General features: G+C 37.3%; 105 protein-coding genes and 1 tRNA gene (1 of these 106 cut by a window edge). 65 read left to right on the top strand and 41 right to left on the bottom strand.

Annotated features, from left to right (window positions below):
* Positions 1–77: 77 nt before the first annotated feature.
* Genes ilvA through ilvD form a run of 6 tightly spaced genes read right to left on the bottom strand, consistent with a single transcriptional unit; the run spans position 78 to position 7,453 of the window.
* Positions 78–1,343, bottom strand: a complete 1,266-nt coding sequence (gene ilvA / locus DKG77_RS11015) for a threonine ammonia-lyase (RefSeq protein ID WP_109662961.1) — start codon at positions 1,341–1,343, stop codon at positions 78–80.
* A gap of 36 nt (positions 1,344–1,379) precedes the next feature.
* Positions 1,380–2,855 carry a ketol-acid reductoisomerase gene (ilvC, locus tag DKG77_RS11010; RefSeq protein ID WP_109662959.1) on the bottom strand — a complete coding sequence of 492 codons (1,476 nt, stop codon included), beginning with the start codon at positions 2,853–2,855 and terminating at the stop codon, positions 1,380–1,382.
* 24 nt (positions 2,856–2,879) lie between these two features.
* A complete protein-coding gene (ilvN, locus tag DKG77_RS11005) occupies positions 2,880–3,407 on the bottom strand; it encodes an acetolactate synthase small subunit (protein ID WP_109662957.1) in 528 nt (175 codons plus the stop codon).
* A 2-nt stretch (positions 3,408–3,409) separates the two neighbouring features.
* Positions 3,410–3,991 carry an O-methyltransferase gene (locus DKG77_RS11000; protein WP_109662955.1) on the bottom strand — a complete coding sequence of 194 codons (582 nt, stop codon included), beginning with the start codon at positions 3,989–3,991 and terminating at the stop codon, positions 3,410–3,412.
* Between the two features lies 1 nt (position 3,992).
* A complete protein-coding gene (gene ilvB, locus DKG77_RS10995) occupies positions 3,993–5,726 on the bottom strand; it encodes a biosynthetic-type acetolactate synthase large subunit (RefSeq protein ID WP_109662953.1) in 1,734 nt (577 codons plus the stop codon).
* Between the two features lie 50 nt (positions 5,727–5,776).
* Positions 5,777–7,453 (bottom strand): dihydroxy-acid dehydratase, encoded by a 1,677-nt coding sequence (gene ilvD / locus DKG77_RS10990; RefSeq protein ID WP_109662952.1) that lies wholly within the window; start codon positions 7,451–7,453, stop codon positions 5,777–5,779.
* A gap of 362 nt (positions 7,454–7,815) precedes the next feature.
* Between ilvD and DKG77_RS10985 the strand changes: the two genes are divergently transcribed.
* Positions 7,816–8,544 carry a nitroreductase family protein gene (locus DKG77_RS10985; RefSeq protein ID WP_109662950.1) on the top strand — a complete coding sequence of 243 codons (729 nt, stop codon included), beginning with the start codon at positions 7,816–7,818 and terminating at the stop codon, positions 8,542–8,544.
* 3 nt (positions 8,545–8,547) lie between these two features.
* Here the strand turns inward: DKG77_RS10985 and DKG77_RS10980 are convergent, their stop codons facing one another.
* Genes DKG77_RS10980 through DKG77_RS10965 form a run of 4 tightly spaced genes read right to left on the bottom strand, consistent with a single transcriptional unit; the run spans position 8,548 to position 12,051 of the window.
* Complete coding sequence (locus DKG77_RS10980; protein WP_109662948.1) at positions 8,548–9,387, bottom strand: 5-oxoprolinase subunit C family protein; 840 nt, start codon at positions 9,385–9,387, stop codon at positions 8,548–8,550.
* A complete protein-coding gene (gene pxpB, locus DKG77_RS10975; protein ID WP_109662946.1) occupies positions 9,380–10,114 on the bottom strand; it encodes a 5-oxoprolinase subunit PxpB in 735 nt (244 codons plus the stop codon). Before pxpB ends, DKG77_RS10980 begins: the two co-directional genes overlap by 8 nt.
* On the bottom strand, positions 10,111–10,854 hold the full coding sequence (pxpA, locus tag DKG77_RS10970; RefSeq protein WP_109662944.1) for a 5-oxoprolinase subunit PxpA: 744 nt from the start codon (positions 10,852–10,854) through the stop codon (positions 10,111–10,113). Before pxpA ends, pxpB begins: the two co-directional genes overlap by 4 nt.
* Positions 10,855–12,051, bottom strand: a complete 1,197-nt coding sequence (locus DKG77_RS10965) for an Nramp family divalent metal transporter (RefSeq protein ID WP_207785449.1) — start codon at positions 12,049–12,051, stop codon at positions 10,855–10,857. It abuts the gene before it with no gap.
* A gap of 181 nt (positions 12,052–12,232) precedes the next feature.
* Here DKG77_RS10965 and DKG77_RS10960 point away from each other — a divergent pair, with 181 nt between their 5' ends.
* Positions 12,233–12,676 (top strand): hypothetical protein, encoded by a 444-nt coding sequence (locus DKG77_RS10960; RefSeq protein ID WP_109662942.1) that lies wholly within the window; start codon positions 12,233–12,235, stop codon positions 12,674–12,676.
* Here DKG77_RS10960 and DKG77_RS10955 read toward each other — a convergent pair.
* Entirely contained in the window at positions 12,673–13,083 is a 411-nt protein-coding gene (locus DKG77_RS10955; protein ID WP_109662940.1) for a hypothetical protein, read from the bottom strand. The two genes, DKG77_RS10960 and DKG77_RS10955, sit on opposite strands and share 4 nt — an antisense overlap.
* Positions 13,084–13,442: 359 nt before the next feature.
* Between DKG77_RS10955 and DKG77_RS10950 the strand changes: the two genes are divergently transcribed.
* Entirely contained in the window at positions 13,443–14,555 is a 1,113-nt protein-coding gene (locus DKG77_RS10950; protein WP_109662939.1) for a pyridoxal phosphate-dependent aminotransferase, read from the top strand.
* Between the two features lie 32 nt (positions 14,556–14,587).
* Here the strand turns inward: DKG77_RS10950 and DKG77_RS10945 are convergent, their stop codons facing one another.
* The 3 genes from DKG77_RS10945 to DKG77_RS10935 all read right to left on the bottom strand — a co-directional run bounded on the left by DKG77_RS10945 (position 14,588) and on the right by DKG77_RS10935 (position 18,609).
* On the bottom strand, positions 14,588–15,910 hold the full coding sequence (locus tag DKG77_RS10945; protein WP_109662937.1) for a vanadium-dependent haloperoxidase: 1,323 nt from the start codon (positions 15,908–15,910) through the stop codon (positions 14,588–14,590).
* Between the two features lie 106 nt (positions 15,911–16,016).
* Positions 16,017–16,892, bottom strand: a complete 876-nt coding sequence (locus tag DKG77_RS10940; protein ID WP_109662935.1) for a helix-turn-helix domain-containing protein — start codon at positions 16,890–16,892, stop codon at positions 16,017–16,019.
* A gap of 181 nt (positions 16,893–17,073) precedes the next feature.
* Positions 17,074–18,609 (bottom strand): YifB family Mg chelatase-like AAA ATPase, encoded by a 1,536-nt coding sequence (locus tag DKG77_RS10935; RefSeq protein ID WP_109662933.1) that lies wholly within the window; start codon positions 18,607–18,609, stop codon positions 17,074–17,076.
* A 168-nt stretch (positions 18,610–18,777) separates the two neighbouring features.
* Between DKG77_RS10935 and DKG77_RS10930 the strand changes: the two genes are divergently transcribed.
* Positions 18,778–19,494 carry a LytR/AlgR family response regulator transcription factor gene (locus DKG77_RS10930; protein WP_109662931.1) on the top strand — a complete coding sequence of 239 codons (717 nt, stop codon included), beginning with the start codon at positions 18,778–18,780 and terminating at the stop codon, positions 19,492–19,494.
* A gap of 165 nt (positions 19,495–19,659) precedes the next feature.
* On the top strand, positions 19,660–21,276 hold the full coding sequence (locus DKG77_RS10925; RefSeq protein ID WP_109662930.1) for a vitamin K epoxide reductase family protein: 1,617 nt from the start codon (positions 19,660–19,662) through the stop codon (positions 21,274–21,276).
* A 442-nt stretch (positions 21,277–21,718) separates the two neighbouring features.
* Here DKG77_RS10925 and DKG77_RS10920 read toward each other — a convergent pair whose 3' ends face one another.
* From DKG77_RS10920 to DKG77_RS10850, 15 genes are all read right to left on the bottom strand, one after another.
* Positions 21,719–23,479, bottom strand: a complete 1,761-nt coding sequence (locus tag DKG77_RS10920; protein WP_109662928.1) for a hypothetical protein — start codon at positions 23,477–23,479, stop codon at positions 21,719–21,721.
* 9 nt (positions 23,480–23,488) lie between these two features.
* Positions 23,489–24,631: a DUF4249 domain-containing protein gene (locus DKG77_RS10915; RefSeq protein WP_109662926.1), complete on the bottom strand. Its 1,143-nt coding sequence runs from the start codon at positions 24,629–24,631 to the stop codon at positions 23,489–23,491.
* A 41-nt stretch (positions 24,632–24,672) separates the two neighbouring features.
* A complete protein-coding gene (locus DKG77_RS10910) occupies positions 24,673–25,872 on the bottom strand; it encodes a DUF4249 domain-containing protein (protein ID WP_109662924.1) in 1,200 nt (399 codons plus the stop codon).
* Positions 25,869–27,080, bottom strand: coding sequence for a DUF4249 domain-containing protein (locus DKG77_RS10905; RefSeq protein ID WP_109662922.1), 1,212 nt, complete (start codon positions 27,078–27,080; stop codon positions 25,869–25,871). The genes DKG77_RS10910 and DKG77_RS10905 overlap by 4 nt, the downstream gene beginning before the upstream one ends.
* Before the next feature lie 8 nt (positions 27,081–27,088).
* Complete coding sequence (locus DKG77_RS10900; RefSeq protein WP_109662921.1) at positions 27,089–28,300, bottom strand: DUF4249 domain-containing protein; 1,212 nt, start codon at positions 28,298–28,300, stop codon at positions 27,089–27,091.
* 2 nt (positions 28,301–28,302) lie between these two features.
* Complete coding sequence (locus tag DKG77_RS10895; RefSeq protein ID WP_109662919.1) at positions 28,303–29,481, bottom strand: DUF4249 domain-containing protein; 1,179 nt, start codon at positions 29,479–29,481, stop codon at positions 28,303–28,305.
* Positions 29,478–30,734 (bottom strand): DUF4249 domain-containing protein, encoded by a 1,257-nt coding sequence (locus tag DKG77_RS10890; RefSeq protein WP_109662917.1) that lies wholly within the window; start codon positions 30,732–30,734, stop codon positions 29,478–29,480. The genes DKG77_RS10895 and DKG77_RS10890 overlap by 4 nt, the downstream gene beginning before the upstream one ends.
* A complete protein-coding gene (locus DKG77_RS10885; protein WP_109662915.1) occupies positions 30,677–31,900 on the bottom strand; it encodes a DUF4249 domain-containing protein in 1,224 nt (407 codons plus the stop codon). Before DKG77_RS10885 ends, DKG77_RS10890 begins: the two co-directional genes overlap by 58 nt.
* A 3-nt stretch (positions 31,901–31,903) precedes the next feature.
* Positions 31,904–34,675, bottom strand: a complete 2,772-nt coding sequence (locus tag DKG77_RS10880; protein WP_109662913.1) for a TonB-dependent receptor — start codon at positions 34,673–34,675, stop codon at positions 31,904–31,906.
* On the bottom strand, positions 34,672–35,424 hold the full coding sequence (locus DKG77_RS10875; RefSeq protein WP_109662911.1) for a hypothetical protein: 753 nt from the start codon (positions 35,422–35,424) through the stop codon (positions 34,672–34,674). The genes DKG77_RS10880 and DKG77_RS10875 overlap by 4 nt, the downstream gene beginning before the upstream one ends.
* Positions 35,425–35,619: 195 nt before the next feature.
* Entirely contained in the window at positions 35,620–38,013 is a 2,394-nt protein-coding gene (locus DKG77_RS10870; RefSeq protein WP_109662909.1) for a penicillin acylase family protein, read from the bottom strand.
* Between the two features lie 82 nt (positions 38,014–38,095).
* Positions 38,096–40,075 (bottom strand): protein-disulfide reductase DsbD family protein, encoded by a 1,980-nt coding sequence (locus DKG77_RS10865; protein ID WP_109662907.1) that lies wholly within the window; start codon positions 40,073–40,075, stop codon positions 38,096–38,098.
* Entirely contained in the window at positions 40,072–41,379 is a 1,308-nt protein-coding gene (gene tilS, locus DKG77_RS10860; protein ID WP_109662906.1) for a tRNA lysidine(34) synthetase TilS, read from the bottom strand. Before tilS ends, DKG77_RS10865 begins: the two co-directional genes overlap by 4 nt.
* A 22-nt stretch (positions 41,380–41,401) precedes the next feature.
* A complete protein-coding gene (locus DKG77_RS10855; protein ID WP_109662904.1) occupies positions 41,402–42,703 on the bottom strand; it encodes an anthranilate synthase component I family protein in 1,302 nt (433 codons plus the stop codon).
* Positions 42,704–42,708: 5 nt separating this feature from the next.
* A complete protein-coding gene (locus DKG77_RS10850) occupies positions 42,709–43,242 on the bottom strand; it encodes an NADPH-dependent FMN reductase (RefSeq protein WP_109662902.1) in 534 nt (177 codons plus the stop codon).
* 128 nt (positions 43,243–43,370) lie between these two features.
* Here DKG77_RS10850 and DKG77_RS10845 point away from each other — a divergent pair, with 128 nt between their 5' ends.
* On the top strand, positions 43,371–44,567 hold the full coding sequence (locus DKG77_RS10845) for an acyltransferase family protein (RefSeq protein ID WP_109662900.1): 1,197 nt from the start codon (positions 43,371–43,373) through the stop codon (positions 44,565–44,567).
* A gap of 84 nt (positions 44,568–44,651) precedes the next feature.
* Positions 44,652–46,049, top strand: coding sequence for a DUF3179 domain-containing protein (locus DKG77_RS10840; RefSeq protein WP_109662898.1), 1,398 nt, complete (start codon positions 44,652–44,654; stop codon positions 46,047–46,049).
* Between the two features lie 56 nt (positions 46,050–46,105).
* Here DKG77_RS10840 and lpdA read toward each other — a convergent pair whose 3' ends face one another.
* Positions 46,106–47,512, bottom strand: coding sequence for a dihydrolipoyl dehydrogenase (gene lpdA / locus DKG77_RS10835; RefSeq protein ID WP_109662896.1), 1,407 nt, complete (start codon positions 47,510–47,512; stop codon positions 46,106–46,108).
* A gap of 179 nt (positions 47,513–47,691) precedes the next feature.
* Here lpdA and DKG77_RS10830 point away from each other — a divergent pair, with 179 nt between their 5' ends.
* The 3 genes from DKG77_RS10830 to DKG77_RS10820 all read left to right on the top strand — a co-directional run bounded on the left by DKG77_RS10830 (position 47,692) and on the right by DKG77_RS10820 (position 51,062).
* Positions 47,692–48,741 (top strand): helix-turn-helix domain-containing protein, encoded by a 1,050-nt coding sequence (locus DKG77_RS10830; protein ID WP_109662894.1) that lies wholly within the window; start codon positions 47,692–47,694, stop codon positions 48,739–48,741.
* A gap of 96 nt (positions 48,742–48,837) precedes the next feature.
* A complete protein-coding gene (locus DKG77_RS10825) occupies positions 48,838–50,136 on the top strand; it encodes an NTP/NDP exchange transporter (protein WP_109662892.1) in 1,299 nt (432 codons plus the stop codon).
* On the top strand, positions 50,133–51,062 hold the full coding sequence (locus tag DKG77_RS10820) for an aldo/keto reductase (protein ID WP_109662890.1): 930 nt from the start codon (positions 50,133–50,135) through the stop codon (positions 51,060–51,062). The genes DKG77_RS10825 and DKG77_RS10820 overlap by 4 nt, the downstream gene beginning before the upstream one ends.
* Before the next feature lie 6 nt (positions 51,063–51,068).
* Here DKG77_RS10820 and DKG77_RS10815 read toward each other — a convergent pair whose 3' ends face one another.
* Positions 51,069–51,458, bottom strand: a complete 390-nt coding sequence (locus DKG77_RS10815) for a hypothetical protein (RefSeq protein WP_133248450.1) — start codon at positions 51,456–51,458, stop codon at positions 51,069–51,071.
* A gap of 108 nt (positions 51,459–51,566) precedes the next feature.
* The gene (locus DKG77_RS10810; RefSeq protein WP_109662886.1) at positions 51,567–52,025 is read right to left on the bottom strand and encodes an Lrp/AsnC family transcriptional regulator; all 459 of its coding nucleotides are present in this window, start codon (positions 52,023–52,025) and stop codon (positions 51,567–51,569) included.
* Positions 52,026–52,175: 150 nt separating this feature from the next.
* Between DKG77_RS10810 and DKG77_RS10805 the strand changes: the two genes are divergently transcribed.
* The 8 genes from DKG77_RS10805 (at position 52,176) to ribB (ending at position 61,649) form a co-directional block, all read left to right on the top strand.
* Entirely contained in the window at positions 52,176–53,396 is a 1,221-nt protein-coding gene (locus DKG77_RS10805; RefSeq protein ID WP_109662885.1) for an aminotransferase class I/II-fold pyridoxal phosphate-dependent enzyme, read from the top strand.
* Positions 53,397–53,467: 71 nt separating this feature from the next.
* Positions 53,468–54,958, top strand: a complete 1,491-nt coding sequence (nhaC, locus tag DKG77_RS10800) for a Na+/H+ antiporter NhaC (protein ID WP_109663748.1) — start codon at positions 53,468–53,470, stop codon at positions 54,956–54,958.
* Positions 54,959–55,050: 92 nt separating this feature from the next.
* A complete protein-coding gene (gene tpx / locus DKG77_RS10795; protein ID WP_109662883.1) occupies positions 55,051–55,557 on the top strand; it encodes a thiol peroxidase in 507 nt (168 codons plus the stop codon).
* A complete protein-coding gene (locus DKG77_RS10790) occupies positions 55,550–55,915 on the top strand; it encodes a diacylglycerol kinase (RefSeq protein ID WP_109662881.1) in 366 nt (121 codons plus the stop codon). The genes tpx and DKG77_RS10790 overlap by 8 nt, the downstream gene beginning before the upstream one ends.
* 64 nt (positions 55,916–55,979) lie before the next feature.
* Positions 55,980–58,343: an FtsK/SpoIIIE family DNA translocase gene (locus tag DKG77_RS10785; protein WP_109662879.1), complete on the top strand. Its 2,364-nt coding sequence runs from the start codon at positions 55,980–55,982 to the stop codon at positions 58,341–58,343.
* A gap of 3 nt (positions 58,344–58,346) precedes the next feature.
* A complete protein-coding gene (gene lolA1 / locus DKG77_RS10780; RefSeq protein WP_109662877.1) occupies positions 58,347–58,994 on the top strand; it encodes an outer membrane lipoprotein periplasmic chaperone LolA1 in 648 nt (215 codons plus the stop codon).
* A 4-nt stretch (positions 58,995–58,998) separates the two neighbouring features.
* On the top strand, positions 58,999–60,507 hold the full coding sequence (locus DKG77_RS10775; RefSeq protein ID WP_109662875.1) for an LptF/LptG family permease: 1,509 nt from the start codon (positions 58,999–59,001) through the stop codon (positions 60,505–60,507).
* Positions 60,507–61,649 carry a 3,4-dihydroxy-2-butanone-4-phosphate synthase gene (gene ribB, locus DKG77_RS10770; protein WP_109662873.1) on the top strand — a complete coding sequence of 381 codons (1,143 nt, stop codon included), beginning with the start codon at positions 60,507–60,509 and terminating at the stop codon, positions 61,647–61,649. The genes DKG77_RS10775 and ribB overlap by 1 nt, the downstream gene beginning before the upstream one ends.
* 7 nt (positions 61,650–61,656) lie before the next feature.
* Here ribB and DKG77_RS10765 read toward each other — a convergent pair whose 3' ends face one another.
* Together DKG77_RS10765 and DKG77_RS10760 are read right to left on the bottom strand one after the other, a co-directional pair.
* Positions 61,657–62,850 (bottom strand): DegT/DnrJ/EryC1/StrS family aminotransferase, encoded by a 1,194-nt coding sequence (locus DKG77_RS10765; RefSeq protein ID WP_109662871.1) that lies wholly within the window; start codon positions 62,848–62,850, stop codon positions 61,657–61,659.
* 24 nt (positions 62,851–62,874) lie between these two features.
* On the bottom strand, positions 62,875–63,630 hold the full coding sequence (locus tag DKG77_RS10760) for a sulfite exporter TauE/SafE family protein (protein ID WP_109662869.1): 756 nt from the start codon (positions 63,628–63,630) through the stop codon (positions 62,875–62,877).
* Positions 63,631–63,734: 104 nt separating this feature from the next.
* On the opposite strand from DKG77_RS10760, the gene DKG77_RS10755 reads away from it, so the two are divergent.
* From DKG77_RS10755 to rluF, 26 genes are all read left to right on the top strand, one after another.
* A tRNA-Ser gene (locus tag DKG77_RS10755) sits at positions 63,735–63,819 on the top strand.
* Positions 63,820–64,018: 199 nt separating this feature from the next.
* Complete coding sequence (locus DKG77_RS10750; RefSeq protein ID WP_109662868.1) at positions 64,019–64,294, top strand: hypothetical protein; 276 nt, start codon at positions 64,019–64,021, stop codon at positions 64,292–64,294.
* Positions 64,295–64,423: 129 nt separating this feature from the next.
* Complete coding sequence (locus DKG77_RS10745) at positions 64,424–64,981, top strand: hypothetical protein (RefSeq protein ID WP_109662866.1); 558 nt, start codon at positions 64,424–64,426, stop codon at positions 64,979–64,981.
* Positions 64,982–65,120: 139 nt separating this feature from the next.
* Positions 65,121–65,768: an HAD-IA family hydrolase gene (locus DKG77_RS10740; protein WP_109662864.1), complete on the top strand. Its 648-nt coding sequence runs from the start codon at positions 65,121–65,123 to the stop codon at positions 65,766–65,768.
* Between the two features lie 122 nt (positions 65,769–65,890).
* Positions 65,891–66,427, top strand: coding sequence for a hypothetical protein (locus tag DKG77_RS10735; protein ID WP_109662862.1), 537 nt, complete (start codon positions 65,891–65,893; stop codon positions 66,425–66,427).
* 182 nt (positions 66,428–66,609) lie between these two features.
* Positions 66,610–67,476 carry an AraC family transcriptional regulator gene (locus DKG77_RS10730; protein WP_109662860.1) on the top strand — a complete coding sequence of 289 codons (867 nt, stop codon included), beginning with the start codon at positions 66,610–66,612 and terminating at the stop codon, positions 67,474–67,476.
* Positions 67,477–67,583: 107 nt separating this feature from the next.
* Positions 67,584–68,321, top strand: a complete 738-nt coding sequence (gene mddA / locus DKG77_RS10725; protein WP_109662858.1) for a methanethiol S-methyltransferase — start codon at positions 67,584–67,586, stop codon at positions 68,319–68,321.
* Positions 68,322–68,485: 164 nt separating this feature from the next.
* A complete protein-coding gene (locus tag DKG77_RS10720) occupies positions 68,486–69,190 on the top strand; it encodes a hypothetical protein (protein ID WP_133248449.1) in 705 nt (234 codons plus the stop codon).
* A gap of 181 nt (positions 69,191–69,371) precedes the next feature.
* A complete protein-coding gene (locus DKG77_RS10715; RefSeq protein ID WP_109662854.1) occupies positions 69,372–70,052 on the top strand; it encodes an alkylmercury lyase family protein in 681 nt (226 codons plus the stop codon).
* A gap of 132 nt (positions 70,053–70,184) precedes the next feature.
* Positions 70,185–70,730: a DUF7010 family protein gene (locus DKG77_RS10710; RefSeq protein WP_109662853.1), complete on the top strand. Its 546-nt coding sequence runs from the start codon at positions 70,185–70,187 to the stop codon at positions 70,728–70,730.
* Positions 70,731–70,918: 188 nt separating this feature from the next.
* Positions 70,919–71,629 (top strand): DUF1028 domain-containing protein, encoded by a 711-nt coding sequence (locus tag DKG77_RS10705; RefSeq protein ID WP_109662851.1) that lies wholly within the window; start codon positions 70,919–70,921, stop codon positions 71,627–71,629.
* Between the two features lie 191 nt (positions 71,630–71,820).
* Positions 71,821–72,363 (top strand): hypothetical protein, encoded by a 543-nt coding sequence (locus DKG77_RS10700; RefSeq protein ID WP_109662849.1) that lies wholly within the window; start codon positions 71,821–71,823, stop codon positions 72,361–72,363.
* A gap of 172 nt (positions 72,364–72,535) precedes the next feature.
* A complete protein-coding gene (locus DKG77_RS10695) occupies positions 72,536–73,327 on the top strand; it encodes an alpha/beta fold hydrolase (protein ID WP_109662847.1) in 792 nt (263 codons plus the stop codon).
* 317 nt (positions 73,328–73,644) lie between these two features.
* On the top strand, positions 73,645–74,121 hold the full coding sequence (locus DKG77_RS10690; RefSeq protein ID WP_109662845.1) for a Dps family protein: 477 nt from the start codon (positions 73,645–73,647) through the stop codon (positions 74,119–74,121).
* A 138-nt stretch (positions 74,122–74,259) separates the two neighbouring features.
* Positions 74,260–74,829 (top strand): hypothetical protein, encoded by a 570-nt coding sequence (locus tag DKG77_RS10685; RefSeq protein WP_133248448.1) that lies wholly within the window; start codon positions 74,260–74,262, stop codon positions 74,827–74,829.
* Positions 74,830–75,021: 192 nt separating this feature from the next.
* Positions 75,022–75,591: a Crp/Fnr family transcriptional regulator gene (locus tag DKG77_RS10680; RefSeq protein WP_109662841.1), complete on the top strand. Its 570-nt coding sequence runs from the start codon at positions 75,022–75,024 to the stop codon at positions 75,589–75,591.
* Between the two features lie 122 nt (positions 75,592–75,713).
* Positions 75,714–76,127 carry a DUF6326 family protein gene (locus DKG77_RS10675; RefSeq protein WP_109662839.1) on the top strand — a complete coding sequence of 138 codons (414 nt, stop codon included), beginning with the start codon at positions 75,714–75,716 and terminating at the stop codon, positions 76,125–76,127.
* A 2-nt stretch (positions 76,128–76,129) separates the two neighbouring features.
* Entirely contained in the window at positions 76,130–77,101 is a 972-nt protein-coding gene (locus tag DKG77_RS10670; RefSeq protein WP_109662837.1) for an NAD(P)-dependent alcohol dehydrogenase, read from the top strand.
* A gap of 212 nt (positions 77,102–77,313) precedes the next feature.
* Positions 77,314–77,991: an START domain-containing protein gene (locus tag DKG77_RS10665; protein WP_165819381.1), complete on the top strand. Its 678-nt coding sequence runs from the start codon at positions 77,314–77,316 to the stop codon at positions 77,989–77,991.
* Positions 77,992–78,691: 700 nt separating this feature from the next.
* Positions 78,692–79,348 (top strand): Crp/Fnr family transcriptional regulator, encoded by a 657-nt coding sequence (locus tag DKG77_RS10660; protein ID WP_109662833.1) that lies wholly within the window; start codon positions 78,692–78,694, stop codon positions 79,346–79,348.
* A gap of 92 nt (positions 79,349–79,440) precedes the next feature.
* On the top strand, positions 79,441–82,968 hold the full coding sequence (locus tag DKG77_RS10655) for a bifunctional metallophosphoesterase/BamA family protein (protein WP_109662831.1): 3,528 nt from the start codon (positions 79,441–79,443) through the stop codon (positions 82,966–82,968).
* A gap of 48 nt (positions 82,969–83,016) precedes the next feature.
* Entirely contained in the window at positions 83,017–83,895 is an 879-nt protein-coding gene (locus DKG77_RS10650; protein WP_109662829.1) for a DUF6268 family outer membrane beta-barrel protein, read from the top strand.
* 4 nt (positions 83,896–83,899) lie between these two features.
* Complete coding sequence (locus DKG77_RS10645; protein WP_109662827.1) at positions 83,900–84,517, top strand: Pycsar system effector family protein; 618 nt, start codon at positions 83,900–83,902, stop codon at positions 84,515–84,517.
* Between the two features lie 330 nt (positions 84,518–84,847).
* Positions 84,848–85,012 carry a Lacal_2735 family protein gene (locus DKG77_RS10640; RefSeq protein WP_109662825.1) on the top strand — a complete coding sequence of 55 codons (165 nt, stop codon included), beginning with the start codon at positions 84,848–84,850 and terminating at the stop codon, positions 85,010–85,012.
* 140 nt (positions 85,013–85,152) lie between these two features.
* A complete protein-coding gene (gene bla, locus DKG77_RS10635; RefSeq protein WP_109662823.1) occupies positions 85,153–85,896 on the top strand; it encodes a subclass B1 metallo-beta-lactamase in 744 nt (247 codons plus the stop codon).
* A 12-nt stretch (positions 85,897–85,908) separates the two neighbouring features.
* On the top strand, positions 85,909–86,631 hold the full coding sequence (gene rluF / locus DKG77_RS10630; RefSeq protein ID WP_109662821.1) for a 23S rRNA pseudouridine(2604) synthase RluF: 723 nt from the start codon (positions 85,909–85,911) through the stop codon (positions 86,629–86,631).
* A 21-nt stretch (positions 86,632–86,652) separates the two neighbouring features.
* Here the strand turns inward: rluF and DKG77_RS10625 are convergent, their stop codons facing one another.
* Complete coding sequence (locus DKG77_RS10625; RefSeq protein ID WP_109662819.1) at positions 86,653–87,750, bottom strand: LytR/AlgR family response regulator transcription factor; 1,098 nt, start codon at positions 87,748–87,750, stop codon at positions 86,653–86,655.
* A 234-nt stretch (positions 87,751–87,984) separates the two neighbouring features.
* Here DKG77_RS10625 and DKG77_RS10620 point away from each other — a divergent pair, with 234 nt between their 5' ends.
* From DKG77_RS10620 to DKG77_RS10580, 9 genes are all read left to right on the top strand, one after another.
* On the top strand, positions 87,985–88,341 hold the full coding sequence (locus tag DKG77_RS10620) for a hypothetical protein (RefSeq protein ID WP_133248447.1): 357 nt from the start codon (positions 87,985–87,987) through the stop codon (positions 88,339–88,341).
* Positions 88,342–88,365: 24 nt separating this feature from the next.
* Entirely contained in the window at positions 88,366–88,932 is a 567-nt protein-coding gene (locus DKG77_RS10615; protein WP_109662816.1) for a YceI family protein, read from the top strand.
* Positions 88,929–89,321 (top strand): hypothetical protein, encoded by a 393-nt coding sequence (locus DKG77_RS10610; RefSeq protein ID WP_109662814.1) that lies wholly within the window; start codon positions 88,929–88,931, stop codon positions 89,319–89,321. The genes DKG77_RS10615 and DKG77_RS10610 overlap by 4 nt, the downstream gene beginning before the upstream one ends.
* 20 nt (positions 89,322–89,341) lie before the next feature.
* Complete coding sequence (locus DKG77_RS10605; protein WP_109662812.1) at positions 89,342–90,193, top strand: DUF5777 family beta-barrel protein; 852 nt, start codon at positions 89,342–89,344, stop codon at positions 90,191–90,193.
* A 10-nt stretch (positions 90,194–90,203) separates the two neighbouring features.
* A complete protein-coding gene (locus tag DKG77_RS10600) occupies positions 90,204–90,461 on the top strand; it encodes a hypothetical protein (RefSeq protein ID WP_133248446.1) in 258 nt (85 codons plus the stop codon).
* An 84-nt stretch (positions 90,462–90,545) separates the two neighbouring features.
* Positions 90,546–91,727, top strand: coding sequence for a hypothetical protein (locus tag DKG77_RS10595; RefSeq protein WP_243414909.1), 1,182 nt, complete (start codon positions 90,546–90,548; stop codon positions 91,725–91,727).
* Between the two features lie 118 nt (positions 91,728–91,845).
* A complete protein-coding gene (locus DKG77_RS10590) occupies positions 91,846–92,283 on the top strand; it encodes an OB-fold protein (RefSeq protein ID WP_109662808.1) in 438 nt (145 codons plus the stop codon).
* Complete coding sequence (locus DKG77_RS10585) at positions 92,276–92,821, top strand: YceI family protein (protein ID WP_109662806.1); 546 nt, start codon at positions 92,276–92,278, stop codon at positions 92,819–92,821. Before DKG77_RS10590 ends, DKG77_RS10585 begins: the two co-directional genes overlap by 8 nt.
* Positions 92,811–93,728 (top strand): DUF5777 family beta-barrel protein, encoded by a 918-nt coding sequence (locus DKG77_RS10580; RefSeq protein ID WP_109662804.1) that lies wholly within the window; start codon positions 92,811–92,813, stop codon positions 93,726–93,728. Before DKG77_RS10585 ends, DKG77_RS10580 begins: the two co-directional genes overlap by 11 nt.
* Positions 93,729–93,766: 38 nt before the next feature.
* Here DKG77_RS10580 and dnaK read toward each other — a convergent pair whose 3' ends face one another.
* The gene (gene dnaK, locus DKG77_RS10575) at positions 93,767–95,686 is read right to left on the bottom strand and encodes a molecular chaperone DnaK (RefSeq protein WP_109663746.1); all 1,920 of its coding nucleotides are present in this window, start codon (positions 95,684–95,686) and stop codon (positions 93,767–93,769) included.
* 167 nt (positions 95,687–95,853) lie between these two features.
* Here dnaK and DKG77_RS10570 point away from each other — a divergent pair, with 167 nt between their 5' ends.
* The 6 genes from DKG77_RS10570 (at position 95,854) to DKG77_RS10545 (ending at position 102,455) form a co-directional block, all read left to right on the top strand.
* Positions 95,854–97,278, top strand: a complete 1,425-nt coding sequence (locus DKG77_RS10570) for an L-serine ammonia-lyase (RefSeq protein ID WP_109662802.1) — start codon at positions 95,854–95,856, stop codon at positions 97,276–97,278.
* A 23-nt stretch (positions 97,279–97,301) separates the two neighbouring features.
* Positions 97,302–97,541 (top strand): VF530 family protein, encoded by a 240-nt coding sequence (locus DKG77_RS10565; protein ID WP_109662800.1) that lies wholly within the window; start codon positions 97,302–97,304, stop codon positions 97,539–97,541.
* Positions 97,542–97,781: 240 nt separating this feature from the next.
* A complete protein-coding gene (locus DKG77_RS10560) occupies positions 97,782–99,464 on the top strand; it encodes a tetratricopeptide repeat protein (RefSeq protein WP_109662798.1) in 1,683 nt (560 codons plus the stop codon).
* A gap of 42 nt (positions 99,465–99,506) precedes the next feature.
* A complete protein-coding gene (locus DKG77_RS10555) occupies positions 99,507–101,237 on the top strand; it encodes a tetratricopeptide repeat protein (RefSeq protein WP_109662796.1) in 1,731 nt (576 codons plus the stop codon).
* Positions 101,238–101,240: 3 nt separating this feature from the next.
* Positions 101,241–101,900, top strand: coding sequence for an SCO family protein (locus DKG77_RS10550; RefSeq protein ID WP_109662794.1), 660 nt, complete (start codon positions 101,241–101,243; stop codon positions 101,898–101,900).
* Between the two features lie 39 nt (positions 101,901–101,939).
* Entirely contained in the window at positions 101,940–102,455 is a 516-nt protein-coding gene (locus DKG77_RS10545; RefSeq protein WP_109662792.1) for a GNAT family N-acetyltransferase, read from the top strand.
* 29 nt (positions 102,456–102,484) lie between these two features.
* On the opposite strand, the gene DKG77_RS10540 is transcribed toward DKG77_RS10545, so the two are convergent.
* A complete protein-coding gene (locus DKG77_RS10540) occupies positions 102,485–102,961 on the bottom strand; it encodes a nuclear transport factor 2 family protein (protein ID WP_109662790.1) in 477 nt (158 codons plus the stop codon).
* A gap of 70 nt (positions 102,962–103,031) precedes the next feature.
* Between DKG77_RS10540 and panB the strand changes: the two genes are divergently transcribed.
* Together panB and DKG77_RS10530 are read left to right on the top strand one after the other, a co-directional pair.
* Complete coding sequence (gene panB, locus DKG77_RS10535) at positions 103,032–103,850, top strand: 3-methyl-2-oxobutanoate hydroxymethyltransferase (RefSeq protein ID WP_109662788.1); 819 nt, start codon at positions 103,032–103,034, stop codon at positions 103,848–103,850.
* Between the two features lie 5 nt (positions 103,851–103,855).
* Positions 103,856–104,557 carry an RluA family pseudouridine synthase gene (locus DKG77_RS10530; protein WP_417935473.1) on the top strand — a complete coding sequence of 234 codons (702 nt, stop codon included), beginning with the start codon at positions 103,856–103,858 and terminating at the stop codon, positions 104,555–104,557.
* Here the strand turns inward: DKG77_RS10530 and DKG77_RS10525 are convergent.
* A complete protein-coding gene (locus tag DKG77_RS10525) occupies positions 104,554–106,098 on the bottom strand; it encodes a hypothetical protein (protein ID WP_109662787.1) in 1,545 nt (514 codons plus the stop codon). The genes DKG77_RS10530 and DKG77_RS10525 overlap by 4 nt on opposite strands.
* 146 nt (positions 106,099–106,244) lie before the next feature.
* Between DKG77_RS10525 and DKG77_RS10520 the strand changes: the two genes are divergently transcribed.
* Together DKG77_RS10520 and leuB are read left to right on the top strand one after the other, a co-directional pair.
* Positions 106,245–107,417 (top strand): 2-isopropylmalate synthase, encoded by a 1,173-nt coding sequence (locus DKG77_RS10520; RefSeq protein WP_109662785.1) that lies wholly within the window; start codon positions 106,245–106,247, stop codon positions 107,415–107,417.
* A 34-nt stretch (positions 107,418–107,451) separates the two neighbouring features.
* Positions 107,452–108,570 (top strand): 3-isopropylmalate dehydrogenase, encoded by a 1,119-nt coding sequence (leuB, locus tag DKG77_RS10515; RefSeq protein WP_109662783.1) that lies wholly within the window; start codon positions 107,452–107,454, stop codon positions 108,568–108,570.
* On the opposite strand, the gene DKG77_RS10510 is transcribed toward leuB, so the two are convergent.
* A complete protein-coding gene (locus tag DKG77_RS10510) occupies positions 108,563–109,801 on the bottom strand; it encodes a peroxiredoxin family protein (RefSeq protein ID WP_109662782.1) in 1,239 nt (412 codons plus the stop codon). The genes leuB and DKG77_RS10510 overlap by 8 nt on opposite strands.
* A gap of 127 nt (positions 109,802–109,928) precedes the next feature.
* Here DKG77_RS10510 and pheT point away from each other — a divergent pair, with 127 nt between their 5' ends.
* A complete protein-coding gene (gene pheT, locus DKG77_RS10505) occupies positions 109,929–112,352 on the top strand; it encodes a phenylalanine--tRNA ligase subunit beta (RefSeq protein WP_109662780.1) in 2,424 nt (807 codons plus the stop codon).
* 9 nt (positions 112,353–112,361) lie between these two features.
* On the opposite strand, the gene DKG77_RS10500 is transcribed toward pheT, so the two are convergent.
* On the bottom strand, positions 112,362–112,904 hold the full coding sequence (locus tag DKG77_RS10500) for a fasciclin domain-containing protein (protein WP_109662778.1): 543 nt from the start codon (positions 112,902–112,904) through the stop codon (positions 112,362–112,364).
* Positions 112,905–113,129: 225 nt separating this feature from the next.
* On the opposite strand from DKG77_RS10500, the gene DKG77_RS10495 reads away from it, so the two are divergent.
* Positions 113,130–113,849 carry a hypothetical protein gene (locus tag DKG77_RS10495; protein WP_109662776.1) on the top strand — a complete coding sequence of 240 codons (720 nt, stop codon included), beginning with the start codon at positions 113,130–113,132 and terminating at the stop codon, positions 113,847–113,849.
* 3 nt (positions 113,850–113,852) lie between these two features.
* Here the strand turns inward: DKG77_RS10495 and DKG77_RS10490 are convergent, their stop codons facing one another.
* Positions 113,853–115,343, bottom strand: the 3' portion of a protein-coding gene (locus DKG77_RS10490) for an ABC-F family ATP-binding cassette domain-containing protein (RefSeq protein ID WP_109662774.1). Its footprint extends 141 nt past the window's final position; the window shows 1,491 of its 1,632 coding nt (coding positions 142–1,632); its start codon lies beyond the right edge, outside the window; the stop codon is at positions 113,853–113,855.

Genomic DNA, 115,343 nt, shown 5'->3' with positions numbered 1-115,343 from the left:
TTTATTTTCAATGGTTTAACTACGAAAACGTTTTAGTATGTCCTTTATCAGAAAAGAATATGAAATTGTTATATCGGTTACACCAAATATTGAAAAAGATCTGGTTTGTTATTAAGATAGTCTCCAAAAAAATTATTGCTTTTCATTCGTTGGATCAAAGGCTTCAAATCTTCAGAAGATTTTAACTCAATCCCAACGACTGCGGGCGCATTTTCCCTGCTTGATTTTTTAGAATATTCAAAATGTGTGATATCGTCATCCGGCCCTAAAATATCCGCCACAAATTCTTTTAGAGCCCCAGGGCGTTGTGGAAATCGAATGATGAAATAATGTTTTAGGTTTCCATATAGTAAAGCTCTCTCTTTTATCTCTGCCGTCCGTGTAATATCATTATTACTGCCGCTAACAATACAAACCACGGTTTTGCCTTTTATTTCATCTTTAAAATCATCTAACGCAGAGATAGTCAACGCTCCAGCTGGTTCGACTACAATGGCATCTCTATTGTATAAATCTAAAATAGTCTGACATACTTTACCTTCTGGAACAGTCTCCATCTTGTATAGATGGTCTTTGCAAATAGGGAAAGTGTATTGGCCAACTTTTTGAACTGCTGCACCATCAATAAACTTATCAATTTGGGATAGTTCTACCAATTCTCCTTTTTCTATGGCCGTTTTCATAGAGGGAGCACCTTCTGGCTCTATTCCAATGATTTTGGTTTTGGGTGAAAGGGCTTGAAATGTACCGCATAACCCAGATGCCAATCCTCCTCCACCCACGGCAACAAAAACATAATCTATAGGTTCTTCAGATTGATTTAACAGTTCTAATCCAATAGTAGCTTGACCTTCAATAGTCTTTACATCATCAAATGGATGAACAAAGGTTTTATGATGACTGTCGCAAAACAGCCTGGCCGCCTTTTGGGAATCATCAAAAGTATCTCCTTCCAATACCACTTTTATCCAATCTCCCCCAAACATTTTGGTTTGGTCAATCTTTTGTTTTGGAGTAACTGCGGGCATGTATATAGTTCCTTCCACTCCCAAATAGTTACATGCAAATGCAACTCCCTGGGCATGGTTTCCCGCACTAGCGCAAACCACGCCATTTTTTAATTCTTCCTTGGTAAGAGAACTTATCTTATTGAAAGCTCCACGGATTTTATAACTTCTTACGCGCTGTAAATCTTCTCTCTTTAGTAGGATGTTGGCATCATACTTCTTTGAATAACGGATACTTTGCTGCAAAGGAGTTTCTCCTGTAACCTGTTTGATTGTATCGGCGGCTGCATAAATATCAACTATCTGCGGAAAATATGTAGCCGCCGTTTTTTTCATCTCGTCACTGCTTATCAATTTAATTGAAACTCAAATCTATGCTATGGGTTTCATAGCTGTCATTGATTCCCTCAATCTAGCACCTACAATTTCAACAGGATGCTCACGTAGTGCCTTATTGACCGCTATAAGCCTTACATTGTCAACTCCGTTATCTTTTCCTTCTCCAAAATGGGTTCCAATAACGTTAGTGTCTATGGTTTTCATGAAATCTTTTAACAAAGGTTTACAGGCATGGTCGAATAAATAGCAACCATATTCCGCCGTATCAGAAATTACTCGGTTCATTTCAAATAATTTTTTTCTTGCTATGGTATTCGCAATCAACGGTGTTTCATGCAAAGATTCATAGTATGCAGATTCTCCTATGATTCCAGACTCTGTCATGGTTTCAAAGGCCAACTCCACTCCAGATTTCACAAATGCAACCATTAACACACCATTGTCATAAAACTCTTGTTCCGAAACAGCATCGTTGCCAGCCGGGGTCTTTTCAAATGAAGTTTCGCCTGTTGCGGATCTCCAATCCAACAAATTCTTATCATCATTGGCCCAATCTTCCATCATGGTTTTAGAAAAATGACCACTCATAATGTCATCCATATGTTTTTGAAATAGGGGTCGCATGATATCTTTTAATTCTTCCGCCAAATCAAAAGCTTTTATTTTAGCGGGGTTAGACAATCTGTCCATCATATTGGTGATTCCCCCATGCTTTAACCCTTCAGTAATGGTTTCCCATCCGTATTGTATTAGTTTTGAAGCATACCCAGCATCAATTCCTTTTTCGACCATCTTGTCAAAGGATAAAATGGAACCTGTTTGCAACAACCCACAAAGAATGGTTTGTTCGCCCATTAAATCTGACTTTACTTCTGCCACAAAAGAAGATTCCAACACTCCCGCTTTATGCCCACCTGTACCAGCTGCATAAGCTTTAGCCTGGGCCAAACCTTTGCCTTCTGGGTCGTTTTCTGGATGTACGGCAATCAAGGTAGGCACCCCAAAACCTCTTTTGTATTCTTCACGTACCTCAGAACCAGGACTCTTTGGAGCTACCATAATAACTGTAAGGTCTTTTCTAATCTGCATCCCCTCCTCTACAATGTTGAAGCCGTGGGAATAAGAAAGTGTAGCTCCTTTTTTCATTAAAGGCATTACTGTGCTGACCACATTGGTGTGTTGTTTGTCTGGTGTAAGATTGATGACCAAGTCAGCAGATGGAATCAACTCTTCATAGGTGCCCACATTAAAGTTATTCTCCTTGGCATTCTTATAGGATTGCCTTTGTTCTTTGATTGCGGCCTCTCTTAGGGTGTATGAAATGTCCAATCCTGAATCCCTCATATTCAAACCTTGGTTCAAACCTTGTGCACCGCAGCCTACAATTACGATTTTCTTTCCTTTCAACGCCGTAACACCATCTGCAAACTCACTGGAATCCATAAATCTACATTTCCCCAACTGTTCCAATTTATCACGAAGTGATAGCGTATTAAAATAATTTGTCATTTTTAGTTTTTGATTTTGTGCTATTTATTGATTTTGAAATTCTTCTAAAATACTGGTTATCGGCATTGACGCCTTACTTACCGCAATCCTTCCAGAACGCACAAATTGTTTGATGCCATAAGGCTCCAAAGCATCGTGCATTTGGTCAATTTCGTGACGGCGCCCAGTTTTGGCCAAAACAAAAAAGTCTCTGGCCACGGTTACGATTTGTGAATTACTTTCTTTAATGATGTTCTGAATCTGGCGTTCATCAAACAACAAATCCGATGCTATTTTGAACAAGGCAGATTCTTGATAAATAGTTTCGTCATCTGTATGATAGTAAGCTTTTATCACCTCTACCTGCTTCTCTATCTGTCCTACAATTTTTCTTACCCATTCTTCGGGGGCGACTACAACTATTGTGAATTTTGAAACGTTTTCAATCTCTGATTTAGAAACATTTAAACTCTCTATATTAATGTGTCTCTTTAAGAATATTCCTGATATCCTATTTAGTAATCCAACATTGTTCTCCGAATAAACCGAGATGGTGTACCACTGTTTTTCCATACCTATTTTGTTTTCACGGCCACTATAATTCCTGTTGACCAATCCATTTTTGTAATTGTAAAATCCTGCCTTGTCTCTAGTGTTTCTACCAATGATGTTACATTGTCCTCATGACCAATTGGCCAATTGGCTTGTTTGCGCATATCATCAATTACATAAAAGCCTCCTACTTTAAGCAATTCCAATGTTCGGTCCAGATGGCTGTACTTACCAGGCCATGCATCAGCAAAAATCAAATCAAATTTTTCTCCCTTATACTGAAACAACCAGTCGTTACCATCAGCACAGATTAACTCAAGTCTCCCTTCTTGGTTGAAAAAACCCTTTGCTATTTGAATAAGCTCATTATCATTGTCTATACTTATCAGCTTGGAATTTTTATCCATTCCTTCCAACATCCAAGCCAGAGACAAGCTCATGCCCGTTCCTAGTTCTAGAAAAGTTCCTGCAGGTTTGGAAGAAACCAAGGTTTTTAAAAATGTTCCAATATACATATCTGAAGGCATGGTAAACCCAATTTCTCCAGACTTGGCAAGTAGTTGGGGATATACCTTTGGCATATCTAAAATATTAGCCTGGTTCATGTTATTTGAGTCTAATATCTGAAACGGAAGCCCCTGAAGGAATCATGGGAAATACATTGTCTTCTTTTTCCACCTTGACTTCCAAAAAGTAAGGGCCTTTGGATGCTATCATTTCGGCAACAGCTTCCTTCAACTCGGATCGTTCCGAAACTCTTCTCGATTTAATATGATACCCCTCTGCAATCTTTACAAAATCTGGGTTCACCATTACGGTTGAAGCATATCTGCTCTCAAAGAAAAGTTCTTGCCACTGGCGCACCATGCCTAAATGATCATTGTTTAGTACCACAATTTTCACCGGAACGTTATGCTGAAAGATTACACCCAACTCCTGAATGGTCATTTGATATCCCCCATCTCCAATGATAGCGACCACTTCGCGTTCCATTGCTCCCATCTTAGCTCCTATGGCTGCAGGTAATGCAAACCCCATAGTTCCTAGCCCGCCAGAAGTTATATTACTTTTGGATTGCTTAAACTTGGCATACCTGCAAGCAATCATTTGATGTTGCCCCACATCGGTAACAATAACAGCCTTATGTTCTGAAGAAATATTGATTTGCTCAACAACCTCTCCCATTGTTAGTCCTTCTTTTGTAGGTGTAATATCTTTTTTGATGACGGTTTCATATTCCGTTTGGTATTTTTTATCAAACGCCGCCTTCCATTCTTTATGTTCATTCTTATTCACCAGTGGCAGCAATAAATCCAAGGTCTGTTTAGCATTTCCCAAAACAGCCACGTCCGCTTTCACATTTTTATTGATTTCTGCAGGATCAATTTCAAAATGAATCACCTTTGCTTGCTTGGCATAGGTGTCCAAACTACCTGTGACCCTGTCATCAAAGCGCATTCCTATGGCAATGAGCAAATCACATTCATTGGTCAGTACATTTGGACCATAATTACCGTGCATACCTACCATACCTACATTTAGCGGATGGTCAGTATCCATTGCAGAAAGCCCTAAAATGGTCCAAGCTGCCGGAATGCCTGCTTTTTCCACCAACGCTTTTAATTCGTTCTCTGCCTCACCCAATATCACTCCTTGTCCAAAAACGATATATGGTTTTTTTGCCTTGTTGATGAGCTCAGCAGCCGTCTCAATTGCTTTTATATCTGGTTCTGGAACGGGTTTGTAACTACGGACACCCTTACATTTTTCGTATGTAAAATCCAACTCATCAAATTGAGCGTTCTTAGTAATATCGATTAACACTGGGCCGGGTCTCCCAGATTTTGCAATATAAAATGCCTTTGCTATAATCTCTGGAATCTCGGCTGCTTTGGTTACCTGATAATTCCATTTAGTGACCGGTGTAGAAATTCCAACAATGTCTGTCTCTTGAAATGCATCTGACCCCAATAAATGTCTGGGAACTTGACCCGTAATACAAACCATTGGTGTTGAGTCTATCTGGGCATCTGCGAGCCCAGTGACTAAATTTGTAGCACCTGGTCCCGAAGTAGCCATGGCCACCCCAACTTTTCCACTTACTCTTGCATAACCCTGCGCCGCATGGGTAGCTCCTTGTTCATGTCTGGTTAAGATATGCGTTAATTTATCCTGAAACTTGTAGAGTTCATCATACACCGGCATAATCGCCCCTCCTGGATATCCATAGATTAAATCCACTCCCTCAGCCAATAAACAATGTATTATAGCTTCGGCGCCACTTATTCGCATAGTGGTGTCTTTTTCAGAATCTTTCTTTTGTGCTCTCAGTGTTTCCATAAGCGTATTATTCTGAGGGATAAAACTCCCTCTATCACCCTCAATTAATATTATATCAAATCAGTTACACAGCCTTTTGAAGCTGAAGAAACTGTTTTGGCATATTTGTATAAACTTCCTTTTTTTACCTTTAATGGTGGTTGTACCCATTTTGCTTTTCTATTTGCTAATTCTTCATCTGAAATGGCCATAGATATGCTGTTTTTCTCTGCATCGATAGTAATAATATCTCCATCCTTAACCAATCCTATGGCTCCACCATCTTGTGCTTCGGGCGCTATATGCCCCACTACAAAACCATGTGTGCCTCCAGAGAATCTTCCATCTGTAATCAAAGCAACATTCTTACCAAGCCCAACTCCCATAATAGCTGCAGTAGGTTTCAACATTTCAGGCATGCCCGGCCCCCCTTTTGGTCCTTCATATCTAATGACAACCACATCTCCCTTTTTAACCAATCCTTCGCGGATTCCATCATTTGCTTCAAACTCGCTTTCAAAAACTTTTGCCGGTCCAGAGAAGTGCAGGCCTTCCTTACCGGTAATTTTTGCAACTGCCCCTTCCGTAGCTAGATTCCCATGAAGAATCCTAAGGTGTCCAGTTTCTTTGATTGGATTTTCTAAATCCATAACCACTTTTTGTCCTTCGGTTAAATCTGGAACCTCAGCTAAGTTCTCAGCAATGGTCTTTCCAGTTACTGTAAGACAATCGCCATGCAGCATATCATGCTTTAGCATAAACTTCATTACAGCAGGAACTCCTCCCACGCGATGTAAGTCTTCCATTAAATATTTTCCACTTGGTTTTAAATCTGCCAAGAAAGGTGTAGTATCACTGATTCTCTGGAAATCTGCCAGTTCAAAATCGATTTCTGCTGCTTTGGCAATTGCCAGAAAATGAAGTACAGCATTTGTTGATCCTCCAAGTACGGTTATTAATCGGACTGCATTCTCTAAAGATTTTTTGCTGATGATATCACTTGGTTTAATATCATTTTCCAACAAATATCTTAGCGCTTTACCTGAATCGACACAGTCTTGCTTCTTTCTGTCACCAACTGCAGGGTTTGAAGAATTATATGGCAAAGCCATTCCCAAAGCCTCAATGGCAGAAGCCATTGTATTTGCAGTATACATTCCTCCACAGGCACCTGCTCCGGGACATGCATTTTGAATTACACTTTTGTACTCTTCCTCATTAATGGTACCAGCAACTTTCTCTCCCCAAGCCTCAAAAGCGGACACCACATCAAGTTTTCTGTCTTTTAAGCATCCTGAAGCAATTGTACCTCCATAAACTAAAATGGAAGGTCTATCTAAACGAATCATTGCCATAAGTGCTCCTGGCATGTTTTTATCACAACCGACCACAGTTGCCAAACCATCATAATTCATTGCTTGAACCACGGTCTCCATAGAGTCTGCAATAATATCTCTTGATGGAAGTGAATAGCGCATGCCATAAGTTCCCATTGAGATACCATCACTCACGCCTATAGTATTGAAAATTAAACCCACAAGATTGCCTTGTTGTGTACCTTCTTTAACATAGGTAGACAGTTCATTCAAGTGCATATTGCAAGGATTGCCCTCGTACCCAGTGCTTCCAATACCAATTAACGGTTTTTTTAAGTCTTCCTCCGTCAATCCTATGGCATGCAACATAGCCTGAGCTGCTGGTTGAGTAGGGTCTTGGGTAACATTTTTGCTATACTTGTTCAATTCCATTAATATATTTCTTTCGAATCTGGTTCTTTGTTGAATTTCCTCCTATAATCAAAGATAGATGTTTCAAAAACCCAATAATTTTAACAGTAATACGTGTTCTAAATTCATTTGAAAAAATAATCGCATATTTAATTGTCTATCAGATAGTTAAACTGTTTTAAAATCCCATATCCATTAGTTGTGCAGATTGCATAAAAAAAGCCTGTATCGTTTTGGATACAGGCTTTTTAAATTAATAGTATAGCTGTATCACTCCAAACTTGGAATAATAATGACCACGCTATTAATCAGATTTTTTGCTCTCACGACTCAATGATACAAAAAATATTTAATTGAAACTACATTTAGGTATCTTTAGCCATATGGAAAAAACAGTTACCCAAGCCATTCAGCATAGACGCTCGGTTCGTATTTTTAAAAGTGACATTGAATTAGATTCCAATATAGTAAAGCAATGTATTGAAAATGCCGTTTTGGCTCCAACCAGCAGTAATATGCAACTTTGGGAATTTTACCATATTACCAAAAAAGATGTTTTAAAAAAACTGACTAAAGCCTGTTTAGGGCAAAATGCCGCTAAAACTTCACAACAAATTGTGGTTGTAGTGGTTAGAAAAGATCTATGGCGCAAAAGAGCAAAATCCAATCTTAGTTTTCTTGAATCCTCCTTTGGTGAAAAGCCAAAAGAAGAATATACCGCTAGAGAAAAGTTTGCTCTTGCATACTACAAAAAACTTATTCCAACTGTCTATTTTGATTTTTTAGGAGTTTTTGGGTGGTTAAAGTATATTATTTTCCAAATAGTTGGTTTTTTTAAGCCTACCTATCGCCAGGTTAGAAAATCGGATATGCGAATTGTTGCCCACAAAAGTGCAGGGTTGGCTGCCCAAAATTTCATGATCAGTATGGCTGCCAAAGGTTATGACACTTGTCCAATGGAAGGTAGTGACACCCTATTGGTAAAACGTGCTTTAGGTTTACCTAGGAGTTCAGAAATAAACATGGTCATTGGTTGCGGTGTACGTGATGAAAAAGGAATATATGGCTCTCGTTTTAGAATTCCTTTTGAAGAGGTTTACAAACAATTATAGCCTTCATAGAAGCTTAAAAGAAAAAGTATCTCCAAACTTTTTTTGTGCCAGCACATTTATGGAAGCTTCAGAAAGCTGCAATATCCTAGGGTAACCCCCTGTTGTCTGACCGTCTTTCATTAAAATAATCAACCTTCCGGCTGGTGTAAACTGAACGGTTCCCGGCAATGTCCCAGAAGTTAACATCGAAGTTTTATGACCCTCAATAAGTTCGGAAAGCTGATAAGCCATTCTATTGTTCTCTTTTGATACAGAAAAAGTTTTTGAAAAAAGAGCAGCTAATTGGTTATCAGATAAAATAGAGAACTCTGGCCCCTTGTAAACTTCCAAATAATCCAAATCAAAATGGCTTTCCATTTTAATTTCTGAAATTGTAGGACTAAAAGAAACGGTTTCTTTAAAATCGATTTCATTTCTATCCTTAAGGCATCTGTACTTTGTTACTGGAAAATACTGAGACCGACTCTCTAAAACTTTTACCGTTTGGAAACCTCCTTTTATGGCCAAGTAGCTTCTAAATCCATTTACAAGTTTACCATAAGAAAGAATATCTCCTTTTAACACTTTTATGACCTTGTAGTTGTCCAGAGGTTCATTGTTAAGGGTTGGGGATAAATAAGCTCCTGACAGACAGATAAATGTAGGCGCCTCAAACAATAAGGTTGGTCCTGTCATTGTTATTTCCATAACCGCAGCATCAGGTTCATTATCCAGGAGTAGGTTCGCCTTCTTTACCGAATTGTTATCCATAGCACCAGAAACAGGAACTCCCATATCCCTATAGCCAAACCTGCCTAAATCTTGTATACTAGTAAAAAATCCCGATTTTAAAACCTTAAGCATCTAAAGCAATCTTTTCAGGTTTATATATGCCAACTTCTCCTTCAATCTTGCGCAAATCATATTCTGCTCTGGATATCTCATAGAATTGTATCTTATCTCCAACATTAACAAAACAGGGCTTTTCCAATTTAGGGTTAAAGATGGGTATTGGGCAACTCCCAATTATGTTCCAACCACCCGGTGAATCCTGGGGATAAATGCCTGTTTGCTTGCTTGCCAAACCTACGGAACCTTTGGCAACAGATAACCTCGGCTCTTTTCGTCTTGGAATTTCCAATGCTTCGGGCAACCCTCCCAAATACATAAAACCAGGTAAAAACCCAATGCCATAAACCATGTATTCAAAGGAAGTATGTAGTTCTATTAATTCTTTAACGGACAGCTTAAGTGTTTTGGAAACCTCTTCTATATCGATTCCAAAATCAATATTATAACATACAGGAATCTTCCATAAAAATCTCTCATTTTTAACTTTGGAATCCATTCTTTTTGAATAGCACTCCAAAATCAATTCATTAATGTTCTCAAAGTCGACTTCTTCTCTAAAATTGACCAAAGTTAATGAGTTGTAAGCCGCAGACATCTCCCAATTGGGTAAATTAAGAGCTTTGAAACATTCGACAAATTGAAGGATATCTTCTAAAATGGATTCTTCCACCTTGTTGGGCCATTCCATGAGAACCGCTCTTTGGCCATATGGTTTGATGTTAATGGGGTAACTTTTCACTTTTGTAGTTCTACCCTGTATTTGGGTAATTCTTTAGAAAGATACATCAATATTTCTAATGCAGAAGTCGTATCTCCATGAATACAGATGGTTTCTGCCATTATTTTTATTTCCTCCCCAGTTACTACTTTTACGGTCCCTTCCTTTATGATTGGCAAAATATGATGTAGCACCTTATCTGGCTGTTGAATGAGGGCATTATCTAGTTTTCTTGAGACAAGGCTAAGGTCCTTGTTATAATTTCTATCTCCAAAAGCTTCATACATCAGTTTAAAGCCTTTTTTTTTTGCAATGCCTGCTATAACTGACCCAAATGGGACATACAAATAAACCTTACTTCTGTATTTGCTTATGGTCTCTAGATAAAGTTCAGCAAGTTTTTCATTCTTGGCGGTCTCATTGTATAAAGCACCGTGTGCTTTAATATGATGAAATTCTACTTTTTCCTTTTTAAGAACTTCATCAAACATTCTTATTTGTTTTAATATGCTCTGTCCTAATTCTGAATTTGGAATCGTCATTACTTCTCTACCAAAATTAGAAGTATCTGGATATGATGGATGCGCCCCAACCTTAACCTGGTGAGTTTTTGCCAGTTTTACTATTTGGGTTATGCTCAATACATCTCCAGCATGTCCGCCGCAGGCTATGTTACATGAACTAATGAATGGTAACAATTCAGCCTCATTGCCTATGCCTTCACCAACATCACAATTAATATTTATGCTCCAACTCTCCATCTAAAACAAACCTATTACTTTTAGTATACTTTTTGTTCCCAAGAAAATGGCAAATCCAACGATTATAAACCCCAATACATTTTGAATTAACGAGTTCTTATGATTTCCCATAATACTTTTCTTATTCACAATCCAAAGAAGAAGTATTGCCATTACAGGAAGTAATATACCGTTGGCTATTTGGGCAAACTGTATTATCTGAATAGGTGTTATATCAAAAGACAGGAAAAAAACACCAAAAAATAGCACTAACGACCATATTAGCTTGAATTTTTTGTTTCCCATTCCCTCATCCCAACCAAAACAACTGCTTGCTACAAAAGCCGCTGCAAGCGGCGCAGTTATTGCAGATGTTATTCCTGCAGCTAGTAAACCAACGCCCATAAAGTAAATTGCCGATTTACCAAATAAAGGTTCTAGGCCTTTTGCCATATCCATTACATTGGAAACATCCTGTAATGGTGCTGCTGAGGCTGTAATGAGTATTGCTATAGACACTAATCCTCCTAACGCAATTGATATTATAGTATCCCATTTTACCGCTTTGAGCTCGTTTTTAGATTTCCATTTTTCTTTTGCCAATGATGCGTGCAAAAACAAATTATAGGGCACTACTGTTGTACCAACCAATGCAATTACCATTAGCAGACTGTCTTCTGGTAGTCCTGGAACAAATGTACCTTTTACAATTTCGGATATTGAAGGTTTGGTCAAAATTGCGCTTACGACAAAACAGATACCCATAACCCCTACAAGTCCAACAAATATTTTTTCGAGTGTTTTATAACTGCTGAACCATAAAAGGAGGAATGCAAAACCACCAATAATGAGTGGGTAGAAAGAAGCTAATCCCTTTTGTCCAAACAAACCTTCAAGTCCGAGGGTAGCTCCACCAATATTACCAGCTTCGTATGCTGCATTGCCAATCAGTATTGCTCCAAGAACTATCCCAATTATCGTATTTTTTATCCACTTGACTTTTAACTCATCTTTGATGACATCAACAAGGCCATTCTGAGATACTACCCCTATCCTACCAGCCATTTCCTGAAGTATCATTGTTGCCAATATGGACAATAATACAGCCCAAATAAGCGTGTAACCAAAACGGACTCCAGCCAAAGTGCAAACGGTAATTGTTCCTGGGCCTACAAAGGCAGCAGCAACCAATACTCCTGGGCCTATTTTCTTAAACATGTTTATTAGTATTTTTTCGTTCTCCAAATTAAAGGTTTTATAGTAAATAATGCATTTCGTCCAAAAAAATGCATTTCATCTAAAAATGGTGTGTTTTATATCGATTTTTTATACGAATATGAAAATGTATAAGTTATAATAGTCCCAAATCAAATAATTGACCTAAACTTGACCGATACTCATGACATGTAAGGACTGCGATAAAACTATCGGGTACCAACAACACAAGGAATCCGTAGATTCTTTAGGCGTTGAGCTCTGCGAGAGACACACCCGATTGATTAAAAAAATCATTCTTGATAACAATACCTCTGTTGAGGCCGTTCAACTTTTTTACGCGCTAAAAGTTGCTGGAGCCAATCCTATGTTGGAATGGTGGGATGGAAAAAAATCTGTAGACATAGCAATTTCTAGGGTAAAACTGAATATTGAAATTGACAAAGACTATAACATGATTACCCACGAACAGGCGATAAACGACTTAGAGGAAGCCATGCATTCTTTTAAAAATGGATTCACAACGGTGAGGATACCTCATTTGGCCGTAAAATACTATTTAGAAGATACTGTAGAAAATATCTTAGGGATAATTACCGGTCTAAGGGCGAATATCAAAGCTATTTAGTCAGAAAACAATAGCTGCTTACCAACATTGTTTTCTTTATACTCCAAAATATTGATTACAATGCGGTCTTCTCCTATATTTTCTAAATCATTAATGTAATTTTTACCTTTGAACTCCCAATACTCGGTATCTCCTTGGTCTAGTTTAACCATGTTTATTTTACCATTGCCGTGACGCGTCAATGCCAAGCCTCCTGTAGTACAAACCCAACTGTAATTGGTATTGTGTAGTCTAAAAGGTATACGCTCCCCCGGATTAAGGTTTAAATCCCAGAGTTTAACACTTTCATTTTCAAATACCAATCGCTCTCCAAGTGATTGGGTTATCTCTTGGTGGAGTAACTCATCTATCTTCTCCTGCTCCCATGAATCAAAATTTCCTATGGGGTTTAATTCCACACATTGCATACTATAATCTTTTTAAGAAAACGGGCGCAAAAATAGAACAAAGGCTCACTTAAAGTATGAGGAAAAGATAGAATTAACTTAATTTTTGATACTTTAAGTCAAATTTTATGGTTTGCTTAAGAAATTGAAAATTAAAGACTTAAGTTATTTATAATTGTTGTTCTCACCTATATTGTTATAAACTTGCGTTTTATATCACTATCATGCCATTGCCTTAAGATTATGGCTTCTCAAAAATAAACAAGTCTTCAATCTTATCCTTTACAACCATTTTGTTAAGGCAAGGCCTTATTATTCAACTCCTTTTACAGAGTGTCATTATTTATTTTTTGTACCTTTTAAAACATAAATAATTGGGCATGAAAAACATAGATAGAAGGCATTGGCTTAAAACCGTTGGACTCTCCAGTGGTTTTGCTATTTTGGGGCCATTAGATACTATTGCACGGGATTTTGAAGCAAGACCCTTTAAGGTCAATGGGATGGTGAAACTGAATTCCAATGAAAATCCTTTTGGGCCTTCTAAAGAAGTTAGGGCGGCAATAACACAGAGTTTTGATGTGGCGTGCCGGTATCCTTTCAAAGCATTGTCGGAGCTGGTAGAAATGATTGCAGAAAAGGAAGGTGTTTCAAAAAATCATATTGTAGTAACTGGTGGTTCAACCGAAGGACTCCACGCTACCGGACTTACATACGGTCTTGGTGGCAGAGAACTTATTGCTGCCGATCCTACTTTTCAAGCTATGTTGCGCTATGCAGAAAACTTTGGAGCGCATGTACACCGTGTTCCTGTAAATGCAAATATGGAACATGATCTAGAGGCAATGTCCAAAAGGGTCAACAATAAAACCGGACTTATTTTTATCTGTAATCCCAATAATCCCACTGGAACACTTCTGAACAAATCAGAGTTATCGGATTTTTGCACATCAATGGACAACAAAGCCATGATATTTAGCGATGAGGCCTACTATGATTTTATTACAGAGCCTGAGTATCCTTCTATGGTAGAGTTGGTCAAAAAAGGGCGCAATATCATTGTTTCCAAGACTTTTTCAAAAGTGTATGGTATGGCCGGGCTTCGTATAGGCTACCTTGTGGCTAGGCCCGATATAGCAGATAGATTAAAATCCAGTGTTATGGCCAATACAAATATTCTAGCTATCGAGGCAGCCAAAATGGCCCTAAAAGATGATGATTTCTACAAATTTAGTCTAATCAAGAACACCGAAGCCAAAAACTATTTATATCGTAATTTCTCAGAAATGGGCTTAGAATACATCCCTTCTCACACCAATTTTGTTTTTTTTAAAACAGGTATGGACATCCGAGAGGTGAATGCTGCTATGAAAAAGGAAAATGTGTTAATTGGGAGACCATTTCCTCCAATGTACAACTGGGCCAGAATCAGTACCGGAACCATGCAAGAAATGGAGGTCTTTATACAAGCATTGAAGAAAGTTATGGCTTAAAACCTTAGCCCAACCGCCCTTCTCAATCCAGACTACTCCAAAGGCTTCAAAAAGTTTTGGCATGCATATTCCCCAATTTTGACACCAAGCTTATTCCCCTCTTCCGAATCATATCTAAAATGTATTCCCAAATAAAGTCTGGACATAGCACCTTCAAGACCTGCTTCTGAGAAACTTTTAAATGAACGCTGCGGTGGGTCCATTTTTACTTTATCAGACATTGGTCCTGAGCTTTCCACTTCGGGGACTGTCATAATAAATGAATAATCATCGTCAAAGCCCAATGTTTTAGCCAGTACTGTCATACCTGAACCACTTCCTGTACCATGTGCAGAAGGGTATGAAGGAAATGGATAGGTGTGGTTATGTAACGTATTCCAAGTTGTATCCGGTACGGTATCTGGATTACCATCATTGGCCGCCCAACGTATAGCTGTATAGGGTCTCCAATGGTTATAATAAAACTTATTGTCAAAAACACAGACATAAGCATCGTAAATCGTCATGTTTAACAAAGCAAATGACCTTGTTGCAGTCCAAAGGTCAATCTGTTCCTTCTGCACTAGGTCTCCCGCCAGTCTATTTAAGGATATTTCAATGAATTCTTTCCACCACATAGCAAAGTGCGTTTGATCTTGGGTTCTTGTTGAACTTAAGGTGGCGCCTACTTCTTTTACTTCATTAAAGGCTTGCGTATAGCTATCACTATTAATTTCAGGCGGTGGTGGAGATCGGAAATGATCGGAACTCTTCAATAAAAAGGGCTTTGCCTTGGACCATCCAGCACCAAAGATAAATCCCTCAGGAGTGCCACTATGCTCGTTGAATTCTGCATAAACGCCAGGTGCCATAGGATGCCACATGTATTCCGACTGTTCATTCCATGTATCGTTGTTGCGCATTTTCAAGATTGCAGTAGCTGAAGCCTTCCCGATACGTATTCCTTGGTTTTTTGAGCCTCCTTCCCTAACCATGCTCAACCAGTAGTCTAACATACCGTCCAACTCTTTTTTTTGGTCAGGAAATTCATTGACTGCCACTTCGTATGCTGCTTGAGCAACCGCTGCCATTGGATTGGCATCTGCCCCACCTTCTTTATAGGCGTAGTGAGAATATTTGGGCACTATCGCGTTGAGAGCATCATGCATTGCCACATGCATCATTGAGGTGGTGCGAACACCTTTCAATGTGAACAAACCGTCTTCAGCAATTGCAAAATCAATCACTTTCTTGTTCCAGACACTTACAATCTCTCCTGAATAGTTGGTTTTATTCTCTTTTTCTGTTAAGCAACTCTCTAAAAGGAGGATAATTATTAGAAAAAGGGTTTTTGATGGTCTATACATGTGTCCCATATCTATTTCTGTTAGATGTACATACAATAGTAAGGAATTGTTAGAAGTCAAAATATGCTCAGCGTATCAAATGATATTCTAAAAAACTCAACAAAAGTTTGGACCATCATTTAATCAACTGTTGTTTTTTGAATGTCAAAGGAGCACTATTGAAATGTTCCTTAAATATGCGTATAAAGTGGGAGGTATTTTCAAAACCAGATTCAACCGTTATTTCGTTGATATTTAGATCTGTGGTCTCCAACAAGTATTTTGCATAATTGAGGCGTTTCCTTTTCAGCCACTTACCCGGGGTTGTTTCGTACGTTTTGACAAAATCCCTATTAAAACTTGCCAGACTGCGGTTAGATAACTTCGCAAAATCCTTCAATTTTAAATTGAAAATAAAATTCTCTTCCATTACCAATTTCAAAGACTTCATCATGCCAGGAGCGGCAATTTCTTTAAAACATCTTGTAGCAAGGGGATTATTTCCACTTGTTGCTATGTTGACAATAAGTTCCTTGAATTTGACTTTGAGCAAACTTTTAGAGGGTGGAGATGACTGCGAAAAATAACTCATCAATGAATTGAAGTAATATAATAAGCTTTCATTCAACTCCAATGGAATTACAGAATCTGTTTGCTCCTCCAGTACTTCATCAATGTTTAAATCTGTTTCATTTTTGAGAACAGAACTTATGAATTCATCTGGCATAAAAACCAACAAAGCACAAAAATCCCCATTGAGTATTTTAAAAACACGATGCACCCCCTTTTTTAAAAAAGCTGCATCTCCAGCTTTCAACGTATACTCCTCAGTTGGCGTTTTCCATCTTCCACCACCAACAAAAACATAACAGAAATAATTCTTTTCCGTAGAATAGTCCACCGGAGATCCTTCTAAAGGGCAATCATAAGCGGTGAACAAAACATCATCCACCGACATCTGCCTGAACAAAGGATTCCCTTCTACAAATTTGTAAAAGTCAATTATCTCCATACCTGAAGCAAATTCTTAATAATATAGAACGGAATAAGTTGGGGGTACCTAATCATCACTAAGATAGTAAATCTTAACTATTTACAAATGAACCATATACCCTAATTATGAATCGTTGGAATTTTCCCGCCTATCCAGATGATTATACTGGATTCCACCAAGAATAATTGTTAGGTTAAAACTAGCCCAACCATCCTTCTCTATCTAGACTGCGGTATTGAATTGCCTCGGATATATGATTCGTTGAGATATCTTTGCCGGTATCTAAGTCAGCAATTGTTCTGGCTACTTTAAGAATTCTGTCATAAGCTCTGGCCGAAAGACTTAAGCGATCCATTGCGTTTTTAAGTAGTTCTTTTGAAGCATTGTCCAGAACACAAAACTCCCTAATTTGTTTGGTGTTCATTTGTGCATTGTAATGCACGTGTTCCAAATTAGAAAATCTTTTGGTTTGCATATCCCTAGCTGCAATGACTCTTTTCCGAATTTCAATACTACTTTCTCCTTTTCGTTCTTCTGACAACTTTTCAAACGGTACTGGAGTAACTTCAATGTGAATATCGATCCTATCCAATAATGGTCCTGAAATTTTACCCAAATACCTTTGCATTTCAATTGGGGAAGAAGTTACCGGAGCATCTGGATCATTAAAGTACCCTCCTGGGCTAGGGTTCATGCTAGCAACAAGCATAAAACTACTTGGATACGTTACCGTGAATTTTGCCCTTGATATGGTTACTTCTCTGTCTTCCATGGGCTGGCGCATTACCTCTAGCACCCTTCTTTCGAATTCTGGGAGTTCGTCCAAAAATAAAACTCCGTTATGTGACAATGATATCTCGCCTGGTTGAGGATAACTGCCCCCACCAACCAAAGCCGCACTGCTTATGGTATGGTGAGGGTTTCTAAAAGGACGTTGGCTCATCAATCCCATATTTTTTACTTTTCCTACAACACTGTGAATTTTTGTAGTTTCCAATGCCTCGTGTAAGGTCATTGGTGGCAAAATAGAGGGTAAACGTTTGGCCAGCATGGTCTTTCCTGCTCCCGGCGGTCCAATCAAAATAATATTATGCCCTCCTGCCGCGGCAATCTCCATACAACGCTTTATACTTTCCTGCCCTTTTACATCTGAAAAATCAAATTCAGGAAAGTTCACACAATTAAAAAACTCTTCTCTTGTATTTACCTTGGTCTGCTCTAAAAGTTTACCCCTATCAAAGTAGTCTATGACCTCTTTAATGTTTTCCACCCCATAAACTTCTAAATCTCCCACAATGCCTGCTTCTTTTGCATTTTCCTTTGGAAGTATAAACCCTTTAAAGCCATCTTCTTGTGCTTTTATGGCAATGGGCAAAGCTCCTCTTATTGGTTGTACCCCACCATCTAAGGACAATTCTCCCATGATTAGATACTTCCCAATATCTTTAGATTGTATTTGATTTGAAGCTGCGAGTATTCCCAAAGCTAAAGTAAGGTCATAAGAAGAACCTTCCTTTCGCAAATCGGCCGGGGCCATGTTAATGGTGATTTTCTTTCCAGGAATTTTATACCCATTGTTCTGAAGCGCCGCCGCAATTCGATAATTGCTCTCCTTTATGGCATTATCAGGGAGACCTACCAAATGGTAACCAATTCCTTTATTTACGTTTACCTCTACAACAATTGTGGTGGCCTGTACCCCAAAGACAGCACTGCCGTATACTTTTATAAGCATCCAAAAAAATTAAGTCCAAAATGTTTTGAGGTAAGAAACGATTATGGAGTGTTTTATTCTTTATCCAAAAATCAAGACCGTAAAAATATAATTATTTCACAAAATAGCATTGAAACCAAAAATTACTTAATATTTTTAATATCCCCAATGTAAGATTTATCCTACTTTATGAAAATTGTCATCATTGACCGAGATTTGGAGTCCTTAGTTGGTTTAACCCAAATTTTAGAAGAGTCCTTCCCTGTTATCCTTGTGTTAGACCATACGGACACCATTAAACATGCAATAAAAATTATAAATAAGCTAGATCCTGATATTCTTCTTATAAGCTTTTTTCTAAAAGATGGCGATGCTTTTGATGTTTTAAAAAGAGTACATTTTTTAGACTATAAAATATTCTTTACAAATGGGTTTAAAAAGCATGTAAACATGATTTCTGAAAAATCTCCAATCTCTTTAATATTAAAATCGTTTCGTGAAGAAAAAATGCATGATGTTATCAATTTGGTAGCAGGACAAAACACTAAACTCAAAAAGGAATTACCTCATATTTCATATAACCCCAACATCAAATTATTATTACCAAAAGGTGGAGAACACGTTGCTGTAAGAACGGGCGAAATAATAAAATGCGTGGCTGACGGAAATTTTACTTGTTTTCATTTAAAAGGGGAAAAACATTTTATTTCACAACCTATTAAATACTACGATACATTGTTATCCGATAAAGGTTTTTTTAGAATTAACAGGTCCGTTCTCATTAATATTAGCTACATAAAATTAATCAGTAAGAAGGAGACCATTGTATTAACAAACAATGAGAAAATGATGGTTTCTCGCAGAAATAAAGAGAAACTAAAAAAACTCATTGATTATTTATCCTAAGCCGTCTTACCGCTTATTCAATAAGTAGGTTTATTCTTACTTTTATTGCCGCCGCTTATCAATTTTATATAGCATTACCCCTTTATATAGCATACTTTAGAAAAAGCTAATACCCACCCTTCATTTTATTTAAATCTTTTATAACCTTATAAACACCTGTTTCCTATGGACTTAAGTTTGTATTCGCTCATAAAAAAGTTTCTCGACAAACAGAATTACCAGGTAAATCCCGGTGAATTAAAATTACAGCTATTAAGCCACCCTAATTATCCTAGTTTACACTCGGTCACCGGATTGTTGAATCATTTTGGTATAGAAAACCTTGCTCTTGAAGTTCCTAAAAATCACTCAACACTAATGGAACTACCCGAGATATTTTTGTCCATTACCTTAAATAAGGAGTATGTGTTGGTACAAAAGCGTAGTGACCATATTCATGTTTTGTTTGAGAACAATGACACTAAAAACTTTTCTTTAGATGAATTCTTTGCTATTTGGACTGGTGTTGTTGTAGGAATTGAAAAAAAAGCACTGGCAACAACTAATGCCATATCATCTTCTAAAATGTCCATTTTTTACTATTTATTGGCATTTTCTGTCATAGCTGTATTCTTTATTACCGAACCTACGGTTTTAAATTCTGCACACTTTATACTGTCGTTAACAGGCTTAACCATTAGTGCTTTTATAATAAAACATGAATTGGGTTATACATCCAAGACTATAGAAAAGCTATGCAGTTCCAACAAATCTACTAGTTGTGATGCGGTTTTAAATTCAGATGGAGCATCTTTATCCAAAAACATAAAACTAAGTGATGCTTGTTTGGTCTATTTCGCTTCACTTGTCCTATACTGGACCTTATCCCAACTCAACCACATACCGCAGGCTATAATAATTGCACCCACCTTACTGGCCATTCCGGTTACCCTCTACTCTATTTACTATCAATACATGGTAATAAAAAAATGGTGCCCCCTTTGTTTAGGAATCATTGGGGTTTTATGGTTACAATCTAGCTTGTTCATTAACCGTGACCTTGTTCAATACTTAAACTTTGAGATTCTGGATGGATTCACACTTTTAATTAGCTTTCTTTTTACTATCAGTGCTTGGGGTTTTGCAAGACCTTTTATCAATGAGAATTTAGAGTTGAACAAGCTCCGTATATCACATTATAAGTTCATTCGGAATTTTGATTTGTTTTACACTGCATTCAATAAAAGTAAAACTGTAGATACCAATATAGATCAAATTGGAAATACAGAAATAGTTTTGGGAAATGTAAATGCCCCATTAAGGTTGTTGATGGTAACCAATCCAGAATGCTTCTATTGCAAAGAGGCACATTCCAGTTTAGAAAAGATTTTAAGAAACCATCCTCACGACATTTCCGTAACCATACGATTTAATGTAAATGTTAAAAGTGGTCATCTTGCATTAAAAGTAGCGCATAGACTATTGGAGTTGTATAATTCTGCGGATAATGAATCATTCCATAATGCGTTTTCTGAGGTTTATTCCAAGGAAGTCAATTTAGAAAAGTGGATTCAAAAATGGGGAGAAGGCGAAGCGAGTATTCATAAAAACATATTAGAAAAGCAAAGCAATTGGTGCCGTGAAAATGGTGTCAATTTTACACCAGTTATATATATAAATAATAGACCATTCCCAGATGAATATGAATGGGAACATCTGCCTTACTTTATTGAAGACTTGGCGGAACAATTTGAAGTTCCTATAGACCACCATATGCCATCCTTGGCAATCAGCGATAAATAATAGCTACAAATCTGCCAATCAATGTTGGTGATTGGCAATACAATAATCTCTTCGCGAAAGATTGGACATAAGCCTTGAGTGTCCTTAAATGTTCAGGGAATATTAATTAAAATATGGTTAAAATGAAAAAGCTTAAAAATCTAAAAGGAGCTAAACGCCTTAGCAAAAAGGAGCAGAAGCATATTCTTGGTGGCTCATCAGTGAAATGTGCACAACTATTTATAACAGGTAACTGTTGTCATCCATGGTGGATTTCTATATGCAATCATGCGTACAGTCCTCCTTATTGTCAAAATGGAGTGTGTATAAATTGATTTACAATCTTTAACAAATCGGTAAATGCCTGAAATCATTGGATTTTAAGCGTTTACCGATAAACCAGTTAATGCTATTAAAAATATAGATAAATCTAGAAATATACCCAGTTGAAGAATTGATTTTATCAATTAACAACGATCTGCTTCTTGATGGACACAGGTTTCCCAGTTGACGTAAACCCTTCAAGAACCAACTCATATTCTCCTGCCACATCTGAAGTGTAAAACATAATTTCTTTTTCTCCACCGGAGATGTCCAAATTTGGAACCCAAAGCAATTGATGTCTAAAGTCAGGAATACGATCTTGATTTCCTTTCTCATCATACACTTGTGTAAAGTATTCTTTTTTTGATTGGGGTTTAAACAATTCTACATTCACAATATGCGGCGTATAAAAATCATCATAAAAACCACCTTCAATGGTTTTAAAGGAAATAATCCCCTGGAATAATTGTGACCCCAGAATCACCTTGTCTCTTGCAAAGCTTATGGTCTTGATTTTCTTGGCACTGTAGTCCATAAAATCTTGATGCCTTTTTATAAAAAGACCGTCAACAAAAACCATAGGCAAAAGACTGGCATCGGTATAACCAATTTCGGGCCTTACCTCAAAAACCTGATCACCATTATCAAGTTTTCTAATAGCCACCTGATCTACAACTTCAACAATGGTTTCTTGTATACTGTTGAATCTCGTATAATCATCCAAATCATAGACCGTTGCAAATTTTCTATAAAAAGGTTGCTCATGGTCTGCAGGGACTATTGAGTCTGCCTTAACCTCTTGGAAGGCATTTTCTATTTGATTTTGAATGCTTTTTTCAAGCATATAATCCTTCATTCCCTTGGTGAGAACAAAATCTGCAAACTCCATTCCTTTAGCATCTATTATTTCATCATCCATATTAACTTCATAAAGATCCCAATCACTGGACAAAACTTGAATGGCAGCAGATGCATTGTCATATTCCCTATTAAGTATAAACCTAAACCTGCCCTCACTATCTGTATTGGCAACCTTGAACAAATACATGTCACCAGGTAATGACAAGGACACTCTCAGGTCTTTTACTGGAAGCTTAGTTTCTTTATTTACAATTACTCCAGTAATGGTTTCGCCCCTTAACTCAGGAATTTTGGCATTGTTTCCTGCTTTAACGCCAGTAGAACCTTTTTTAAGGAACTTTTTATAAAACATTTCCGAGGGTATTTGGGCAGGAGCAGTGAAGGAATCTATTTTTCTAACAGAAATTGCATAACTACCATTATTGGCGGCATCATCTATTCCAGAAATGTTAAGTAGTACTCTTTCTCTTTTTCCAGCTGTAGGTTTGTCAATACTCAAACTGACAAAGGCACTATTCACTTCAGCTACGTTGGTGTTTAGAGGCACAAGAGTGCTTTTATTGGAAACAATGGGCAGTAAAGAATCCACAGGTTTTTCCAAATAAGATTCTGGTGTGGTTTGGTATGGATTTACGATATGAATGTCCGATTGGAAGTAATGTTCTTTCCCAAAGTTTTTCATCCATTCTGAATAGCCCAATAACCTATAACTCCCTGTAGGAACCGAAGTTGGTACAAAAAAATTGCCGTAGCCGGTACCGCCCGTAAGCCGCACTTTATGTTTAAAAACAGTGTTTCCATCTTTGTCGACTAGAGCAACATACCCCATTTTACTAATGCTGCTAAGTTTTCTATTGACATTGTCCAAACTATAAAACTTATACAACAGGTGTTCTCCAGAAAACAAGAAAGATTCATTGTAATGAAGGTATACACTTTCCTGTGGAATGTTGGTAATTTTGGCATTAGTGGCTGATTGAGCTTTAAGGCCCAAAGAAACTAGAGCTAATAAAATGATTGTAATCGTTAGTTTTTTCATAATTCTGTTTTATTCTATCCAAAAATCTGGCACTTCTGACGTGCCTAATATTGTACAATCCCCACAAACCTGAGGTACGGTAATGTATGGTCCTCCAGGAACAAATTGCCCCTCATTCTTATCAATATACTTAACCAAATCCCAACGAATCAAGTCTATTAGCCCATTATCTGGAGCGTTCTCAATACATGGATCTATATAATCTGGAAATCTTTCTGTTGGAAAGAAATCGCGATAACCAAAAAAAATCCGCTTTTCTGATATAGCTGTGACATCAAAGAAACCAAGTACTTTTTCATCGGGGTCATCCTTTGCCGCTATATTTCCCTCTAAAAAACCTGGTTGTGTTTCTGAAAACAGACTTTCAGATGTCGAGAATTCGTTTAAGGTTTCTAAAAACTTATAGGTTTCTAGAGAATGTACAAACTGTCTAACTAAAATACTGTAGCGATGCGTAGTGATGAAATTGTTCTGTTCAATAAACTTAAGCATAAAATCATCCACCATCCCTGCATCAAAACTATCTGTATCCGTTAGAATAATACGCTTTGAAAGATTTGTTGGATAGCAAACTTGCTCGTCCAAAGACCTTGGGATAATTATAATTGAAGTTGTTCCATCATTCTCATCTACAACTTCCAATTCCTTAGGGTCCCATCTTGGAGCTATTACTTTATAAGTCTCCTCATACTCATACCTGTAAAAGTTTGAATCTTCTGAAGGATTGGATGTGTCTACAAAAATACCTATTCCCTCTTCTCCAAAATCATTGGTTATACGATTGGCATATAACGTATCTATGGTTGAGACCTGTGGTAGTCTCATTGCTCCAGAAGAATATTCCCTGCCATTTCTTGAGGTAATCAATAATTGGTAGTTCCTTTCCGGTAGTGCTGCAAAAGAAACATTTGAGATATACTTTCCAAAATCAACCTCTTCAAAAAGAAATTCTTCCCCCGTGTCGTCCGTTACCACAATTCGGGCACCTGCCTCATTGGGTATGTCATCATCTTGGAGTCTATATGTTCTGGTCAATATAATTTCTTGTCTTTTCATTTGATTCGTTATGGTAGCGTCCACAACAAAGGCATCTTCAAAATCCACAAATTCAGTATCAAAAGGCTCAATGCAGCTGCAAAGAAGCCAACCCATAAAAAAGGGTGTTAAAAGACGATATTTAGTATTTATTCTTTTCACTCAATCCAAAAACCTGGTACTGCTGTCGATCCCAATACCTTGCAATCTCCACATATTCTTCTAACAATAAGGAAAGGTCCTTCCCCTTCCGCAGGTTGTTCATTTTCCGCTAAATATATACCTGCTCCACTTTCTAAAATAGGTCGTAACACACAACCTCCAGGATTGGCAATTACTGGAGCGCTTGGTCCACATGGTTCTATATACGGTGGTAGCGCTTCTCCAGGATAAAAATCATCGTAGTTGAAAAAAATACGTCTCTCAGAAACAGAGCTTACATCAAAAAAACCAAGCACGCGCTCATCCCTGTTATCGTTTGAAAATACATTTCCCTCTAAAAACCCTGGTTGGGTCTGAGAAAAAAGACTCTCAGAACCGGAAAGTTCGTTCAGCGTCTCAAAAAAGACAAAAGCCTCATTCGATTGAACCAGCTGCCTCACCAATACGCTGTACCTATGGGATATGATATAGTTGTCCCTACTGATAAAGCGGACCATAAAATTGGAAACCCTGTCCTCTTCCAAATCTTCTGTAGAAGCAAGTATAATAGCATTGGATCTATCTGTCCTATAACAGGTTTCATCATCTGTTGTATTGGGCACTCTAATTACTCCACAACCACCTTCTGGATCTCCGATTAATGATATTGGATTCCACTCTGGGGCTATTATCCTGTATGTCTCCTCATATTCATAACGATAGTTCTTGGCATTCCCCGATGGGTCAAAACTGTTCACCAAAATGGCCATTCCGTCTTCCCCGTCATCATTTGTGATACGCTCTGCAATCACCTCATCAATGGTCGTTTCCGATGTCATCTGGGTCGTTTCCGAACCGTAGCTCCTACCATCCTGCGTGATGATTGAAAGCTCATAATCCCTTCCCGGCTCCGCAGCAAAGGCCTGCGAAGAAACATATACCCCATTTCCCGCATCCTGAAAAGAAAATGTTGTGCCGGTACCATCACTCACGCTTACCGTGGCATTGGATTCCGCCGAAGGTCCTTCAGCATCAAATTCATAACTTCTAGACAAGAAAATTTGTTGTTGTTTCAACTCGTTAGTTATTGTCGCCTCTATCACCAATGCACTTTCAAAATCCACGAACTCGGCGTCAAATGCTTCAATACAGCCCATAAGCAAAACTGCCATTGATATGACAAAGAATTGACGATATAATATTATTATTTTCTTCATTCAACCCAAAAATTTGGCACTTCTGGCGACCCCAATACATTGCAATCCCCACATACTCTACTAACAACAAAGAAAGGCCCTTCGCCTTCCATGGGCTCACCATTATCACCCGCATATACTCCAGCTCCACTCTCTATGAGAGGTCTTAAAACGCAACCTGCCGGCGAAGCTATTGGAGGGGAACCACGTCTGCACGACTCTATATATGGCGGTAAATCTTCTCCCGGATAAAAATCATCATAGTTGAAAAAAATACGTCTCTCAGAAACAGAGCTTACATCAAAAAAACCAAGCACGCGCTCATCCCTGTTATCGTTTGAAAATACATTACCCTCTAAAAACCCCGGTTGGGTCTGAGAAAAAAGACTCTCAGAACCAGAAAGTTCGTTCAGTGTCTCAAAAAAAGTAAAGGCTTCATTGGACTGCACCAGTTGCCTTACCAATACACTGTACCTATGAGAAATGATATAATTGTCCCTACTTATAAAGCGGACCATAAAATTGGAAACCCTGTCCTCTTCTAAATCTTCTGTAGAAGTAAGTATAATTCTGTTAGAAAAGTCAGTCCTGTAACAGATTTCATCATCTGTTGTATTGGGGACCTTGAGCATTGCACAACCTCCTTCAGGATCTCCGATCAAAGATGTTGGGTTCCACTCCGGGGCTATTATTCTGTATGTCTCCTCATATTCATAACGATAGTTCTTGGCATTCCCCGATGGGTCAAAACTGTTCACCAAAATGGCCATTCCGTCTTCCCCATCATCGTTTGTGATACGCTCTGCAATCACCTCATCAATGGTCGTTTCCGATGTCATCTGGCTCGTTTCCGAACCATAGCTCCTACCGTCCTGCGTGGTGATCGAAAGCTCATAATCCCTTCCCGGCTCCGCAGCAAAGGCCTGCGAAGAAACATATACCCCATTTCCCGTATCCTCGAAAGAAAATGTTGTGCCGGTACCATCACTCACGCTTACCGTGGCATTGGATTCTGCCAACGGGCCCTCAGCATCAAATTCATAGCTCCTAGACAAGAAGATTCGCTGTTGTTTCAACTCGTTCGTTATTGTCGCTTCTATCACCAATGCGCTTTCAAAATCCACGAACTCGGCGTCAAATGCTTCAATACAGCCCATGAGCGAAAACGCCATTGAAATGACAAGGAATCTATTTTTAAAACTGAACAAAAAGTCTATCATTATTGTCATTAATATAATTACTCCTCTATCCAAAATTCTGGAACCTCTGCTTTACCAATTTCAGAACAATCACCGCAGACCCTGGGAACCACCAAATATGGCCCTTCCATCTCAGCTGGTGTATCATTAGTGCCCACAAGTCGGACTAAATCATTTTCAACTATGGTGCTTAATACACAAACCGGCGGGGCACCTCTTAACAGTTCTGGGGCATTAGGCACACACGGATTAACATATGGTGGAAGTTCCTCTCCTGGAAACAAATCTTCATAGTTGAAAAATATTCTACGTTCAACAACGGAGGCGACATCAAAATAACCAAGCACTGTTTCATTCGAGTTGGTATCCGATGAAATGTTTCCCTCTAAAAACCCTGGTTGGGTTTCAGAAAAAAAGCTTTCATTGCCTGAAAATTCATTTAATGTCTCATAAAACGTAAAGGCCTCATTTGATTGAATGAACTGTCTTACCAATATACTGTATCTATGTGAAATGATATAATTGTTACTGTTGATAAAGCGGACCATAAAATTGGAAACCCTGTCCTCTCCCAAACTCTTGGTACTGGTCTGAATTATAGAGTTAGAAAAATCTGTTGTGAAACATGTTTCTTCTGATTTTTCATCTACTACAACCTTAACTTCACATAACTGTGTAGCCTCTTCTGGCCTTACCTTTTCTAAATCATCTGGAGTCCAAAATGGAGCTATTATTTTAAAAGTCTCTTCATACTGATACCTATAGTTTATGGAGTTTCCTGTAGGATCAAAACTATCTACCAAAATAGCCACTCCATCCTCGCCTTCATCATTGGTTATACGTTCTGCCCGTAAATCATCTATTTGTGTAGGTTGGGTGAGTGTCATTTGATTTGAGCTGTATAACCTTCCATCTTGGGTCTCAATGCGCAACTGATAATCTGTATTTGGCTGTGCGGCAAATACTTGTGAAGAAATATACAAACCAGGAGTGCTTTCCTGAAAGGTAAAAACGTTGCCTCCTCCTTCTACCCTGACCATTGCATTGGATTCTGCGGAAGGACCATCCTCCTCAAACTCAAAAGTCCGGGTCAAAAAAACACGTTGTTGCTCCAATTTATCTGTAATTGTTGCTTCTACAACTATAGCACTTTCAAAATCCTCAAAAGTTGCTTCAAAATCTTCAATGCAAGAGGTAGTCAATATCATTGAACAAGCAGCAATTACTATAAACGGTATTTTTTTAATCATAATTATTCTATCCAAAATTCTGGTATTTCAGAAGACCCTAGTACTGTGCAATCCCCACAAACTCTGGGTACAACAGCATTTTTCACTTCTCCTGTAACGTTATCTTCAATAATTCCGAAGTATTTTACAACATTCGCCCTTACCTGCTCCAACAAACCTGCATTAATTCCCGAAGGGTTGCAAGGGTCAACATATTCTGGTAGTCTTTCATCTGGAAAAAAGTCTTCATAATCAAAAAATATTCGTTCCTCCGATACGCTGCTCACACTAAAAAAGCCCAATACTTTTTCTCTACTATCTTCCGATGAAATGTTTCCTTCCAAAAAGCCGGGTTGATTCTCTGAGAACAGACTTTCGTTTTCCGAAAACAGATTTAAACGCTCATAAAAAGTGTAAGCCGCATTGGACAGCACAAACTGCTTAAGTAAAATACTATATCTGTGTGATAAAATATAGTTGTTGCTACCAATAAACCTTACCATGTAATTAGACACTCTATCTTCGCTTAAATTTGAAGTGTTCGTAAGTATGATCGAGTTCGATGCAACAGTTCTATAACAGGTTTGTTCATCAAGGCTTCTTGGTAATAATTCCAATATTTCTATACCGTCTTGGTTTTGAATAACATAATCCAGTGGAGCCCAATCCGGAGCTATAATTTTATAGGTTTCTTCATATTGATAAAGGTAATTCAAAGAATTTCCGGTAGCATCAAAACTATCAACCAAAATGGCCACTCCATCTTCACCTAGATCATTGGTAATACGTTCTGCTTGTAAAGCATCTATTTGTGTGTTTTGGGTCAATGTCATTTGTTCCGAGCTGTATGATCTCCCATTTTGGGTCTCAATAAGCAATTGGTACTCAATGTTGGGTTCTGCGACAAAAGCCTGGGTTGATAAATATACCCCAGGAGTGCTTTCCTGGAAGGTAAAAACATTGCCTCCTCCTTCTACCCTGACCGTTGCATTGGATTCTGGGAAGGGCCCATCATCATCAAATTCAAAAGTCCGTGTCAAGAATATCCGTTGTTGCCCAAGTTTATCCGTAATTGTTGCCTCCACAATGACTATGCTTTCAAAATCTTCGAATTTGGCCTCAAAAGGTTCAATACAGGAACAAACGGACATCATGAAAAAAGAAGCCGTAGTAAGTTTTACTATTTTTCTTCTTTTCTTCATTCTATCCAAAAATCAGGTTGTACATTACTGCCCAAAACCGTGCAGTCCCCACATTCTCTTGGAACTACTAGGTAAGGTCCTTCTTCAAAAGGAGGGTCATCATTAATATTTAGGTAACTAACTTGATTTGCTTCTACCAAAGCACTAAGAATACATCTTGCTCCTCCTTGACTAATTAATTTGGGAGCAATTTCCAAGCAAGGATTCACGTACGGTGGTAAATCTTCTCCTTGGTAAAAGTCATCGTAGTTAAGGAAAATTCGTTTTTTGGAAACTGTACTGACATCAAAAAAGCCAAGCACTTTTTCATCAGGGTTTTCATCTGCAAAAACATTACCGATCAGAAAACCGGGCTGACTTTCAGAAAAAAGGCTTTCAGTACTTGTAAATTGATCTAAGGCCTCAAAATATGAAAATGCTTCATTCGACAATATGTATTGCGTTACCTCTACACTATACCTGTGGGAAATGATGTAGTTGTTTCCATTAACAAATCTCACCATAAAATTGCTTATTCTATTCTCATCAAAATTGGCAGTACTGGCCAAAATGATATCGTTGGAAACATTTCTGGAAAAACAAACTTGGTTTTGCTCCACTTTTGGAATTACATCCACGCCGCAATCGATTCCTGTACTCTTTAGGTCAAAGGCATTCCACTCAGGGGCTATTACTTTATAAGTTTCTGAAAACTCATACCTAAAGTTTTTGGAATTTCCGGTAGCATCAAAACTATCTACCAAAATGGCCACTCCATCCTCTCCAAAATCATTGGTTATGCGTTCTGCTCTTAAAGTATCTATTTGGGCAGTATTTGTCAATGCCATTTCATTGGAACTATATGTTCTGCCATTTTGGGTTGTTATCAATAATTGGTATGTTGTGCTTGGTTGGGCTGCAAATGCCTGATCAGATACATAGATTCCCGGTTCGGTTTCCAGTAAGGTATAGGTGTTGCCTCCTTCTATAATCCTTATTTGTGCATTCGTTTCTGCTCTTGGCCCTTCTTCTTCAAACTTATAGGTACGGCTTAAAAAAACCTGTTGCCGTTTCATCTCGTTAGTGATGGTGGCTTCCACTACAATTGTGCTTTCAAAATCTGCGAATTCAGTATCGAACTCTTCTATACATCCATTTATGGTGAAGGTCAACACTAGACCAATACATAAGGGTTTATATGTGGTGCCTGTTCTTTTCATTCCTCCCAAAATGCTGGAATTTCTGTTGAACCTAGTACAGTACAGTCCCCGCATATACGAGGAACGGTTATAAAAGGACCTCCTTCTGATTGTGGTCCCGTATAATCTGGATTGTCCGTCACATATCTCACTAAATCCATTTCTACAAGTACAGGAAGTATACACCTAGGTTCAGAACTATGCCCTGCCGCTATTTTTGGTGCAGCTCTTTGACATGGATCTGCGTATGGAGGAAGTTCTTCACCTGGAAAATAGTCTTCATAATCAAAATAAATCCTTTTTTCGGATACTTTGGACACATCAAAGTATCCCAATACCTTTCTGTTTAAATTATCATCGGAATGAAGATTTCCTTCTAAAAACCCTGGCTGCGTTTCGGAAAACAGACTTTCTGAACTTGAGAATTGTTTAAGTGCCTCATAAAAGGAATGCGCTGCATTACTTTGTACATATTGCTTTACCAAAATACTGTACCGATGGGATAGAATGTAGTTGTTCCTATCAACAAATCGGACAAGAAATCGTTTTACCCGGTTTTCATCAAAACTATCGGTGCTGGCCAAAATAATTCCGTTGGAGCTATCTGAAGTATAGCATATGCGTTCTTCCCGCTCTCTACCGGTTTTGATAACTCTAGGGCATACTGGTTGGGGAATATTCACCAATGCCACTGAATTCCAATCAGGCGCTATTACCTTGTAGGTTTCTATATATTCATATCTGAAGTTTTTTGAATCGTCCTGAGCATTGATATTATCCACATAAATTGCCATGCCCTCTTCACCAAAATCATTTGTAATGCGTTCAGCATATAAACTGTCTATTGCCGACCCTTGCGGCAAGGTCATTTGATCAGAACTAAAAGAACTTCCATCTTTCATGGCAATCTTTAACTCGTAGGAAGCACCGGAAAGAACATTGAATGGATTTACTGAGGTATAAACACCTGGTTCTGATTCTTCAAACATATATTGGTTGTTTGAATCCTCTAGAATCATAACCTGCGCATTGGTTTCAGCAAAAGCAGTTTCATCTTCAAATGAATATGTCCTATTCAAGTAGATTTTGTGATGCTTCATTTCATTGGTAACATTGGCCTCAACTACGAGTATGTCATTGAATTCCGCTGTTTTTGGAATAAACTCTTCAACACATCCAAAAGAAAGCAGAGCTACGCTGATAACTACTAAAAAGCAAGAATGTATTTTTAGTAGTTTCATACATTAAAACTTGAAATTATAGGTGATAGTTGGCACAGGTATTGAAAAAATTGAGCTTTGAAAAGCTTTTATGTCCCCATTTTCTGTAACAAAGAACACAGAGTATGGATTATTTCTTCCTAGCACATTATAGATGGAAAAACTCCAGAAACTATGTGCAAACTTCTTGATCTTATGATTTCCTTCCATGTTAAAGCTCAAATCCAATCGATAATAATCTGGGATTCTGAACTTGTTCCTATCGCTATAAAAAACAAATTCTGAATTATTGAAAGAAAAACTTCCTATTGGAAATGTAACCGGTCTTCCTGTCTGATACACAAAATTTGCAGATGCACTAAACCTTCTAGTGAACTTATAATTGGCCACAACGCTTATGTCATGGGGCTTATCAAAATTTGATGGAAAGAAATCACCATTGTTCACCCGCTCTTCATTAAACTCACTATCCAATTTTACAAAAGAACGAGAATACGTGTAGCCCAACCAGCCGTTTAATTTTCCTTCGTTTTTCTTTAAAAGAAATTCTACCCCATATGCTTTTCCGTCTCCTTGTAGCACCTCGGTTTCAATGGCTTCATTAAGCAATAACTGAGCGCCTACTTTATAATCTAACAGGTTTTTCTGCTGTTTGTAGTACCCTTCTACACTCAGTTCATATTTGTTTCCTTCAAAATTCTTGTATAGCCCAAGAGATGCTTGATATGCTTCTTGGGGTTCAATGTTCAAATCAGATAGCTTCCATGTGTCCGTTGGTGATACCGTAGTATTGTTGGATAATGTATGGATGTACTGATAAGCATTGTTAAGACTTGCCTTTATTGATAGGTCTGGCTTTATAAAATACCTTGCAGAAAGTCGTACCTCCGGGCCTCCGTAGGTCTCGATAACCTCGTTTTTATCAAATTCTTGGGTTTCAACCAATGTACCGCTATTTAACGGTGCATTATCTTGATAAATTCGCTGAGATGACGCTCCAAGTGCCGCATAAAATGAAAACCTAAGTCCCATATCTATGAGCAACTTTTTGTTTACCTCATAACTGTCAGATATAAAGACTGCAGACTCAAGACCCCGTTCTTCGGGTATGGTCAAGGAGGAAACGTCCGATTCTGTCCCCAACGGTACTATGTCTCCAGGATTTACAACATAAAGTTTACTAGAAATACCGTAATCAAACTTGTGTTTATCACTATGAAGGTATTTCATCTTTATCTTGACCTCAGTTTCATTGTTTTTATACCCTAAATCAAAATCGTCATTGGATTCACCATCAAACTCAATTCCAAACTTATATTCGCTGTTGGATAAGATTAGACTTCCCGTGGTCTTCTCACTAAATTTATGATCCCACTTTAAAGAAACCAATCTGTTGCTGTAATCAAAAATAGAATCCGAGGTGATACTGAAAGCATCGCGGCTAAAGTATCCTGTTGCCTTTATCTCATTGTTTTCATTTATGGTGTGATTATATTTTGCAACCACATCAAAAAACGAAGCTGTACTATTGTTTAACTGTTCGTCATCCAATGAGCGCAATATCCAATCCGAATATGTTGCCCTACCACCTACAAGCAGAGCCGATTTGTCTTTAACTATAGGTGTTTCAAGAACAATGTTGCTTGTTACAGGTCCAATGGAAGCTTCACCGGCAAATTTTTCTGTATTTCCATCTTTGGTGGTAATATCAAAAACCGAGGACAGTCTACCTCCATATTCTGCAGGTATATTTCCTTTATAAATCTCTGCTGACCCAGTGCTAAATGGATTGATTGCGGAAAAAATACCAAAAAAGTGCGAAGGGTTATAAATAACCCCATTATCCAATAGGATAAGGTTTTGATCCGTTCTTCCTCCTCTAACATTAAAACCGGCAGCACCTTCACCAGCAGTGGTAATTCCTGGCAGGGTAACAGCTGCTTTTAGAATATCTCTCTCTCCTAAGACCAAAGGAATATTCTTTATTTTTTCAACTTCGATTAGGGTCACCCCGGTCAATGCAGCTTCAACATTTCGGTCTCTGTTTGCCTGTACAACAACTTCATCCAAAACCTCGAAACTCTCGTTTAATTGAAAATTATAGACTCCGTCATTATATAAGATGACTTTGGTCCTTGAATCCTGTATACCAAGCCCTCGAGTTTCCAAAATGTTTTCACCAACAGGAAGGTCAACGCTATAATTCCCACCTGCATTGGTAGATGTTCCAATATCTTTGCCCTTTACAATTATTGCCAGGTCTGGTATGGGTTGGCCTTTCTCGTTTACTATCTTTCCTGATAAAGTAAATGTTCTTCTTCTGTTATTTCTGTTTTCCCTACCAATTTTCACTACTTCCAAACCTCTATTTGCCCCATCATTTGAGTTGACAAATAACGGCCCTAGGTCTTTTAGTTGCTCGTACCCAATTTCCTCATCAGCTAGTGCATCTTCCTGTTCACCAAAAAAATCATCCGGAAGGGAATCATAAATCTGATTGTTTTGCAGCAAAAATATCTTTTGGTCGTCTGAAATGTAAAAGTTCAAAACAGTGTTTTTGAACAAATCATCTAATATTAGACTTACCTGGGTATCCTGAAAATTCCCTGTAACTTTCACATTTTCCAACCATTCATCTAAATAGTAGAATTTATAGTCAGTTTTACTTTCAATTATTTCTAGAGCTCGTGAAACATCTACATTAGTAAACGAAACTGAAATTTTTGGTATTTCTTCTTGTGCAACAACGTATTGCATGCTTGCAAGAAGCACGATAATAGTAAAAAGTTTTTTCATTCTCCTGATTGGTTTTCGGTGCGGGATAATAATATTTCAATACGTTTCATTAGACTGACCTGAAAACCATCTGGATTTGATTTTCTTAGTGATCTTGCCACATTGTAGAATTTATCGATTTCCTTTTTCTGTGTTGGGAATAATGCTACTATGTCTTTTTTGGTATTGACAATGTTGTATGTGCCGTTATAGAGAAGGACATGCTCACTTTGGCCTTTCAAAAACTCGTAATAAAGAGATTTTCTATCCTTCCTTTCAAAATTTTTCTTGATGTGCTTTGTATATAGTGTAAATCGCGAATTACTAAACGCTACTTCATAAAAACCATAAATATTTAGAGAAGGTGCATCTTGTTGCAAAATCTTGATGAACTTGCTGCCGGCAATCTCAAAACTATCTAAATGGTCCTTAAAGAATTTAATTGTTCCCCCTCCTGCTTTGGTAATCAGCCTCATTAACACTTCATCTTCATAAACATTATACTTTAAATCTAAGTCATAATAGTGTTGACCATCGTAACGGACACTACCTTTAAGAAAGTCCCTTGTTTTAAAGAATTGGTTTTTTTCATTGATTGTTCTGTACTGCTCGGCGTATACAATCCCTTGATAAAGTCCTGTGTTCTCCACCCCGACCTTTTCATCAAAAAAATTGAAATACTCCACTTGAGCTGTTTCTTGGCCGTGGCCAAAGACAAAGAAGCTAAATACCAGAAAAGGCACTAAAGAATTCTTGGAAAAAAAAATCATAATTTACGTTAGGTTGTGTCCTATGTAAGACAGGTTTATCTGAAATAGCTAAATCTAAAATACTATTTATAATTATCAAACCTGATGGGCCACAAAAAAATAGGTAATCATCAAAAATTAACATAAATTTTTGATAATATTTACATTATCAGGAGTATATCCATGTATACTTCTTAAATATCTTTTAGGAATAAATCACTCTTTAGTAAATATCAAAACAGATTCTGCGCTACTTTCAATTTCTGCTCTGTTCATCATCATTTTTCTGAATTCACCATTTACAAAAAGTTCTGCTTGGTCTTTGTAATGCTTACTGAAAGGATTTCCGGATTGACCCGTGGGTAAAATGCTAATGCTGTTTTCAACATCAGAAAAATCAATAATTCTTCGTGTTGAAGGTCCTGAATTCACTCTGTAAAACCCTGTGCTGTCATAAGGGAATGCCATGTTGTTGATTACTTCCTTGGTACCAGTTACCGGGAATGGACCAACGTTAAAAAACTTACGCAGGGATGGTACCTGGCCTATTGGGTGTTCATGTTCCAAAGTATGCACCCTATCCCAAGTCCACTGACTGGAATCTTCACCAAAATCATTGATTATTGAATGCCAGGCATCCGCAAATGATTTTAACACGATGTCATCCCTTGTTTCAATTTTGTTCTTTGTATGGATGTTATCCCACCATTTACCAGATTTCATGCTGGTTCCCTTGGCAATATGTCGTTTTAGTAAATGTGTACTCAAAAACTGATTGAATTGTTCCTCTCCCAATTCATCTTCAAAAGTGTTTTTTAAAATGTAATACTCGCTTCTATGGTATAGTACCGCATTTGTGTTCTCAAGAGTATATTCCCCATTCCAATTTCTAAGTGCATCCAGTTGTACCAACTGTTCTTCAGATAAATTGGTTATGTCAAGAAGTTTAATCAATTCCGTAACCAAAGCCGGGTTCACTGTTGAAGTGACGTCTAGAATCATCTCTGAAGCAGATTCCTTATCCCAATCATTCTTTGAATCTAACAATTGTACGATTCTCTGTGCTCTATTCTCGGGCAAATAATATCCAGGATACAACCTACCAGAAACAGAATCGGGCTGGTTGTTGGCAGAGTACACATAATTCCAAGGTGGGTTTATAGCACTTGGATTCTCTGAAAAATCCAGATAACCCAAGCGTTCTTCTTTACCAGTAGTACCATCGAGCACAAATTTGGTAGACACGCTATCTGGCATTTGATACAATTTGGCAGTGGCCCACCAAGCCACATTTCCGGAAGCATCACCGTACATTACATTTAGGCCCGGTGCATGCACTTTGGGCAACTCTAATACAAATTCGCTAATGTTTTCTGCATGCCCCATACCATACAATCCATCTATGATTTCGTTCTCCACTTGAGTATAAATCCAAGACATGGCAATAGGACGTTCTCCTTTAATTTGTTTTGCGATATTGTTCAATACTGGACCATGGCGCGTTTTCTTGTAAGTAAAAGTGACATCTCCACTATCTTTCACTTTAATTTTCTTACTTACCATCTCATAATCTTTCCAACCTGCTTCGGTTTTATATTTTGTGCTGTCAGATGGATGGGTCTCTTCAAAGTAAAAATCAATATCATCATTTTCAAACATTGTTAAGCCAAAAGCTAAATTTCTATCATGGGCAAGCACAGGGAACGGTATGCCTGCAAAGTGATATCCATATTTTTCATATTTAGGGGTACTCATATGAGCTTCGTACCAAACCGAAGGTTGGGCAAAACCAACATGGGGGTCGTTTGCTAGTATAACTTTTCCGTTTTTAGTTTTCCCTGGTGCTAAGACCCAACTATTACTGCCAATAAATTGTGGTATGGGGAGTTTGTTCAAAGCACGGTTAATACCACCAATAATATTTATATCAATGGAATCTGAATTTGGTCTTTTGTAATTATTGATCCAAACCGTTGAAGTATCTGAATCAATTGCCAAATCGTTGATATATTCATCACCCCATTGATTTCGAATATTGGTTAACAAAGGGTCTGTTTTATGTGCCATAGCAAAGCTAAAGGCCATATATCCTGTGGCATTATAAATATCTTCAAGAGAAAAAGGCTCTTTTTCCAATCCCGTAAGGTAAAATTCTACAGGCGTAGGTCCTTCTTTAATGAACTCATTTATTCCATCCAAATAAGCATTGGAAATGGTGACCATTTCGCTATCAACATCTAATTTGGAAACTGTTCGTGCGGAATAATCACTTATACCAAGAGAAAGGAAAAATTTATCTGTTTCTAACAAATCCTTTCCAAAAACTTCAGAAAGTCCGCCTTTTGCAACCCTTCTAAGCAATTCCATTTGCCAAAGACGATCTTGAGCGTGGGCATACCCTAACGCTCTAAAAGCATCCTTTTCATTCTCCGCATAGATATGCGGTATTCCATAAGTGTCATAAAAAACCGTTACCTGGCTTTCCAGTCCAGGCAATATTTTTTCTCCATTATAATCGGGCTTGAGGCTATTTATAAACAAATAGGAACCAATAATTACGGCAAGTAATATGGGAACAAGTACCCTAAGCACTCTTTTCAACTTCTTCACGGGGGTATTTGGTTAAGTTAATTAGTGCAACTAAGTTAAACTTTTTTTGTAAAAATGATAAAATAACGAGGGAATACCGGCACTATTCATTCATGGAAAGGTGGTACTTTTCTAAACCCGACCTAAGCCATGCTTCGTACTCATCTGTGTCTACATATTGTACGGCATCATTCAATATTTCAAGGTTTGGTGACAGTAATACATAATAAGGTTGAGAAGCCGCATTGAAGTTAATGGTCTGGAACGTACCCCATTTTTGGCCAACTGTCTCAATGGTCTTTATTCTCCCAGAATCGTACTTGAAATCAAATTTTTCGGTATCTGGCAATTCTTTTCTATCATCTACATACAATGAAATGAGCACATATTCATCTTTGATCAAGGGATATATTTTGGAATCACTCCAAACATTTTCTTCCATTTTTCTACAATTTACACAAGCCCAACCAGTAAAATCCAATAGGATAGGTTTGTTAACTTCTTGGGCATACGCCACTCCTTCTTCAAAGTCTTTGTAGCAATCTAGCCCTAATGGGCAATCACTTTCTGTTTCTGTTATACTGTAAAAATCCGGTGGGGGAAATCCACTCAACAATTTAAGGTTCGTGATATTGAGCAAGCCTAAGATTAAATACGTTGAGAACATGATACTTAGCAGTCCAATGAATTTTCTTGCGGAAGAAAGTTTTTGCTTGGGACCATCATGGGGAAATCTGAATATCCCAAAAAGGTATAAGGTCAATAACACGAACAACACAATCCAAATACCCAAAAATATTTCTCTTTTAAAGATGCCCCAATTGCCTACTAAATCTGCATTTGAAAGAAATTTGAATGCAAGTGCCAATTCCAAAAACCCTAAAACTACTTTTACAGTGGTCATCCAACCGCCAGATTTGGGCAAGGAATTTAACCAAGCTGGGAATAATGCAAACAATGCAAAGGGCAAGGCCAAAGCCAAGCCAAAACCTACCATACCTGCAGAAAGGTTTGTAGCCACATCGCCTTCAGCAAGCGTGGTACTTCCCAAAAGTCCTCCTAAAATAGGGCCTGTACATGAAAAGGAAACAATTGCCAGAGTTAGTGCCATAAAGAATATGCCCAATCCCCCTCCTACTTTAGTGGATGCGGCATCCATTTTGTTCGCCCAAGAACTTGGCAAGGTCAACTCATAATAGCCAAAAAAGGAAAAAGCAAAAAAGACAAAAATGACAAAGAAGAGGACATTCAACCAAATGTTTGTGGCTATAGTGTTCAGAATTTGTGAGTCCACCGAATCGAACAAATGGAAAGGTAAACTCAACAAAAAATAAATTAAGACAATAAAAAATCCATACAATATCGCATTTCCAATACCCTTTGATTTTTTCTGGGATTGCTTTGTGAAAAAAGACACGGTTAAAGGAATCATTGGAAAAACGCATGGTGTCAATAATGCAATAAGTCCCCCTAAAAAGCCAAGGCCAAAAATCATCCAAAGATTGGTCCCTCCTTTTAGGTTTTCAAAATCACCCTGATTTAAAAGTGCTTTGTTTTTTAAATCCAGCTTTAACGAATTACCAAGAACAAGACTTCGCTCATCTACATTTTTCTCAGCTGCAACAAAGGCATTGCCATCCAGTGAAACTTGAAACAGCTCATCTTTGGGAATGCATACTTCTTTACATATTTGATAAAAAAGGTTGACTGATATTTGGTTAACCTCCGGTTTTAGCAGCTTGATTTTTTGAGTAAATACTGCTTCCTTTTTAAAAAAAGTTTCATCAACCTCAAAGATATCACTGTATTCTGTAATGGTCTCGCTTTCCGAAGTTTTCCCAACCAATTCGTAGTCTACGCCTGCATTTTCAAAAGTAAATTCACTGGGAAGTGAACCTCCCTCGACGGTATATTGTGAATAGACGTGCCATCCATCAAAAATTTTACCTTTAAAGACAAGTTCGTATTCTGTTTCCGATATCTTCTTTACCTTATGAGACCAAAGTGCAGGATTCTCTTCAGACTGCCCATAGGCAGAGGAGAAAGCAAAAAAGAAACTTAAGAACAGAAACAAATATCTCATACAGAAAATGTAATTTTTAATATATTCTTGGTTGACTCTTCAACCTTATAACGGTCATCTAACCTTCTACCAATTACCCAAACAATATCATCACCTGAACATAGAAGCCATTGTTTTTCTTTGGTAAGCACATCCACCTTTTCATCCTTAAAGAATTTGGAAAGCTTCTTTTTTCCTTTCATCCCAAAAGGATAAAAGTAGTCGCCTTTTTTCCAATTCCTTAATATTAACGGATAGTTTAACTTTTCCTTATCCAAAAAAACTACATTCTTTCCAGCTTCCTCAAGGGTCTTTGCTTCTTCAAGCTTTAGCAAAACAGGAAATTTAATGTATCTAGAACTTTCAGGCACAACAAAAACTTCATCGTTTTTATTTTCTTTTTCCGAAAGAAGTAAATAATCCCTGTCCTTCACCAATCTGTGAGTCTTGGAATGCACCCCTTTACCGCTTTTACCTTTTAAAAGTCCCTTCACGTCCTCCCATTGCGTAAATCCATATTCATTAAAAAGCTGATACAAATATGCATCCAGAGGAGTTAATTTTTCAAGAGATTCTATTTTTACTCTAAAAAATCCTTCATCTTTTTCAAACAAACCATCCTGAAGATTATCCATATAGTTTTGAATTACGGCACTGGTTTGATGAAGGTGTGCTTGTGTTTTCTTGAAGTTTTCCAAAAACGTTGGATGGAGTTCTTTCAGTTTTGGTGCAATTTCATTGCGGATTTTGTTTCTGAGGTATTTGCTTTCCACATTACTACTATCCTCCCGCCATTCAATATTTTCAGTATTCGCATACTCGATAATATCTTTTCGCGAAAAATCTAAAAGGGGCCGAATTACCTTTTTATTTCTGCCTGGAATTCCTAAAAGCCCATTAATACCTGTGCCTCTTGAAAGATTTATTAAAAAAGTCTCTAGACTATCATCTGCATGGTGAGCTGTAATAACGTAATCAAAACCTTCGGCATCAATGATTTCATCAAACCATGCATAGCGAAGTTCCCTTGCTGCCATCTGAACAGACCCTCCGTGTTTTTCAATGTAATGTTTGGTATCGAAGGATTTCACCTTGTATCCTATTGCCAATTGACTTGCCAAATTCTGCACAAACAATTCATCACCTTCACTTTCTTTTCCCCTTAAATTAAAATTGCAATGTACCAATGTAATATCTAACCTTGAACGCACACATAAAAAAGCCAATGTAACGCTGTCCACTCCCCCACTGCATGCGAGCAATAGCCGCTTTCCTTTTAAGAAAGGAAAATTAGAATCTATGTGTTTTAAGTATTGTGCAAGCATGCTGCAAAATTAGCAATAAACATTAGCTCTGTTCCAAAACGCTTCTCATTGCCTTGGCCTTGAGCAAACATTCTTGATATTCTTTTTCGGGATCAGATTTAGCCGTTATGGCGCTTCCCACTGAAAAGGAAACATATTTTGAGCTTGCGTTATAAAGTATACTGCGAATGACCACATTAAAATCAAAATTTCCATTTGGGTCAAAATAGCCTACTGCTCCACTATAAAGTCCTCGTTTTGTTTCTTCCAGTTCTTCAATAATTTTCATCGCAGAAATTTTTGGGGCTCCCGTCATGCTCCCCATCGGAAAGGTTTCCCTAATGAGTTCAAATGGATTTTTATCTTTTGGTACTGTTGAAACAACCGTAGAAATCATTTGGTGCACCTGTCTAAATGTATGTACCTCACATAATTCTTTCACCTGAACACTCCCTCTTAACGCACTCTTAGATAGGTCATTACGTACTAAGTCTGTAATCATAATATTTTCAGCACGTTCCTTTTCATCATTTGCAAGTTGAATTCTAAATTGTTCGTCTTCCGTCTTGTCTGCTCCCCTCTGGGCGGTTCCTTTAATGGGTTGCGAAATTACAGTTTGATCTATCTTTTTAAGATAGCGTTCTGGGGAAGCAGAGAGCAAATAGTTATCCCCATTTCTAAAAAAAGCAGCAAACGGCGGAGCAGAAATGCTATTTAATCTCTTGTATGTGGTGAGTGGATTAATCTTTGTGCTTTCTGAGTAAAACTCTTGACAGAAGTTGGCCTCATAAATATCTCCCCGATGAATATGCTGTAAACACTTGTTTGCTTTTTCAAAATAGGCGTCTTTGTGGATGCGCATTTTTATGTGGACAGATTGTAAAAATTCTGTTTTTTCCTTTTTTGGAAGAATCAACTTTTCTATCTCTGAATGGTCGTTTTCAATTTCATCTGCACACTTCTCTAAATATAAAAAACTGATTTCCTTTCCTTTAATTCTAATGAGTTTTGAAGGTTGAAAGAATTCAATTTCGGGAAAACCAAGGCCGTCAAAATTATTGGAAACCAAATCTTCCATCTCGTTTTTTAAATCGTAGGATAGATAACCAAACAGCCAATCCTGCCTTTTATCGATAAACTCATATATTTCATCGGTGTTTTTTAAAGTACTGCTGAACTCATCGGTCTGTCTTGAAATTGCCAAGAGAGCATCAAAAGAACCATAGTTATCCTTGTGCTCATTGCTGTCTAGCCATACAATTTTTTCATACGTTTTTGACCACTCCAGCAATTTATCCTTTAGTGTTGAAGGAGAAGAAATTGGGAAAGAACGATGTTTACGCAATAGATTTACTTAAGTGTTTCTAGAAAAGTGTTCAATGCTTTCTTATGTTCAATCTTTAAACGATCATCCGTTATTTCATTAGAGCTAAAATTCTCATGGAATGATGGCAGCGAAAACGTTGAAACAATTTCGGCCCCAAATCTTGGCAACATATTTTGGGTTACCTCTAATGAGCCCGCTCCGCCCCTTTTCCCTGCAGATGTTGACATTAGTAAGATTTTTTTATTGAGCAAAAATTTACGCTCTAGTCTTGACAACCAATCAATCACGTTCTTAAAATAGGCAGATGGGTTACTATTGTGCTCATTAACGGAAAGTATGATAGCATCAGCGTTTTGAATGTCATCCTTTAATTCAACCAAAGAGTTGGAATATCCTTTTTGATTTTCTTCATCTTGGCTGTACATTGGAAAAGGATACCTTGCCATGTTCAGTAAACGGATTTCATGCCCTTCTATTAGGGAAGTTGTGTATTGTACTAGTTGATAATTAATGGAAGTTGAAGAATTGCTACCTGCCAATGACAAAATTGCAGCCATATTAAAAAAACTTTGATTGTTTCGCTAAAATACCCCAATTGTACAATACATGCGAGTATTTTGTCTAATTTCGCTTCGCGAAACATCCAAACTAGCTGTTAAGCAAGTATATAGGGTAATTGTTTTAAATGAAAACCAAAGCCAAAAGATTGTTCTTCATTGATGCTATGCGCGCATGGGCAATTTTAATGATGCTCCAAGGGCACTTCATAGATGGATTATTGGACCCTGTTTTTAGAGATCGGGAAAATGTGATTTTCAGTGTTTGGCTTTACTTTAGAGGTATTACAGCTCCGGTTTTCTTTACAGTTTCCGGATTTATTTTTACATACCTCCTCATAAAAGTACCTCAAAAAGGTTTTGAAAACCCAAGAGTTAAAAAAGGTATTCGCCGTGGGCTTCAATTATTATTGATCGGTTACTTGTTGCGCATGAACCTTTTTGGGATTTTAAGCGGGGAAATTTATGACTCATTTTATTTGGTAGACGTTTTACATTGCATTGGACTCTCCATTTTAACCTTAATTGGAGTTTACCTTTTTACCATCAAAAAGAAAAAGCACCTTTTCCCAACACTGTTATTAGGAATAACTCTGACGTTATTCTTGTTTGAACCAATGTTTAAGCAATGGTCTTTTTCATTTTTACCAAATGCTTTTGCAAACTATTTCACCAAAGCCAATGGCTCAGTCTTTACCATAATTCCGTGGTTAGGCTATGCCACTGTAGGAGCGTTTATTTCTGTTCTCTTTCACAAGTTTAAGGATTATAAATATCTATATGAAGCTGCCATAGGTATGGCATTGATTCTAGGTTCGTTGTTGATTTTCACTTCTTCGGATGCCTTTTTATATATTCACAGAGTAACGGGCATACAGCTCTTCGCCGATATTTTCTTTAATAATTATCTGTTTATCAGATTAGGTGATGTATTCGTGGTCTTTGCCGTTTTTATGTTGCTCCGCAAGTTTATGACCAACCAAACAGTATTGAGCATAGGTGCAAGTACGCTCTCTATTTATGTAATTCACTTTGTAATCCTATACGGTAGTTTTACTGGTTTGGGGCTATACAGGTTTTTCAATCACATTTTAACTCCATCTGTTGTAATACCAGGGGCGTTGGCATTTATGTTTTTATGTACTTTTCTAGCTTTAAGGTACAATAAGTACGAGTCTGAAATCAAGGGCAACATTTCTTGGGGGTGGGATTATACAAAGAATCAAATTGTTAATCTCTACAAAACGAGCGGACCAATACTTAAAGAAACCTCTATAAGGGTAAAACTCTTTTTACACAGAGTTTTTGGTTTGGCCAAAAACTAACGATCCTTCTACCTTTCATAAAAAATAGTTAATTGTAAGATTTATAGCTTTTTATACCGACATACCTATTATAAATCTGCTTTTATGTTTGCTTCTTTTAAGCTTAGAAGCTTTGTGCTTTTTTCTATTTACCTCTTGATTTCTTCAGTATATTACTTTGGGAATAAAGGAACTGTTTTAGCTGAAAAGGATTCTTTAGTTGATGAACAAAAAGTTTCCACCTATTTCTTAGATCTTTTAAACGAGAATGATTCGCAGGTAACGGCTAAAGCAATTCATTTTATTGATAAAAATTGGAAAGAAAGTTATGAAATCATGCTCTTGGAATCGTTGTACTTTTCAAAGTCAACTATGCACTCCAACAAACTACTTAAACTATTAGAGAAAAAAACGAGCAAAAATTTTGGTTTCGATTATGACAAATGGTTTCAGTGGCTGTGGAATAAAGAAGCAACATATTCTGATGTCTATTATCATTTTAAAGCAGAGCTTCATAAGTTCATAGATCCTAAGTTCAGAAGCTATTTTTTAGACAGAAGTAATCAATCTATAATTAGATTAGATGAAGTTAGGTGGGGTGGCGTGTTTCAAGATGGTATTCCTCCACTTCGTAATCCTAAAATGATACCCGCCACAGAGGCAAATTATTTAGATGGCAATGCAACAGTATTTGGTATTGAGGTAAACGGAGATGCCAGAGCGTATCCCCAACAAATTTTGGCTTGGCATGAAATGTTTGTAGACCATGTAGGTGAAATTCCCGTAGCCGGCGTGTATTGTACACTCTGCGGAACAGTAATCCTATATAAAACAGAACATCATGAATTAGGCACTAGTGGGTTTTTGTACCGTTCCAATAAACTTATGTATGACAAAGCCACCCAATCTCTTTGGAGCACTTTAGAAGGAGAGCCTGTCATAGGTCCCTTGGTAGGGAAAGGAATAAAACTTGAATACCTAAGTGTGGTTACAACTACTTGGGCCGAATGGAATAAAAGACATCCGGACACTAAGGTATTGTCATTGAATACTGGGCACCAAAGAGATTATAGAGAGGGAGTTGCCTATAAGGACTATTTTGCAACGGATGATTTAATGTTTACGATTCCTAAGATAGATAGACGATTAAAAAACAAAGATGAAATCCTGGCGATACGGTTGCCGGACCAAACTAAAGAAAATATTGCCATAAGCAGTAAATTCTTAAAGAAGAATACTATTTATTCAGGCAAAATTTCGACTGAACAGTTTACGGTGTTTACAGATAAAACTGGGGCACATCGTGTATACAAAACCAAGGGAAAAACATTTACCCATTATGATGGGCAAAGCACAGCCACAGATATAATAGGTAATGAGTGGGAACTTAAAGAAAATGAATTGATTGATTCAAACGGGCAGCTACTGGAACGATTGCCATCCCATAATGCTTTTTGGTTTGGTTACAAGGCAGCTTTCCCAGAAGTGATATTGATAAAGTAAGGATGCTATGAAGAGGAGGGCCCTGGCTATTTAGGTAGCCAGGGCTCATTGTTTTTCTAAATATGAAGCGCCCTGTCCTCTGTAGCTGCCAAGGCAGCTTCTTTAACAGCTTCTGCATAAGTAGGGTGCGCGTGGCTCATCCGAGCTATATCCTCGGCAGAAGCCCTAAATTCCATAGCGGTAACACCTTCGGTAATTAAATCTGCACAACGGGCGCCAATCATATGAACTCCCAAAACCTCATCCGTAGTTTTATCTGCAAGTATTTTTACAAAGCCGTCAATATCCATACTGGCCCTAGCACGTCCCAGTGCTCGCATAGGAAATTGTCCTACTTTGTATTCAATTCCTGCCTCTTTCAGTTCTTCTTCTGTTTTACCAACTGCAGCAACTTCTGGCCATGTATAAACAACTCCAGGGATTAAATTGTAGTCAATATGAGGTTTTTGCCCTGCTATCAATTCAGCAACCATAGAGCCTTCTTCTTCGGCTTTATGAGCCAACATAGCGCCACGTACTACATCTCCTATGGCATAAATATTGGAAACGTTGGTCTGTAAATGGTCATTGACCTCAACTTTACCTCTGTCATCCAATTTTACCCCGGCAGCCTCAGCATTCAATCCGTCCGTATAAGGTCTTCGCCCCACAGAAACCAAACAGTAGTCCCCGGTAAAGGTCACTTCTTTTCCTTTTTTGTCATCTGCTTTTACCACAACTTCATTTCCATTGCGTTCCACGGATTTAACTTTATGTGATAGGTTGAACTTTACTTTCTGTTTTTTCATCGCCCTCATCAATTCTTTGGAAAGTCCTGCGTCCATTCCCGGAATAATTCTGTCCATGAATTCTACAACAGTGACTTCTGAACCAATACGCTTATAAACTTGTCCCAATTCCAGTCCAATTACCCCTCCCCCAATCACAATCATATGTTTTGGAATCTCTTTGAGTTCTAAAGCTTCTGTTGAAGTTATAATGCGTTCCTTGTCAATTTTAATGAAAGGAAGTGTTGACGGTTTGGAGCCCGTAGCAATAATTGTATGTTTTGCTTCCAGGGTTTCTTTCTTTCCATCGTTCTTATCCACATTGATATGCGTGGCATCCTTAAAACTTCCAACACCTTCGTAGACATCAATTTTGTTTTTATCCATCAAAAATTGAATGCCTTTGGTGGTCTGGTCAACGACACCCTGTTTTCTGGCAATCATCTGTTTTAAATTCACTTTGACCTCACCAGGAATATCAATTCCGTGCTCTTCAAAATGTTTTATGGCATCCTCATAATGATGTGAAGAATCCAAAAGCGCTTTTGAAGGGATACAGCCAACGTTAAGACAGGTGCCGCCCAACGTACTATACTTTTCAATAATTGCAGTTTTCATTCCTAATTGCGCACAGCGGATTGCCGCTACATAGCCTCCAGGTCCAGAGCCAATAACGGCCACATCATATTGATTCATATCTATATCTTAGGGATATTATTTAGTTCGATAATCAATACAAAAATAACAATGTTTATCTGAAAAGGCTTTGTTCTTTTTAGATTTGATTTTGTATCAGTTTTACCATAACGGGCGATTGCTGTTAAGGTTATCTTATTTCTCGTAAAATTCGAACAAATTCTGGTTATATTTAGTTCATGCGAACAATACGATTAAACAAAGAAATAGAGGTCTTTATTGCAGGAATTGGGGCGGCCCAAAGTTTTTTAATGGCCTTTTATAGTTTTTACGAACGGAAAAAGGATTTTAGAAACTTTTTACTTTCTCTGTTCTTCATCTCTATAACGCTTCGCCTTGCCAAATCCATTCTTTGGGTGTATTTGGATTCTACTCCCTTGTGGCTTGTTAATTTTGGTTTTACAGCGCATTCAATTTCAGGGCCTGTGCTATTTCTTTATACCCTCTACTTTCTATTTCCAAAAAAATGGCATGCATTAAATCTTTTACATTTTGTGCCTAGCTTTTTTCTGCTCTTTTTTATCAGCTCGCTGTCACTAAACAATTTTTGGTATTCTGGCGGGTATTCCATCCTTCTTTTTCAGCAAGTGGTTTACAGTATTTTGTCATTGATTCTTTTAGGATTGCGGTTTTTATCCAACAAGCACCAATCGCCAATGGACAGAACTTCCATTGTTTGGATAACGACCTTGGTCTTTGCGACCGCTTTGTTGCAATTCCTTTACTTTTCCAATTATATCTTAGGCCTGACACCCTACTTACTTGGGCCCATAGCCTACCTTCCATTTATCTACTTTCTGGCTTTTCTTTTGTTCAAAAACCCTTCTCTATTAAAACATGAAATCTCGAAAAAACACCAGAATATTAGGCTTACAGAAAAAGAACTCAATGAAAGTGCAAAACACCTTGAATACTTGATGCAGGATAAAAAATTATATCTAGACCCAGAGTGCACGTTGAACAGGGTTGCAAAGCAAGCAAAATTACCTGCTTATCTCGTTTCTCATATTGTGAACAATACCATAGGGAAAAGTTTTCCTGATTTTTTAAATGGATATAGAATTGAAGAGGCCAAAAGAAAGCTATTACATCCAAATTACAGAAACACAAAAATTGCAAGTATTGCCTATGATTGTGGATTCAATACACTTTCTTCTTTTAATATTGCCTTTAAAAAATTTGTAAGAACAACTCCAACAAAGTTTCAGAAGAGCAATGTTACCATTTAGTCTTTTATAAATACATCAGACGTATTCACCAATAAAAAAGAGCAAACAAGCACTTACTCTCATATTCGCTATTGAATAAAATGGGTTTAAGGCTTCATGAGACAATATTTTTCTACTTCAACATCTAAATTACTAAAGCAAACAAACCATAAGGAGTTAAGCCTTATTGCTAGCTCTTTTCTATATTTTTTCTGTTTGCTATGTTCCTATTTCATTTTAAGACCTTTACGGGACGAGATGGGTATTGTAAATGGCGCCATAAACATGCAATGGCTGTTCACTGGAACATTTGTTGCCATGCTATGCATTGTACCAATATTCAGTCTCCTGGTATCCAGAAATTCAATAAAAAAGGTGCTTCTTTTTTCATATTCGTTCTTTATCGGAAATGTTTTGCTGTTTTATCTGCTTTTTGAAGTTTTTGGCATTTCAAAAATCATTGCCGTTTCGTTTTTTATCTGGCTAAGTGTCTTTAACCTATTCGTAGTTTCTTTGTTTTGGAGTTTTATGGCAGATGTATTCTCCAGCAAATCATCTAAACGATTTTTTGGAATAATTGCATCAGGAGGAAGTTTGGGCGCCCTAACCGGACCAATAATTGCAAATCATTTAAGTTCAAGATTCTCCATAAGCATACTTTTATTAGTTGCCGCCCTGTTTTTGACAATTGCTCTTCTATGTATTCTTGGTATTCTTAAATTGTCCAGTAAGAAAAAGCATTTTAACACCTTTGTTCAGCCAAAACCCGTCAATGCTGCAAGACTATTTGAAGCTGTTCAAAATATTGCAAAATCGCCATATTTATTGGGCATTGTTGCTTTTGTTGTCCTATATACCTCTATTTCTACTGTTCTTTATTTTGAACAGGCCCATATTGTAGAAGAAGCGCTAACCAAGAGCGCGGCCAGAATACGTTATTTTTCAAGTATTGATTTTAAGGTAAACGCAATAGCGATTATAGGACAATTCTTTTTTACCGGAAGTATTATAAAAAGGTCTGGATTGTCCATGGTTCTGGCTTCCATTCCATTTATCATGGGCATAGGGTTGGTTGTACTGGGGCTATATTCATCATTGAGTGTAATTGCTATGCTGATGGTCATACACAGAGCGGGAAATTTTATGCTGTTACGTCCCAGCAAAGAAATTCTATTTACAGTTTCGTCTTTTGAGGATAAGTACAAAGCCAAAAACTTTATAGATACTGCAATTTACCGTGGAGGGGATGCCCTGGTAGGTTGGCTTTTTGCCGGATTAATCGCAATTGGATGGGGATTGGGCGCCATTGCATTCTTGGCCATACCCATTTCCTTTTTGTGGAGCTTTATAGGGTATCGATTAGGAAAACAGCAACTAGAGAAGGAGAATGTATTAACTTTAAACAACAAGATATGAAGACAATGTATAATCGTAGGGAAGCTCTAAAAATATCCTTATTGGCAGGAATTGGACTTTCATTCCAATCTTTTGCAAACCACTTGAAAACAAACGATAAAATCCTTACCAGAACTATTCCATCTACTGGTGAGGTATTACCTGCTATTGGCCTTGGCACATGGCAAACTTTTGATGTTGGAAACTCTTCTGCACAACGTAAAGTTTTAAGTCAGGTACTCAATGAAATGTACCGCTTTGGTGGTACTGTAATTGATTCCTCCCCTATGTACGGTAGTTCTGAAAAAGTGGTAGGTGATTTAACAAGTGAACTGGGTTTTAAGAATGAACTGTTTTATGCTACCAAAGTTTGGACATCTGGCAAACAAGTTGGGATACGACAAATGGAAGCTTCCATGCGAAAAATGCAGCGAACAAAAATGGATTTAATTCAGATTCATAACCTAACGGATTGGAAAACCCATGTAAAAACTTTAAAAGACTGGAAAGAACAAAGAAAGATACGTTATTGGGGCATTACACATTATGTGGACTCATCCCATAGCTCATTGGAAGAAATTATTAAGTCTGAAAGACCGGATTTTGTTCAATTCAACTACTCCATCCGGTCAAGGCATGCGGAGAATTCATTATTTGAAACGGCCAGAAAATACAATACCGCAACAATCATAAACCAACCTTATGAAAGTGGTTCGTTATTTAGGTTGGTAAGAGGAAAAGAACTTCCCCAATGGGCCAAAGAATACAATATCAATAGCTGGGGGCAGTACTTTCTAAAATTCATTCTATCAAATGAAAATGTGACCTGTGTAATTCCAGGCACCTCAAAACCACACCATATGATGGACAATATGGGTGCAGGCCTTGGCCAAATACCCGATGGTGGTATTAGAAAAAAAATGCTTTCGCACCTTAAAACACTCTAGTTTAAGTTAAAAAGGCGCCAAAGGAAATTTTACAGCGCCATACCTTCCCAACCAAATACCGCCGATAAGAGACAGGTTCAATCCTGTTTCAAACCATAGCGGACCATGCCATGGATCGCAAATTCCCGCAAAAGACATTTTGGCAACAATAAAAAGTGAAATAAAAAAGTGAGGTAAAAAATTATCTTTAACCACTATTAATGTTGAAATAAATCCGGCCAAAATAGCAGAAGTAAACAGTGACATGCTCCCAAGAACAAGTTCTTGGGATGAAGAATTGCAAAAACTGAGGTTATCAAATAAAATATCTTTTGAAATTGTGGTGTAAAGCATCAAAGACAGTCCGCCAATGATTGTTGCCATCACCGTGAGAAAAACTCGCGTACGGGAATTCATTCGTAAAAAGGTGTTTTTTGATTGTTGTTTGTTTCTTGATTTGGACAGAAATTAGGAATATCATCTCAACATTGCCTTCCCTTTAACACCGTTTTACGTTAAACTTTCTTAAATATAAACTGAAGGACTGTTCTTCACCTCACGGATGGAAAATGAACTTTGCGTGCTACCTATGTTGTTTATAGCCGTAAGTTTTGTAACCATAAACTCTCTGTAATTTTTCATGTTCTTCACACTTACCTTTAATATATAGTCATAGTCACCACTTACATGAAAACATTCTGAAACCTCCGCTAGTTTTAGAATTTCTCGCTCAAACCGAAGAACATTTTCCTTGGTATGCTGCACCAATTTAATATGGCACAACACGGTAAAATCGCGTTCTACCTTTTCTTTGTCCACCAAAGCCACATAGTTGGTAATGACCCCTGTGCGTTCAAGTCGTCGTATTCTCTCATAAACCGCTGTTTTGGATAATTGTAGATTATCCGCATATTCCTTTGTGGTTTTTTTACAATCCTCTTGCAATAATTTTACAAGTTGCCTATCCTTTTCATCCAGTTCCATGCTGACTATTTTTCGGTAAAAACCTTATTGTTTCATCAAAAATAGAATAAAAATCTATAATTATTTAAATTATAAGTTTAAAATCTAATTATTACTATTATAGTTGACTTTTGTTCTTCATACAAGTACTTTTACTTAAAAAGTATTCACATGGACTACAAAGCATCAGATAACATTCAGGACTTGCAATATTTTGGAGAATTTGGTGGGGTCAACCCTTCCATTTCCGACTCATCAACCTATACCTTCCTTTCAGCAAAAACAATGTTCGATACTTTTGAAGGAAATACCGAGGGCTGCTATTTGTACAGCAGGCACTCCTCCCCTTCTAACCTATATTTAGGTGAGGCCCTGGCACAATTAGAAGGAACAGAGTCTGCAAATGTATATGCAAGCGGTATGGGCGCCATCAGCTCTGTAATTATGCAATTGTGCAACGCAAATGATCACATTGTATGCAGTAGGACCATCTACGGAGGAACCTATGCGTTTCTGAAAAACTTTTTGAACAAATTCAATATTTCTACCTCCTTCATTGATATTACGAATTTGGAAATTGTTGAAAAGTCCATTACATCAAAAACAAAAATGATCTATTGCGAAGCCGTAAGTAATCCGTTACTGGAAGTAGCGGATATTAAGTCGCTTTCAAGGTTGGCAAAAAAGCATGGAATTCCATTGGTGGTGGACAATACCTTTTCGCCATTGAATATAAACGCAGCCAAACTGGGCGCAGACATTGTTGTCCACAGTCTTACCAAATTCATAAATGGAAGTAGCGACTGTGTAGCTGGCGCGGTTTGTGCCTCCACGGATTTCTGCCTTAGCTTAAAAGATGTGAATGACGGTGCGGGAATGTTACTGGGAAGCACACTTGATAGTCTTAGGGCCGCTTCAATATTAAAAAATATGAGGACTTTACATGTCCGAATTAAAAAGCACAGTGAAAATGCGCATTACCTAGCAACAGCGTTTGAAAAAGATGGTCTAAAAGCAGTATACCCCGGCCTTGAAAGTCACCCTGGGCATGACACCATGAAAGAACAGATGAATGCAGAATATGGTTTTGGAGGGTTAATGACTTTGGATGTGGGTTCTCTAGAAAACGCCAACGCTCTAATGGAGTTAATGCAAGAAGAGAAATTGGGATACTTGGCCGTAAGTCTTGGTTTTTACAAAACACTTTTTAGCGCTCCGGGCACATCCACATCTTCAGAAATTCCTATGGAAGAGCAGGAAGAGCTGGGATTATCTCAAGGACTTATTCGTTTTTCAATAGGTTTGGACAATGACATTCACAAGACATATTTGGCAATGCGTTCGTGTATGGAGAAATTGGATATCCTACCAAGAAAAGCAGTTCTGGTTTAGAAAGGTTAAAAGTACTTGTTTGGAGAACAGACTTCAAAATCGTAATATTACCTTTTACCAAACTGCAATTAATGTCTGAAAAGAAGAAGAAAGCCAAGTATCGCGAAGACGAAAATATCATTGAAAATAGAGAACTGAATATTTGGGAAGCCCTTATCCCTGTTTTTGCCTTGGTGGGCATGTTGGCATACAACGTATATGTTTTTGGGGACGATGCACTTAGTGGTTCTAATCAATTTATTCTATTATTAGGAGGTGCCGTTGCTGCTATTGTTGGTTTTTTCAACAAGGTCTCTTACAAGCAAATGATCTCTGAAGTAGCGGAAAATGTAAAATCCACTACTGGAGCACTACTCATTTTATTAATGGTTGGAGCACTTTCGGGAACATGGTTGGTAAGTGGTATTATCCCTGCCATGATTTATTATGGCCTGCAAGTATTAAATCCAACTATTTTCTTGGCAGCATGTGTAATTATTTGTGCAATTATTTCCATTGCAACAGGGAGCAGCTGGACAACCTCTGCCACTGTTGGTATTGCGTTGATAGGCATTGGGGATGCATTAGGCATTTCTTTGGGTATGACAGCTGGAGCTGTATTGTCCGGTGCTTATTTTGGAGATAAAATGTCGCCATTAAGTGATACCACTAATTTGGCACCTGCGATGGCAGGTGGTGATTTATTCTCCCATATCCGATATATGACATGGACAACAATACCAACTATCAGTATCACCTTTTTGGTTTTCATTATTTTGGGGTTCACGATAGACTCTTCTGGAGTTGCGGATACAGATGCTATATTAAAAAACATAGGTGCAACTTTCAACATCAACGGCTGGCTTTTTATAGTGCCTTTGGTTGTTATTTTTTTAATTGTAAAAAAAGCGCCACCGCTACTAGCTTTGTTAATAGGAACGCTTTTGGGAGGAGTATTTGCCTTAATTTTTCAACCAGAAATTGTAACTACTATAGGTGGCGGTACAACTCTAAATTTTGAATCTGCATATAAGGGTATTTTAAATGCCATAACCGTGGATACCAATATTGCAACTGATGATCCCGCATTGAATGAGTTATTTTCATCTGGGGGTATGTCCGGAATGCTGGGTACTATTTGGTTAATTGTTTGCGCCATGGTTTTTGGCGGTATTATGGACGGTATAGGAGCCTTAGAACGCATTACCAAATCGCTTCTTAGCATGGCAAAAACAACCTTTGGGTTATTTGCAAGTACAGTAGGAAGTTGCCTAGCATTGAACGTTACAGCATCCGATCAGTATTTAGCACTTGTCGTCCCTGGAAAAATGTTTTCAAAAGCATACAAAGAAAGAGGATTGGCTCCAGAAAACCTTAGTAGAACCTTGGAAGACTCTGGAACGGTAACTTCTGTATTAATTCCATGGAATACCTGCGGTGCTTACCATAGTGGGGTATTGGGTGTAGGTGTGGGTGAATACTTTTTCTATGCCATCTTTAACTGGCTAAGCCCTTTCATGACCCTGTTGTTTGCTGCTTTCAGAATTAAAATAAAGCAACTGGTTACCCCGGTAAGTGCATAGTATGGTCTATAAATTCTGGTTAAATATTTTGCCATAATCACGCTAATAAGCGTTTATATTTTTACCTTCACACCAACAAAAATTTCTATAAAATGGCGTCAATAACATTAGGAGGAAATCCTGCCAGCACGGTCGGTGAACTTCCATCAATAAATACAACTGCACCAAGCTTTAAGCTTACAAAATCAGACCTATCTGAGGTTTCACTATCAGATTACAACGGGCATAAACTTGTATTAAATATTTTTCCAAGTGTGGATACGGGTACCTGTGCAAAATCGGTCCGTCAATTTAACGAGGAGGCTGCAAAACTTGAAAACACAAAAGTCTTGTGCATTTCTAAAGATTTGCCTTTTGCCCAAGCTCGCTTTTGTGGTGCAGAAGGAATTGAAAATGTAGAGATGCTTTCGGACTATAAAACAGGAGGTTTTGGAAAGGAATATGGTATTGCTTTCGCCGATAGTGCATTTGAAACATTACTGTCCAGATGCGTGGTTGTAATAGGTCAGGATGGAAAAATAGTACACACAGAACAAGTAGCTGAAACGGCGGACGAACCAAACTACAAGGCTGCGATAGATGCACTCATGAATGCCTAAGGAATCTTTTTTTAAAAATAGAATAAGAAGCGTGGGGTATGCCATGAAGGGCATGTTCCTTCTTTTGCGTACCGAGGCCAGCATCAAGATTCAGTTTGTAATTGCGTTGATAGTCACTGGCGCTGGTTTCTATTATAATATTTCGGGTACAGAATGGATGATTCAGTTGATTGCCATTGGCATGGTAATGGGAATAGAAAGTCTAAACACTGCTATTGAAAAAATATCCGATTTTGTGCAGCCAGAAAATGACCCCAAAATAGGCTTCATAAAAGATATCTCCGCTGGCGCCGTTATGATAGTATCTATTTTGGCTAGCATTGTAGGACTTCTAATTTATGTGCCAAAATTGGTATAAGTAACGTCTAGGAGCATCTTTAGCATCGTAAATTTGTAAATTAGCCCCCATATTAAAAAGATTAATGGCAAAAAAGAGGACAAAATCCAAACCTACATCCGCCAAAAAAGGTTTTTCATTAAAACTCTCAAAGCAAAATAAAATTATTCTGGGAAGTCTTTTGATCGTTCTCAGTATAGCTTTGTTCTTCTCTTTCATGTCCTACTATTTTACATGGCAAGAAGATCAAAGCATGCTTTCCGAGTTCAAGGACAGAAACGCCGAAGCAAGTAACTTGCTAAATAAGTTTGGTGCTGGAATAAGCCATTTTTTTATGTACAAAGGCTTTGGTCTTGCATCATTTGCTTTTCCTTTGTTATTGGCAATTACAGGATTGTATCTTTTTCTTGGATTGGATAGCAAAGGACTTATAGGAAAATGGATTTGGGGACTGGTTGGGACTATTTGGATTTCGGTAAGCCTTGGTTTTTTTGCTGTTGAATTACCCCTTCTAGGTGGTTTGATAGGTTATGAAATGAACGATTTCCTTCAAGACTATACAGGGAAAATAGGAGTGTTTTTGTTGCTATTGTTCGTTTTGATCATCATATTGGTGCAATTGTTCAATTTCTCTCCCGAAGGTATTGCCAACTTCTTTCGCACCCAAAAGCAAAGTATTAAGTCTGATTTTAAAAAGTCAAAGTCAAAAACTCCTGTTTCAGAAGAAGGAAGTATCGAATTAAGTATGGATACGGATACGCCCGTTGTTGTGGACACTTATACCCACAAAGAAGATATTCCACCTTTGAATAAAGAAGCTGGATTGGATGTCAACCTTCCAGAAGAGGAAGATTTGGGCATCGCTTTGAAAGTTGAAAAAGTTACCGAAGAAAAGGAAGAGAAAGATATCAAGGCTGAAAAATTGGTCAAAGATTACGGTGAATTTGATCCAAAGCTGGAATTGGGAAATTACAAGTTCCCGCCATTAGATCTGCTGGATCCTCATGGAGCTTCTGGTGGAATTACCATTAACCAAGAAGAGCTGGAGGAAAACAAAAACAGGATTGTTAGTACCCTCAAAAATTACAAAATTGGTATCGCTCAAATAAAAGCGACAATTGGTCCAACAGTCACGCTTTATGAGATAGTCCCTGAGGCCGGTGTTAGAATATCCAAGATCAAAAACCTTGAAGATGACATTGCACTTTCGTTAGCGGCTTTGGGCATTAGGATCATAGCTCCCATTCCAGGTAAGGGCACTATTGGTATTGAGGTTCCCAATAAGAACGCAACAATCGTTTCCATGAGATCGGTGATTGCTTCAAACAAATTTCAAAAGGCAGAAATGGAACTTCCCATTGCTTTTGGGAAAACAATTAGCAACGAAACCTTTGTAGTTGATCTGGCCAAAATGCCGCACATGCTCATGGCAGGTGCCACTGGCCAGGGTAAATCCGTTGGGTTGAACGCTGTGATCACTTCACTACTTTACAAAAAGCACCCTGCCGAGGTCAAGTTTATTCTTGTAGACCCCAAAAAAGTGGAATTAACGCTTTACAATAAAATTGAACGTCATTTCTTGGCTAAACTTCCAGATTCTGATGAGGCAATTATCACGGACAATAACAAAGTAATCAACACCTTAAATTCCCTTTGTATAGAGATGGATAACAGGTATGAATTGCTCAAATTGGCAATGGTGCGCAACATTAAGGAATATAATGTAAAGTTTAAATCAAGAAAATTAAATCCTAATGATGGGCACAAGTTCCTTCCATACATTGTTTTAGTAATTGATGAATTTGCAGATTTGATAATGACGGCAGGTAAAGAAGTGGAAACCCCTATCGCCAGATTGGCGCAATTGGCCAGAGCAATAGGTATTCATTTAATCATTGCCACCCAAAGACCTTCGGTAAATGTAATTACCGGTATTATAAAAGCCAACTTCCCAGCTAGGATTGCATTTAGGGTTACTTCAAAAATAGATTCAAGAACAATTTTGGACGCTCAAGGGGCGGATCAACTCATTGGTCGCGGAGATATGCTATATACTCAAGGTAATGATGTTACCCGACTTCAATGTGCTTTTGTGGACACTCCGGAAGTCAGTAAGATTACAGAATATATTGGCTCCCAACGTGCTTATCCAGATGCCCATCTGCTTCCAGAATATGTAGGTGAGGATTCTGGCACGGGGATTGATTATGATATTACGGATAGAGATGCCATGTTCCGAGATGCTGCGGAAGTCATTGTGACTGCACAACAAGGTTCAGCTTCTCTTATTCAACGAAAACTAAAATTAGGATATAATAGAGCTGGTAGAATTATTGACCAATTGGAAGCGGCCGGAATAGTAGGGCCTTTTGAAGGCAGCAAGGCAAGGCAAGTATTGGTCCCGGATATTTATTCTTTAGAACAACTTTTACAAAACGAAAAAAAGTAAATCATGTTTAAAAAACAACTTCTTTTTATAGGAATCATGACTTTTGGTCTTTTGTCATATGGACAAAACTCATCCAAAGCAAAAACGCTATTGGATGATGTTTACACTAAGGCAATGAGCTATGACAATATTTATATAGACTTTAAGTCAACTTTGGAAAATACCGAGGCAAATCTAAAACAAGAAACCAATGGGAATGTGACCATAAGCGGCAATAAATACATGCTTGATTATTTAGGTGCGCAGCAATTAAATGACGGAAAAAAAGTATATACCATTGTACCTGAAAACGAGGAAGTTACCATTGAAGACATCAATGAGGACAACAATATTGTCACCCCATCAAAAATGCTGACTTTCTATAGAACCGGGCATAATTATGAATGGGACATACTTCAAAATGTTGGTGGCAGAAAAATTCAATATGTAAAATTGACCCCAATCGACTCAAACACTGAAATCAAATCTATTTTATTGGGAGTGGATGTTCAGACCAAACATATTTATAAGCTGATACAAACAGGTGAGAACAGCACTAAAACATCCATCACCGTTAATTCTTTCAAAACAAATCAGTCACTTTCAAATACCCTTTTTACCTTTAACGAGAAAAAATACGAAGACAAAGGTTACTATATCATAAGAAACTAAGGCATTGAAAATACTAGACCAGTATATTTTAACTCGATTTCTCTATAACTTTTTTAGCGCTTTCTTTATCCTGATCGTTATTTTCATCTTTCAGGGAATTTGGCTCTTTATAGATGATTTAGCGGGTAAAGGTCTGGGCATTGTCATTATTGGTAAATTTCTTTTCTACTTCATTCCAACCCTAGTGGACAAGGTATTGCCATTAACCGTTTTATTGGCTTCAATACTAACGTTTGGCACCTTTGCGGAGAACTATGAATTTGCTGCCATGAAAGCTTCGGGGATATCTCTGCAAAGAGGCATGCGAAGTCTTATCGTATACGTCATTCTTTTGGGAGGGGTTACCTTCTTCTTTGCTAATACGGTTATTCCAAAATCTGAACAAAAAATGTTCAACCTTAGGCGGAATATTGCCAAAGTAAAACCAGCTGCTGCAATTACAGAGGGTATTTTTAGTGATTTTGAAGGTACTGGTGAAGGAATGAACATAAAAGTTGACAAAAAGTACGGGGAACAGGACCGTTTTTTAGATAATGTGATTATCCATAAAAAAACCAAACAAAGTTTAAACAACACGGTCATAAAAGCAAAAGAAGGAGAATTAATAAGTAGTGAAGAATCCAACATAATTCAATTGGTTCTAAAAGACGGACATTATTACGAAGAACTGAAGCCAAAAGCCGTCAAGGCTAGAAAGAAACATCCGTTTGCAAAATCTAAATTTGAAACCTATACCATAAATATAGATATCTCTGAACTAAACAATCAAGATTTAGAAGAAGACAGAAACATTACAACGGATAAGATGAAGAATGTTAGCCGTTTAATTAAAGATATCGACTCTTTAGGGAAAAACAATCTAGAGAAAGTCGAAGCTTTTTCTAAAAACATTGTCAACCGTATGGGCGCTTTTCCAGAGAATAAGGTAAAAGACAGTACGCGCATAAAAAAGGAACTTATAGAATTGGTGGCAAAAGACACCATCAATGCTAAAAAGATTGCCAACGATACCATTAAAACAGTTGATGAACTATTGACAAGCCTTCCCGAATGGCAGCGCATGCAAATTGTAAACAATGCCAAAACTACCGTATCCAGCATTCTTACCACCGTAGTCACCAAAAAGGAGGAATTACAGAAAAGATTTAAATTTTATAACAGTCACATATTGTCCTTACACAAAAAATACGCCCTTGCGTTTTCTTGCATCATTCTTTTCTTTGTGGGAGCACCTCTTGGGGCTATTATTAGAAAAGGTGGTCTTGGCTTGCCCATGGTCGTTGCTATTATCTTATTTTTGACCTATTACTTTATTGGGGTATTTGCCAGCAACTATGCCAAAGAAGGAAATATCAACAACGTTTTGGGCGCTTGGTTGCCAACATTGATCATGCTTCCGCTCGGAATCTCTTTAACCAGAAGGGCCACTGCAGATAAAGGCCTAATAGGATTTGGACATATTTTGGACGGGATAAAAAACCTGTTCAAAAAGAAAAAAGCTTCTAAAGAATAATGGTCACCGAAAAAAAGAAAATAGAACTTAATGCCATTGAGGATGCCATTGAAGACATTAGACAGGGCAAAGTCATTATCGTTGTAGATGATGAGAACAGAGAAAATGAAGGAGATTTTTTGGCGGCAGCTGAAATGGTTACTCCAGAAACCATAAACTTCATGGCAAAACATGGCCGTGGCCTCATCTGTACACCGCTCACGGAGGGAAGATGTGAGGAACTTGGGCTCCACAAGATGGTTACCCACAATTCTGACCCGTTGGAAACCGCTTTTACCGTTTCTGTTGACCTTAGAGGGAATGGAGTTACCACTGGTATTTCTGCTGCTGACCGAGCCAAAACAGTCATAGCGCTTACAGAAAAAAGCACTAAACCTCATGAATTGGCAAGACCTGGACATATTTTTCCATTAATTGCAAAAGAGGGTGGTGTTCTCAGAAGAACAGGGCATACCGAAGCGGCTATAGATTTTGCTAGATTGGCAGATCTTAAACCGGCTGGTGTGATCGTTGAAATCATGAACGAAGACGGTAGTATGGCACGCCTGCCAGAACTCATGAAGGTTGCCAAAAAGTTTGACCTAAAGATTGTTTCCATTGAAGACTTGATTGCTTACCGAATGGAACACGACAGTCTTATAGAGCGCAAGGAAGCCTTTGACATAAAAACAAGATTTGGAGATTTCCGACTACGTGCTTATAAGCAGACTACTAACGACCAGGTCCATATTGCTTTGGTTCGTGGCACATGGAAAAGTGGTGAGCCCATCTTAACACGTATAAATTCCACGTTGGTCAACAATGACATCTTAGGTACCTTGACCAATAACCCTGATGAAGCATTGAGCAAAATGTTTGATGCCTTAAATGGGGAGGAAAAAAGCGCGATGATTTTTATTAATCAAGGGAATCAAAATATGAACATATTGGGTCGTTTGGCAGAGTTTAAAAAAATACAGTCCCCCGAAGGTGTAACAAAAGCCCCTAAAATTGATATGGACACCAAAGATTTTGGTATTGGTGCGCAAATTCTGCACGATTTGAATATTTCAAAAATTAGATTGCTCACCAATTCAGGAAAGACAAGACGCGTAGGTATGGTCGGTTATGGTTTAGAGATTGTTGAATATGTAAATTACTAGACCAGCACTATACCAATTCCTTGATCACAGCTACCATTTTTTCTGCCCGTTGTTGAACTTCATCTTCCGTCCAACTTAGCTTAATTAAGCATGAAATGGTTCGACCTATCCAATGGTCCGAATTTGAAAAATCAGCATTTGCATAATCTGGAAGCGCATCCACAACTTCTTTTGGGAGTTTCCCCAAGGATTTTAAATTGGTCAAATGCCCCCACTTTCTGTAATAATGCCAATTGTTGTCATACCAATAAAAACAAGCATCCACTCCAGATGTACCTAAACCTTGATGTACTTTCCTCGTGATTTCCTCAGTGGGAAGAAAAAAGTTAAGGAACGAATAGTTTTCCTCTCCGCCTTCTGGCACTCTTCTAAAGGTAACTTCTGAAATATTGGACAATGCCGCTCTTAAAATGGTATAGTTCCGCTGCTGAATAGCTAAAAACTCATTCAACCTAGAAACCTGTGCCAATCCCACTGCAGCATTCAATTCTGAAATTCTAAAGTTATATCCTAAAAATGGGTGGTGCTCCGCTCCCCTATCATTTCCCAAGTGGTCATGACCATGATCAGAATATTTATGGGCATTTTCATAGTACAATTCATTGTTGGTAATCAACGCTCCTCCCTCACCACAGGTAATGGTCTTTACATAATCAAAAGAAAAACAACCCAGATCACCTATGCCGCCCAAGGGCTTGCCCTTATAACTGCCTCCAATGGCCTGGCATGCATCTTCCAACAACAATATGCCATGTTTATTACAAATAGCTTGTAATGCTCCCAAATCTGCCATAGAACCACACATATGTACAGGCATAATAACCTTGGTGCGTTCTGTAATTGCCTTTTCCACGGCTTTGGGGTCTAGGGTGAGTGTATCATCCACATCTACCAGAATTGGTACAGCCCCTATGGCCAAAATAGATTCAAAACTGGCTACAAATGTAAACGTTGGCATTATTACTTCATCCCCTGCTCCAACTCCTGCACTTGCCAGTGCAACTGTTAAGGCCGCCGTACCACTGCTTAACAGATGTACATGCTTTCCTTGCATTCTCTCGGACAAAGCAGCTTCCAGTTCATTTGCTTTCCAATGTCCTTGACGGTTACCATCAAATCCATAGCGCATTAACACCCCAGAATCAAGCACATCCTGCACTTGCTTCCGCTCATTATCTCCAAAAAGTTCAAATCCTGGCATACGTTTAATTTAAATATCTAGTCGTTAAGTAAAGAACCATAGTTTAATGGCCATTATGACCACCATCACTACCAAAAATGTCTTTATAAATCCATCTCCTTTTTTAACCGAGAATCGGCTGGCCACCCAAGCGCCCGTTCCATTTCCAATGGCCAAAATAAAGCCAAGTTTCCAATTTACCTTATCATTAAATGCAAATACTGCCAAGGCGGATAGCATGTAGATAAAAACCACAGCTACTTTTGTGGCATTGACCCTTACCAAATTCATTCGGTTCACAAAATGCATAAACAAGATCATTAAAAAGCCTAGGCCTGCATTGATAAACCCCCCATAAATCCCAAAGAAGAAGAAAACCACAATACTGAGCCATAAATATTTTCCCGTAAGGCGCTCCTGCATTTCAACAAGCTTCATTTTGGGTTTAAAAATGATAATCAACACTACGGCCATCATTACAATGGCAAGAATGCGATTAAAAGTTTCGCCATCTACATCTACTGCGATCCTAGCGCCTATAATAGACCCTAAAAAAGCTGAAATGCCCAGATAAACATTAAATGGATAGGTAGAGACTCCTTTGCTTTTAAACCCGGCAGTGGCCATTGCAGTCTGAATAACTATGGCTACCCTATTGGTACCATTGGCGACACTTGGAGGCAACCCTAAGAAAATCAATGTAGGCAAAGAAAGCAAAGAACCTCCACCTGCAACCGTATTTATAAAACCTACCGCAAAGCCCACAATAATTAAAAGGGCATAATGGTACCATTGATCCATGGGGGCAAAAGTAGTGGGTAAAATTGGAATGTTTAGCCCGAAAAAAATAAACTAAGAAGGTTTTTATTCTAATAAAAAAGGTTAGTATATTTGCACCCGCATTAGGAGAAATGGCAGAGTGGTCGAATGCGGCAGTCTTGAAAACTGTTGAGGGTCACACCTCCGGGGGTTCGAATCCCTCTTTCTCCGCAAAGAAAAGCCCCTATTTAAGGGGCTTTTTTGTTTTGGTTCACGATCAAGTTGGGACTACTAGCTTGGATAAGATAAATAATCCATTTGTTGATTTTGAAATATGAAGTAAAAAACAACGCTGATCATTGGTTTTATTCCTATTTTGGGTGTATATAGATGTATTTTACATCCATATAAACAAGTTAGGTACAATGTAATGTTCCAAAAACTCTTCAAATACATTACACCGCTGAGAATAATTGGAGTTTGGTTATCCATCTTAGCTATTCAGAATTACATCAATTCTGAAAGATTGACTGAACAAGGATATGAACCAGGACTTGGAGGACTAGGATTTATGGTTCTAGGAGGATTAGCAATTCTCGCATTTGCACTTGACCTAATACTATCTTGGACTTTAAACCAAAAATGGAACTGGTTGACACAAATAATTTTGATTTTAATCTTTGTTGTAGCTATTTACAAAATATAAATAACAACTGTACCTAACAATGGCTATAATTCATTGCTTCCCCCGACCATAACCTGAATATTCTTACTTTTATACGGCTGGATTTTCCGCAACGAAATCATAGCCGAGCCGTTAGGGTACATTACAAAAATGACTAAACAAATATTGCTTCTCTTAATTTTAACTCAATTGATTTCTTGTCATAATTGTGATTTTGAAATAGACAAAAATTTGATTGAAGATTTTAATAGTTATGAAAAAGGACAAATAATTTACTTTGAAAGTAACCAAGCGGACCTGGACACAATAGAAATTTCAGGAACTGCCTCCTATGAAGTTTGTCACTCATTAACGGTGCAGGACTATAAAATATCTGATATTAGAATTGAACACTTACCAAAAAACAAATGGAAATCAAGCTCGCCAAAATGGGCCAATGATAAAAGGAAGATAACTGACAACAACCAATCTATTCTAAATGTAGATATGCGATTTGAATCGGATGGACCGAAATACACAAAATGGATTGAATTTCGAGACTTTGCCGGCGAAATTAAGGTTAAAAATTCGATAGAAGAGATAATCGACACAATTTTGATGGACTCAAAACAGGCGGAGATTACACAGGTGTATTGGTCGAATAAAAATGGACTGGTTGGTTACAAAAAATTTGACGGACAGGTGTATAGAATAAAAAACGTACCCTAACAATGGCTATAATTCATTGTGGTTTTGTGCCACACCAAAATAAAAGTATTAATCAATGGCTGTTTTCTCAGCGGAATAATCCTACGGATGATTCCACAACGAAATCATAGCCGAGACCGTTGTGTGCAAATAGAATAAAATGATAAAATGCTTGATATTTGATTGTGATGGAACGTTAGTTGATAGCGAATATCTCTGTAATCTCGGACTTGAAATTAAATTAAGAGATTACGGAATAGAATCTTCAGCCAATAAAATGATGGAGAAATATCGAGGAGGAAAATTAGCTGACATTTTACAGTCTATAGGGAAAGAACATAATATCTTAATAAAAGAAAATTTCGTTTCAGAATATAGGGAATTAGTTAACGAACTTTTTGAAAAGGAATTGAATCCATGCGAAGGAGTACATGAATTTTTAAATCAAAATACTATTCCTGTATGTGTTGCTTCAAGTGGTCCAGTAAAGAAGATTAATAACGCTCTTGAAATAACAGATTTAAAAAAATACTTTGACAATAATGTATTTAGCTCTTATGAAATAAATTCGTGGAAACCTGACCCAGATATATTTCTTTACGCAGCGAAAAAGATGGGAATGAATCCTCATGAATGTTTAGTAATAGAAGATAGTATGAAAGGAATTGAATCTGGATTAGCGGCAGGAATGAAAACAATACTATTTGACCCAATGAACCTATATGATAACATTAACGGAATCCAGAGTATTGATGAAATGAACAAATTAAAGGATATAATATCAGCACATAACATTGTGTATAAGTAATAGTGGTTAAAGTGATAAAACGAAGGTAAAAACATAAAACAAAGGTCTGTGCAAAACCGAAAGGTTTTAGAGTAGAAATCCGCTACTACTCATACTTTAGACCGTTAGGTGCAAGCTGATAAATGATATTAACAGAGAAAAATATTGACGAACAAAAAATAAATCAACTTGTTGGACCTCCGTTTCAGCAGGAATGGATGAAGCCAAAAACCATAGGTAGTCCGGGCCTTTTTCTCAAAACATTCGTCAATAAGTCTGGTAGCATTGAAAATCTGAAACAGGATTCGAAATGCAACTTTGAAAAAAGAACTGAAGGTCTTTTGTTGCATACTAATTATTCCAACCAACGGACTTTGATTGCATTACCATTCAATGACATTTCGGAATTGAAAATCACTCGCGGAAAAGAAGAAATCAGAACTTTTTTTCCCTATCCAATGTGGATTCTACTAAAACTAGGAGTCTCAATCTTATATGCTAGATATTTAAGATTTAGACCATGGGAATATTCTATTGAACCACTGGAATTTAAACTTGCTTCCAAAAATTACGACTTTGAGTTCATAGGCAATGGATTCGACTTTGAAAGAAAACTGGACTTTTTAAATAGTTTGGGGTTAGATAAGATTTTAAAAAAGGAAATAAAAGCTAGCACCTAACACTGGCTATAATTCATTGTTCCCTCTTGCCCTGAACTAAATTCCCTACTTTTAAGAAAACAAATAACCTAAGGAATGATTTCGTCCCGCGGCGTTGGCTCGCATGAAAATTGCACAGGCCAACGCCGTCGCTCGCCAGCCGCCAGACCGTTAGGCATAATTTAAAAACTGAAAAGAACATAGTGATTAATGCATACGAATACTTTAAAAATCATCCAAAATTCAACAAGCTTGTTGGTGACGATTTCTTATTCGTAGAATATAAATGTCCTCTCAATATTGAAGAGTATCAATTGTGGATTGAGAATCATTTAATAACATATGTTATAAGCGGTAAAAAGGATTGGATTACATCTAAAAAAACATATAAGCTTACCAAAGGAGACACGCTGTTCATTAGAAAAGGAGTTTATACAACAAGACAATATTTAGAAAGTGATTATTGTGTAATGCTGTTCTTCATCAATGATAAATTCATCAAAAAATTTATTTCAGAGAATCCAACTTTTAAAAGAGATTTCAACCATAAAAAAGAGCATCATCAAATTTTTGACATTGCTACCAATGATGTATTTAAAACATTAATAGAAAGTATATTCCACTATTTACAACAAGGAGATGAAATTCCTAAAGAGCTAGTAGAAATTAAATTTAAAGAACTACTTTTTAATATAGTGCTTAATTCAAATAATGCAGAGGTACTATTATTCTTCAATTCTATATCGCAAAACACTAAAACGAATATTGAAAATATTATGACTGAAAATTTTCAATATGATTTAAAAATAGCTGATTTTGCCAAACTTTGTGGCAAAAGTTTATCTTCCTTTAAACGTGAATTTAAAGCATGTTTTAACACTACTCCAAATAGGTGGTTAATCAATAAAAGATTAGAGCACTCTAAAATCTTATTATTAGGTACAAATCTTACAGCTAGCGAAGTTGGTTATGAATGTGGATTTAAAAATAACTCTCACTTTATTAAATCCTTTAAAGAAAAATTCAAATTGCCACCCAAACAATTTAAGTCCTTAAATAGAAGCGATTAATGATTCCATAAACATTTTGAACCTTAGAACACGCTATTTGGATTTTTAAGCAAAGTAAAAACATTTCTTTTAGTAGAATTTTGGCTTATACCAAAAATTCAAATGAAATGAAAAAGGCAATTATCTTAATTTATGGAGCGTTAGCGTATATTATTTTTCTTATTGCGTTCCTTTACGCTATTGGATTTGTAGGTAATATAATTGTGCCAAAATCAATAGATTCTGGTTCAGAAACCACCTTGTTTTCATCCATTCTTATTAATGTTATATTATTAAGTGTTTTTGCAGTGCAACATAGTATAATGGCTCGACCTGCATTTAAAAATTGGTTTACAACTATTATAAATCCAGCAATGGAACGAAGTACTTACATACTCTTATCAAGTTTATGCCTACTATTAATTTACTGGCAATGGCAACCTATAACTACGGTTGTATGGAAAGCTGAAAATGACATTGTTATTATTGTTCTAAAAGGAATATTCTATTTAGGTTGGCTTATTGTACTTCTATCAACATTTATGATTAATCATTTCGAGCTTTTTGGATTAGCTCAAATATTTGATAATCTAAAAAACAAACAAACTGCTAACCCAAAATTTCAAACCAACTATTTATATAAAATTGTTAGACATCCCATTATGCTTGGTTTTATAATCGCCTTTTGGGCAACGCCTGCTATGACAGTTGGGCATTTACTATTTGCTTTAGTAACTACCATTTACATTTTTATTGCTGTAAAATATTTGGAAGAAAAAGACCTTCGTAAATTTATTGGAGAAAAATATGAAACGTACCAGAAAGAAGTCCCAATGATTATTCCTTTTACCAAAAACAAGCGGTAGATTAGGAAAAAACTATACCTAACACAGTATATAAAAAATTGCGGCTGAATTCCTAATCGGAATTCAACGCAAATTTGCTATTTTTTGGCTACGGCGGAAAGAATCCTTCGGATTTTTCCGCAACGAAATCATAGCCGAACCAGGAGATTTAATTTGAAATGACATTGAAAGCAAAATCGGAGAACCATTTTTTTATAGCAACTGCATTATGGTATTTGCTAACTGTTTTCTGGGGTTTTGCGCCTTCCTTTTACCTTTCAAACATCTTTGAAAACCCTGAACCTCTTCCAACTCACTTGATTATTCATGGAATTGTTTTTACGATTTGGACACTCTTATATGCCGTGCAGGTTTTCTTGATTAAATCTAAAAATTATAAATTACATCAGGTGCTAGGAGTTTTCGGTTTGCTTATTATGATTTTAATGGTGCCCGCTGGAATTTTTCCATCCATTTACAAAGTATATGCCGGCACTACTACTATAGATGCTGCCGGCCACAATGTTTTTAGACTATCTTTTGCCTATATACTGTTTGCTTTCGCATTTGTCTACAGAAAGAAAGCCTTTTATCATAAACGTTTTATGTTGGGCTGTATGGTAATGTTGATGAGTGCGGCAATATTTCGAATATCATTTGACTTTAACATGCAGTCGAGTCAATTCTTCAATAAAGGTCTCCAAGTTTTGCCTGCGGTTATGCTTTTTTTATTTGATTTGGTCAAGTACAAAAAGCCAATATTTGTTGACCTTATTTCTGTAGTTTCGGTACTGTTCATTTTTTTCTTTGCGGATTATTTCTGGTGGTCAGCTTCTGGAGAAATATTTATGAATTTTTTGATTAATATATTCGTAACTCCCTTCGTCTAAATGGGAAATGAAAAACTAAAGCTAACAATGGCCATAAGTAATTGCTTGTTCTTGACTACTTTGGAAATTCCTACGGAATTTCCAATTCGGTGTGTACTTGCAAAGTTTAGTGTTATCCCACGCAACTACTCATAGCCGAGACCGTTAGCAGCAAGTTAAAAACCAAAGAAAAAAAGAATAAATGGTGACAAATTCAAATCTTCACTATTCAATAATCAAAGGAATAATCGACAACGGATTTGCACCAAGTGTTGAGGACCTTTCAAAAACGCTTAAAGCAGCAAAAGAAGACATTGAAAACGGATTAAAAGATTTACAGGAATATCATGGAGTTGTCCTGCATCCTAACGAATCTAAAGTTTGGGTAATTCACCCATTTTCATTGGCACCAACGAATTTCTATGTTAGAACTAAAAACAAAGAATGGTGGGGAAACTGTGCATGGTGTTCGCTCGGAGTTGCTGCATTGCTTAAAGATGATGTAAAAATAACGACAACTATCGGAGCGGAAACCAAACAAATCGAAATCAACATTATAAGTGGGGTAATCCAAGAAAAGAACTATTTCATTCATTTTCCAATTCCGATGAAGAATGCTTGGGACAATGTAATATATACCTGTAGCAATATGTTGGTATTTGAAAATGAACAGCAAATTGACAATTGGACAAGAAAGCACAACATTTCGAAAGGTGATATTCAACCGATTGAGAAAATTTGGAACTTCTCAAAAAAATGGTACGGAAACCACCTAAATCCTAAATGGACAAAATGGACGATTGAAGAAGCTAAAGAAATGTTTCGAGAATTTGAATTAAATGGCAGGATTTGGAAACTTGATGACTCGACTGAAAGATTTTAAAAGTGAATAAAAACCTACTGCTAACAATGAATATAATTTATAGCTGCAATTCGTTAACTTGAAACTTAGAAAACATTAAAATTCACAAATCAATTTTAAAATCCTTAAGAGAAAAACTGACTGAATTAGGCAATGAACAATAGAACACTTGAACAACAGCGGATTGAATACATCAATCAAAAATTTCTTGCTACACCATTAGCTGGATTGGTTATTTGGACTTTAATTGGATTGATCGGAATCTTTTTCTCTGATTTTATAGCGGTTTGGTCAATTTTTATTGGAACTGGAAGTATTGTATATCTAGGCCTGTTTCTCTCAAAATTCACGGGTGAAAATTTCTTGGATAAAAGTAAACCAAAAAACGAATTTGACACTCTTTTTCTTTTTACGGCTGGACAAGCGATTCTTGTCTATTCAATTGCAATACCATTTTTCCTTGTTGACTATTCTTCTCTTCCAATGACTGTGGGAATTCTGACTGGATTGATGTGGTTGCCATTTTCTTGGATTATAAAACATTGGATTGGAATTTTTCATACATTGACTAGAATAATTACAGTTCTAATTCTTTGGTATCTCTTACCCGAATACAGGTTTATAGCTATTCCTTTTGCTATCGTTTTGATTTATATTATTACATTGATTATCTTAAATAATAGAAAGAAAACTGAATAAAAACGACACCACAACAATCACTATAAGTAATTACCTGTTCTCGTTTACTTCTGAAAATCCTCGCAGCCACTTATAGATGAGACCGTTGTGGTAATTCAACTAATCCATAAGTTTATTTTCAAGAAAAGTGTAACATTCTTCTTTTTTATCTATCTGTAATATGACTAAACATATAAAATTCAATAATAATGAAGAAAACAGGGATTCTATTATTTGCAATTTTAACAACACTTTTTTCCACCCAATGCTATGCTACATGGTCAATCATTGCAATTGACCGTAAGACAGGTGAAATAGGTATTGTAGGTGCCTCTTGTACTTTTGATGTATCTGGTATAGCTTCAATCGTTCCAGGAAAAGGCGCCATCGTGGTTCAGGCGGCAAGTGATTATTTCGCACGAATGAAAGGTGTCGAATTAATGAACAATGGAAAAAGCCTTAATGAGATATTGATGGCTATGAAAGATGTCAGATTCAATCCTGAAAGACAACAATATGGTGTGATTCTATTAAACACAGACGAAAGCCCTCTTGTTTATTCTGGTTCTGAAATTAATGATTGGAGTGGCGAAAAAATAGGTAAAGATTTTGCCGTTATGGGCAATATACTTCCAAGTGAGCAAGTCGTGCTAAATGCACATAAAGCATTTAATGCAAATAGAGACAAGCCGTTGGCTGAAAGACTAATGCTTGCACTAAAAGCTGGTGAAGAAGCTGGTGGTGATAAAAGATGTGAAACTCAATATGCCAGGTCTGCTTTTATTATGGTCTACAAACCTCAAGATGGAGCCATTTTAAAACTAGCTGTTCAAGGTATAGAAAAAGGAGGAAAACCTGCAGTCACATTACTCAATCAACAATTTGATTTTTGGCGCAAAGAAGAAGCAAAGAAACAATAAAGCTGCCACCAACAACGTCTATCGTTAATTACTAGTTCTACCTGCAAATCGTAAAATTCTCCGAATTTTCCTCAGGTTCGTGCCCTTTTGCTATTTTTTTCACAAAGCAACTAACCATATGCAAACATGCTGCAAGTAATGTAAAAACAACCTTTTGTAAAATTTCGTATCATATTGGTAAATCTAAACCTATGAAAAGGATTTACATCGTTTTTGGATTGCTAATGATTTTATTCTCTTGTTCTAATGATAATGATTGGCCAATACCTCAAGATGAATCATTTCTTCCAATGCAGATTGGTAATTACTGGAAAATAGATGATGATAATTTTACCGAAATTACAGACACCCTAAGAATACAAGGAGAGGTATACTATAAATTTTATTCATTAATTGGTGGAGACGCTATTGGTATAGATTATTTAAGAATTGATGATGAGCAAAACCTTGTTGGAAGTAACCCCGACTATCCCAATTTCAGATACACGCATGCTAAATTTGATGCATCAGTTGGAGAAACTTTTTGGACAATGGGTAATCAATCAATAAATGATTTTAAAGTGACTCTAACCGAAAAAAATGATAATTTAAGAACTTTTGAACATCATAGGTTCTACCAAAATCATGAAGAAAAACTCTTCATTTCATATACTAGAGGATTAGGTTGGAATTTCAATTATTACCTTCGAGATTTTAAAGAAATTAAAATAAATGGGGTTGTTTATCGCTTCTAAGATATAATGCTCCAATCAAAAGCTACTTACAACATTGTATAACCCCAATTACGTCAGGGTCAGAATTGTCAAAGCTGGTTAACAAACCTAAAAGTCTGCTTATATTTATCTGCATCTAATGGTTACACTAGATGGCTGGCAGCAATGTTCAAAGATTAACACCCGCATATAAATGATAAAAACCTATACCGTAATCACTCTTCTTTTAATGTCGACCAATATTATATCTCAAACACCAAAGAAATCTGAATCTGTTCCTATAAATGGAAAAAAACTCTATTACGAAATTTATGGGGAAGGAAAGCCTTTGTTCCTGCTACATGGTTATACACAATCCTCCAAATCATGGAAACCATATGTAAAATACTATGAAAAAGAATATGAAGTATACCTAATAGATTTAACCGGGCATGGAAAATCTGAAGCTTTTAAAGAAGATTTATCATTAAAATCAGTAGCTGAGGACCTTAATTCCTTGGTTAAATATTTGAACCTGGATAAAATCAAGGCAATTGGATTTAGTTTTGGAGGCGACATTCTTTATCAGCTCGCTCTAATAAACCCATCTTTGATTGAATCAATGATAACTATTGGAGCGGTAGGGACATGGACAATCAATGACTTTCCTGAATATTTAGAAACGTTTACTTTTGAAAATCGAGCCAACTTTCCCTGGCTCAAGACGGCCCATGATGGAGATGAACACATTAGAGGAATAATGAATCAGTTTAAAAATTATATTGTTAAATTAAGTAACAAAGAACTACAAAATATAAAACCCGAAGTATTGATCATGATCGGTGATGATGACGAAGGTATGAATCTAAATGAAGTAGTACGTGTGAAAGAAAATTTACCTAATTCTGATCTTTGGATACTACCCAATGTTTCTCATGGAGCTCATGAGGGGGAAACCAAGGAGGAGTTTATTATAAAATCAAAAACGTTTCTAAGTAAAAAATAAAGCTCATAACAATGTATAAAAGGAATTAAAACGACCTTTTATACAGAACGTTGGAGCACATTCTGCTAAAGCTGACTTTTGTTGCTATGTGCTACACACTCCCACCCCAAAAGAAATGCCCTCCAACGACCGGCTAAACGCAGTTAAGGCTGCAATCTGGTTTAGCGGATCGTTACCTGCAAGCTGAAAAATATATGACATAAAAATTACGTACCACTTTTCAATTGGACAAAAGTTGAGTGATTAATGTTACAAACTATACTGAAACGGAATTGTAACTTTGTTTGAAGAATATTGAACAATTAAAAAATATAAAAATGGCCAATACAAACGCAATCGGACTTGACAATGACAAAGCAAAACACTTATCTGAAAAATTAAATGAACTTTTGGCAAACTATTCAATTTTTTATCAAAATACTCGTGGCTATCATTGGAACATAAAAGGTGAGAAATTCTTTGAATTACATTTGAAATTTGAAGAGTTATATAATGACCTACTTTTAAAAATAGACGAAGTTGCAGAACGAATTTTAACTTTAGGACACACGCCAAAGCATAATTATGCAGATTATCGCAATACTTCAAAAATAAAAGAAAGTGAACAAGTAAGTGATGGAATAAAAGCAGTTGAAGACATTTTAGCTTCTTTTCAAACAATAATAGTACTTCAACGAGAATTACTTACCATATCTTCGGATGCTGATGATGAAGGAACAAATGCACTAATGAGTGATTACACCAGGGAACAAGAAAAATTAGTTTGGATGTATTCTTCATTTTTAAATAGATAAATCAGAATGCCCGCAGGGAACAATGTATATAAAAATAGGCGAGACAGTTATAAAATAAAGGCTTTTGACTTATATCAAACTTTATGATGAACTGAATTTTTGGTACTTCTAAATCGCCTACTTTTCATATACTAACCGTTGGAGCACATTCAGCTAAAGCTGACTTTTGTTGCTCGATTTTGCTATATTTCCACAAAAATCACCGAACTGCGTTTAGCGGGTTGTTGTACACAAGTTAATTTTGACATGGATCTAAAAAATACCTTATTCCTATTTTTGACAATATTCATTTCGTCTAATACATTCTCTCAAAACGATGAGATTTCTGGCAAATGGAAACCTTTTGCAATCGACAATGGTGAATTTTATATGAATACTGAGACTGATTCAATTTCTTTATATCAAGAATTAACTTATATCAATAATGATTCTCTGAAAATTAATCAGCTTAGAGAGATTGCCAATCACATATACTTCAACCAAGCTCATACCTTCACTGAAAATGGAAAATACATTCAGGATTTAATTGCCATGAACCTTGAGTTTGACTACAAAATTGATAAAACACAAAATATAATTCTTGCTTCTGATAATAAGTTTGAAAACGAGAAAGGAACTGTTGAACTTCCTTATTGGCTTAAAGATGAGATTCTATATTTGGAAATTCCTGTGCCAGAACCATCTATAAAATTATGGCTGAAGAAATAACCAGTGTGCAACAACGTGTATAATTCATTGTGGGCTTTTTTTAATTTCCTTTGATGCTGAATTGCTTCCATTAAAAAAGAAGTTTAAAACTTAAGGCATTCACAAGTTTGTAAAGTGAAGGGGTGTCAAATACTAGTTTCTGACTATTTTTGTAAAACAAAATCATTTTGGTTGATTTACAATGTCTTATAAATGGATGAAGTAATATTTGATTTTTTATCAAAATATATCGATTTGACCGAGGAAGAAAAAAGTATTCTCTCGGAACATAAATTGATTAGATCATTTAAAAAAGGTACGCTCCTATTAAAGGAAGGTGAATTGGCCAAGGAATGTTTCTTTATTCTAAAGGGCTGTATATACAGTTATTATTTGGTAGAGGGGGAAGTCAAGGTCACGGAGTTTTTTGTCGAAAAACAGCCTATTACCCCCGTTAGTTATACAACAAAAAAAGAGTCTGAGTACTATTTAGAATGCTTGGAAGATTGCATTATCTCCATTGGATCACAAGAGAGAAGTGCAGAAATAATGAAAAAAGTACCAAGACTTGCTGCACTTGGCCCAACCGTATTGGAGGATGAATTGGCATCCCAAAGAATGAAATACGATAATTTCATAAAATTAACTCCTGAAAAGCGATATCAAAATCTACAAAATCAATCGCCAGACCTATTAAACCGAATTCCACAATATTTGATAGCAAGTTATTTGGGTATAAAACCTGAATCTCTCAGTCGAATTCGCAAACGAATTCTCAAATAGTCAATACTTTCCAACTACATATAGGATTGCACCAAATATCGGTGTAGTTGTTATTTCTTAACTCAAGTCAATGAAAAAGGATCATGATTGCTACAATTTTGCCTTTTTAAAACTTGACATACATGAAAAGAAACAAGATAGAAGGGCAAGCCCTCTTATCAACATTATGGATATTTATTCTGTTCAATATGATTTTTAGGGATCTCCATCAACTAGGTAAAAAAGGTTTTCTCGAAGAAATTATGACAGGGGTAGTGAATGGCATTGAAATTACAGAGGAACTCATGCTGTTCGGAGGGTTTTTAGCAGAAATACCCATTTTGATGGTGCTTCTATCCAGAATATTACATGATAAAGCAAATAAATGGGCAAATATAATTGCCAGTGTAATCACATTCTTGGTATTGGTAAGTGCTGTGCCTTCAGCGGATATGGATGATATTTTTTTTATGATTATTGAATTTGTAGCATTTTTAGCAATAATCCTAATTGCTTGGAAATTACCTTCCGGTAAAAAACACCTCCATTTTCAATAGATATGAAAGCCATTGTGTGTACAGCATATGGAACACCTGATGTTCTTAAGCTTAAAGAGGTAGAAAAACCTGAGCCGAAAGACAATGAAGTATTGATAAAGGTCCAGGCTGCAGCAGTGACCTCAGCAGGTCTTATTGGTCGAAAAGGAAAGCCAGTTTTCACTAGGTTGTTCAGTGGCCTAACAAAGCCTAAAAATGATATTCTAGGAATGGAATTGGCTGGAGAAATAGAAGCCGTAGGAAAGAATGTAAGTTTATTTAAAAAAGGTGATCAAATTTTTGGAATAACTGGGATGACCCTAGGCTCAAATGCAGAGTACAAATGTTTATCCCAGGATGCTGCCATAATCCATAAACCGATCAATTTAGACTGTGAAGAATCTGTGGCAGTCGTTGAGGGTGGCTTGACCGCACTTAATTTCCTTAAGCGCAAAGGGAAAATAAAGAATGGTCAAAAAGTTCTTATCTATGGTGCTTCTGGGTCAGTAGGTACCGCTTCTATACAACTTGCAAAATATTTTGGCGCCGAAGTTACCGGAGTCTGCAGCACAACCAATGTGAACTTGGTAAAATCCTTGGGGGCAGATATGGTCATAGACTATACGAAAGAGGATTTTACCCAAAATGAGCAGACCTATGACATTATTTTTGATACAGTGGGGAAGTCTTCGTTTCCGCTTTGCAAAAACTCCTTAAAATCAAATGGAATCTATCTTGACGCTGCAGGTTTGTCCACTGTTTTTCATATGCTTTGGACCTCATTGTTCAGTCATAAAAAAGCCATTCTTACAGCCACTTACGTGAGACCAACCAAGGTGATTAGGCAGGAGCTCGCCATAGTGAAGGAGTTAGTTGAGGCAGGAGAAATAAGACCAGTTATAGATCGGCGATATCCATTGGAACAAACGGCAAAAGCTCACAGGTATGTTGAAACCGGACGTAAAAAGGGAAATGTTGTAATTACTCCGGAATAAACCAGAATATAAGTGTTATGCCTACTTCTTCATTCTTAAGAATCATTGTTTCTTAACCCAGGTCAATGAATTGAATTTGGCCGAAATCTACTTTTGCCTAATTACCAATTTTTCATTCTAATTACTTCAAGATAGGCATGCAAATATCAAGAAATAGCTTTCAAACAGCGACGGGTAAATCCTTTCGCCTTATTACCATATTCAGTTTAATCTTGTTAATACTGGTACCTTTGGCGGGCTGTTCTACCCATAGGGCCATTCGGTTGAGAAATAAGAGTCTTAAAGAATGGGGGGCTTACCAATGGAGCAAGGACAAAGAACATTCTGCCGTGAACAAAACATGGACCATCTATTCCCGAAAGGTAAAAGGTTCAAAATTCAAAGAATTTAAAATCACAGGCAAAGTCATGGCCTCACCAAAGAAAGCGGTTATGGCATTTCAGGAGGAAATAGTGAACAATAAGTCTTATCCTTATAAAAATGAGGGGTCCTTTAAAATTCTAAGTAGCTCTAAAGACAGTCTTATAGTCTATTCTGTACACCCCATGCCCTTTCCGTTTAGGGATCGGTCAATCTGCAAACGAGTTCAGATCAGCTCTGATTCTGAATCTGGCATTAAGAAAATTCAATGGACCGAAGATTGGGTGTCCAATACTGAAGACACAAAAGGAACGGTGCACATGAACAGAGCCAATGGCTTTTGGATGTTTGAACCAGGAGGCAAAAGTCAGAGCATAGCAACTTATGTTGTTCATGCAGAACCAGGAGGCAACATTCCAGCTTGGCTATTCAATTCCACCATTGAAAAAGGGTTGGTTAAAAAGCTAAAAAGAATGGAGATGATTATTCAAAAAATGGAGCAAGCGGCTCTATGTAATAATGATTGGTAATCATTTATTACACAAATAAGTATTGGCAATTATTAACAACAGGTGGTACTTTTATACATATCATGTCCAAGTATTTGCAACTACACCAAAAATTCATTTTAGCAACATCATCCAACCATAAGTATTACAATCAATCATGGCAAAAAACATTTTCAACCTATTGCTTATTTTAGTTTTAGGGTTTAATTTTTCAGTAGCTCAAGAATATCCACAAAAGCGCATTTAAAATTATATCATAACAATAAATATCCAAGTAAAATTATTTTGCCTGTTGACATAAATGAAGATTCAATCACCAAATAAACCCATTGTTTACGAAATTTGCCTTACGTCAAACAACAAAAACAAAGTCTTATTACCTGAGTATTATGTGTCAGGTACTACTGGTATTTATTCAATAATACTTCAAATTGTGGAATTTGAACTAGCAATGTGCTGCCTTCCATCTTAGTTAGAGCTTCAATTTCTCCGTGTCTCATAATTCATTGTAAGACCAAATAACTCATTTGATAATGATTTTCTACCTCAATCTTAATTATCAGTTAAGCCGGTGATGAAAAACTCCGTATGAAATGAGTTTTCCAATGAAACCATTATTTTTTATTTAATGTGTCGCCTGGGGTAAGTTTAGGAAAAGTACATACAATGCAAATGTTAAAGTATTGACTATATTAGATTTTCCAACCAAAAGTATCTGATTTTGAAAACACTAACTAAATATTGGTTTCTTGAAGGTTTTAGTCTTTTTAGAAAACTTGGAATGCCCACAATGATGAAAATGTGTGAACTGTTAGAGATGGAGCATATTGACAAGGGCAAAATAATAGAAATTGGAAACAGGGATAAGAAAAGTATTTTTTTCTTGAAAAAAGGCGCGGTCAAAATCCTTAACTCCACCAGAGATACAGCAAAATATATAGTGAAAAAGGGAAACATTTTTGGAGAGCTTTCCCTATATGATGAGGAAGCGGCCGCCGAAGAAAAAGCCATTGCGCTTGAAGATTCCATTATTTGCTATATAGAATCTGATATGATGGAATCACTGATGGAGAAACACAAATCGTTAAAAAATGGTGTCTTTAAAGTGTATGGGCTACGTATAAAAAAATTGGAACGCAGACTAGAAGATCTTTTATATAAGGATAGTAAAACTAGGATTACCGATTTTATCCACTCCTATGTAAAAGAATTTGGTGAAGATAAAACAGATAGAATTGAAGCCAAAAATCTACTCTCGCACAAGGATATTGCAAATCTAACCAATACATCTAGACAAACGGTAAACAATGTGTTAAGTGGCTTGCGAAAAGAAAAACATATTGATTACAACACACGAGAGATAGCTATTCTAAAATAAATTCAGAAAACATTGGAGTGTTTAAAAAGGTTTAAGCAAAGTCAGTAAGTCTTTTAAAACCAACCCGAAAGGGACAACCTTAATTTACAACTATGAAAAATGAAAACAACCTTAAGATTTGGTTTGCATCTAGCATACTATTTACCGTTTTCTCTATCAAAGCACAACAGGTAGAACATTCTATATTCATCACTGCCAATACATCGGATGTTGCAAAAAATCAAGTGCTTGCACAAATTGTAAAAGATGCCCAAACACTACAAAATCCAACCTTACTGCTATTGGGAAATGCGACTGCCAAAGAAAACTTTCAGCGTTCATTGAATTCGCAGCTTGAAGTAATCAAGGGCTTTGGAAAAGATGCCATTTTCACGCCAGGCGAAAATGAATGGTATGAAAATGGGTATCAAAGCGTTCAAAAAATAGAAAAACACATCCAAAAAAACAGTAAAGCCAAATTTCATCCAGATAATGGGGAACCCATTAAAAAGTATGACCTGAGCGAAAACGTTGTTTTAATCACAATAGATTCTCAATGGTTTTTAGAAGATTGGGACAATCAAATATATATAAATGAGAAATCTGAAATTAAAAATAGAACCTTGTTCTTCTTAGAATTTGAAAATCAGATAAAAAAAGCACAGGGTAAAATAAAACTGATTGCTATCCACCACCCTATTGACACCTACTCAAAACAAGGGTTGATTCGCAACACGGCAGGGCCTTCAATACAAGATTTTCAAAATAGACAATACAGAACATTACGAAGAAGGTTAAAGACTGTGGCAAGACAAGCTGAAAATGTCATATTTGTGTCTGGCCATGATAAAAACCTTCAATACATTAACAATAGAGTACCACAAATCATAAGCGGAGCGGTTGGTACAACAAAAGGTGCAAAACGAGCGGATGAAGGTGATTTTTCTTCAACAAAAAATGGGTACGCAAGATTAGATATTGATTCTGACGGAAAAACTTCGGTCCATTTTTTTACTATGGAAAATGGAGTTGTCCGTGATGAGTTCAATACAATAATATTCAAAGGAGGTAACGAGGATTCTATTTCCATGAGTAATATATCCAATAATTTTTCGTCACATAAAATAGCTTCTATCTATACAAAAGATGAAACCACAAAAAGTGGATTTTACAAGGCTTTATGGGGAAATCATTATAGAGAATATTATAGCAAAGATGTGAACGCCAAAACAGTTGTATTAGATACCTTAATGGGAGGTTTAACACCCTTGAAAAGAGGCGGAGGGCAACAATCAAAATCACTGCGACTAGAAGACAATACTGGAAAACAATTTGTGATGCGTGCATTAAGAAAGAGCACAATTAAGTTTTTACAAGCAAATGCATTTCAAGATGTTTATATAGGCAGTGCGCTTGATGGTAGCGTTGTGGACAAATTTTTAGCAGATTTTTATACTACCTCCCACCCCTACGCCCCATTTGCCATTGGTGGATTGGCGGAGGCCATTGATGTATTGCACACGAATCCCGAATTGTATTACATCCCTAAACAAAAAAGATTAGGGGTCTATAATGATGAATTTGGTGATGAATTATACATGATCGAGGAACATGTAGGAGATTCTCAACTTGAATTGGAAAGCTTTGGAAAGCCCAAAGAAATTTTGAGCACTGCAGATATTCTACAAGAGATTCACAAAGCTGGAAAAGCCGTGGTAGATGAGCCCTCTTATATTAGGGCGCGACTTTTTGATATGCTTTTGGGAGACTGGGACAGGCATGAAGACCAATGGCGCTGGGCATTATTTAAAAAAGAAGATGGCACCGAAATTTGTAGGCCAATTCCTAGAGATCGCGATCAAGCCTTCTCAAAATATGATGGTACCCTAATTGCCTTTCTTACCAGAGCGATTCCTGGCCTAAGAAAAATGCAGACCTATGACGTTGATCTAAGAAGTGTAAAATGGTTCGCTACTTCCCCATATCACTTGGACCTCACCATAATCAACAGCTCTGAATGGGCAGAATGGGAAAAGCAGGGTAAACACATTCAAAAGGAACTTACAGACCAAATTATCGAGGAAGCGTTTAAATCTGTTCCACCAGAGATTCAAGGAAGCACCATTGCTGATATAAAAACAAAACTTAAAGGTAGACGGGGCAACCTATTGAAAATTGCAAATGCCTATTATCAATACCTAAACAAGTTTGAAGTAATCACTGGTACCCAGAAAGCTGACGATTTTAAAATAACCCGTCATCCAAATGGAAAAACAACGATTAAAATCAATAGGAAGGAACTGGGAATTCTGGACAGAACATTTTCCAGTGATGTTACCAAAGAAATCTGGATTTATGGATTGGATGGAAAAGATTCTTTTACGGTTGATGGTGATGGCGACCATTTAATCAAACTAAAAATAATTGGTGGCAAGAAGAACGATACTTATGATTTTAAGAACACCAGTAGGGTAAAGCTCTATGACTATAAAAGCAAAGAAAATACCATTATCAATAAGGGCTCCAAAAAATGGCTGGTAGATGATTATGGTATTAATAATTATGACCATAAAAAATCCAACTTCAACTTTAACCAGTTACTTCCCATTATTGGGGCCAACCCAGATGATGGACTCAAAGTAGGTGTATTATACAATAATACATTTCATGGCATACAACGAAACCCGTTTACACGAAAACATGTTTTCAGTGCTGCATATTACACCGCCACGTCTGGTTATGATGTATCGTACAAAGGAGAGTTTTCCAATATTTTTCATAATTGGAACTTTGGGGTTGAAGGCTTTTACACCAGCCCTAATTTTGCAACCAATTTTTTTGGATTTGGAAATGAAACTATTTATGACAATGATGTGGTGGACCTAGATTTCAACAGGACACGCGTCCGAAAATGGAAAACTGCAATTGCTTTGATCTATAGAGGGAAAAACGGTGGGTCTTTTCATTTTAAACCGCTCATAGAATCTTTTGAAGTAGAAAACACTGCAGGCAGATTCGTTAACGACCCCAATAATATTCCCGTAAACAGCTCTGTTTTTGAAAAGCAAACCTATGGCGGAGCGGAAATTGCCTATGAATTTGAAAACAAGGACAATCCTGCATTTCCAACTTTAGGATTAGACGTTCGATTGATTGCTGGTTATAAGACTAACATTGACAATACCAGCGCAGAGAATAGCTTTGGATATGTAAAACCGGAAATCGCCATTGATCATAAATTAACAAGAAGTGCGTCTTTGGTGCTTGCCACAAAACTTAGCGCTGAACTAATTTTAGGAGATAATTTTGAGTTTTATCACGCTGCAGAGATTGGAGGGATTAATGGTTTAAGAGGATTCAGGAACCAAAGGTTTACCGGAAAACAATCATTTTATCAAAATATAGACTTACGAATGCCCTTGGGTGGCTTGCGCACCAGTATCATACCAATAAGGTTTGGACTTACGGGTAGTTTTGATTATGGCAGGGTATGGATAGCGGATGACATGTCTAAACAATGGCATAATAGTTATGGTGGGTCGTTATGGGTAAGTGGAGTTGAGGCAATTACTGCAAATCTTGGCTATTTTAGTAGCTCTGATGGAGGTCGAATAGTTTTTGCGTTGGGCTTCTCTTTTTAGTTTTTAAAGAGTACCTTTTCAAAAACCAATACCAACCACGCCCAACCTATGGAAAAAAGACTTCCAATTTGGTTTCTTTTGTTTTTTGCAACTCTAGCATTTAGTCAAATATCAGACCTTATAAAGATGGAATACACCTATATACCCAAAGCAAATTCAAATGTCGGCTACGATAGGATTAGAGCCCTGTTCAATTATCCTGTTAAACTTTCTGAGGACAGTTTTTGTATCCTTGGGCTTGATTATAGCAATATTGATATTTCTTTTGATTCTTCAATTGATGCTTTTGACACAGAGATCATTGAAGATTTTCAGCTGTTGGACATCAATTTTGGATATATCTTTAAAATGAACAAGAATTGGTGGTTTGGGGTTAGAATCACACCTGGCTTCAGTTCAAACTTAGTTAAAAGCATGTCATTTGATGATGCTGTATTTTCTGGAGACATCATCTTTTTTAAAAACAAAAAAAAGGATCCAGACACAGCAAAACCATATCGTCTTATTATGGGAATTTCATATTCTGAAAACAGGGGTATTCCCTTTCCTATTCCATTTATAAGTTATTATAGAAAGTTTAGACCAAACTGGTCATTCAATTTAGGTGTTCCAAAATCCAATTTGCAATATCATGCTTCGGAAAAATCAAGGTTTAAGTTGTTTGCCAAGTTGGATGGGTTTACCGCCAATATTCAAGATGGGATTGTAATAAATAACAATGAGATAGCAGAAAGAATAAACATGTCCATTGTGGTTGGTGGGTTAAGCTATGAATATCACCTTGGTAAATATTGGGAGTTGTTTTGCAATTTCGCAAACATCTTTTTCACCAATGCGGAGCTTAGAGACCGTAAAAACGACGACATATTATCGGTGAACAAGGATAATACCCTATACTTAAAAACAGGATTGCGCTTTAAAATTTAAGACGATGACAGCAAAAAAGATTGAAAAAGAAGAAGATCATTATCTCGCTCAGGAATTAAATATAGACAAGGATAAGTTAAAAGCACTTAAAAAGAAACTTTCAAAAGTTGAACCCCGTTCAGAGCGAGGAGCCGAAACCTTGTTTAGGTTGGTCTCAAAAAATCAATATACGCTAAACTCGATGATTGATAGAAAGTCTAATATTCTTATATCCATCAATGCCCTTATACTATCCATCATTCTTGGTACTGTATTGAGCCAATTGGACAAGGACCCACATTTGATTTATCCAACCATAATTATGTTGTTCACAAACTTGATTTCCATTGCCTATGCTGTTTTTGCTACTCGGCCCGAGCTTAAACATGGTGGTAGAGAAACAGGAAATGTAATGTTTTATGGCAATTTCAATGACATGGAAGAAGATCAGTATACTGAAAAACTTACCAACTTAATGTACCAAGGAGATGAACTGTACAAGGTCATTGCCAAAGACACGTTTCATCTGGGTAAAACTATAGATCGAAAATTTAGGCTGCTTCGCAAATCATTCCACGTTTTTTTGCTGGGGATAATTTTAGCTGTACTTGGCTTTATTCTATGTCATCTTATGTTTGGATAAATTATAGAGCAAGATTTTTTCACCTTTTAAATTGTTTTCAAAGTATTTTGACCATAGGTAGCGGCTGGAAACAGTTTTACGACCTTGCACCACGTTTCCTCCATCCTGTTGATCTCACCCAATGAACCGCAACCCTGGAACCACAAAAATTTCCTCTGGTTACACACCACCCCAACATCTTTGCGTAATAATGGTAATAAAAGTTCTTTTAGGTATTAGAACACGCTGTGGTACAATTAAAATGTTTAACGATTATTGAAATTCGTTAAACATTTTGTATTTTTACCATATTGTTATGAAGTATAAATCATTTTAAAATCGCTAAGAATTATGTTTGGACTTTTTAAAAAGAGAACAAAAAAAGAAAAACTGTTAGAGGAATACGCTAAGCTTTTAAGAGAGGCACATGCATTTTCAACATCTAACAGAAAGCTAAGCGACCAAAAGACATTTGAAGCTGAGGAAGTAATGAAGCAAATTGATCAGTTGGTATAAAACCATAATTCCCAAAAGAAAAGGATGGTCATGCTAATCTTGGTTTTGTTGAATCCGCCCTACCCACTATTCAAAACCAGAATTAGTTGCTATAAAGTTTAATTTCTGAATATCTTTAGCAATTCATCTTATTTGCTAAAATGAAGTACAAGTTATTTTTCATAGTCATTTTGTTTGCCCTCATCAGTTGTACGGATAAAACCTCAAAAGAAATCTATACCTCTGATAGTCTAGTTATTACCAAATTAACAGAGAACACTTTCGTTCATACATCATATTTGCAAACCCAAAGCTTTGGAAAAGTTGCTTCAAATGGATTGGTGTATAAAAATGGCTCTGAGGCCATGGTTTTTGATACGCCTACTACGGATTTGGTCTCTAAAGAACTCATATCCTGGCTAAAAGACAATTTCAACGTAACCATTAAAGCTGTAATGATAACCCATTCCCATGTAGACTGTTTGGGCGGGTTAAATGCGTTTCATAATGCAGGTATTCCTTCATTTGCAAATCAATTAACAATTAAATTTGCTCAAGAAACAGATAGCACGGTAGTCCCCCAAAACAGTTTCCAAAATGAGCTGATAACCAAAATAGGCAATGAAAGCGTCGTAAATGTATTTATGGGTGAAGGTCATACAAAAGATAATATTGTAAGCTATGTACCAACAGAGAAAGTACTTTTTGGTGGATGTTTGGTTAAAGCATTAAACGCCGGTAAAGGATATATAGAAGAAGCTAATGTAACTGAATGGCCAAACACCGTTCAACAAGTAAAAAACAGATTTCCGGAACTAAAGCATGTGGTTCCTGGCCATGGCAATCCTGGTAACGTTGATTTATTGGATTACACCATTGATTTATTCAAGAAGGCAGGAAAGTAGCTCTAATTAAAGATGAAAGAAACTCGAATCAACAAATATCTAAGCGAGGTAGGATACTGCTCTAGACGTGCCGCGGATAAACTTATAGATCAAGGCAGAGTCACCATAAATGGAAAAGTGCCCGAAATGGGAACTAAAATAAACCCCGCAGATGAAGTAAGAGTTGATGGAGAGTTAATTTCCAAGCCAAAAGAAAAACCCGTATATCTGGCCTTTAACAAGCCTATTGGCATTGTTTGCACCACTGACACTAGAGTTGAAAAAGACAACATCATTGATTTTATAAATTATCCTAAGCGAATTTTTCCTATTGGTAGATTGGACAAGCCAAGTGAAGGACTCATTTTTATGACCAATGATGGAGACATAGTGAATAAAATTCTGCGTGCAAGAAATCATCATGAAAAGGAGTATGTGGTGACGGTAAACAAACCTATTACAGAAGAATTTCTAAAAAAAATGCGAAATGGAGTGCCCATTTTAGAAACGGTTACCAGAAAATGTGAAGTGGAACAGTTGGGCTCTAATCAATTTAGAATTATTCTGACTCAAGGTTTAAACAGACAAATTCGCAGAATGTGCGAGTACTTGGATTATAGGGTGAAGAAATTGAAACGAGTTCGTATCATGAACGTTAACTTAGATGTGCCAATTGGCAAATGGAGACATTTGACCAGTGCCGAACTTGTTGAAATTAACAACTTGGTTTCAGATTCTTCTAAAACGCATGATTAACCCATATAAACCTTGCTTGGATTATAAATTCAACCACTGTTTAAATTCCGCCGCCCTATTTTTGCTTATAATTATGTCCACCTCAGAATCTGGGTTGACCAAGATTTTCAATTGATTGTTTCCGTACTTTACTATTTTATCGATTCCAGCTATGGCAATAATAAACTGCCTATTGGCCCTAAAGAAATAACTGCTGTCCAGATTTGAAAATAGCTCGTCCAGACTAAGATTGGTCGTGGAACGCTTTTTATTGAAACAGACTACATAAGTTATCGTGCTTTCCGTATAAATATGGGCTATTTCTTCAATAGGAATGGGTATTAGTTCATTACGCACATATGTTAGTATCCGCTTTTTTGATGAATGGTCAGAAGCAATATCTTTTACAGGTTGTTCACTCACTTTTTGCTGGTAATCCCCTACTGCCCTATTTAATTTTGATAAATTGATAACCTCATCCTCTAATTTTTCATTTTTAAGCTCCAATCGCTTTTCATAAACGCTTCCAATAAGTCTTACGGTAATTACATACGACAAAATAACTATAAGCCCCATAACTAAAAAGATGGTATAAAACCTTCTCCTGGTTTCATCTAATTTAGACGAGACAGCGTTAATATTAGTATGGGCAGCAATCATCCAATCTGAATTTTGGACAGGATATATATGAAATACCTCCGATACTTGTTCGGATTCATCAGGTAATTGCTCTAAGCGTGGTATTAATAGCTCATAAAAACTATTGGCATTTAGGTCATCCGTGACTGAAGAGACAAAGGAATTATTTGAGCTTGCGGGCTGCCCCACTCTTTTGATATCTGGGTGACAAACCACTTTACCAGACCAGTCAAACACACTTAAAAAACCCATTTCCAAATCCGTTCCCTTAAGGCTTTGTTGTACATTGCTTATTACGGAATCCTTGGGAGCGGAACTAGCAAGTTGATATCCTATAAGAGTGGCTAGCGTTTGCGTTTCCTTCTTGCTAAAACTCAAATGGGACTCAAGCAACTGGTGCGTACTTGACTTTATCAGGTAATGTAACGCAACACTGGCTATGGCCGCATAAATAATGGCAATGGATAAAAAAGTAAGGAAATAGAGTTTATCTTTTCTCATTACAGTTGAAAGCAATTTTTTCCCAATATAGCAATTTGATTTTCATTTATAGTTCCAAAAAATCCGGTTAAAACCAATTAACTTCTACAATTGAAGTTATCAATTCCTTTCAAGTCCAATTTTTCCCTGTCAAGGCCATTTCTTCCCTCTCACCAACATTTTGTAGTCTTAACACCCTATTTAATGGTTGCTTTGGATAAATAAAAGCAGTCTAATCACTAAAATCCAGAAGCAATGAAACCAAGTTTAAAATTTATTGTACCCTTACTTTCTCTTTTTATAATGAGCTGTTCATCCGACAGTGAAGAAGACCTAATACCATCTGAAGATGACGGTGGGGGAATCGTTGACAACGGCGTTACCTATACTGCCAATATTAGACCCATAATTACAAATAACTGCATTGTTTGCCATAATAGCCCTCCAACAAACGGAGCACCATTTTCACTGACATCCTTTAATGATGTAAGCAGTAGGGCCAGTCGCGTATTTGCTAGAACCAACAATGGTACCATGCCTCCTTCAGGCAAATTGCCGCAAGCAAACATCGACCTCATTGCAGACTGGATAGCTGGCGGTGCACCAGAATAAAAACCCTTAAAGCAAATCGTAAAAATGAAGAATACCATTTACAGGGTTGTAGTTATATCATTGATATTAATAACCATAACCCTACAAAATAGTAATGCCCAAGGCAAGTATATAGATCGAAGTGGAAAAATACAGTTTGAAGCTTCTGAGGCATTGTTTGAAGAAGTAAAGGCGTCCAATGAGTCGGTCACTAGTGTTTTGGACACTAAAACAGGACAAATAGCGGCCTTAGCACTAATCAAAGGGTTTCATTTTAAAAATTCTTTAATGGAGGAGCACTTTAATGAAAATTACATTGAGTCTGGAATGTATCCCAAAGCCACCTTCAAAGGCCAGTTTTCAGATTTGGACTTAGCGCTGTTGGATGAAAACACCAAGAAAGCGGCAATGGAGGGAACGCTAAAGCTCCATGGTAAAGAAAAAGAAGTACGTACCCAAATATCAATACAAAAGGTGGGAGACATTATTTCTATGACCGGTGAATTTGTAGTGACCCCAGGAGATTTTGATATCCATATCCCAAAGATTGTGCAAAATAAAATTGCCAAGGAAGTTCTTGTCAAATTCGACTTTAAGCTTATCAAAAAATGAATGGGAAAAAGAAAACAATAGGGTCGGTGCTCTTACTGGCAGTTATACTTCTTTCTGTAGCTGTATACAACTATCTCTATAAAGGGCATAGAAATATTGCAGAAGAAGAGATTGCACATGAGTTGAGCACCAAAAAATTAAGTGATGCTTTACGAATAGATAATGCATCTGTTTCATACATCGATAAAGTAATCCAAACCAATGGAAAAATAACTGCAATAGAACGGAACACCATTGTAATTGATAATAGCGTGCAGGTAAGTTTTCAGGGAAATGTACAAGGACTCACCATGGAAAACACAATCTCTATAAAAGGAAGGTGCGTGGGCTATGATGACCTCCTTGAAGTGGTGAAAATTGACCAGGCCATAATTATAAAGAACAATTAAAACTCAACACAACCATTAAAATGAAAAAACTAAATATCCTTTTCCTTTTGTTACCACTTTTTGTGTTATCCCAAGAGGATGACCTACTTAAAGAAATTGATGATACAACAGTATCGGAAAACTACGAAATTGCAGCATTTAAAGGACTTAAAATCGTAAACTTTGAATCAACAAAAATGGTACCTCAAAAACAGCTCTATTTTGTGGTATCACATCGTTTTGGGTCCATTAAAACGGGTATTGAAGACTTTTTTGGGCTAGATCAAGCGGTTACCAGGCTTAATTTCATTTATGGTATAACAGATGGCATCAACCTAGGGGTCTCTCGTAGTTCTTTTCAAAGAACATATGAAAGTTCCCTTAAATTAAGGCTGTTAAGGCAAAAAAAGGGAGGTATTCCCTTTACGGTTGTACTTTTTAATACTGTATTGTTGAATACGGCTTTGGATGAAGAACAATTACCCGAATTAAAATTTGAAAACAGGCTGGGGTATACCACCCAAGTTTTGATTTCAAAAAAACTGAATCCTAACCTCTCTCTACAAATAGCACCAACTTATTTTCATGACAATCTTGTTGCCATAGATGAGCAAGAAAACTCGCAATACTCCATTGGCATTGGTGGTAGGCATAAGTTGACCAAGAGGTGGTCCATTAATATGGATTACGGCCTGCATTTGAATAGAGCATCCAATTCCCCTTTTAAAAACCCATTCTCTATTGGTTTTGATTTAGAAACCGGCGGACATGTCTTTCAATTGCACTTTACCAATGCTCAGCCCATGAATACAAATACGTTTCTTGGTCAGGCCACCGGGGATTGGAGCGATGGAGATGTGTTTTTTGGATTTAACCTTTCAAGAGTATTTTAAAACAAACCCCATGAAATTAAGCTTAGCAAAAATACCAGTACAAAATAGATTCTGCAGAAAATGTTCTTCACAGATAAAATCTGAATTGCTAAAAATACAGGACATTACCAACGTGAATCTCTACCCTACCGACTCTCTTGTAGTATTCAGTTTCATCAAAGCAAATGAGCTATCCGTAGCGTTGAACATTTTAACGGCTTTAGGGTATCCACCACAAGGAGATAGAGTAAATGCAAAATTTATATCACCCATATGTTCTTGTTTTTGATTTAAAAACAAGAACATATGGGTAATCAACACCGTAAACCCCAAACTGGAGTTTCTTGAACTATAATTATTTAAAAAAATGAAAATGAAAAAGTTTATTTTACTATTAACGACAATTTTTACCCTGCTCAGCTGCAGCAGTGATGACAACGGTCCAAGTGATGACGGACCGCCACAAGCTGACCCCAATACAGTACAATTGAGAAGTGATGGCACTTTTGGAAACATCCTAACCAATGCTGATGGGTTTTCACTGTATTTCTTCTCCGTGGATAGCAAAGGAGACTCCAACTGTATTGATGGTTGTAGAACAAACTGGCCTGTCTTCTATACCGAAAATCTTACTTTGGATAATGGTCTTGAAGCATCCGACTTTGGATCCATTACCAGAAGTGATGGAGACAAACAAACCACCTATAAGGGATGGCCACTTTATCTTTTTTCTAATGATAATACCGTGAGCGATGTTAACGGAGATGGTGTAGGGAGCGTTTGGTACGTGGCAAAGCCGGACTATTCCGTGATGATGTCACAGGCGCAGCTCGTGGGACGAGACTCTAATGGAGTCGAGACCAACCTCACCAGTACCTACCAACCGGGTGACGAACAGACCTTTTACATGACAGATGACGAGGGAAATACCCTGTACAGATTTATCAATGATACCAATAGTGCCAATAATTTCACCAATGCTGATTTTTCAAACAACGGAGTATGGCCGGTTTTTGAAGAACAGCTGCAGAATGTTCCAAGCATATTGGATGCCAATGATTTTGGCTCAATCGATGTCTTTGGAAGAAATCAGCTTACCTATAAGGGATGGCCACTGTACTATTTTGGACAGGATGCACAACGGGGCGACAATTTTGGGGTAGGGTTTCCCGTGGCCGGTGTATGGCCCATACTTAATCCAGATACAGAGGTGGCCCCGCAAGCTACAGGAGCAACTACTTCTTATGATGTAACCAATCAAGGAGCAACAGCATACATTTTTAATGGTTCCGGTTTTAGTGATACCAGCAATCCGGACCTTACCTTAAAGAGAGGAGAGACTTATGAGTTCATAGTAGATTCGCCAGGTCATCCCTTTCTAATAAAGTCAGTGCAAAGTATTGGAATAGGGAATACCTACGATTCTGGTGTCACCAACAATGGTGCCTCTTCTGGAACTATTGTATTTACAGTTCCTAACGATGCTCCAGACACCTTGTTTTACAATTGCGAGTTCCATAGTCCAATGACGGGAACCTTAACGATAACAGATTGAAAAAGGAGATTACATTTTTTATTAGTTTTGAACCTAGGGCCGATCTGTCCCTAGGTTTTAAATTTCCATTGAAGATTTGCTCGGTATTGAGCACTAGTTAGCAACACAGTTTAGATTTATGCTCAAAAAAACCAATACGTTTAAAATAGCTTTCTTTCTGGCAGCACTAATGGTAATTTATCTCCTATTTCAGGTTTTTTTCAAACCCGATTATTTAAATATTGCTGAAGCAAAACCCGAACTGTATCTTAGCGCAGATACTTTAATATCTCATTTTAGAGCTGGTGATCAAAAGTTTTTGAAAATAGAGAGCATAGTAGAGATTGAAGGTTCCATTAAAGAGATAAATACCATTAACAATCGTTTTACCATATTGTTGAAAGGAAAGGAGCATGATTCATCCAGTGTAATTTGTGATATGCAAGCCAATCAAAATAAATACCTTTCAACTTTGAAACCAAAGGACACAATTAGGCTAAAAGGAGTGTTCAAAGGTTTTTTAAAGGATGCCGTTTTTTTAAATTGTGTCATTTCTGATAGAAAAATAAATGAGTAAGTTGATTCCATTTTTTTTCGTGTTCATGTGTTATGGACAACAACCGAGCAAAGAAAAAATAATTGCACGGCAAGGGCAGGTTTCCTTCTTTTCATATACTTCAGTAGAGAACATAAAAGCCGAAAACAATCAAGTACTGAGCATTATAGATTTAGCTTCTAATGAAATTGCCGTAAGCATGTTAATGAATGCTTTTATTTTTGAAAAAGCATTGATGCGTGAGCACTTTAACGAGAGCTATATTGAATCTGACCTATACCCCAAAGCTACATTTGAGGGTGAGATTTTAGATTTTGACCCTAATTTTGAAGGAGAACAGACCAAAATTGTAAAAGGCACATTCTCCATGCACGGGGTATCAAAAGAGCTGGAAATAAAGACGAAAATAGAATACATACAAGGAGGGTACATATTATCAGGAACCTTTGAAACTCTGGTAGAAGATTATAATATTAACATCCCCCCTCTTTTAAGAGGGAACATTGCAAAAACGATTTCTGTGGATTTTAGATTTGAATATCGACCTTATGAAAGCTAGAAAAACAGTTTTTCTTTTAATACTATTTGGCACCGCAAATTTTGTAGGCGCCCAAGATCTTTTGGATATTTTGGAGGATGAAGGCAAGGATATTCCTCAATACTCCCTTGCCACTTTTAAATCTACCAGAATAAGTTTTGGGCACTCCATTGAAACCAGAAAAAAAGGGATATTGGAGATTTTTGCTGCCAATAGGTTTTGGAATACGCCCAGTTTGCGGACGCAAAGTTTTGCAGCGGACCGCTTAAGCTCAAGAATTGCATTGGAATATGGAATTTCTAACCGCCTTTCGACAGGAATTGGAGGCACCACATTTGATGGCCTTTTTGATACTTACCTTAAATACAAATTGGTTCAGCAACGTAAAGACAAAAAGGGGTCTCCTATTAGCATAACGCTATTTCAAAATGCGAGCTATTTTAGCGAGGCTATAGCGGATAACAGTATTCAAGATAATTTTGCAAAGAGATTATCTTTTACCACACAACTCCTTATTGCCAAAAAGATATCTCCAAAATTTTCGTTGCAAATTGCCCCATCCTTTATACATAGAGGGTTACGTGCTTCTCAAGATGACCCCAACAATCATGTTGCACTAGGTTTTGGAGGCAGGTACAAGCTGGGGCACCATATTTCCTTTGTTTCTGAGTATTACACCGTTTTTAATCCAGTAAAATCAAGGGATACGTACGGTCCATTCTCTTTGGGCATTAATTGGGAAATTGGAGATGTAATGCTCCAATTTATGCTCACCAATGCCGTAAATATGGTCGAGGATGCCTTTATAACACAAACATATAACAACTTCAATTTTAGAAACCCAAACTTAAATTTTGGCTTTAATGCTACCTATATCATACATTTTAAGCGAGGCTTAAAAAACAAAGAGCAAATAAAAAAGCCCTGATTAAAAACCAGGGCTTTTTTCATAATTATGTTTGAAGCTTACTTTACTTCTTCAAAATCCACATCTTCAACATTGTCGCCTTCAGCTGCACCGTTACCAGCACCATCTCCCCCTGCATCAGCAGTTGGGTCTCCTCCGGCGGCACCTTGCGCCTCTGCCTGCGCTTTGTACATTTCTTCAGAAGCAACTTTCCAAGCTTCGTTGATCTTTTCCAAAGCCGGCTCAATAATTACCAAATCTTTGGTTTCGTAAGCCTTTTTCAATTCTTCCAAAGCATCTTCAATTGGCTTTTTCTTATCATCCGATAATTTATCGCCAAATTCCTTCAACTGCTTTTCGGTCTGGAAAATCATTCCGTCAGCCTCATTCAACTTGTCAGCTGTTTCCTTCGCTTTTTTATCCGATTCGGCATTAGCCTCAGCTTCCGCTTTCATTTTTTGAATTTCCTCCTCTGTCAATCCAGAAGAAGCTTCAATGCGGATATCCTGCGTTTTGTTCGTAGCCTTGTCGGTTGCAGATACTTTAATGATGCCATTTGCATCAATATCAAAAGTTACCTCAATCTGCGGCGTTCCTCTTGGTGCCGGTGGAATTCCATCTAGGTGGAACCTACCAATGGTTTTGTTATCTGCCGCCATTGGACGTTCTCCTTGCAACACATGGATTTCAACCGATGGTTGATTGTCCGCGGCAGTAGAGAATACCTGAGATTTCTTTGTTGGGATTGTTGTATTGGCTTCAATTAGTTTAGTAAAAACACTGCCCATGGTTTCAATTCCTAGAGAAAGCGGGGTAACATCCAATAACAATACATCTTTCACATCGCCAGTTAATACACCACCCTGTATTGCAGCTCCAACGGCAACTACCTCATCTGGATTTACTCCTTTTGAAGGTTTCTTTCCAAAGAATTTCTCAACTGCCTCTTGCACTGCGGGTATACGTGTAGAACCACCAACCAAGATAATTTCATCAATATCGCTTTTTGAAAGTCCAGCACTTTTCAAAGCGGTCTCACAAGGCTCAATCGTTCTTTTTACTAGATCATCTATCAGCTGCTCAAATTTAGCGCGTGATAATGTTCTTACCAAGTGCTTTGGGCCTGAAGCCGTAGCAGTAACATATGGCAAGTTTACTTCTGTTTGAGGAGAAGAGGATAGTTCAATCTTTGCCTTTTCCGCAGCCTCACGCAAACGCTGTAAAGCCATTGCATCTTCTCTTAGATCAAGTCCTTCATCGCTTTTAAATTCTTCGGCCAACCAATCAATGATTTTTTGGTCTACATCATCACCACCCAAGTGTGTATCTCCATCTGTTGCCAATACTTCAAAAACACCATCACCTAATTCAAGAATGGACACATCATGTGTACCACCACCAAAATCAAATACCACAATTTTTTGATCTGTATCTTTTTTGTCCATACCGTAGGCCAAAGAAGCTGCGGTAGGTTCGTTTATAATTCGTTCTACAGTTAACCCGGCAATTTCACCAGCTTCTTTTGTAGCTTGTCTTTGAGAGTCGTTAAAGTAAGCAGGTACGGTAATGACCGCTCTTGTAACATCCTGACCCAAATAATCTTCAGCGGTTTTCTTCATTTTCTGAAGAATCATTGCTGACAATTCTTGTGGGGAGTACATACGTCCGTCAATATCTACCCTTGGAGTGTCATTATCCCCTTTAACCACCTTATAAGGAACTCTTTTAGCCTCTTTAGAAGATTCTGTGAACTTGTTTCCCATAAACCTTTTGATGGAATAAATTGTATTGTGGGGATTTGTAACCGCTTGTCTTTTGGCAGGGTCACCCACTTTGATTTCTCCGCCTTCCACAAATGCAATTACAGAGGGAGTAGTACGCTTACCCTCGGCATTTGGGATTACTACGGGCTCGTTTCCTTCCATCACAGAGACGCAGGAGTTTGTTGTACCCAAGTCTATACCTATAATTTTGCTCATTGTATCTAAAGTTATATCTATTGAAAATTCATTTTTGTCTCGCTCTAAAAATGTCAATGATCATGCCATGTCAAAGAATATGACAAGGTGTCATATTTTAAAAAACAGAGGGATAGCATTAATTACATAATGCCTCTTTATCTTTAGCCCCATATAATACCTTACCCATGGAATGTATAAGTGTTTTTGACATGCTCAAAATTGGCGTCGGTCCTTCAAGTTCGCATACCTTGGGGCCATGGAGGGCTGCAGAACGTTGGATCAGCGAACTTAAGGAGCAAGATATGTTTGAATCTGTCCTTAATGTCAAAGTTTACTTGTACGGTTCCCTGTCACTTACAGGGAAGGGGCACGCTACAGATATTGCCGTGGTTATGGGTTTATTGGGAAGCGATCCTGAAACTGTACCGACCGAAAGCATAGGCCGCACCATTGAAAGCTTAAAAACCAATAAAGTATTGAACTTGGGTGCTACAAAAGAAATTCCTTTTGATTTTACAGAAGACATTATTTTCAAAAAAGAATTTCTTCCCTTTCATTCCAACGGCATCCAGTTTGAAGCTGTTCTATCATCAGGCAATACCAGTATAGAAACATATTATTCTATTGGTGGTGGTTTTGTTGTAAAAGAAGAGCTCATTCATTCAAAAGAAAACAAAGAAGTTTTCAAAACTTTTCCGTACCCCATCAAAACAGGTGATGAGCTTCTCCAGTATTGCAAAGAAAAAAATACATCCATTTCCAAAATTGTTTTAGAAAATGAACGCTCCCTAAAAACCAATTCTGAAATTAATATAGAACTGGAACGGATTTGGAACACCATGTTGGAATGTATGTACTTGGGTTGCCATACAGAAGGTACTTTGCCCGGTGGGCTAAACGTAAGAAGGCGCGCATTTGAAATACATGAAAAACTTAAAGGAGAACTTCCCTACTCCAATCCTCAGGAATGGTTGCAAACCATACGTAAGACAGAGGTTAAGTTTAGGCAGATTCTTAAATGGGTAAGTTGTTTTGCCCTTAGTGTAAATGAAGTTAATGCCGCCTTGGGGAGGGTTGTTACAGCCCCTACCAATGGAAGTGCAGGTGTTATACCGGCAGTTCTAATGTATTATATGGTCATTGAAAACCACGAAGCAGATTTTGAGCATGTCAAAAAATTCTTGCTAGTGGCCGGAGAAATAGGAAGTATCTTTAAAAAAGGCGCAACTATATCTGCTGCAATGGGCGGGTGCCAAGCGGAGATAGGTGTTTCATCTGCTATGGCCGCCGGCGCATTAACGGAATTACTTGGTGGAACACCTGAGCAAGTATTGGTTGCCGCAGAAATTGCAATGGAACATCATTTGGGTCTAACCTGTGACCCCATTGGCGGATTGGTACAAGTTCCCTGTATTGAACGTAACTCTATGGGGGCCATAAAAGCTATTAATGCTGCAGAGTTAGCTTTGGACACAAATCCCAAGGAAACCAAAGTGCCACTGGATAAAGTTGTAAATACGATGTGGGAGACCGCCAAGGACATGAATTCTAAATACAAAGAAACTTCAGAAGGTGGATTGGCCGTTGGAGTATTTTTGAGTGATTGCTAAACTCTAGCAAAACAGACATACTTATGAATAGCAACAATTCTAACCGAGAACAACCAAACAACCCATTGCATGGTATTAAACTGTTGGATATGCTAACTCTTTTAGAAGAACATTATGGTTGGGATGAGTTAGCAAATAGAATCAACATCAACTGTTTTAAAAAAGACCCTTCGATCAAGTCCAGTCTTAAGTTTTTACGAAAAACTCCATGGGCGAGAGACAAAGTTGAACGGCTCTACCTAAAATTGGTTACTGGTCAATGATACAACAAACCTTACCAAAATACTTTAACAATGAGCACATTGAACATCTTTATGCCCAACATTATCTAACTTTTATTACCTTGCCCCTTGATTTGCAATCAACAATTTGTTGCAAATTTCCATTTAAACCAAGGTGCCGTGATTACTATCTCCCGAGACAGCGCCATATGGGTTACGAATTAAATATGATTTGATTCCTCCCATTGAAAAAAGGAACACTTTACTTAATCCATTGAATTGATGAAATACTTAACAAAAGTATGGTTGGCGATTATCACCATTCTGACAGTTTGCCTGTTTTCTTGTAAAAACACAAAACCGAGCCCTGCACTAGCTTCTATAGACCTTAAAAGAGGAGAACTCTTATTATGCAGCACAGAGAGCTTTGGGGAAGTGAATTTTTCTTTATCCTGCAGTTATGAGACAAGAGCTACTTTTGATTTAGCACTTTCGCTGTTACATTCTTTTGAGTATGCCGAGGCAGAAAAAGCATTTGTAAAAGTCATAGATATGGATCCAAATTGTGCAATGGCATATTGGGGGGTTTCTATGAGCATCTTTCAATCACTTTGGATGCAATCTGACCTTAGCTACTTAGAAAAGGGTGAGAAACTATTGAAATTGGCAAGTAAATTACCTAAATCCGATTTAGAAAAAGATTATTTGGATGCGATTAGCGTCTTTTATAAAGATTGGGACAGCATTGACAAACTGACCAGACAAAGAATGTATGAAAAGAAAATGGAAGAGCTCTATAACAAACATGAAGGTGATACTGAAGCAGCTGTTTTCTATGCATTGGCCATACGTGCTGCCGCAGACCCAAACGATAAAAGTTATAGAAGACAAAAAAAATCAGGGAAAATCTTGGAAGATCTTTTTGTGGAGAAACCCAATCATCCAGGTATTGCACATTATATTATTCATAATTACGATTATCCCGAACTTGCAGGAAAGGCATTGACTACCGCAAGACGCTATGCAGAAATTGCACCGGCTTCTGCACATGCACAGCATATGCCTTCTCATATTTTTACTCGTTTAGGCCTCTGGGAGGAATCTATTAAAACCAATATAAATTCTGCTTCCTCAGCAACCTGCTATGCAGAAAGTGTGAATCCAACCGCCAGTTGGTCACAAGAAATTCATGCAGTGGATTATCTGGTCTATGGCTATTTACAGATGGGAGACAATCAAAAAGCAGCAGAACAATTAAAGGAAATGCAAGAGATAAAAGAGGTTTTTCCAAAAGACCATTTTGCCGCCACCTATGCTTTGACCGCTATGCCCGTAAGAATGGCGTTAGAAAACAAGAACTGGGACCAGGCCTCTAAGCTTGAACTCCCAACAATTGATTTTCCCTGGAAGGAATTACATTGGGAAAAAGCAATGTTACATTTTGGTAAGGCATTGGGTTATTCGCATACCAACGATATTGTATCGGCAGAAAATGAGCTGGCATCTTTAGAGTTGTTATATCAAAGCCTTCTAGATTCAAAAAAGGCCTATAAAGCAGGCCAGGTAAATGTTCAAATACATTCGGCAAAAGCTTGGATCGAATTGGCGAAAGGCAATAGTGGCGATGCACTTGATTTGATGAAAACAGCTGCTAAATTGGAAAGTGAAACTTCAAAACATCCTGTCACCCCAGGCGAGGTACTTCCCGCTGATGAGCTTTTAGGTGATATGCTATTGGCATTGAACAAACCTGTAGAAGCACTGAACGCTTATGAGGTAAATTTAGAGGGACACCCCAATAGATTTAATGGTATTTATGGAGCGGCAGTAGCTGCCAAAAGATCTAAAAATGAAGAAAAAGCAATACACTATTTTAATCAACTTATAGAATTGACCAAAAGTTCCAATAGTGAACGACCTGAAGTAAAAGAAGCAAAAGCATTTGTTCAGCAATATGCCAGCTAATTTAACCTAAAGTATTAAAGCAAAACCTATAACAAGAACATCATGAAAACAAAATTAGGCCTAGTAGCAATTGTGCTGGGATTATTAACAACCATTCATTTTTTGACCAAAGAAGGTTCTTCTAGAACACCAAAAAACTATCAGAAAGCATCCTTTAGCTTTATAAAATGTACCCCTACAACATATTTACTGGATGTGGTAGATTCTACGCAACAGATATCACCTCTTTTTGAAAATTTAGGGGAATTAAGTTATACCATTACCACCAAAAATGAGAGAGCACAAACATTCTTCAACCAAGGTCTAAGGCTTACATATGCCTTTAACCATGCAGAGGCACATAGATCATTTCTGGAAGCTTCTCGTTTGGATCCAACTTCTGCCATGACCTATTGGGGCCAGGCATACGCGTTAGGTCCTAACATTAATGACCCATTGCCTCCAGATGATCGTAAAATAAAAACAAATGAAGCGTTGGCAAAAGCAAAAAAGTTAGCTTCAACTGCTACTTCTAAAGAGCAGGCATTAATACATGCCTTAACAGCAAGGTATAATGAGGATTTAACCAAAGATGTTGCGGAACTTAATATGGCTTACATGCAGGCAATGTCAGAAGTGCTACAAGAATTTCCTGAAGATGCCGAGGTACAAGTGCTTTATGCCGCTTCTGTCATGAATACCGTACCATGGAATTACTGGGATGCAGAAGGGAATCCTTCTCCAAACATTGCAGAGGCCAAAGCGGCTCTGGAAAAGGCAATGGAAATAAACCCAAACAATCCTGGAGCACACCATTATTACATTCACATGGTTGAACTTCCAAAACCGGATTTGGCAGTTGCCAGTGCCGATAAATTGGGTGGCTTAATGCCCGCCGCGGGTCATATTGTGCACATGCCCTCACACATTTACATTCGCGTAGGCCGTTATTTAGATGCGGTAACTGCCAACCAAAAAGCAATACTGGCAGATGAAGACTATATTTCTCAATGTTACTCACAAGGACTATATCCTTTAGGATATTACCCTCATAACATTCATTTTTTGTGGTCAGCGGCCAGCTTGTTGGGCGATAGTGATATTGCAATTGATGCCGCTAAGAAAACTGCTGAAAAAGTTCCTGTTGGTGAGTTTATCACCATGCCTTTTTTACAAGATTTTGCCGCAACCCCAATGCTGGCTTATACTCGGTTTGGCAAGTGGAATGAAATTTTGACCATTCCGGCTCCAAGCCAGGATATTAAACACCTTAATCTAATACGGCACTACGCAAGAGGTATAGCCTTTATACGTAAGGGAAATAGCAAAGAAGCTCAAGAAGAGCTGGCGGCCATTGAAACGCTTAAAAATGATCCTGAAATGGAAACTCTGGTGGCTACTGCCAACAATGCCTCCATTCATTCTGCCAATATAGCTTATGAAGTGGTTGCCGGAGAGTTGGCCGCTTTGAAAGGAGATGTTTCCAAAGCCATTGAGCATCTCGAAAATGCAGTGGAATTTGAAGATGGGTTAACCTATACAGAACCCGCAGCATGGCATATTCCAACAAGGCAAAACTTAGGAGCAATATTAATGAACGCCAAAAAATATGAGGATGCTGAAAAGGTATATAGAGAGGATTTGGATGTGTTGAGACAAAATGGGTGGTCTTTAATGGGTTTGCACAACAGTTTAAAAGCACAAGGGAAAATAGAAGAAGCCCAGATAATAAAGCAAGAATTTGAAAAGGCTTGGGAACATTCAGATATTGAAATAGAAACTTCTATATTGTAATAAATGACCACTTTCAAAAAGCTTAAATCAACCAAAATACCAATAGTTTTTGTTGCAATTGGTATTTTGGTTATTGCATACTTCATTTTTACAGGAAACTCGGAACTACCCATTTATGGTCCCAAAGATTTTAATCCAGAATTGGTGGATGTTAGCCTACAAAATGTCGAAAACCATCACACAGTGACTGACTTTAAATTGACAAATCAAAATGGAGAGGTTATCACACAATCAGATTACGATGATAAAGTCTATGTGACCGATTTCTTTTTTACCCGTTGTCCAAGTATATGTCCTATAATGTCTAACAATATGGGGAAATTGCAACAAGTTTTTTTGAATGATGATGATGTTATGTTTTTATCCATGTCAGTGACACCAGAAATGGATAGTGTACCTGTGCTAAAAAAATATGCAGATAACAAAGGAGCAATTGATTCTAAGTGGAATATAGCCACAGGAGATAAAAAACATATTTACAACTTGGCTCGTAAAAGCTATTTTGCAGTTGTAGACCAAGGAGATGGAGGCTTGCAAGATTTTATACATACCCCCAACTTTATATTAGTGGACAAAACAAAGCAAATACGAGGGGTCTATAACGGAACAGATAATGATGAAATCCTGAGATTAATTGATGACATTAAAATATTATCCAATTAAATTTGACTTAAAAGATATAATCTGGTATTGTTTTAAATCATGATTATCACCAACAGCAAAGAAGAAGACATTCCTGAAATTTTTAGGCTTTACAGATTGGCTACCGAATATCAAAAAATAAAATTTCCGGAAAATCTATGGCCAAAGTTTGACAAAAGACTTATCGCAACAGAAATAGCTGAAAATAGGCAGTTTAAACTAATAATAGAAAACAAAATAGCTTGTGTTTGGGCAATAACATATAGTGACCCCCAAATTTGGGAGGGAAGTGAAAATGATCCTGCAATTTACATTCATAGAATTGCCACAAATCCTGATTTTAGAGGGAATAACTTTGTACAGAAGATTGTTGATTGGTCCAAAGCTTTTGCCATCCAGCATAAAAAACATTTTATACGAATGGATACATGTGGTGATAATGAGAGATTGATCAATCATTACACCAGTTGTGGATTTAAGTTTTTAGGAATGAATAAACTCAAAAACACATCGGAATTACCCGCACATTATCACAATGCAGATGTATGTTTCTTTGAAATAGCGTTGAAACAATGAGCTCACTCGCAAAGGTGGTTAGAAGGCACTTAATCTTCTAGGCAGCCTGCCTTACCTCTTGTGTCTATTAAATAGATGATTTTCCATTCCCCATCAAAATTGACGAGCTGAAACGAGTTTATTCCGCAATGGCTAAACTTTTCATTCAACCAAAATTCATAACCAACCCAGGCATTGGCCATTGTTCTATCCACTTGAATTGAAAATGATGTCAGTTTCTCTTTAAAGCTTATGCTATCAGGTATACTGGTGATGGACGTTATAAGTTTTTCCATTTTTTCAGTCCTGAACAAAGTCTTCCCTTCCTTGTTTCGAGCTGTTGTTTGCAGCACCACATTATCCGCTAGTGTGCTTTTCATAATGACGGAGTCTTGCTTGTGAAAACCATCAAAAAAAGTTTCCACAACATCTCTAACAGCTTGTTTTTCATATTCTGAAGCATTTGGACCTTGCCCATTCACTTTAACGAAAGTGATAAGCAAAACCAAAAAGATTGATTTTTTCATTTTTCTAGTTTTTTGATTAGAACCCAAATTAAACAAATCTGCTTACATTTAGCCATTAAAAGCAAACCAAATGTCAGTTGCCAAAAAAGAGTATAAAAGGGTCACGGTAAAATCCCTTATTGAAATGAAACAAAACGGTGAGAAAATTTCCATGCTCACCTCTTATGACTATTCCATGGCAAAAATTGTGGATGCTGCCAATGTAGATGTTATTTTGGTCGGTGATTCGGCCAGTAATGTAATAGCAGGACATGAAACCACACTTCCCATCACGTTGGACCAAATGATTTATCATGCAAGTTCTGTAGTAAGGGCCGCAAAAAGGGCTTTGGTAGTTGTTGATATCCCTTTTGGAAGTTATCAGAGTGATTCTAAAGAGGCACTACGTTCCGCTATCAGGATCATGAAAGAAAGCGGAGCACATGCCGTGAAAGTGGAAGGAGGCAGTGAAATTAAAGAATCAGTAAAACGCATTATAGGAGCCGGTATACCAGTTATGGGGCATTTGGGGCTTACCCCACAATCAATTTATAAGTTTGGCACCTACACGGTACGAGCCAAGGAAGAACAGGAAGCCCAAAAACTAAAAGAAGATGCTAAAATGTTGGAGAAGTTGGGTTGTTTTGGGATTGTTCTTGAAAAAATTCCAGCAAAATTGGCACAGGAAGTGGCACAAAGCGTTTCTATTCCAATAATTGGAATTGGGGCAGGAAATGGTGTGGACGGACAGGTATTGGTAGTGCATGACCTGTTAGGCATGACCCATGAATTCAATCCACGTTTTTTACGTAGATATATGAACCTATATGAAGAAATGAGTAATGCCATATCTCAATATGTGGGTGATGTAAAGAGCAGGGATTTTCCAAATGAAGAAGAGCAATACTAATTCCATTGATAGACAAAGTCACTCATTCCACCCATTCTAATTTGGACATTCTACATGAAGACAATCATCTCATTGTGGTCAATAAAAGACCAGGTGATATTGTTCAAGGTGATAAAACTGGTGATGTTCCGTTAAGTGAAGTTGTAAAGCAATACCTCAAAAACAAATACAACAAACCAGGAAATGTATATTTAGGTGTAGTCCACAGATTAGACAGGCCCACTTCGGGTATTTTGCTGTTTGCAAAGACTTCTAAAGCGCTACCACGTTTAAACAAGTTATTTGCCGAAGGGAAGACAAAAAAAATCTATTGGGCCATTGTAAAAAAAGCTCCAGAAAATGAAAGCGGAGTTTTAACGCATTGGTTGGTTCGCAATCCAAAGCAAAACAAATCTTATGCGTACAAAAAAGAGGTTGCCCAGAGCAAAAAGGCAATTCTGGAGTATAAGGTGCTTAAAAAATTAGATAGCTATTTCCTCTTGGAGATTGATTTGAAAACAGGCAGACATCATCAAATTAGGGCTCAACTTGCAACCATGGGATGTTTTATAAAAGGAGATCTAAAGTATGGCGCAGACCGAAGCAATAAAGATGGAGGTATCCATTTGCATGCCAGAAGTATGGAACTGGAACACCCGGTAAAAAAAGAACCCATAACGTTTGTGGCAAAACCGCCAGAAGATCCTATCTGGAATGCATGTCTTTAGCGGGTAATGGCCATTGCTTTCTCTTTTATTATCTGACCTACCGGCTTGTTTTGCAAATGACTTTCCAACCACGAAAGAATATCCAAATACAGAAAAGCTCTTTTTTCGTAAGGATGATTTTCGTATTTCTTAAGCTCATTATATAGTTTTTGGAATTCGTTTCTAAGTTCACTCGGATAAATATCGCCAAGACTTCGCAAAAACTTGATCATTTCTTTTTGAACAGCATGTAAGTCATTCATTTTCAATAAGAACTTGTACGTACTCTTAAGTTGTACTTCCAAATGATAGTCCATTCCCGCTTCATAATGAGCAACCAAACTTAATACCCGGGCAAAGCACATTAAATCTTCCCGCATTTTCAAATTTTTGTTGGAGATGATTTTCTTTAAGTAGATAATGCAGTTTTTGTTGTCCCCATTTCCAAAATACAGGCAAGCTATTTTATAATATAATAGCATAATATGATGCTCATCAATTCGATCTCTATGCTTTTTAATTCCGTATTCGATAATATTTACAAGATATAGTCCTTTACCAAATGTGCCTTCTAAAAAGTGAAGGTTCAATTTGTTAGAGTTTATGTATAAGAATGCCAGTGAGGCAATATTATCATTTTGTGGAAACTTAGGACTATGCACCTGTGCTTCCATTCTATCTAGGGTCTCCTTAAATTGCGAAGCATATTTCACAAAAAACAAGGACTCTAACAGATAGTGGTTTCCTTTTAAAAAGAACACTGGATTTAAAGCTATCATCTCTTCATTTTCATAGAAAAGATCAACCCATTTACTTGCATATTTATATGATGACAAAAAATCTTGGGTCAAAAAACTATACCACAAATGGGCCTTATAGAGCCACAATTTTTCCCGAAAACCTAAATCTTCAAGGTTGTAGGCAGGCAAATGCGTCTCAAAATAATCCTGTACGCTCTGCAAATCCTCATCATTACGGACATAACCTACTTTTAGCATCATTCCATATAATTGCAGCGAAAGGTTAGAAAGTTTACTGGTCATTACATTATGTGCTGAAAGTTGTTTGGCTTGCACAGAAAGTTCATCGGCTCTATCAGGAATACTTCTAGTAATGTACTGGGTTTCAATAATTTTTTCCAGCTCTACTATTTCATAGGCTACATTCTTCTCTTCATTCTCTATGGCTAGATTTTTGGCCTTGTCCAAAATCTTTAAACTTTGTTTGTAAAGTCCTTTTTGGTATAAAATAGTGGCAAAATCCAACTGCTCCCGTATTTGAACCCTTATGTTCTGATTTACAGGATTCAATCGTAGGCTTACCAATATCTGTTTGTACAAATGTGCTTTTAGGTTTGAAAGTTGGGCTTTTTTTACGATACCACTTTCCAAAATCTGACGTTCATCATACATCCGCATTTTATCCAACAAATTAAAAAGAGCCAAAAATTTGGCGTCAGTATTAACCCCAAGCCTACCCACATATAGCTTAAACTGACGCTTTTCTGATTTAGAAAGCGACTTGATCAATACAAACAAGGTATCCTTATGGGCATTTGTCATCGTAAAAAATATAATTTAAAATACTGTATTTCAATTACTTATATAATAAGAAATACTATTTAACGTTGTAATGATTTTTATCATTTTTTAGTTCTTGCCTACTCCTGCCATATCTTCGTAATGCTTAGATAAAACTGACAAAAATAATGGCTAAAGATAAGGTACAAATTTTTGATACTACTCTCAGGGACGGAGAACAGGTTCCTGGTTGTAAATTGGATACAAAACAAAAATTAGTCATTGCTAAACGCCTAGATGAGTTGGGAGTTGATGTTATAGAGGCGGGTTTCCCTATTTCAAGCCCCGGTGATTTTAATTCTGTTCTTGAAATTGCCAAATTGGTAAAAAACGCAACGGTATGTGGGTTGACCAGAGCGGTAAAAAAAGATATAGAAGTAGCGGCAGAAGCTATCAAGATTGCAAAAAGACCAAGGATTCACACTGGAATAGGAACTTCGGATTCTCATATTAAATATAAGTTCAATACTACTCGTGAGAAAATAATAGAGCGTGCGGTAGATGCTGTGGCATATGCCAAAACTTTTGTTGAAGATGTTGAGTTTTATGCCGAAGATGCCGGGCGCACGGACAATGATTTTTTAGCACAAGTTTGCGAAGCCGTTATTAAAGCGGGAGCTACGGTATTAAATATTCCTGATACAACAGGGTACTGTCTTCCAGAAGAATACGGAGCAAAAATGAAGTACCTAAAAGAAAATGTTACAGGTATCGATAAAGCAATTCTCTCTTGTCATTGCCATAATGATTTGGGCTTGGCCACAGCAAACTCGATTGCCGGAGTAATTAATGGTGCAAGGCAAATTGAATGTACCATTAACGGTATTGGTGAACGCGCAGGAAACACCTCGTTGGAAGAAGTAGTCATGATATTAAGACAACATCCTTATCTAAACTTGGACACAGATGTTAATAGTACACTTCTCCTAGATACCAGCCAGATGGTGTCTCATAAAATGGGGATGCCTGTACAACCCAACAAAGCAATTGTTGGTTCCAATGCCTTTGCCCACAGTTCTGGAATACACCAAGATGGCGTAATCAAGCAGCGTGAAACTTATGAAATCATGGATCCCAAGGATGTGGGCGTAAGTGAATCTTCTATTGTATTAACAGCAAGAAGCGGTCGTGCTGCACTAGCCTATAGGGCCAAAAATGTAGGGTATGAACTAACTAAACTACAATTAGATATTGTCTACGACAACTTCCTGAAATTTGCCGATCGTAAAAAAGAAATTTTAGATGATGATATTCATCAAATAATAGAAACTAGCGACATCACTATTGAAAGTTTGGCTTAATTGCCTTTTCTTAAAAACTTCAAACTACCATTACATGAATCTGAACATAGCATTGCTGCCCGGAGATGGTATAGGACCAGAAGTATTGGACCAAGCGGTTAAATGTCTTCAAGCTGTTGAAGAAACTTTTAACCATAACTTCATTTATAAAGAAGCATTTGTAGGCGCAATTGCAATTGATAAAAAAGGGAATCCACTTCCAGACAACACATTAAAGCTCTGCAAAGAGGCAGATGCAGTACTTTTTGGTGCTATTGGTGATCCCAAATATGACAATAACCCAAATGCAAAGGTCAGGCCAGAACAAGGGCTTTTAAAACTTCGAAAAGAACTTGGTCTGTTCACTAACATCCGACCTGTAAAGGTTTTTCCTACCTTAATAGATAATTCTCCATTGAAGAAAGAAATCATTTCAGGAACAGATTTCACTATTTATAGAGAATTGACCGGTGGAATATACTTTGGGGAGAAAAAAATTAATGATGAAGGTACTGTGGCATCTGACCTTTGCGAGTATTCTGAAAAGGAAATAAGCAGAATTGCCCACCTAGCCTTTAAAGCTGCAAAAAACAGAAGCAATAAGCTCACCTTGGTAGATAAAGCAAATGTTTTGGAATCTTCTAGACTCTGGCGCAAGGTTGTAACTAAAATTGGGCAAAGCTATCCTGAAGTTACTTTAGACTTTCTATTTGTTGACAACGCCGCGATGCAAATTATTTTAAATCCAAGTCAATTTGATGTGATATTGACCGAAAATATGTTTGGCGACATTATTTCTGATGAAGGAAGTGTTATTGGTGGTTCTATTGGACTTTTAGCTTCTGCATCCGTTGGCGATGAAAATGCTCTTTTCGAACCCATTCATGGTTCATACCCTCAAGCAAAAGGAAAAGACATTGCTAATCCTGTTGCCTCAATTCTTTCTTCGGCAATGCTATTAGAGCATTTTGGCCTTTTTGAAGAGGCAATGGCCGTAAGGGAAGCGGTAGACAAATCACTAAAAAAAGGAATAGTCACCCCAGACTTAAATGAGAAAAGTCAATATGGCACCAACCAAGTAGGTGACTTTATTGCCAATAACATTGTTGACAGCGAAGATGATATCAATATGAATGACGAAAATATTGATTTAGGAAAATCAACGATCATTTAGTCTCTAAGCTTTCAGAAGTAAGTAGATTGATCGTCTCATCAAACTCCTTTTTAAACGCCTCATGTTTTTCTCCAGTAGCAGGTCCGTTGAATCCTGTGTGAATTTTATGCACTTCTCCCTTTTTATCAATATAAATTGTTGTTGGGTAAGATAATACATGGTTCAACATTGGTAGCTTTTCATTTGCCTTTTGCTTGTCAGAAGTACCGTATTGTGCCAGTAAAATGGGATACTCCACTCCTACCCTTGTTTTAAGTCTTTTAATACCGCCCCATGCTTTTTCTTCTGTCTTTGCGTACTCAAAAGCCAATGCCACAAACTCAACATCCAAATCTGGATTCCTTTTTAGATAATCCACATAAAATTTGGTCTCGTCCAAACAGTTGGGGCACCAAGTACCCATAATCTGTACCAAAACCACCTTATCTTTAAATTGAGCATCCGATAAGCTCACAATATTTCCAGTTTTATTAGGAAATGAAAAATCAAATCTATCATAACCTTCTTTTAAAAAGGTCAATGTGTTCGCATCGGGCAACTCAAACGCTTCATTTCGTTTGCCAACAAATTTTTCAACAGAGTGGTTTCCAGAATAGAAGTGGCCATTCAGTGTACTATCCGATATTTTAGCAGTAAACAAGAATGCATGGGCTCCATCAAAGGTGGAAAGTTTAAGGGTATCTCCAGATACAATTCCATCCAAATACCTATAGTCCCCTGTTTTTGTTCTAAAAGTGCCTTTTAACACCTTACCATTCTGCATAAAAATTCCTTTGGCCGGGTATTCATCATCGGTACCCACATCAAAATTAACCTCCCAAACTCCTGAGATGTTTACACTTGGTTCCGTTTTTTGGTCAAACCTATCTTGTTTTCCATACTTTGCACTAAAAGGAACAATCCTGTTCAAACTTTCTTTGATAAAACTACCGTTAATCTCATTTTCAGAAAAAGTGCCGGCAATGTATCCTTCATAAATTGGCATCTTAATGCGTATAGAATCATTCCACATTTCAATTTCATCAATAGTTACCACTTCTTCCGCATTATACATTTCCATATTGTAGGATCCTTCTTCATTTTTAACCAATGAAAAATTAAAAGGCAATACCTCCTTTTCAGAAACATCTAGTTTAGCCAACCAATCCCCCTCTGTAAGTTCTTTTTTTTCTGTTCCACAAGATGCAAACAGCACTATTATGCCAATGAATAAAAACCAAATTCTGTTCATATTTTGAAAGATTTATCCTAAAAATCTAAAATACGACCCAAAACTTACAATAACGCCATTGTATGAAAGAATTTACATTGAATCTGTTACCCTATTGTTTTATATTTGTCCACTTTAAATTTGGGGTATGAAGATTTCTTACAACTGGTTAAAGCAATTTTTGCAAATTGACTGGAATTCGCAAAAAACAGGAGAGCTATTGACAGACTTAGGTCTTGAGGTCGAGGGCATTTCTAGCTTTGAATCGGTTAAAGGAGGGTTACAAGGTATTGTTGTTGGACATGTGCTTACATGTGATAAGCATCCAAACGCGGACAAGCTGAAGCTTACCACTGTGGATATTGGTGAAAAGGCTCCATTACAAATAGTCTGTGGGGCTCCAAATGTCGCAGTTGGGCAGAAAGTTCCCGTAGCCACGATTGGCACAACCTTATACACCAAAGAAGGTGAAGCTTGGCAAATTAAAAAAGGTAAAATAAGAGGCCAGGAAAGCCATGGTATGATCTGTGCAGAGGATGAATTAGGTTTAGGGGAAAGCCATGACGGCATTATGGTACTGAGCGACACCTTAAAACCAGGGACACCATGTTCAAAAGTATTTGAAATTGAAAATGATGAGGTCTTTGAAATTGGACTTACTCCTAACCGAGCCGACGCCATGAGCCATTTTGGAGTTGCCCGTGATCTAAAAGCAGGATTGGAACAACAAGAAATTCAAAAAGAATTGGTGACCCCGTCCACAAGTAACTTTTCAATCGACAACAGATCTCTTAAAATTGATGTTGAGGTAGAAGATATTCAGCTGGCGCCAAGATACTGTGGGGTCACTATTAGCAACATAATTGTTCAGCAATCACCTGATTGGTTAAAAAACCGCTTAAAGGCCATTGGAGTATCTCCTATCAACAATATAGTGGATATTACCAATTACGTGCTTCATGAACTTGGTCAACCTCTGCATGCATTTGATGCCACAAAAATTAAAGGAGGCAAAATTGAAGTGAAGACCTTACCTGCCGGTACAAAATTTACGACCCTTGATAATGTGGAGCGCGAACTTCATGAAGAGGATCTTATGATTTGCGATGCTGAAAAGCCAATGTGCATTGCTGGGGTTTTTGGCGGAATCTATTCCGGTGTTACTGAGCATACCTCTTCCATATTTTTGGAAAGTGCCTATTTTGATTCGGTTTCAATAAGAAAAACAGCTAAAAGGCATGGGTTGAACACAGATGCCTCTTTTAGATTTGAACGTGGAATAGATATTAATATCACAGAATATGCTTTAAAAAGAGCGGCGCACTTAATACGAGAAATTGCAGGTGGTGATATTAGTTCTGAAGTAGTTGATTTATATCCTAAGAAAGCACAGGAGAGGCAGGTATTCTTAACTTTCGATAAAATAAATTCTTTAATCGGGCAGGAAATACCAAGAGATACTATTAAATCCATTCTTGCATCATTGGAGATTAAAGTCAACAATGTTACGGAGTCTGGCCTTGGTCTAACTATTCCAACGTATAGAGTGGATGTAGAGCGCGAGGTAGATGTTATCGAAGAAATCCTAAGAATTTTTGGTTATAACAACATAGACTACAAAGAAAAACTTACTGCATCCATAGCCCAAACTTCAAAATTTGAAAATTATAGGATTCAAGATGTTATAGGAAATATGCTGGCGGCACAGGGTTTTTATGAAATAATGACCAATAGCTTAGTGGCGGCAGAAACTCAAAATGTGTTAGAGGCCATAGATAAAAAAGCGGTTAAAATGCTGAATCCTTTAAGTTCGGATTTATCTGTTTTAAGAACATCAATGTTGTTTTCTGGGCTTCAAACGGTCAGTTACAACAATAACAGACAAAAAGCAGATTTAAAACTGTTTGAATTTGGCAAGACCTATCATAAAAAAGGAAAGAAAAATATAGAAAGACAGCATTTGTCAATTTTTGTTTCGGGGAATCGTTCCGAAAATAATTGGGCCTTGACTCCTAAAAAAACCGACTTTTTCTTTCTAAAAGGAATTGTGGAAACCATCTTTACCAGGTTGGGACTCAAGGGCGTTATTGCTGAGCCATATAGTGATGCCTCATATTCAGAAGGGTTAAGTTGCAGTTTAAATGGCAAACAGCTCGGCACCTACGGATTGGTAAGCAAAACTATGCTTAAGGAATTTGATTTAAAACAGGATGTGTTCTATGCTGACTTTGATTGGGATGCCATTCTGGAATCCATTAACACAGAAAACACCTCTTTTAAGGAAATACCCAAGTTTCCAGAGGTTACACGTGATTTTGCACTGCAATTGGATGAGGGCACAACATTTCAGCAAGTCTATGACCTTGCTTGGAGCACGGAAAAAAAGCTTCTGAAAAATGTAAATTTATTCGATGTATATAAAGGTGATAAATTACCTAAGGGGAAAAAGTCCTATGCCGTTAGTTTTACATTATTGGATGAGAAAAAAACATTGACTGACAAGCAAATTGATAAGTTGATGTCAAAACTATTATCCAGGTATCAAAAAGAATTGGGTGCTGAACTGCGCTGATAATGTTGATTACATCCTAGATGGAAGTATAACACTATCGATTTCATGTATTACGCCATTTTTTTGATTAACATCTGCCAATGTTATTTTTGCTGTATTTCCAACGGGATCAGTTAAAACAATATCATACCCTACCATGTGAGCCGTGAGCTTCTTTCCTTGTATGGTGGTAAAGCTTGCTTTTCCATTTCCACGGCACATTGCACGTAAAATATGGGAAGCTGACAAATTTCCCGCAACAATATGATAACCTACCAATGATTTTAATTCACTCTTGTCATGGGAATTCATTAATTTTTCCATTTTGGAATTAGAAAACTTTTTAAAAGCATCATCTGAAGGAGCAAAAACCGTAAAAGGACCTGATTTATCTAAAATATCCTCCATTTCTGTTGCTTTTACAGCAGCAAAAAGAATTTTGTGATGGTCAGATTCAATCGTATTCTGCGTAATTGATTTTGTTTCTGATAAGCTAGTGTTCTCCTGCGCGTACGTGGATATTGCAAGGGCAAAACATAAACCAAGTAGGGTCTTCTTGAATGGGGCTTTCATAGATGTTCTAATCTTTGGGACTACCTTTACTACTACGCTTTAAAAGTATATTTGGACGTTTAAATGCATAAATCTTCGATAAATTACACCTTTTTTTATAATAAGGGCTTTTTTTTAAAACGCCATCATCGAATTTAACATAATGTTAACATTTCTATATTTTGCTGCCTTCAAAATCAAAAACACAATTCATTAACTTTGAGGAGATTGCTAAGAAAAAAGGACATGGTTTTTAAAAACACTGATATTGAGCATCAACTAGATGTTCAGCGAAATAAACAAAAAAGTGAGGATAAGATTCTGGAAGAAGTACGCTTCATTTTATCCGATAATTTTGAACAGGAAGCCCAACCAAATCATGTTCCTAAAACCAAGAACACTTCAGACAGTAATGATTTTGATTTTGACCTGTTAGAGACAAATCGTATCTACCATATAGACCAAATAAAGAAAATCTGTATTGATTATAGACTTCGCTTTTTAGACCGTAAGTACTTTAAAGGGAAAGTACCAGAAAAGGCCACATCCAAGATCAGAGATTTGGAAACCATCCATAATATTGAGATCAGGGGTTTTAAAATTATGGCACCTTCTAAACTTTTTAAATTGGAAGATAAGGATGACCCTTTGCTTTTTGCTCCAATTGGGAATGACTATTTCTATCTTATTGATAAATGGGGGAATGACCTTCACCCACTCCGAAAATTATTGGTCTGGCCATTTAAAAACATTGTCAACCTAACCTTTTTTGTTTTTTTAATAAGCTATTTGGTGGCTCTTATGGTTCCCAATAACCTTTTTTCAAAAAACGATTCCTTAGGAGAGTTTTTTATTATTTTCTTTTTTATGTTCAAATGTATAGCCTCGGTGGTTATTTTTTATGGTTTTGCTTTAGGCAAAAATTTTAATCCGGCCATTTGGAACAGTAAGTACTTTAACGCTTAGTTTTTAAACTGTCTCTAAGGCGTACATTTTCTCACGCTGCGCTTTTATTGATTTATCAGACATGTACTCGTCAAAAGTCAAATAACGATCAATAGTACCTTTAGGTGTCAACTCAATAATTCTGTTCGCTACCGTGTGCACAAATTCATGATCATGGGTAGTAAGCAAAACGGTACCCTTAAAATTCTTTAAAGAGTTATTGAACGCTGTAATGCTTTCAAGGTCCAGGTGGTTGGTGGGTTCATCTAAAAGCAACACATTTGCCCGCAGTAACATCATTCTACTCAACATGCATCGAACTTTTTCACCACCAGAAAGCACAGTGCATTTTTTAAGAGCTTCTTCTCCAGAAAACAACATCTTTCCTAAAAAACCTCTTACGTATACTTCTTCTCTCTCCTCCTCTGTTTTTGTCCATTGACGAAGCCAATCCACCAAATTGATATTGTCCTCAAAAAACGAAGCGTTATCAGCAGGAAGATAAGAATGTGTTGTGGTCACTCCCCATTGATAAGATCCACTATTAGCCTTTAACTTGTCATTGATGATATCATAAAAAGCCGTGGTAGCCCTTGAATCTTTTGAAATGATTGCAACCTTGTCTCCCTTGGCAAGGTTGATGTTAACATCCTGAAACAGTAAATCCCCATCTTCCGAGGTAGCAGAGAGTTTTTCCACATTTAAGATTTGATCGCCCGCTTCACGCTCACGCTCAAAAATAATGGCAGGGTATCTTCTGCTTGAAGGTTTTATATCTTCGATTTTCAGTTTGTCCAACATCTTTTTACGCGATGTTGCTTGCTTGCTTTTGGCAACGTTGGCGCTAAACCTTTGAATAAACTCTTGGAGTTCTTTTGCCTTATCCTCAGCTTTTTTGTTTTGTTGTGCTCGTTGACGGGCCGCCAATTGGCTACTTTGGTACCAGAACGTATAATTTCCCGAGAAAAGATTGATTTTTCCAAAGTCTATATCTGCAATGCTCGTACAAACAGCATCTAAAAAGTGCCTATCGTGAGATACAACGATAACCGTATTTTCATAATTGGCCAAGAAATTCTCTAGCCAACTTATGGTTTCATAATCCAAATCGTTTGTGGGCTCATCCATGATCAATAGATCCGGGTTGCCAAACAAAGCTTGGGCCAAAAGCACACGTACCTTTAATTTGGAGTCCATATCAGCCATGTTGGTATAATGCAACTCCTCTGAAATTCCCAGGTTGGACAACAATGCGGCGGCATTGCTATCTGCATTCCATCCGTCCATTTCTTCAAACTGAACTTGCAGCTCTCCAATTCTTTCGGCATTTTCATCAGTATAATCCGCATACAGGGCGTCAATCTCTTTTTTAATCGTAAACAGAGGTTTATTACCCATGACAACTGTCTCCAAAACTGGAACTTCATCATAAGCGTTATGATTCTGTTCCAAAATGGACATCCTCTTTCCTGGTTCCAAATGTACGTTTCCGGAAGTGGCATCAATTTGCCCTGC

The sequence above is a fragment of the Flagellimonas aquimarina genome (assembly GCF_003149745.1).
GTDB lineage: Bacteria > Bacteroidota > Bacteroidia > Flavobacteriales > Flavobacteriaceae > Flagellimonas > Flagellimonas aquimarina.
This window is presented reverse-complemented; position numbering and strand designations above follow the sequence as displayed.

Excerpts from the sequence above, each read along its gene's own strand:
- DKG77_RS10900 (WP_109662921.1), bottom strand. The coding sequence starts at position 28,300 with ATGATTAAAAAAATACCGTTTATAGTAATTGCTGCTTGTTCAATGATA.
- DKG77_RS10520 (WP_109662785.1), top strand. The coding sequence starts at position 106,245 with ATGGCTAAAGATAAGGTACAAATTTTTGATACTACTCTCAGGGACGGA.
- DKG77_RS10935 (WP_109662933.1), bottom strand. The coding sequence starts at position 18,609 with ATGCTTATAAAAGTATACGGCAGTGCTGTCTTTGGGGTACAGGCCACC.
- DKG77_RS10510 (WP_109662782.1), bottom strand. The coding sequence starts at position 109,801 with ATGAACAGAATTTGGTTTTTATTCATTGGCATAATAGTGCTGTTTGCA.
- DKG77_RS10880 (WP_109662913.1), bottom strand. The coding sequence starts at position 34,675 with ATGAAAAAACTTTTTACTATTATCGTGCTTCTTGCAAGCATGCAATAC.
- DKG77_RS10695 (WP_109662847.1), top strand. The coding sequence starts at position 72,536 with ATGATAAAAACCTATACCGTAATCACTCTTCTTTTAATGTCGACCAAT.
- DKG77_RS10930 (WP_109662931.1), top strand. The coding sequence starts at position 18,778 with ATGAAAATTGTCATCATTGACCGAGATTTGGAGTCCTTAGTTGGTTTA.
- tilS (WP_109662906.1), bottom strand. The coding sequence starts at position 41,379 with ATGCTTGCACAATACTTAAAACACATAGATTCTAATTTTCCTTTCTTA.
- ilvC (WP_109662959.1), bottom strand. The coding sequence starts at position 2,855 with ATGACAAATTATTTTAATACGCTATCACTTCGTGATAAATTGGAACAG.
- ilvA (WP_109662961.1), bottom strand. The coding sequence starts at position 1,343 with ATGAAAAAAACGGCGGCTACATATTTTCCGCAGATAGTTGATATTTAT.
- DKG77_RS10965 (WP_207785449.1), bottom strand. The coding sequence starts at position 12,051 with ATGTTTAAGAAAATAGGCCCAGGAGTATTGGTTGCTGCTGCCTTTGTA.
- DKG77_RS10910 (WP_109662924.1), bottom strand. The coding sequence starts at position 25,872 with ATGAAGAAAATAATAATATTATATCGTCAATTCTTTGTCATATCAATG.
- DKG77_RS10545 (WP_109662792.1), top strand. The coding sequence starts at position 101,940 with ATGATTATCACCAACAGCAAAGAAGAAGACATTCCTGAAATTTTTAGG.
- ilvB (WP_109662953.1), bottom strand. The coding sequence starts at position 5,726 with ATGGAAACACTGAGAGCACAAAAGAAAGATTCTGAAAAAGACACCACT.
- rluF (WP_109662821.1), top strand. The coding sequence starts at position 85,909 with ATGAAAGAAACTCGAATCAACAAATATCTAAGCGAGGTAGGATACTGC.
- DKG77_RS10815 (WP_133248450.1), bottom strand. The coding sequence starts at position 51,458 with ATGAATTCCCGTACGCGAGTTTTTCTCACGGTGATGGCAACAATCATT.
- DKG77_RS10570 (WP_109662802.1), top strand. The coding sequence starts at position 95,854 with ATGGAATGTATAAGTGTTTTTGACATGCTCAAAATTGGCGTCGGTCCT.
- nhaC (WP_109663748.1), top strand. The coding sequence starts at position 53,468 with ATGTCTGAAAAGAAGAAGAAAGCCAAGTATCGCGAAGACGAAAATATC.
- leuB (WP_109662783.1), top strand. The coding sequence starts at position 107,452 with ATGAATCTGAACATAGCATTGCTGCCCGGAGATGGTATAGGACCAGAA.
- DKG77_RS10890 (WP_109662917.1), bottom strand. The coding sequence starts at position 30,734 with ATGCGGGGACTGTACTGTACTAGGTTCAACAGAAATTCCAGCATTTTG.
- DKG77_RS10565 (WP_109662800.1), top strand. The coding sequence starts at position 97,302 with ATGAATAGCAACAATTCTAACCGAGAACAACCAAACAACCCATTGCAT.
- DKG77_RS10845 (WP_109662900.1), top strand. The coding sequence starts at position 43,371 with ATGAAAACCAAAGCCAAAAGATTGTTCTTCATTGATGCTATGCGCGCA.
- lpdA (WP_109662896.1), bottom strand. The coding sequence starts at position 47,512 with ATGAATCAATATGATGTGGCCGTTATTGGCTCTGGACCTGGAGGCTAT.
- DKG77_RS10735 (WP_109662862.1), top strand. The coding sequence starts at position 65,891 with ATGATATTAACAGAGAAAAATATTGACGAACAAAAAATAAATCAACTT.
- DKG77_RS10560 (WP_109662798.1), top strand. The coding sequence starts at position 97,782 with ATGAAATACTTAACAAAAGTATGGTTGGCGATTATCACCATTCTGACA.
- DKG77_RS10865 (WP_109662907.1), bottom strand. The coding sequence starts at position 40,075 with ATGAGATATTTGTTTCTGTTCTTAAGTTTCTTTTTTGCTTTCTCCTCT.
- DKG77_RS10610 (WP_109662814.1), top strand. The coding sequence starts at position 88,929 with ATGAATGGGAAAAAGAAAACAATAGGGTCGGTGCTCTTACTGGCAGTT.
- DKG77_RS10620 (WP_133248447.1), top strand. The coding sequence starts at position 87,985 with ATGAAACCAAGTTTAAAATTTATTGTACCCTTACTTTCTCTTTTTATA.
- DKG77_RS10540 (WP_109662790.1), bottom strand. The coding sequence starts at position 102,961 with ATGAAAAAATCAATCTTTTTGGTTTTGCTTATCACTTTCGTTAAAGTG.
- DKG77_RS10840 (WP_109662898.1), top strand. The coding sequence starts at position 44,652 with ATGTTTGCTTCTTTTAAGCTTAGAAGCTTTGTGCTTTTTTCTATTTAC.
- DKG77_RS10550 (WP_109662794.1), top strand. The coding sequence starts at position 101,241 with ATGACCACTTTCAAAAAGCTTAAATCAACCAAAATACCAATAGTTTTT.
- lolA1 (WP_109662877.1), top strand. The coding sequence starts at position 58,347 with ATGTTTAAAAAACAACTTCTTTTTATAGGAATCATGACTTTTGGTCTT.
- DKG77_RS10920 (WP_109662928.1), bottom strand. The coding sequence starts at position 23,479 with ATGAAAAAACTAACGATTACAATCATTTTATTAGCTCTAGTTTCTTTG.
- mddA (WP_109662858.1), top strand. The coding sequence starts at position 67,584 with ATGAAAAAGGCAATTATCTTAATTTATGGAGCGTTAGCGTATATTATT.
- DKG77_RS10875 (WP_109662911.1), bottom strand. The coding sequence starts at position 35,424 with ATGATTTTTTTTTCCAAGAATTCTTTAGTGCCTTTTCTGGTATTTAGC.
- ilvD (WP_109662952.1), bottom strand. The coding sequence starts at position 7,453 with ATGGAATTGAACAAGTATAGCAAAAATGTTACCCAAGACCCTACTCAA.
- DKG77_RS10960 (WP_109662942.1), top strand. The coding sequence starts at position 12,233 with ATGACATGTAAGGACTGCGATAAAACTATCGGGTACCAACAACACAAG.
- DKG77_RS10680 (WP_109662841.1), top strand. The coding sequence starts at position 75,022 with ATGGATGAAGTAATATTTGATTTTTTATCAAAATATATCGATTTGACC.
- ilvN (WP_109662957.1), bottom strand. The coding sequence starts at position 3,407 with ATGGAAAAACAGTGGTACACCATCTCGGTTTATTCGGAGAACAATGTT.
- DKG77_RS10650 (WP_109662829.1), top strand. The coding sequence starts at position 83,017 with ATGGAAAAAAGACTTCCAATTTGGTTTCTTTTGTTTTTTGCAACTCTA.
- ribB (WP_109662873.1), top strand. The coding sequence starts at position 60,507 with ATGGTCACCGAAAAAAAGAAAATAGAACTTAATGCCATTGAGGATGCC.
- DKG77_RS10640 (WP_109662825.1), top strand. The coding sequence starts at position 84,848 with ATGTTTGGACTTTTTAAAAAGAGAACAAAAAAAGAAAAACTGTTAGAG.
- DKG77_RS10625 (WP_109662819.1), bottom strand. The coding sequence starts at position 87,750 with ATGAGAAAAGATAAACTCTATTTCCTTACTTTTTTATCCATTGCCATT.
- DKG77_RS10820 (WP_109662890.1), top strand. The coding sequence starts at position 50,133 with ATGAAGACAATGTATAATCGTAGGGAAGCTCTAAAAATATCCTTATTG.
- DKG77_RS10915 (WP_109662926.1), bottom strand. The coding sequence starts at position 24,631 with ATGGGTTGGCTTCTTTGCAGCTGCATTGAGCCTTTTGATACTGAATTT.
- DKG77_RS10945 (WP_109662937.1), bottom strand. The coding sequence starts at position 15,910 with ATGGGACACATGTATAGACCATCAAAAACCCTTTTTCTAATAATTATC.
- DKG77_RS10700 (WP_109662849.1), top strand. The coding sequence starts at position 71,821 with ATGAAAAGGATTTACATCGTTTTTGGATTGCTAATGATTTTATTCTCT.
- DKG77_RS10690 (WP_109662845.1), top strand. The coding sequence starts at position 73,645 with ATGGCCAATACAAACGCAATCGGACTTGACAATGACAAAGCAAAACAC.
- DKG77_RS10885 (WP_109662915.1), bottom strand. The coding sequence starts at position 31,900 with ATGAAACTACTAAAAATACATTCTTGCTTTTTAGTAGTTATCAGCGTA.
- DKG77_RS10895 (WP_109662919.1), bottom strand. The coding sequence starts at position 29,481 with ATGAAGAAAAGAAGAAAAATAGTAAAACTTACTACGGCTTCTTTTTTC.
- DKG77_RS10600 (WP_133248446.1), top strand. The coding sequence starts at position 90,204 with ATGAAATTAAGCTTAGCAAAAATACCAGTACAAAATAGATTCTGCAGA.
- DKG77_RS10785 (WP_109662879.1), top strand. The coding sequence starts at position 55,980 with ATGGCAAAAAAGAGGACAAAATCCAAACCTACATCCGCCAAAAAAGGT.
- DKG77_RS10925 (WP_109662930.1), top strand. The coding sequence starts at position 19,660 with ATGGACTTAAGTTTGTATTCGCTCATAAAAAAGTTTCTCGACAAACAG.
- panB (WP_109662788.1), top strand. The coding sequence starts at position 103,032 with ATGTCAGTTGCCAAAAAAGAGTATAAAAGGGTCACGGTAAAATCCCTT.
- DKG77_RS10790 (WP_109662881.1), top strand. The coding sequence starts at position 55,550 with ATGCCTAAGGAATCTTTTTTTAAAAATAGAATAAGAAGCGTGGGGTAT.
- DKG77_RS10705 (WP_109662851.1), top strand. The coding sequence starts at position 70,919 with ATGAAGAAAACAGGGATTCTATTATTTGCAATTTTAACAACACTTTTT.
- DKG77_RS10715 (WP_109662854.1), top strand. The coding sequence starts at position 69,372 with ATGGTGACAAATTCAAATCTTCACTATTCAATAATCAAAGGAATAATC.
- DKG77_RS10850 (WP_109662902.1), bottom strand. The coding sequence starts at position 43,242 with ATGGCTGCAATTTTGTCATTGGCAGGTAGCAATTCTTCAACTTCCATT.
- DKG77_RS10750 (WP_109662868.1), top strand. The coding sequence starts at position 64,019 with ATGTTCCAAAAACTCTTCAAATACATTACACCGCTGAGAATAATTGGA.
- DKG77_RS10645 (WP_109662827.1), top strand. The coding sequence starts at position 83,900 with ATGACAGCAAAAAAGATTGAAAAAGAAGAAGATCATTATCTCGCTCAG.
- DKG77_RS10590 (WP_109662808.1), top strand. The coding sequence starts at position 91,846 with ATGCTCAAAAAAACCAATACGTTTAAAATAGCTTTCTTTCTGGCAGCA.
- bla (WP_109662823.1), top strand. The coding sequence starts at position 85,153 with ATGAAGTACAAGTTATTTTTCATAGTCATTTTGTTTGCCCTCATCAGT.
- DKG77_RS10670 (WP_109662837.1), top strand. The coding sequence starts at position 76,130 with ATGAAAGCCATTGTGTGTACAGCATATGGAACACCTGATGTTCTTAAG.
- DKG77_RS10655 (WP_109662831.1), top strand. The coding sequence starts at position 79,441 with ATGAAAAATGAAAACAACCTTAAGATTTGGTTTGCATCTAGCATACTA.
- DKG77_RS10710 (WP_109662853.1), top strand. The coding sequence starts at position 70,185 with ATGAACAATAGAACACTTGAACAACAGCGGATTGAATACATCAATCAA.
- DKG77_RS10985 (WP_109662950.1), top strand. The coding sequence starts at position 7,816 with ATGGAAAAAACAGTTACCCAAGCCATTCAGCATAGACGCTCGGTTCGT.
- DKG77_RS10760 (WP_109662869.1), bottom strand. The coding sequence starts at position 63,630 with ATGGATCAATGGTACCATTATGCCCTTTTAATTATTGTGGGCTTTGCG.
- DKG77_RS10950 (WP_109662939.1), top strand. The coding sequence starts at position 13,443 with ATGAAAAACATAGATAGAAGGCATTGGCTTAAAACCGTTGGACTCTCC.
- pxpA (WP_109662944.1), bottom strand. The coding sequence starts at position 10,854 with ATGGAGAGTTGGAGCATAAATATTAATTGTGATGTTGGTGAAGGCATA.
- DKG77_RS10805 (WP_109662885.1), top strand. The coding sequence starts at position 52,176 with ATGGACTACAAAGCATCAGATAACATTCAGGACTTGCAATATTTTGGA.
- DKG77_RS10500 (WP_109662778.1), bottom strand. The coding sequence starts at position 112,904 with ATGAAAGCCCCATTCAAGAAGACCCTACTTGGTTTATGTTTTGCCCTT.
- DKG77_RS10955 (WP_109662940.1), bottom strand. The coding sequence starts at position 13,083 with ATGCAATGTGTGGAATTAAACCCCATAGGAAATTTTGATTCATGGGAG.
- DKG77_RS10525 (WP_109662787.1), bottom strand. The coding sequence starts at position 106,098 with ATGACAAATGCCCATAAGGATACCTTGTTTGTATTGATCAAGTCGCTT.
- DKG77_RS10980 (WP_109662948.1), bottom strand. The coding sequence starts at position 9,387 with ATGCTTAAGGTTTTAAAATCGGGATTTTTTACTAGTATACAAGATTTA.
- pheT (WP_109662780.1), top strand. The coding sequence starts at position 109,929 with ATGAAGATTTCTTACAACTGGTTAAAGCAATTTTTGCAAATTGACTGG.
- DKG77_RS10605 (WP_109662812.1), top strand. The coding sequence starts at position 89,342 with ATGAAAAAACTAAATATCCTTTTCCTTTTGTTACCACTTTTTGTGTTA.
- DKG77_RS10585 (WP_109662806.1), top strand. The coding sequence starts at position 92,276 with ATGAGTAAGTTGATTCCATTTTTTTTCGTGTTCATGTGTTATGGACAA.
- DKG77_RS10940 (WP_109662935.1), bottom strand. The coding sequence starts at position 16,892 with ATGGAGATAATTGACTTTTACAAATTTGTAGAAGGGAATCCTTTGTTC.
- DKG77_RS10495 (WP_109662776.1), top strand. The coding sequence starts at position 113,130 with ATGGTTTTTAAAAACACTGATATTGAGCATCAACTAGATGTTCAGCGA.
- DKG77_RS10555 (WP_109662796.1), top strand. The coding sequence starts at position 99,507 with ATGAAAACAAAATTAGGCCTAGTAGCAATTGTGCTGGGATTATTAACA.
- DKG77_RS11000 (WP_109662955.1), bottom strand. The coding sequence starts at position 3,991 with ATGAACCAGGCTAATATTTTAGATATGCCAAAGGTATATCCCCAACTA.
- dnaK (WP_109663746.1), bottom strand. The coding sequence starts at position 95,686 with ATGAGCAAAATTATAGGTATAGACTTGGGTACAACAAACTCCTGCGTC.
- DKG77_RS10905 (WP_109662922.1), bottom strand. The coding sequence starts at position 27,080 with ATGACAATAATGATAGACTTTTTGTTCAGTTTTAAAAATAGATTCCTT.
- DKG77_RS10745 (WP_109662866.1), top strand. The coding sequence starts at position 64,424 with ATGACTAAACAAATATTGCTTCTCTTAATTTTAACTCAATTGATTTCT.
- DKG77_RS10595 (WP_243414909.1), top strand. The coding sequence starts at position 90,546 with ATGAAAAAGTTTATTTTACTATTAACGACAATTTTTACCCTGCTCAGC.
- DKG77_RS10830 (WP_109662894.1), top strand. The coding sequence starts at position 47,692 with ATGCGAACAATACGATTAAACAAAGAAATAGAGGTCTTTATTGCAGGA.
- DKG77_RS10825 (WP_109662892.1), top strand. The coding sequence starts at position 48,838 with ATGAGACAATATTTTTCTACTTCAACATCTAAATTACTAAAGCAAACA.
- DKG77_RS10740 (WP_109662864.1), top strand. The coding sequence starts at position 65,121 with ATGATAAAATGCTTGATATTTGATTGTGATGGAACGTTAGTTGATAGC.
- tpx (WP_109662883.1), top strand. The coding sequence starts at position 55,051 with ATGGCGTCAATAACATTAGGAGGAAATCCTGCCAGCACGGTCGGTGAA.
- DKG77_RS10765 (WP_109662871.1), bottom strand. The coding sequence starts at position 62,850 with ATGCCAGGATTTGAACTTTTTGGAGATAATGAGCGGAAGCAAGTGCAG.
- DKG77_RS10615 (WP_109662816.1), top strand. The coding sequence starts at position 88,366 with ATGAAGAATACCATTTACAGGGTTGTAGTTATATCATTGATATTAATA.
- DKG77_RS10675 (WP_109662839.1), top strand. The coding sequence starts at position 75,714 with ATGAAAAGAAACAAGATAGAAGGGCAAGCCCTCTTATCAACATTATGG.
- DKG77_RS10810 (WP_109662886.1), bottom strand. The coding sequence starts at position 52,025 with ATGGAACTGGATGAAAAGGATAGGCAACTTGTAAAATTATTGCAAGAG.
- DKG77_RS10580 (WP_109662804.1), top strand. The coding sequence starts at position 92,811 with ATGAAAGCTAGAAAAACAGTTTTTCTTTTAATACTATTTGGCACCGCA.